The sequence below is a fragment of the Nocardioides sp. NPDC006303 genome, from assembly GCF_040613175.1.
Lineage (GTDB): Bacteria > Actinomycetota > Actinomycetes > Propionibacteriales > Nocardioidaceae > Nocardioides.
This window is the reverse complement of sequence record NZ_JBEXRR010000020.1, coordinates 1-104,070: the sequence shown is the minus strand read 5'-3', so window position 1 is coordinate 104,070 and position 104,070 is coordinate 1. Positions and strand designations below refer to the sequence as shown.

The 104,070-nt window shown below is 70.0% G+C and carries 100 protein-coding genes; 45 read left to right on the top strand and 55 right to left on the bottom strand.

Annotation, left to right across the window (positions count from 1 at the left end; genetic code table 11):
• Positions 1-325 precede the first annotated feature (325 nt).
• Complete coding sequence (gene zwf / locus ABZY89_RS16850) at positions 326-1,777, top strand: glucose-6-phosphate dehydrogenase (RefSeq protein ID WP_355228986.1); 1,452 nt, start codon at positions 326-328, stop codon at positions 1,775-1,777.
• A gap of 21 nt (positions 1,778-1,798) precedes the next feature.
• On the opposite strand, the gene ABZY89_RS16845 is transcribed toward zwf, so the two are convergent.
• The gene (locus ABZY89_RS16845; protein ID WP_355228985.1) at positions 1,799-2,602 is read right to left on the bottom strand and encodes an alpha/beta hydrolase; all 804 of its coding nucleotides are present in this window, start codon (positions 2,600-2,602) and stop codon (positions 1,799-1,801) included.
• A gap of 77 nt (positions 2,603-2,679) precedes the next feature.
• Between ABZY89_RS16845 and ABZY89_RS16840 the strand changes: the two genes are divergently transcribed.
• From ABZY89_RS16840 to ABZY89_RS16830, 3 genes are all read left to right on the top strand, one after another.
• Complete coding sequence (locus tag ABZY89_RS16840; protein WP_355228983.1) at positions 2,680-3,519, top strand: helix-turn-helix domain-containing protein; 840 nt, start codon at positions 2,680-2,682, stop codon at positions 3,517-3,519.
• Positions 3,520-3,551: 32 nt separating this feature from the next.
• The gene (locus tag ABZY89_RS16835) at positions 3,552-4,556 is read left to right on the top strand and encodes a 5'-3' exonuclease H3TH domain-containing protein (RefSeq protein ID WP_355228981.1); all 1,005 of its coding nucleotides are present in this window, start codon (positions 3,552-3,554) and stop codon (positions 4,554-4,556) included.
• 156 nt (positions 4,557-4,712) lie between these two features.
• Entirely contained in the window at positions 4,713-5,006 is a 294-nt protein-coding gene (locus ABZY89_RS16830) for a barstar family protein (protein ID WP_355228979.1), read from the top strand.
• Positions 5,007-5,411: 405 nt separating this feature from the next.
• Here ABZY89_RS16830 and ABZY89_RS16825 read toward each other — a convergent pair whose 3' ends face one another.
• Both ABZY89_RS16825 and ABZY89_RS16820 read right to left on the bottom strand, forming a co-directional pair.
• Positions 5,412-6,119 carry a hypothetical protein gene (locus tag ABZY89_RS16825; protein WP_355228978.1) on the bottom strand — a complete coding sequence of 236 codons (708 nt, stop codon included), beginning with the start codon at positions 6,117-6,119 and terminating at the stop codon, positions 5,412-5,414.
• Positions 6,120-6,240: 121 nt separating this feature from the next.
• On the bottom strand, positions 6,241-7,425 hold the full coding sequence (locus ABZY89_RS16820; RefSeq protein ID WP_355228976.1) for an aminotransferase class I/II-fold pyridoxal phosphate-dependent enzyme: 1,185 nt from the start codon (positions 7,423-7,425) through the stop codon (positions 6,241-6,243).
• Between the two features lie 114 nt (positions 7,426-7,539).
• Between ABZY89_RS16820 and ABZY89_RS16815 the strand changes: the two genes are divergently transcribed.
• Positions 7,540-8,031, top strand: a complete 492-nt coding sequence (locus ABZY89_RS16815; protein ID WP_355228974.1) for an Lrp/AsnC family transcriptional regulator — start codon at positions 7,540-7,542, stop codon at positions 8,029-8,031.
• Between the two features lie 24 nt (positions 8,032-8,055).
• On the opposite strand, the gene ABZY89_RS16810 is transcribed toward ABZY89_RS16815, so the two are convergent.
• On the bottom strand, positions 8,056-8,268 hold the full coding sequence (locus ABZY89_RS16810; RefSeq protein ID WP_350657846.1) for a dodecin: 213 nt from the start codon (positions 8,266-8,268) through the stop codon (positions 8,056-8,058).
• A gap of 158 nt (positions 8,269-8,426) precedes the next feature.
• Here ABZY89_RS16810 and ABZY89_RS16805 point away from each other — a divergent pair, with 158 nt between their 5' ends.
• The 4 genes from ABZY89_RS16805 to ABZY89_RS16790 are packed head-to-tail and all read left to right on the top strand — an operon-like array spanning position 8,427 to position 11,369.
• On the top strand, positions 8,427-9,845 hold the full coding sequence (locus tag ABZY89_RS16805; protein WP_355228973.1) for an MFS transporter: 1,419 nt from the start codon (positions 8,427-8,429) through the stop codon (positions 9,843-9,845).
• A complete protein-coding gene (locus tag ABZY89_RS16800) occupies positions 9,842-10,291 on the top strand; it encodes a hypothetical protein (RefSeq protein WP_355228971.1) in 450 nt (149 codons plus the stop codon). Before ABZY89_RS16805 ends, ABZY89_RS16800 begins: the two co-directional genes overlap by 4 nt.
• Positions 10,288-10,758, top strand: a complete 471-nt coding sequence (locus ABZY89_RS16795) for a GNAT family N-acetyltransferase (RefSeq protein WP_355228970.1) — start codon at positions 10,288-10,290, stop codon at positions 10,756-10,758. Before ABZY89_RS16800 ends, ABZY89_RS16795 begins: the two co-directional genes overlap by 4 nt.
• Positions 10,728-11,369, top strand: coding sequence for a TetR/AcrR family transcriptional regulator (locus ABZY89_RS16790; protein WP_355228969.1), 642 nt, complete (start codon positions 10,728-10,730; stop codon positions 11,367-11,369). Before ABZY89_RS16795 ends, ABZY89_RS16790 begins: the two co-directional genes overlap by 31 nt.
• A 5-nt stretch (positions 11,370-11,374) precedes the next feature.
• Here the strand turns inward: ABZY89_RS16790 and ABZY89_RS16785 are convergent, their stop codons facing one another.
• Positions 11,375-12,637, bottom strand: a complete 1,263-nt coding sequence (locus tag ABZY89_RS16785; RefSeq protein ID WP_355228967.1) for an oxygenase MpaB family protein — start codon at positions 12,635-12,637, stop codon at positions 11,375-11,377.
• A 61-nt stretch (positions 12,638-12,698) separates the two neighbouring features.
• Here ABZY89_RS16785 and ABZY89_RS16780 point away from each other — a divergent pair, with 61 nt between their 5' ends.
• Positions 12,699-13,292: a TetR/AcrR family transcriptional regulator gene (locus tag ABZY89_RS16780; RefSeq protein ID WP_355228965.1), complete on the top strand. Its 594-nt coding sequence runs from the start codon at positions 12,699-12,701 to the stop codon at positions 13,290-13,292.
• Positions 13,293-13,312: 20 nt separating this feature from the next.
• Here the strand turns inward: ABZY89_RS16780 and ABZY89_RS16775 are convergent, their stop codons facing one another.
• On the bottom strand, positions 13,313-14,995 hold the full coding sequence (locus ABZY89_RS16775; protein ID WP_355228964.1) for an ABC-F family ATP-binding cassette domain-containing protein: 1,683 nt from the start codon (positions 14,993-14,995) through the stop codon (positions 13,313-13,315).
• Between the two features lie 233 nt (positions 14,996-15,228).
• On the opposite strand from ABZY89_RS16775, the gene ABZY89_RS16770 reads away from it, so the two are divergent.
• From ABZY89_RS16770 to ABZY89_RS16750, 5 genes are all read left to right on the top strand, one after another.
• A complete protein-coding gene (locus ABZY89_RS16770) occupies positions 15,229-15,744 on the top strand; it encodes a GNAT family N-acetyltransferase (RefSeq protein WP_355228962.1) in 516 nt (171 codons plus the stop codon).
• Between the two features lie 79 nt (positions 15,745-15,823).
• Complete coding sequence (locus tag ABZY89_RS16765) at positions 15,824-17,041, top strand: helix-turn-helix domain-containing protein (RefSeq protein WP_355228960.1); 1,218 nt, start codon at positions 15,824-15,826, stop codon at positions 17,039-17,041.
• A gap of 86 nt (positions 17,042-17,127) precedes the next feature.
• On the top strand, positions 17,128-18,540 hold the full coding sequence (locus ABZY89_RS16760; protein WP_355228958.1) for a fatty acid desaturase: 1,413 nt from the start codon (positions 17,128-17,130) through the stop codon (positions 18,538-18,540).
• Complete coding sequence (locus tag ABZY89_RS16755) at positions 18,537-18,731, top strand: ferredoxin (RefSeq protein WP_350657827.1); 195 nt, start codon at positions 18,537-18,539, stop codon at positions 18,729-18,731. The genes ABZY89_RS16760 and ABZY89_RS16755 overlap by 4 nt, the downstream gene beginning before the upstream one ends.
• A gap of 29 nt (positions 18,732-18,760) precedes the next feature.
• Positions 18,761-19,945 (top strand): FAD-dependent oxidoreductase, encoded by a 1,185-nt coding sequence (locus ABZY89_RS16750; protein ID WP_355228956.1) that lies wholly within the window; start codon positions 18,761-18,763, stop codon positions 19,943-19,945.
• On the opposite strand, the gene ABZY89_RS16745 is transcribed toward ABZY89_RS16750, so the two are convergent.
• The 4 genes from ABZY89_RS16745 to ABZY89_RS16730 form a co-directional block, all read right to left on the bottom strand.
• On the bottom strand, positions 19,903-20,790 hold the full coding sequence (locus tag ABZY89_RS16745) for a universal stress protein (protein WP_355228954.1): 888 nt from the start codon (positions 20,788-20,790) through the stop codon (positions 19,903-19,905). The genes ABZY89_RS16750 and ABZY89_RS16745 overlap by 43 nt on opposite strands.
• 36 nt (positions 20,791-20,826) lie before the next feature.
• Entirely contained in the window at positions 20,827-21,243 is a 417-nt protein-coding gene (locus ABZY89_RS16740; protein ID WP_355228952.1) for a pyridoxamine 5'-phosphate oxidase family protein, read from the bottom strand.
• Positions 21,244-21,257: 14 nt separating this feature from the next.
• The gene (locus tag ABZY89_RS16735) at positions 21,258-22,232 is read right to left on the bottom strand and encodes a universal stress protein (protein WP_355228950.1); all 975 of its coding nucleotides are present in this window, start codon (positions 22,230-22,232) and stop codon (positions 21,258-21,260) included.
• A gap of 137 nt (positions 22,233-22,369) precedes the next feature.
• Complete coding sequence (locus ABZY89_RS16730) at positions 22,370-22,957, bottom strand: hypothetical protein (RefSeq protein ID WP_355228948.1); 588 nt, start codon at positions 22,955-22,957, stop codon at positions 22,370-22,372.
• A gap of 203 nt (positions 22,958-23,160) precedes the next feature.
• Here ABZY89_RS16730 and ABZY89_RS16725 point away from each other — a divergent pair, with 203 nt between their 5' ends.
• Positions 23,161-24,738, top strand: coding sequence for a GAF domain-containing protein (locus ABZY89_RS16725; RefSeq protein WP_355228946.1), 1,578 nt, complete (start codon positions 23,161-23,163; stop codon positions 24,736-24,738).
• Positions 24,739-24,826: 88 nt separating this feature from the next.
• Here ABZY89_RS16725 and ABZY89_RS16720 read toward each other — a convergent pair whose 3' ends face one another.
• The 7 genes from ABZY89_RS16720 to ABZY89_RS16690 form a co-directional block, all read right to left on the bottom strand.
• Entirely contained in the window at positions 24,827-25,747 is a 921-nt protein-coding gene (locus ABZY89_RS16720; RefSeq protein ID WP_355228944.1) for a universal stress protein, read from the bottom strand.
• Positions 25,748-25,868: 121 nt separating this feature from the next.
• A complete protein-coding gene (locus tag ABZY89_RS16715; RefSeq protein WP_355228942.1) occupies positions 25,869-26,816 on the bottom strand; it encodes a universal stress protein in 948 nt (315 codons plus the stop codon).
• A 129-nt stretch (positions 26,817-26,945) separates the two neighbouring features.
• Entirely contained in the window at positions 26,946-27,656 is a 711-nt protein-coding gene (locus ABZY89_RS16710) for a hypothetical protein (RefSeq protein WP_355228940.1), read from the bottom strand.
• A gap of 243 nt (positions 27,657-27,899) precedes the next feature.
• Positions 27,900-29,555 (bottom strand): sulfate permease, encoded by a 1,656-nt coding sequence (gene sulP / locus ABZY89_RS16705; protein WP_355228939.1) that lies wholly within the window; start codon positions 29,553-29,555, stop codon positions 27,900-27,902.
• 53 nt (positions 29,556-29,608) lie between these two features.
• Entirely contained in the window at positions 29,609-31,267 is a 1,659-nt protein-coding gene (locus tag ABZY89_RS16700) for a GAF domain-containing protein (protein ID WP_355228937.1), read from the bottom strand.
• A 132-nt stretch (positions 31,268-31,399) separates the two neighbouring features.
• Positions 31,400-32,071 (bottom strand): response regulator transcription factor, encoded by a 672-nt coding sequence (locus ABZY89_RS16695; protein ID WP_355228935.1) that lies wholly within the window; start codon positions 32,069-32,071, stop codon positions 31,400-31,402.
• A 103-nt stretch (positions 32,072-32,174) separates the two neighbouring features.
• Entirely contained in the window at positions 32,175-32,918 is a 744-nt protein-coding gene (locus tag ABZY89_RS16690) for a DUF4389 domain-containing protein (protein WP_355228933.1), read from the bottom strand.
• Positions 32,919-33,073: 155 nt separating this feature from the next.
• Between ABZY89_RS16690 and ABZY89_RS16685 the strand changes: the two genes are divergently transcribed.
• Both ABZY89_RS16685 and ABZY89_RS16680 read left to right on the top strand, forming a co-directional pair.
• Entirely contained in the window at positions 33,074-33,595 is a 522-nt protein-coding gene (locus ABZY89_RS16685) for a flavodoxin domain-containing protein (RefSeq protein WP_355228931.1), read from the top strand.
• A gap of 1 nt (position 33,596) precedes the next feature.
• Positions 33,597-34,580 carry a hypothetical protein gene (locus ABZY89_RS16680; RefSeq protein ID WP_355228930.1) on the top strand — a complete coding sequence of 328 codons (984 nt, stop codon included), beginning with the start codon at positions 33,597-33,599 and terminating at the stop codon, positions 34,578-34,580.
• A gap of 1 nt (position 34,581) precedes the next feature.
• On the opposite strand, the gene ABZY89_RS16675 is transcribed toward ABZY89_RS16680, so the two are convergent.
• On the bottom strand, positions 34,582-35,793 hold the full coding sequence (locus ABZY89_RS16675) for a universal stress protein (protein ID WP_355228928.1): 1,212 nt from the start codon (positions 35,791-35,793) through the stop codon (positions 34,582-34,584).
• Positions 35,794-36,039: 246 nt separating this feature from the next.
• On the opposite strand from ABZY89_RS16675, the gene ABZY89_RS16670 reads away from it, so the two are divergent.
• Positions 36,040-37,002: a 1-phosphofructokinase family hexose kinase gene (locus ABZY89_RS16670; protein WP_355228927.1), complete on the top strand. Its 963-nt coding sequence runs from the start codon at positions 36,040-36,042 to the stop codon at positions 37,000-37,002.
• 30 nt (positions 37,003-37,032) lie between these two features.
• On the opposite strand, the gene ABZY89_RS16665 is transcribed toward ABZY89_RS16670, so the two are convergent.
• The 5 genes from ABZY89_RS16665 to ABZY89_RS16645 all read right to left on the bottom strand — a co-directional run bounded on the left by ABZY89_RS16665 (position 37,033) and on the right by ABZY89_RS16645 (position 44,407).
• Positions 37,033-38,334 carry an AAA family ATPase gene (locus ABZY89_RS16665; protein ID WP_355228925.1) on the bottom strand — a complete coding sequence of 434 codons (1,302 nt, stop codon included), beginning with the start codon at positions 38,332-38,334 and terminating at the stop codon, positions 37,033-37,035.
• A gap of 189 nt (positions 38,335-38,523) precedes the next feature.
• Positions 38,524-39,522, bottom strand: coding sequence for a zinc-binding alcohol dehydrogenase family protein (locus tag ABZY89_RS16660; RefSeq protein ID WP_355228923.1), 999 nt, complete (start codon positions 39,520-39,522; stop codon positions 38,524-38,526).
• Positions 39,522-42,266 carry a GNAT family N-acetyltransferase gene (locus tag ABZY89_RS16655; protein ID WP_355228921.1) on the bottom strand — a complete coding sequence of 915 codons (2,745 nt, stop codon included), beginning with the start codon at positions 42,264-42,266 and terminating at the stop codon, positions 39,522-39,524. Before ABZY89_RS16655 ends, ABZY89_RS16660 begins: the two co-directional genes overlap by 1 nt.
• Positions 42,267-42,488: 222 nt before the next feature.
• Entirely contained in the window at positions 42,489-43,373 is an 885-nt protein-coding gene (locus tag ABZY89_RS16650; protein ID WP_355228919.1) for a universal stress protein, read from the bottom strand.
• Positions 43,374-43,507: 134 nt separating this feature from the next.
• Positions 43,508-44,407 (bottom strand): carbamate kinase, encoded by a 900-nt coding sequence (locus ABZY89_RS16645; RefSeq protein ID WP_355228918.1) that lies wholly within the window; start codon positions 44,405-44,407, stop codon positions 43,508-43,510.
• A gap of 185 nt (positions 44,408-44,592) precedes the next feature.
• On the opposite strand from ABZY89_RS16645, the gene ABZY89_RS16640 reads away from it, so the two are divergent.
• The 3 genes from ABZY89_RS16640 to ABZY89_RS16630 are packed head-to-tail and all read left to right on the top strand — an operon-like array spanning position 44,593 to position 46,327.
• On the top strand, positions 44,593-45,189 hold the full coding sequence (locus tag ABZY89_RS16640) for a CBS domain-containing protein (RefSeq protein ID WP_355228916.1): 597 nt from the start codon (positions 44,593-44,595) through the stop codon (positions 45,187-45,189).
• A gap of 6 nt (positions 45,190-45,195) precedes the next feature.
• The gene (locus ABZY89_RS16635) at positions 45,196-45,408 is read left to right on the top strand and encodes a hypothetical protein (protein WP_355228914.1); all 213 of its coding nucleotides are present in this window, start codon (positions 45,196-45,198) and stop codon (positions 45,406-45,408) included.
• Between the two features lie 4 nt (positions 45,409-45,412).
• Positions 45,413-46,327: a universal stress protein gene (locus ABZY89_RS16630; protein ID WP_355228913.1), complete on the top strand. Its 915-nt coding sequence runs from the start codon at positions 45,413-45,415 to the stop codon at positions 46,325-46,327.
• A gap of 16 nt (positions 46,328-46,343) precedes the next feature.
• Here ABZY89_RS16630 and ABZY89_RS16625 read toward each other — a convergent pair whose 3' ends face one another.
• The 5 genes from ABZY89_RS16625 to ABZY89_RS16605 form a co-directional block, all read right to left on the bottom strand.
• Positions 46,344-47,213, bottom strand: a complete 870-nt coding sequence (locus ABZY89_RS16625) for a carbohydrate ABC transporter permease (RefSeq protein WP_355228911.1) — start codon at positions 47,211-47,213, stop codon at positions 46,344-46,346.
• Positions 47,213-48,100, bottom strand: coding sequence for a sugar ABC transporter permease (locus ABZY89_RS16620; protein WP_355228909.1), 888 nt, complete (start codon positions 48,098-48,100; stop codon positions 47,213-47,215). The genes ABZY89_RS16625 and ABZY89_RS16620 overlap by 1 nt, the downstream gene beginning before the upstream one ends.
• Positions 48,101-48,180: 80 nt before the next feature.
• On the bottom strand, positions 48,181-49,548 hold the full coding sequence (locus tag ABZY89_RS16615) for an extracellular solute-binding protein (RefSeq protein ID WP_355228907.1): 1,368 nt from the start codon (positions 49,546-49,548) through the stop codon (positions 48,181-48,183).
• A gap of 31 nt (positions 49,549-49,579) precedes the next feature.
• Positions 49,580-51,259 (bottom strand): glycoside hydrolase family 13 protein, encoded by a 1,680-nt coding sequence (locus ABZY89_RS16610; RefSeq protein ID WP_355228905.1) that lies wholly within the window; start codon positions 51,257-51,259, stop codon positions 49,580-49,582.
• A gap of 118 nt (positions 51,260-51,377) precedes the next feature.
• A complete protein-coding gene (locus ABZY89_RS16605) occupies positions 51,378-52,397 on the bottom strand; it encodes a LacI family DNA-binding transcriptional regulator (protein ID WP_355228903.1) in 1,020 nt (339 codons plus the stop codon).
• Between the two features lie 89 nt (positions 52,398-52,486).
• On the opposite strand from ABZY89_RS16605, the gene ABZY89_RS16600 reads away from it, so the two are divergent.
• The 4 genes from ABZY89_RS16600 (at position 52,487) to ABZY89_RS16585 (ending at position 56,565) form a co-directional block, all read left to right on the top strand.
• The gene (locus ABZY89_RS16600) at positions 52,487-53,176 is read left to right on the top strand and encodes an FCD domain-containing protein (RefSeq protein ID WP_355228902.1); all 690 of its coding nucleotides are present in this window, start codon (positions 52,487-52,489) and stop codon (positions 53,174-53,176) included.
• The gene (locus tag ABZY89_RS16595; RefSeq protein ID WP_355228900.1) at positions 53,173-53,934 is read left to right on the top strand and encodes a creatininase family protein; all 762 of its coding nucleotides are present in this window, start codon (positions 53,173-53,175) and stop codon (positions 53,932-53,934) included. Before ABZY89_RS16600 ends, ABZY89_RS16595 begins: the two co-directional genes overlap by 4 nt.
• Before the next feature lie 103 nt (positions 53,935-54,037).
• The gene (locus ABZY89_RS16590; protein WP_355228898.1) at positions 54,038-55,018 is read left to right on the top strand and encodes a PHB depolymerase family esterase; all 981 of its coding nucleotides are present in this window, start codon (positions 54,038-54,040) and stop codon (positions 55,016-55,018) included.
• 5 nt (positions 55,019-55,023) lie between these two features.
• A complete protein-coding gene (locus ABZY89_RS16585) occupies positions 55,024-56,565 on the top strand; it encodes an AbgT family transporter (protein ID WP_355228896.1) in 1,542 nt (513 codons plus the stop codon).
• Between the two features lie 20 nt (positions 56,566-56,585).
• Here the strand turns inward: ABZY89_RS16585 and ABZY89_RS16580 are convergent, their stop codons facing one another.
• The 12 genes from ABZY89_RS16580 to ABZY89_RS16525 all read right to left on the bottom strand — a co-directional run bounded on the left by ABZY89_RS16580 (position 56,586) and on the right by ABZY89_RS16525 (position 68,268).
• Positions 56,586-57,629, bottom strand: coding sequence for an aromatic ring-hydroxylating dioxygenase subunit alpha (locus tag ABZY89_RS16580; RefSeq protein ID WP_355228894.1), 1,044 nt, complete (start codon positions 57,627-57,629; stop codon positions 56,586-56,588).
• A 3-nt stretch (positions 57,630-57,632) separates the two neighbouring features.
• The gene (locus ABZY89_RS16575; protein WP_355017012.1) at positions 57,633-57,863 is read right to left on the bottom strand and encodes a recombinase-like helix-turn-helix domain-containing protein; all 231 of its coding nucleotides are present in this window, start codon (positions 57,861-57,863) and stop codon (positions 57,633-57,635) included.
• A 45-nt stretch (positions 57,864-57,908) separates the two neighbouring features.
• A complete protein-coding gene (locus ABZY89_RS16570; RefSeq protein WP_355228892.1) occupies positions 57,909-58,871 on the bottom strand; it encodes a PDR/VanB family oxidoreductase in 963 nt (320 codons plus the stop codon).
• Complete coding sequence (locus tag ABZY89_RS16565; protein WP_355228890.1) at positions 58,868-60,565, bottom strand: thiamine pyrophosphate-binding protein; 1,698 nt, start codon at positions 60,563-60,565, stop codon at positions 58,868-58,870. The genes ABZY89_RS16570 and ABZY89_RS16565 overlap by 4 nt, the downstream gene beginning before the upstream one ends.
• Before the next feature lie 10 nt (positions 60,566-60,575).
• Entirely contained in the window at positions 60,576-61,361 is a 786-nt protein-coding gene (locus ABZY89_RS16560; RefSeq protein ID WP_355228888.1) for an SDR family oxidoreductase, read from the bottom strand.
• A 26-nt stretch (positions 61,362-61,387) separates the two neighbouring features.
• Positions 61,388-62,128 carry a 3-oxoacyl-ACP reductase family protein gene (locus tag ABZY89_RS16555; protein ID WP_355228886.1) on the bottom strand — a complete coding sequence of 247 codons (741 nt, stop codon included), beginning with the start codon at positions 62,126-62,128 and terminating at the stop codon, positions 61,388-61,390.
• Positions 62,129-62,131: 3 nt separating this feature from the next.
• Positions 62,132-62,656: a cupin domain-containing protein gene (locus ABZY89_RS16550; RefSeq protein ID WP_091047114.1), complete on the bottom strand. Its 525-nt coding sequence runs from the start codon at positions 62,654-62,656 to the stop codon at positions 62,132-62,134.
• Between the two features lie 75 nt (positions 62,657-62,731).
• Positions 62,732-63,544 carry an alpha/beta fold hydrolase gene (locus ABZY89_RS16545; RefSeq protein WP_355228884.1) on the bottom strand — a complete coding sequence of 271 codons (813 nt, stop codon included), beginning with the start codon at positions 63,542-63,544 and terminating at the stop codon, positions 62,732-62,734.
• 10 nt (positions 63,545-63,554) lie between these two features.
• Positions 63,555-64,349, bottom strand: a complete 795-nt coding sequence (locus tag ABZY89_RS16540) for an aspartate dehydrogenase domain-containing protein (RefSeq protein ID WP_355228882.1) — start codon at positions 64,347-64,349, stop codon at positions 63,555-63,557.
• Positions 64,346-65,311, bottom strand: a complete 966-nt coding sequence (locus ABZY89_RS16535) for a VOC family protein (RefSeq protein ID WP_355228880.1) — start codon at positions 65,309-65,311, stop codon at positions 64,346-64,348. Before ABZY89_RS16535 ends, ABZY89_RS16540 begins: the two co-directional genes overlap by 4 nt.
• A gap of 93 nt (positions 65,312-65,404) precedes the next feature.
• The gene (locus tag ABZY89_RS16530; RefSeq protein WP_355228878.1) at positions 65,405-66,895 is read right to left on the bottom strand and encodes an aldehyde dehydrogenase; all 1,491 of its coding nucleotides are present in this window, start codon (positions 66,893-66,895) and stop codon (positions 65,405-65,407) included.
• Positions 66,892-68,268 carry an MFS transporter gene (locus ABZY89_RS16525; protein WP_355228876.1) on the bottom strand — a complete coding sequence of 459 codons (1,377 nt, stop codon included), beginning with the start codon at positions 68,266-68,268 and terminating at the stop codon, positions 66,892-66,894. The genes ABZY89_RS16530 and ABZY89_RS16525 overlap by 4 nt, the downstream gene beginning before the upstream one ends.
• Before the next feature lie 158 nt (positions 68,269-68,426).
• Here ABZY89_RS16525 and ABZY89_RS16520 point away from each other — a divergent pair, with 158 nt between their 5' ends.
• A complete protein-coding gene (locus tag ABZY89_RS16520; RefSeq protein ID WP_355228874.1) occupies positions 68,427-68,987 on the top strand; it encodes a MarR family transcriptional regulator in 561 nt (186 codons plus the stop codon).
• Between the two features lie 15 nt (positions 68,988-69,002).
• Here the strand turns inward: ABZY89_RS16520 and ABZY89_RS16515 are convergent, their stop codons facing one another.
• Positions 69,003-69,698: a type 1 glutamine amidotransferase domain-containing protein gene (locus ABZY89_RS16515; RefSeq protein WP_355228872.1), complete on the bottom strand. Its 696-nt coding sequence runs from the start codon at positions 69,696-69,698 to the stop codon at positions 69,003-69,005.
• A gap of 94 nt (positions 69,699-69,792) precedes the next feature.
• Between ABZY89_RS16515 and ABZY89_RS16510 the strand changes: the two genes are divergently transcribed.
• From ABZY89_RS16510 to ABZY89_RS16500, 3 genes are all read left to right on the top strand, one after another.
• A complete protein-coding gene (locus ABZY89_RS16510) occupies positions 69,793-70,686 on the top strand; it encodes a LysR family transcriptional regulator (protein ID WP_355228870.1) in 894 nt (297 codons plus the stop codon).
• A 24-nt stretch (positions 70,687-70,710) separates the two neighbouring features.
• Positions 70,711-71,529 carry a sulfurtransferase gene (locus ABZY89_RS16505; RefSeq protein WP_355228868.1) on the top strand — a complete coding sequence of 273 codons (819 nt, stop codon included), beginning with the start codon at positions 70,711-70,713 and terminating at the stop codon, positions 71,527-71,529.
• Positions 71,530-71,607: 78 nt separating this feature from the next.
• Positions 71,608-72,483: an NAD(P)-binding domain-containing protein gene (locus ABZY89_RS16500; protein ID WP_355228866.1), complete on the top strand. Its 876-nt coding sequence runs from the start codon at positions 71,608-71,610 to the stop codon at positions 72,481-72,483.
• Here the strand turns inward: ABZY89_RS16500 and ABZY89_RS16495 are convergent.
• On the bottom strand, positions 72,472-72,888 hold the full coding sequence (locus ABZY89_RS16495) for a VOC family protein (RefSeq protein WP_355228864.1): 417 nt from the start codon (positions 72,886-72,888) through the stop codon (positions 72,472-72,474). The genes ABZY89_RS16500 and ABZY89_RS16495 overlap by 12 nt on opposite strands.
• Before the next feature lie 64 nt (positions 72,889-72,952).
• A complete protein-coding gene (locus ABZY89_RS16490; RefSeq protein ID WP_355016994.1) occupies positions 72,953-73,666 on the bottom strand; it encodes a TetR/AcrR family transcriptional regulator in 714 nt (237 codons plus the stop codon).
• 355 nt (positions 73,667-74,021) lie between these two features.
• Here ABZY89_RS16490 and ABZY89_RS16485 point away from each other — a divergent pair, with 355 nt between their 5' ends.
• Both ABZY89_RS16485 and nhaA read left to right on the top strand, forming a co-directional pair.
• Positions 74,022-75,410 carry a hypothetical protein gene (locus tag ABZY89_RS16485; protein WP_355228862.1) on the top strand — a complete coding sequence of 463 codons (1,389 nt, stop codon included), beginning with the start codon at positions 74,022-74,024 and terminating at the stop codon, positions 75,408-75,410.
• 58 nt (positions 75,411-75,468) lie between these two features.
• A complete protein-coding gene (nhaA, locus tag ABZY89_RS16480) occupies positions 75,469-77,352 on the top strand; it encodes a Na+/H+ antiporter NhaA (protein ID WP_355228861.1) in 1,884 nt (627 codons plus the stop codon).
• Here the strand turns inward: nhaA and ABZY89_RS16475 are convergent.
• The gene (locus tag ABZY89_RS16475) at positions 77,285-78,694 is read right to left on the bottom strand and encodes a hypothetical protein (RefSeq protein WP_355228859.1); all 1,410 of its coding nucleotides are present in this window, start codon (positions 78,692-78,694) and stop codon (positions 77,285-77,287) included. The two genes, nhaA and ABZY89_RS16475, sit on opposite strands and share 68 nt — an antisense overlap.
• A gap of 78 nt (positions 78,695-78,772) precedes the next feature.
• Complete coding sequence (locus tag ABZY89_RS16470; protein WP_355228858.1) at positions 78,773-79,300, bottom strand: DoxX family protein; 528 nt, start codon at positions 79,298-79,300, stop codon at positions 78,773-78,775.
• A 94-nt stretch (positions 79,301-79,394) separates the two neighbouring features.
• On the opposite strand from ABZY89_RS16470, the gene ABZY89_RS16465 reads away from it, so the two are divergent.
• Positions 79,395-80,261: a hypothetical protein gene (locus ABZY89_RS16465; protein ID WP_355228856.1), complete on the top strand. Its 867-nt coding sequence runs from the start codon at positions 79,395-79,397 to the stop codon at positions 80,259-80,261.
• A 3-nt stretch (positions 80,262-80,264) separates the two neighbouring features.
• On the opposite strand, the gene ABZY89_RS16460 is transcribed toward ABZY89_RS16465, so the two are convergent.
• Together ABZY89_RS16460 and ABZY89_RS16455 are read right to left on the bottom strand one after the other, a co-directional pair.
• Positions 80,265-80,516 (bottom strand): hypothetical protein, encoded by a 252-nt coding sequence (locus tag ABZY89_RS16460; RefSeq protein WP_355228854.1) that lies wholly within the window; start codon positions 80,514-80,516, stop codon positions 80,265-80,267.
• Positions 80,513-81,181, bottom strand: a complete 669-nt coding sequence (locus ABZY89_RS16455) for a TetR/AcrR family transcriptional regulator (RefSeq protein ID WP_355228853.1) — start codon at positions 81,179-81,181, stop codon at positions 80,513-80,515. The genes ABZY89_RS16460 and ABZY89_RS16455 overlap by 4 nt, the downstream gene beginning before the upstream one ends.
• Before the next feature lie 139 nt (positions 81,182-81,320).
• On the opposite strand from ABZY89_RS16455, the gene ABZY89_RS16450 reads away from it, so the two are divergent.
• The 3 genes from ABZY89_RS16450 to ABZY89_RS16440 are packed head-to-tail and all read left to right on the top strand — an operon-like array spanning position 81,321 to position 84,821.
• Positions 81,321-82,103: an SDR family oxidoreductase gene (locus ABZY89_RS16450; protein WP_355228851.1), complete on the top strand. Its 783-nt coding sequence runs from the start codon at positions 81,321-81,323 to the stop codon at positions 82,101-82,103.
• 2 nt (positions 82,104-82,105) lie between these two features.
• Entirely contained in the window at positions 82,106-83,239 is a 1,134-nt protein-coding gene (locus ABZY89_RS16445; RefSeq protein ID WP_355016986.1) for a DUF5938 domain-containing protein, read from the top strand.
• A 10-nt stretch (positions 83,240-83,249) separates the two neighbouring features.
• A complete protein-coding gene (locus tag ABZY89_RS16440) occupies positions 83,250-84,821 on the top strand; it encodes a long-chain fatty acid--CoA ligase (protein ID WP_355228849.1) in 1,572 nt (523 codons plus the stop codon).
• 6 nt (positions 84,822-84,827) lie between these two features.
• Here the strand turns inward: ABZY89_RS16440 and ABZY89_RS16435 are convergent, their stop codons facing one another.
• From ABZY89_RS16435 to ABZY89_RS16415, 5 genes are all read right to left on the bottom strand, one after another.
• The gene (locus ABZY89_RS16435) at positions 84,828-85,082 is read right to left on the bottom strand and encodes a hypothetical protein (RefSeq protein ID WP_355228847.1); all 255 of its coding nucleotides are present in this window, start codon (positions 85,080-85,082) and stop codon (positions 84,828-84,830) included.
• Positions 85,083-85,183: 101 nt separating this feature from the next.
• The gene (locus tag ABZY89_RS16430) at positions 85,184-85,705 is read right to left on the bottom strand and encodes a pyridoxamine 5'-phosphate oxidase family protein (protein ID WP_355228845.1); all 522 of its coding nucleotides are present in this window, start codon (positions 85,703-85,705) and stop codon (positions 85,184-85,186) included.
• 52 nt (positions 85,706-85,757) lie between these two features.
• Complete coding sequence (locus tag ABZY89_RS16425; protein ID WP_355228843.1) at positions 85,758-86,147, bottom strand: acyl-CoA thioesterase; 390 nt, start codon at positions 86,145-86,147, stop codon at positions 85,758-85,760.
• Positions 86,144-87,346 (bottom strand): fumarylacetoacetase, encoded by a 1,203-nt coding sequence (gene fahA, locus ABZY89_RS16420; RefSeq protein WP_355228842.1) that lies wholly within the window; start codon positions 87,344-87,346, stop codon positions 86,144-86,146. The genes ABZY89_RS16425 and fahA overlap by 4 nt, the downstream gene beginning before the upstream one ends.
• Positions 87,343-88,557, bottom strand: coding sequence for a cupin domain-containing protein (locus ABZY89_RS16415; RefSeq protein ID WP_355228840.1), 1,215 nt, complete (start codon positions 88,555-88,557; stop codon positions 87,343-87,345). The genes fahA and ABZY89_RS16415 overlap by 4 nt, the downstream gene beginning before the upstream one ends.
• A 106-nt stretch (positions 88,558-88,663) precedes the next feature.
• Here ABZY89_RS16415 and ABZY89_RS16410 point away from each other — a divergent pair, with 106 nt between their 5' ends.
• The 3 genes from ABZY89_RS16410 (at position 88,664) to ABZY89_RS16400 (ending at position 91,869) form a co-directional block, all read left to right on the top strand.
• Entirely contained in the window at positions 88,664-89,059 is a 396-nt protein-coding gene (locus ABZY89_RS16410) for a hypothetical protein (RefSeq protein WP_160024036.1), read from the top strand.
• 401 nt (positions 89,060-89,460) lie between these two features.
• Complete coding sequence (locus ABZY89_RS16405) at positions 89,461-90,735, top strand: DUF222 domain-containing protein (RefSeq protein WP_355228838.1); 1,275 nt, start codon at positions 89,461-89,463, stop codon at positions 90,733-90,735.
• A 564-nt stretch (positions 90,736-91,299) separates the two neighbouring features.
• A complete protein-coding gene (locus ABZY89_RS16400; protein ID WP_355228836.1) occupies positions 91,300-91,869 on the top strand; it encodes a Uma2 family endonuclease in 570 nt (189 codons plus the stop codon).
• Here the strand turns inward: ABZY89_RS16400 and betT are convergent.
• From betT to ABZY89_RS16385, 3 genes are all read right to left on the bottom strand, one after another.
• A complete protein-coding gene (betT, locus tag ABZY89_RS16395) occupies positions 91,850-93,997 on the bottom strand; it encodes a choline BCCT transporter BetT (protein ID WP_355228834.1) in 2,148 nt (715 codons plus the stop codon). The two genes, ABZY89_RS16400 and betT, sit on opposite strands and share 20 nt — an antisense overlap.
• Before the next feature lie 71 nt (positions 93,998-94,068).
• A complete protein-coding gene (betA, locus tag ABZY89_RS16390; protein ID WP_355228832.1) occupies positions 94,069-95,805 on the bottom strand; it encodes a choline dehydrogenase in 1,737 nt (578 codons plus the stop codon).
• A 5-nt stretch (positions 95,806-95,810) separates the two neighbouring features.
• A complete protein-coding gene (locus tag ABZY89_RS16385; RefSeq protein ID WP_355228830.1) occupies positions 95,811-97,313 on the bottom strand; it encodes an aldehyde dehydrogenase family protein in 1,503 nt (500 codons plus the stop codon).
• A gap of 166 nt (positions 97,314-97,479) precedes the next feature.
• Here ABZY89_RS16385 and ABZY89_RS16380 point away from each other — a divergent pair, with 166 nt between their 5' ends.
• The 6 genes from ABZY89_RS16380 (at position 97,480) to ABZY89_RS16355 (ending at position 103,927) form a co-directional block, all read left to right on the top strand.
• Positions 97,480-98,052: a TetR/AcrR family transcriptional regulator gene (locus tag ABZY89_RS16380; protein WP_355228828.1), complete on the top strand. Its 573-nt coding sequence runs from the start codon at positions 97,480-97,482 to the stop codon at positions 98,050-98,052.
• A gap of 214 nt (positions 98,053-98,266) precedes the next feature.
• Complete coding sequence (locus tag ABZY89_RS16375) at positions 98,267-100,279, top strand: family 20 glycosylhydrolase (RefSeq protein ID WP_355228826.1); 2,013 nt, start codon at positions 98,267-98,269, stop codon at positions 100,277-100,279.
• A 98-nt stretch (positions 100,280-100,377) separates the two neighbouring features.
• Positions 100,378-101,577, top strand: coding sequence for an FAD-dependent oxidoreductase (locus ABZY89_RS16370; RefSeq protein ID WP_355228824.1), 1,200 nt, complete (start codon positions 100,378-100,380; stop codon positions 101,575-101,577).
• Positions 101,574-101,945 (top strand): MauE/DoxX family redox-associated membrane protein, encoded by a 372-nt coding sequence (locus ABZY89_RS16365; protein ID WP_355228823.1) that lies wholly within the window; start codon positions 101,574-101,576, stop codon positions 101,943-101,945. Before ABZY89_RS16370 ends, ABZY89_RS16365 begins: the two co-directional genes overlap by 4 nt.
• 97 nt (positions 101,946-102,042) lie before the next feature.
• A complete protein-coding gene (locus ABZY89_RS16360) occupies positions 102,043-102,900 on the top strand; it encodes a phosphatidylinositol-specific phospholipase C/glycerophosphodiester phosphodiesterase family protein (RefSeq protein WP_355228821.1) in 858 nt (285 codons plus the stop codon).
• A gap of 79 nt (positions 102,901-102,979) precedes the next feature.
• Positions 102,980-103,927, top strand: coding sequence for an RNA polymerase sigma-70 factor (locus ABZY89_RS16355; protein WP_355228819.1), 948 nt, complete (start codon positions 102,980-102,982; stop codon positions 103,925-103,927).
• The last annotated feature ends 143 nt before the right edge of the window (positions 103,928-104,070 follow it).

The window sequence follows — 104,070 nt, the reverse complement described above, 5'->3', positions numbered from 1 at the left end:
AGCTCGTCCACGTAGCCCTGGCACTCGTCCAGCGCCGACTCGATCGTGTCCTTGCCCTGGTCGAGCTTGTCGGCAGTGCCGGTCATCTCGTCGTAAGTTGCCCCGAAGTCACTCATCGGTCATTACCTTCCCGCGATTTCATTGCACGACACCCGCTGAGGCGCCGCTTGTCAGGGTGGTTCTACCCACTACGCCGAGTTCTAAACATCTCGATAGTAAAATGTCGCTCTGGTTACCTGGATCCCCCTATGGGCTTCGCCGCTGAACGCACCCTGGTAGCGCGAGTCCCTGGCACCGATTACCGCGAGTGGCGGAGACTAAGGATGTGTCCTCCAAACCAGCTCCGCACGTACTCGTCCTCTTCGGCGCGACCGGTGACCTGGCCGCTCGCAAGCTGTTCCCCGGGCTGTATCGGCTCGCGCTCGCGAAGCGGCTTCCCGAGCAGCTCGCGATCATCGGCAGCGGGCGGCGCTCGCCCGGAACCGACGACGAGTTCCGTGACCAGGTTCGCCAGGCGCTGAAGGAGTTCGTCCACGAGATCGACGAGAGCGTCGCCGGGCCGCTGCTGGAGCGGATCCGCTTCGTACCCTCCTCCGCCGAGGACGGCGCCGCGCTCGCCCAGGCGGTGCACGAGGCCGAGGACCGGCTCGCGCTGGAGAGCGGGCAGACGGTCGGCGACGTACAGCGCCTTCTCTATCTCTCCGTGCCGCCGCAGGCCGTGGAGGGGATGGTCGGGATGTTCGCCCGGGAGAGGCTGAACGTCCGCAGCCGGCTGGTTGCGGAGAAGCCGTTCGGCACCGATCTTGCCTCGGCGCGCGAGCTCGATGCCGTGCTCAGCGAGGCGTTCGAGGAGGTGCAGGTCTTCCGGATCGACCACTTCATCGGCAAGGAGGCCGTGCAGAACCTGCTGGCGCTGCGCTTCGCCAACGGTCTCTTCGAGCCCGCCTGGAACCGGCACAGCATCGAGTCGGTGCAGATCGACGTACCGGAGAAGCTCACCGTCACCGGGCGCGGCAGCTTCTACGAGGGCACCGGCTGCCTGCGCGACATGGTCACCACCCACCTGTGCCAGCTGCTCGGGTTCGTGGCGATGGAGGACCCGCACGCCTTCCGCGAGGGCGCTATCCGCGCGGCGAAGGCCGCCGCCTTCGCGGCCGTGCGGCCGCTGGATCCGGAGCGCGTGGTCTTCGGGCAGTACGACGGCTATCGCGAAGAGCCCGACGTGGCCGAAGACTCGGACGTGGAGACGTACGTCGCCATCGAGGCGTGGATCGACAACGACCGGTGGCGCGGGGTGCCGTTCTACCTTCGCACCGGCAAGGCGCTCGCGGCCGGGCGGCGGACGATCACGATCCGGTTCATCGACCCGCGACATCAGTGGCTGCAGCCGGCGGACCCTGGGCGCGCGGAGCCCAACGAGCTGGTGATCGAGCTCAGCGACGAGGCCCGGATCGAGATCGACGTCCGGGCCAAGCGCCCCGGCCCCGGCATGGCGCTGGTCGAGGGGGTCTTCCGCCTCGACCTCGCCGAGGACACCCCGGACGCCGGGCCGCTGGAGGCGTACGAGCGGCTGCTCCTCGACGTCATGAACGGCGACCGGACCCTGTTCACCAGTGCGCGCGAGGTGGAGCGGCTGTGGGAGATCTGCCAGCCGGTCCTCGAGCATCGGCCCGACGTGGAGAGCTACCCGCAGGGATCCTGGGGCCCGGAGTCGGCGCTCGAGCTGCCGGTCGGCGGCTGGCGGCTGGGCAGGAAGCAGACGAAGCAGTCGACCTAGGCCCGCGTACGGCACCGAGGTTCAGCCGAGGAAGTCGAGCAGCAACCGAGCCGTCTCGTCCGGCGATTCCAGCATCGCGATGTGCCCGACACCGGCGAGGTACTCCACGCGTCCGCCCGGCAAGACGTCATACTCATGGGCCGACTCAGGGTTCCACCGCGGGTCCGCGTCTCCGAAGACCACGAGCGGCCGGCGCCCCAGCCGGAGGAGCCGCTGCGGGATGCTCTGCTCGACAAGGTAGTCACGGTTCGCCTGCATGATCGCCCTGAACGTCTTGAACGATGTCCGCCTCAGGTCATCGATGACCTCGTCACCGATCGTCACCTGCCGTGCGGCAGTGGCGGCGATCCCCTTCCGGAGCAGTGCGTCGGTACGCAGCGGCCACACCAGTGCACCGAGCGCAGCCCCGGTGAGCAGCTTGACCAGCGCGGGCTCTGGAAGCAGTGCCTCCATGCTCAGCCCGGTGCTGATCAACGCCATTGGTCCGACCAGCTCCGGGTGTCGTTCGGCCAAGGCGGTGGCGACGTACCCGCCGCTGGAGTGGCCCACGACCGCCACATCCTTGGTGAGACCGAGGTCGCCCAGCACGGCAGCGACACGGTCGGCCTGGTCAGCGACGGCGTACGTCGCCGCCGTGCTGGACCTGCCGCAGCCCGGCAGGTCGATCCGCAACACCCGGAACCGCTCGGCGAGCGCAGGGACCATCGGCTCCCAGGTCGAACCGGTCGCACCGGAGCCATGGATGAGCAGCAGGGGCTGTGCTGTCTCCGGCCCGTCCTGAATCAGGTGGACACCGTGGACAGTGGGCGTGTCGTACGCAGTCATGCTCCCGACGATCTCGCGCAAACCCGCATGTCGTCTTGGACGAATGTCGCGCTTGCCTGCCGCCCTAGCCTTGCGTCATGGACTGGTCGCAGGTGGACGTCACCATCCCCCGCGGGTCGCTCGGCGTCGCGCCGGTGCCGGGCGTCCACATGGCAGGTTTCCACTACCACGGCACCCGTCCCATCGACATCACGATGGTTGCCCACCCGGCGATCACCCTGCTCTTCGATCTCGGCGACCAGAGCTGGACCGTGCATGACGACGCAGGCACGCGCACACGTGGCAGCGTCGCGATCGGGCTTCTGCCCGGCACCGTGAGCCTCACCGGCTCTGGTGCCGGTGCGTGCCTTCAGGTGCGCCTCTCGCCGGTTCTCGCCGCCGAGATCCTCGACACCGCCGGCCTCACCGGCACCTTCGCCGAACTCGATGACGTCCTCGGACCGAAGGCGAGAAAACTCAGCTCCGACCTTCGAAGCACCACCTCATGGGACGAACGGTTCGCTTTGACGCTCGACTTTCTCGGCGATCGTCTCGACGGCCGTCGGAAGGTCGACCGCGAGGTCGAGTACGCCTGGCAGCAGACCTCCCTTCGACAGGGCCGGTCCAACATCCACTCGCTGGCCGCGGAAACCGGATGGTCCCGGCAGCGGCTCTGGTCCCGCTTCCGGACCCAGCTCGGCCTCTCACCCAAGCAGGCCGCCCGGCTCGTACGCTTCGACCACGCCGCCCGACTTCTCGCCGACGGCACTGCGCCCGCTGAGGCTGCAGCTCAGGCGGGCTACTCCGATCAGCCTCATCTCAATCGCGAGGTGCGCTCGATCGTGGATACGACGCCTCTCGGCGTCGCGACCGCGCCCTGGCTCGCCATCGACCATGCCGCCTGGCCGTCATTCATGCCGCAAGGCCGTCAGAGGTAGCCATCGGACGTGCCGCGCCTACGATGGACGCGATGTCGATGAACAGCTCGCCGAGCCCCCGCCGCCTCCTGCTCGTCGTCGACGCCCCGTCGCTGCTGCACCGCAACCATCACGCCCGGGCGCACACCCGGATGATCGACCGTGCCGGCCGGCCCGCGTGGGCGCTGCACGGCATGCTGCGGCAGATCCTCGACTCGATCGACGCCTTCGCTCCGGACGCGGTGCTCTTCGGCCTCGACGACCGCACCTCGTCCGTACGCCGCGACGCCTATCCCGACTACAAGGCCGGGCGCGCCGAGAAGGACCCCATGCTCGTCGAGCAGCTCGGTAGGGCCGGCGCGATGCTCGACGCCCTCGGGCTCGCGACCCTCACTCCCCCGGGCCTCGAGGCCGACGACGTCAACGCCTCCGGGGCGGCGTGGGCGGGCCGCAACGGCTGGAACTGCGTCGTGATCACCTCCGACCGCGACGCCTTCGCGCTGATCAGTGAGCACACCCAGGTCCTGCGGCTGATCAACGGCGGGATCAACGGCTCGCCCCTGCTCAACCCCGCCCGGTTGTATGCGATGTACGGCGTGCCAGCCGCTCGCTATCTGGAGTACGCCGCCCTGCGTGGTGACGCCAGCGACAACCTGCCCGGCGTGAGTGGCATCGGCGAGAAGACCGCCGCCGCCCTCCTCGACCAGGTCGGCCCGATGGAAGGCGTCTGGTCCGACATCGACCACAACGACGGCCAGAAGGTCACCGCGATCCTCGACGCGTGGGCCGCCGACACCGGCGTACGCCGCATCGGCGCGCGCGTCGTCCGCGCGCTCTCCGCGCCCGACGCCCGGGCGCGCTACGACTTCAACCTGCGGATGATGACCTGCCGCGACGACCTCGACCTCCGCCTCACCCCGGACGTCCCCGGCACCCCCGGCCTCCTCCCCCTCGACCTGGATCGGGTCTCCCGCGTCGTCGGCTTCCTCGGTGTCGAGGCGACCACCGCGGTGGCACAACGAGTGCTGAGCACGAATCCTGCTTCGACGGTCTCTTAGACCGATCAGGCGTACGCCGTCGAAATTTCACTGATCGGGTGGTTTGGAAATCTGGGTTCGGGTAGTAGCGGAGCCGAGTACCGGACTGGCCTACGTGACTCCCGATCACTACGGCAGGCTTTATCAGCTCCCCAACTGGAAGTAGGCAGGGTACGCATGGCTGAGGTTGCCATCGACGGCGCAGACATTCGCTCCGAGGCGGATTTCCACCGTTGCCTAGAGGACAAGATGGACCTCGGGCCATGCTACGGACGAAACCTCGCAGCGTTTCGTGACCGCCTGTTGACCGATGTGCCTCGTCCAGTTCGCCTCATCTGGCATAACTCTGATCAGAGTCGCTTTACCTTGGGCGTGGACACCTACGAACGGATCATCGCGATCCTTGAAGAAGCACGCGAGCAAGATCTGACCTTCGGCTGGGACGACCGCTTCGAGTACGAACTCCAATAGTCACTGAGCTGATCTCAGCCCCGACGTCGTCGACCTGTCGCTCTCTTCCGGCCGCGGCGAAGCGCCAATCGTCCCGCGGTTGCGACGGGTCAAGGGATCCGTTAAGGAAGACACTCATGTGGTTCGAAGAATGCCCGTCGGATGATCAAGGTATCGTCCGCCCAGTCATTACGGAGTCCGGCACCTTGGTCCTCATGTGCGACGCCGGTGGCGAAGTATGGCTCGAACCTGACGCCATCGTTTCGCAGGAGCCGGTTGTTCCATCTGCGCCAGAGTGGACAGTGCACGGTGATGTCCACGTGAAACCGGGCACCACGCGTTGGGCAACCGTTGACGAACTGCCGAAGGAGTGGCCCGACTCAAGGTCGTGACGCCCGTCAGTGTGCCTGGGGCGGAAACGCGTGCTCACGCCCACCGGTCTTGGAGCTCAGCGACCAACCTCTCGGCGTCGCGCGTGTCGGGTGCGCCACCCACGGCTTCAAGGGTCGACTCCGGAAGCACCACGTATCGGCTGGCCCCGTTCAGACCGAGATCGCTCAGCGGGTCGGCCGAGTTGGTCTGGGCAAGGTCGAGGACCTGGAGGTTCTCGCCGATTCGGTCGAGGAGGTCCTGAGCGGAGCTGGCCTTCACCTGGGCGATCTGCGAGGCGAGCTCCGACGCGGCGGCGCGAGTGTCACGTACGGCGACCTCGGCGACCTTCATGTTGTTCTCCGCCGCCTGCATGTTCTGCATGGCCGCGCCGTGCTGCCTCTCGGCTTCCTTCTTGTTCTGGTCGGCAACGGTGGCCGCACCCTTCGCCGCGGCGCCCGTGACTGACACGCCGAGGAGTGCGCCGAGCACGAACAGCGCGATGTTCTGGACCCGGTCGATGATGCCGAGCAGCTGCTCCCAGTCTGCCCGCTCCTGCGCTTCGTTGTGCTGGACGATGTAGACCCAGCCGTACGCCAGGACCACAAGCAAAGCGATCAGAGCAACGGCCGCGATGGCCGCCGAGATCTGCCACGGCCACCTGCCGACCGGCGCCGGGTTCTGCACGTCGGGGCTCTCTTGCACCGGTGCTGGCTCTTGGAGCACGGTCGGAGCCTCTGTATCCCCGTTCGCGTTCTGCGTCATCGCGTCTCCCCTGGGCTGTAGAAGTGACGTCGACGCTCCCCCCTGGCCAATCGGTGGCGTGAAGCCACGGGGCGAGGTACCGAGTATTCGGCACACGAAGACCGCGGCCGTCCGAGCTTGTTCAGGCGAACTCGGACGTACTCGAGAGGGCCTGGTCGAGGTCGGTCATCAGGTCCTCCGGGCTCTCGAGGCCGATCGAGAGGCGTACGAGGTTCGCGGAGGGCTTGGCATGGGCGGCGACCGGGCGGTGGGTGAGGCCGGCGGGGTGCTGGATGAGCGAGTCGACGCCGCCGAGCGAGACCGCGTGGGTGAAGAGCTGGACCGATGAGGTCACGCGGGCGGCTGCTTCGTACCCGCCGCGCAGCGCGATCGTGACCATGGCACCGGGGCCGCGCATCTGCTTGCCGACCAGGCCCCGATCATCGTCCTCCCCGGGGAAGTAGACCCGCTCCAGTGCCGGATGCGCTTGCAGCCACGCGGCGATCTCGACCGCGCCGGCCTGCTGGGTCCGTACGCGGGTGGGCAGGGTGGCGAGGCCGCGGTGCAGGAGGTAGGCGCCGAGCGGGTGCAGGAGGCCGCCGGTGACCGCGCGGACCTGACGCAGAGCCGAAGCGGTCTCCTCGTCGCACGCGATCACGCCACCGACGACGTCGCCGTGGCCGCCGATGTACTTGGTGGCGCTGTGCAGCGACATCGCCGCGCCCAGGGTGAGCGGGTTCTGCAGGACCGGGGTGGCGAAGGTGTTGTCCACGAGCACCGGTACGTCACCGGCGGCCGCGACGACCGACGCGATGTCGACGAGGTCGAGGGTCGGATTCGCCGGGGTCTCCAAGAGGACCAGCGCCGTGTCCGACCGGACTGAGGCGGCGACCTCGTGCTCCGCACAGAAGGTCACCTCCACGCCGAGCAGGCCGGAGGCGAGCAGATGGTCGGTGCCGCCGTACAGCGGGCGGACGGCGACGACGTGCCGTTCGCCGCTGAAGGAGGTGCTCGCGATGATCGCTGCCGTCATGGCCGCCATCCCCGAGGCGTACGCGACCGACGTCTCGGCCTGCTCGAGCTGTGCCAGCGCCGACTCGAACCGCGCGACGGTCGGGTTCCACAGCCGCTGGTAGACGGACCCGCCGTCCGGGAGCGGATGACCGCCGGTCGCCATGGCCTCGTACGACGCGCCGCCGCGCTCGATGTCGGGGAGCGGATTGGTCGAGGACAGGTCGATCGGGAGGGCGTGGACACCGAACATCGCCAGGTCCTCCCGTCCGGCGTGGACGGCGATCGAGTCGAGGTGAGGGTTCGCAATCGGCATGACCCGATGCTCGCGAGAACCACAAGATCAAGCCATATCGATTGCCGAAGATCCCATCAAGTCCTTGATACTGACGTCTTCGAGCAACTCGACCAGTGATCCAGGTGAGCCCCGTTGGCGAAAGTACAACCATCCGCAGCCGCCCTCGACTCCGTCGATCGCCGCATCCTGAGCGAGCTCGCCACCAACCCCGAGCTCACCAACAAGGCCCTCGCATCGCGCCTCGGCCTCGCCGAGTCGACCTGCGCCTACCGGTTGCGGGCCCTGCGCGACAGCGGCGTCATCACCGGCCGCCGCCTCGACGTCGACGTCCGTTCCCTCGGCTACCCGCTGCAGGCCGTGATCAAGGTGCGGCTCGGCAGCCACAGCAAGGAGCACGTCGAGAAGCTCTACGACGATCTGGCCACGACCCCCGGCGTGATCCAGGCCTTCCACGTCGCCGGCGCGGACGACTTCCACCTCCACGTCGCCGTCGAGGATGCCGAGGCGCTACGCGACTTCGTGCTGCAGCACGTGACCGTCCACCGGGTCGTACGGCAGACCGAGACGCAGCTCGTGTTCGAGCTGCGCGAGGGGCCGGGCGTACTTCCTCGCGACCCCGCGTAGCCCCCGTTCAGCGACGCGGCGCCGTCACTCGTCCTCCATCCGGAAGCCGACCTTCAGCCCGACCTGGAAGTGCTGGATGTCGTCGTCGTCGACGTGTCCGCGGATCTGCGTGACCTCGAACCAGTCCAGGTGACGCAGCGTCTTGCTTGCTCGGCCGACGCCGTTTCGGATCGCCTGCTCGAGTCCTTCGTCTGAGGTCCCGACGATCTCGGTGACGCGGTAGGTGTGTGAAGACATGGTCCTGCCCCTTCTCTCGATGGTCGCTGTAACCCACCTTGGGCGCGACGTCGGGACCGTGCAAGGGGTGACGTCTCGAGAAACTCCGTTGTTGAACACCGATGTTCGAGTTAGTATCTCGTACATCAATGTTCGACTTGTGCCCCAGGAGACGCGCCATGACTTCAGACAGCAACGCCGGCGAAGCCGTCGACCAGACCGCCGACCCGCGCCGATGGCGGCTGCTCGGGCTGCTGGGGTTGGCGCAGTTCATGCTGATCCTCGACGTCACCGTGGTGGCGATCGCGCTACCGCACATGGGCGCCGATCTCGGGCTCGGGCGCGATGCGCTGACCTGGGTGGTCAGTGCGTACACCCTCACCTTCGGCGGGTTGATGCTGCTCGGCGGACGGGCTGCCGACCTGTTCGGCCCGAAGCCGGTGGTGCTCGCGGGGCTCGCGACCTTCACCGTGGCCTCGCTGGCCACCGGCCTCGCCACCAGCGCGGAGCTGGCGATCGGCGGGCGGGTCGCTCAGGGAGTCGGGGCGGCGATGCTCTCCCCCGCTGCCCTCTCGATCGTCGTCCGGCTCTTCGACGGCGAGGAGCGTAACCGCGCGCTCGGGATCTGGTCGGCGCTCGGGGCCGGAGGCGCAGCGATCGGCGTACTCCTCGGCGGCGCCCTGACCGCCGGGCCGGGTTGGGAGTGGGTGTTCCTGATCAACGTGCCCGTCGGCATCGTCGTGGCGATCCTCCTCGCCCGGCTGCTCCCGCCGCTGCCCGCCTGGGGAGGCGACGTACGTCTCGACCTCGTCGGCGCACTGATCGTCACCGCCTCCACGGGCCTGCTGATCCTCGGCTTCATCGAGGCCGGCGACGAGGGCTGGGCCTCGAGCCGCACCGTCGTGCTCGTCGTCGCCGGGATCGTCGGGTACGCCGTCCTGGCCGGCTGGTTGCGACGTACGCCCCACCCGCTCATCGACCCGGCGCTGGTCACGCGGCGACCGGTCCTGTCCGGCACCTTCGTGCTGTTCGTCGCGACCGGGCTGATGGTGGCGGTGTTCTTCCTCGGGACGTTCTACCTGCAGAGCGCCGCCGGACACGGGCCGCTCGCGACCGGGCTGCTGTTCCTCCCCGTCGCCGCCGCGACGATGGTCGGCGCGCAGCTGGCCGGCCGATTCATCGGCCGTCTCGGCGCTCGCACCCTCGGGATCGCCGGGCTGCTCGTCGCGGCCGCGGGGCTCGTCGTACCCGCGATCAGCATGAGCACGCTGTCGACCGTGATCGCGGTCAGCATCGGCTCAGCCGGGCTCGGCGTCCTCTTCGTGGTCGCGGCCGCGACCGCCCTGAGCCAGGTCGAGCCGCAGCTCGCGGGCGTGGCCTCCGGCATCCTGAGCACCTTCCACGAGCTCGGCGCCTCGCTCGGCGCCGCGGTCATGTCCGGCGTCGCCGCGGCCAGCCTCGTCGACGGCACCACCGACGGCTTCGAGAGGGCGTACCTGGTCGCGGCCGTGATCGCAGCGCTCGCCGCCGCCCTCGCCGGGGCACTGATCCCCGGTCGACCCACATCCACCGAGACCCACCAGGAGACCCAGTCATGACGAAGACCCACCGCAACAGACCCCGCGCGCTCTCGTTCGCGCTCCACTACCTCCAGATGGTCATCGCGATGGTCGTCGGGATGATGGTGCTCTACCCGCTCTGGCAGCTCGCCGTCGGCGGAGTGCCGGACAGTGCGTGGGTGCACCGCGCCGACGTCGACTCGCTGGTCATGGCCACCACGATGGTGATCCCGATGGCTGCCTGGATGCGCTTCCGCGGCCACGCGTCGAGGCCGATCCTCGAGATGTCGGCGGCGATGTACGCCGGCTTCCTGGTCCTCTTCCCCTTCCTCTGGCTCGGGGTCATCGACGCGGGTGGCCTGATGCTGCTCGGTCACGTACTCATGCTGCTCTTCATGCTCGCCGCGATGCTCGCGCGCCCGGCTGAGTACTCCGGGAGCCACGCCCACCACTCCCCCGCCGCGACCGACCAGGAACCAGCATGACCGCCGACACCCGCCCGGACGTCGTCGTACGCCGAGCCACCCCGGAGGACGCCGAGACCGTCCGCACGCTCATCGGCGAGATCGCCGCGCACCAAGCCCAGTCCGGCTCCGTCACCGTGACCGCCGCGCAGTGGGCCGGCTACCTCGAGAGCCCGGACATCATCGTGCTGCTCGCCGAGATCGACCGAGAGCCGGTCGGCTACGTCTCAGCCGTACGCCGCCTGCACCTGTGGTCGGGCGGCGACGTCATCGCGCTCGACGACCTCTACGTCCGCCCCGGCCATCGCGACGCCGGTGTCGGCAGGCGGCTGATGACCGCGCTGGCGAAGCGTGCCGGCGGCCTCACGATCACCTGGGGCGTACAGCCCGACAACGACGCCGCGATCCGGTTCTACCGCCGCCTCGGCGCCACGGTCCGCGCCAAGGTGATGTGCGCGTGGCCGGCCGCAAGGCAGCCGATACCCTGATCCTCAACATCTCGTGGGAGGTTCCGGCCGTGACGACCCTCAAGCGCGCCGACGCACGTAAGAACATCGAGTCGATCATGGACGCGGCGACCGCCTGCCTCGCCCGCGATCCCGACGTCAGCGTCGCCGACATCGCCAAGGCGGCGGGCGTCGGGCGGGTCACGCTCTACGGCCACTTCGAGTCCCGGGCGACCCTGGTGACCCAGGTCGTCGAACGTGCGATCCAGCAAGCCGACGAGGCACTGGGCGCGGTCGACCTCGACGGTGACCCGTGTGCCGCCCTCAGCAGGCTCCTCGAGGCGTCGTGGCGGCTGACTCAGCAGTACGGCGCGCTGATCGTCGCCGCCGAGCAGAGCATGCCCCACGAGCAGTTCCAGGCGGTTCACGTCGGGCTGATCGACCGCTGGAAGCCGCTCATGGATCGCGGTCGCCGCGACGGCAGCTTCCGCGACGACCAGCCGCTCGAGTGGCAGCTGACCCTGCTCCAGAGCGTCCTCCACGCCGCCTCCGGCGCCGTCTACCGAGGCGAGATCAAGGCGGCCGACGCCGCCGCCCTGATCGACGGCACCGTCCAGGCCGCCCTCACCCCTCCCGGCGCCATCCGCGACTGACGCGGTCACTCCGGGAGATCACCGACCTCCGCGCGCTCACGGCCGAAGTAGCTGGCCAGCAGCGAGTCCGCGTTTCGTTCACCCCGCCGCTCCAGGCGATCCCGGCCCTTCGCGGTCCGGCCGAGCACCCGGTACCTGAGCACGTTCAGCGGCAGCAGGTAGGCGTGCGCCCACGGCGGCCTCGTCGGAAGGCCGAGCTCGCGCATCGACCTGGTCCCGAGGAAGACGGTCAGCATCGAGAGCAGCCGCTCGGTCTCGTACCAGCCACGCACCCGCTGCAAGCGGCCCGGCCAGCCCGCGTAGCTGCGATCGCGCTGGACCTCGACCGCCGCCTGCGCCAGCCGCGGTCCGGCCTCGGAGATCTCCGCCTGCGAGAGCAGCACGTGGTAGTTGATCCGGTGCCGCTCCCACTCGTCGTCGACGAGGAAGTCCTCATCGACGCCCATCAGCCAGCCGACGTACTTCCACAGATGCATCAGCGCCCGGGCGTCCCGCCTGGAGACCGGCACTCCGAGCGCCCGGCACCCGATGATGAGTACGCCGTCGAACAGGCCCAGCGTCGCCGCCTGGTCGGCCTGGTTGATCGGCAGCCCCCACCTGACGGTGTCCCACCTGGGTTCGAACCCGGCGTTGACCAGCGCATGCATGGCCCGTACGTGGACCGTGAGCCGCCACGCCTCACCTGAGGCCGCTCCCGGCGACGGAGGCCGCAGCGCACCAGGCGTACGCAGGCTCACCGCCCAGTGCTGGGTCTCGGCCAGGCGCCGCCTGGTGGTGCTGCCGGTGAGGCCGCCGGTGGCCACGAGCAGGTCCGGCGGGCCGCCGAACCGGTAGCCGCTGATGAGCGAGAGCTGCAGGAGCACGTCGGCCGCATTCTGGCCGAGCCGCGTGAACACGCGGCTGCCCTCGTCGACGAGGTCCCAGTCGACCCAGTCCGGGGTGGCCTCGACCTGCGCGAAGAAGTCGGCGAGCACCGGAGGCGGGGACTCCACCGCCGCGACACCCTGCTCCAGGGCCGTACGCAGCTGGGTCATCGTGACCTTGCCCGGCGTCCCGGCTCGCATCCGGATCGCCTCCGCGAGCCGCGCGCCGGCCTCGTCCCGCTCGCCGAACGCCCGCCCGATCCGCTCCATCAGGTCCTCGTCGACCTCGTCGATACGGCCCAGGAGGCGCAACGGCCGGCCGAGACGGCGGCTGCGCGCCTCGCCTTCGCGAAAACGTGTCGGGAATCCGGTGGGTTGGGTGCCCTGCTGCGCGAGTGTGGTCATACCTCCAGCGTGATGCGAGCCAGAGCTCGCTTTCAATTCGCGTTCTGCCTAACGTAGGGGCATGCGCAAGACACCGACCCAGGCCCGCTCGAGGGCGACGGTCGAGCGCATCCTGGAGGCCGGACGCCAGGTACTGGTCGACGACGGCTACGAGACCTTCTCGACCAACCGCGTCGCGGTCGCCGCCGGCATCAGCCCCGGTTCGCTCTACCAGTACTTCTCCGACAAGTCCGCCATCCTCGACATCGTGATCAGCCGCTACTGGGACGACGTCTCCGAGCGCACCGCCTCGGCGCTGGCGCTGCAGGCGAGCACCGCCGGCACACCGGCGATCCGGTCGGTCGCCGACGCACTCCTCGCCGGGCTGGAGCAGGATCCGGCTCTCCTGCGTGTCCTGACCGAAGAGCTCCCCGCCTCCCGCAACCGCGATCGCCACGCGGCGCTCGTCAACCGCGTACGCGACCTCACCGCCGCCTATCTGCGGGCCGGATCGGTCGGGTTGACCCGCCCCGACCCGCAGATCACCGCTTGGGTGCTGGTGGTGGCGATGGAGAACATCGCGCTGCGCTGGGTGCTCGACCGACCGCCCTACCCACGCGAGGCCGTGCTCGATGAGATGGTCGCGCTCACCGCGGGCTACCTGGCGCGGGCCTGATGCCTCGTTCCTAGAGCACCTCAGCCGACGACTTCCGCCCGACCACCGCCGCGCACACGTACGCGCCGCGCGCCGGAGGCGTGGTGGATCCAATGGCGGTCGTGGGTGACGGTGACGACGGCACCGGGATGGGCGTCGAGGGCGTCCTCGAGCTGCTCGACGAGCTCGGGGTCGAGGTGGTTGGTCGGCTCGTCCAGAAGAAGTACGTCACCAGGGTCTGCCAGTGCGATCGCGAGGTCGAGGCGGCGACGCTGCCCGACGGAGAGAGCCCGCACCGGGCGGCCCAACTCCTCTTCGCGCAGCAGCCCGAACCGCCGCAGGCGCTCGATGGCGTCTTCGAGGTGGATCCCCACGGTGCGCGCGAACACGCCGGCGACCGAGCCGGGTGGTGGCGGCGCGACGTCCTGACGGGGCCAGGAGAACCGCACTCCCGGGGCACGCTCGATGGTCCCCGAGTCCGGGTCGAGCTCGCCGGCCAACAGCCGTAGGAGCGTCGTCTTGCCGGCCCCGTTCGGTCCGGTGACCAGCCACCGCTCCCCGGCCCTCAGGGACCACGCGGCCACCCGCAGCTGGGCACCGCCCTCACGACGTACGTCGTGAAGAGTGACATAGGGCCCGTCGGCCGGCGCCGCGTCGGACCCGAGACCGGCGGCGAACCGGAGCGGCTCAGGTGGCGGCGCGACAGGATCGGCCCGGAGCCGGGCGACGCGCTCCTTGGCCATCCGTATCCGGCCCATCGCGCCGTGGTCGCGGCTGCGCGCCCGGAAGGCGCCGTGACCGAACCCGTCGAGCTCGAGCTTGCGCGGGATCGCGGAGAGCCGGAACGCGTTCGCAGCGACGAGTGCCTCGTTGCGGGCCAGGTCGGCCTTCCACTCCTCATGCCGCTCCGCCTGGCGGCGTCGCTCGGTCGCGCGCGCCACGAGGAAGCCGGTGTAGCCGTTGCCGTAGCGGCGCAGGCCGCCGTCACGTACCTGGACGATGTCGCAGGCGTTCCGCTCGAGGAAGGCCCGGTCGTGGGTGACCACCACGATGGCTCCGCGGTGTTCGTCCAGCCGCGATTCGAGCCAGGCCAGTGCCGCATCGTCGAGGTCGTTGGTCGGCTCGTCGAGCAGGAGCAGCTCTGCGTTGGCAGACAGTGCCACGGCGAGAGCGAGCCGGGCGCGCTCGCCCCCGGAGAGCCCTTCGACCAGGCGCTCGCGGTCGACAGCACCCAGACCGAGCTGGTCGAGCGCGGCGTCGACACGCCGGTCGACGCCATAGCCGTCGCGAGCCTCGAACCTGTCGATCAGCTCGCCGAGCTCCTCGAGCAGCGCCGGCTGATCCTGGTCGCCGGCGATCGACAGGCGCTCAGCGCAACTCTGGATGCGCGACTCGAGCGCCCGCAGGTCCGCCAGCAGGAGGTCGACGGCATCTCGCACGGTCGCCCCGGCCGGGAACCGGGGCTCCTGGGCGGCGTGTGCGATGCCACCGGGGATGACGACGCGGGTCTCGCCGGCGACCGGCGTCACCACACCCGCCAGCAGGTCCAGCAGGGTCGACTTGCCGGCGCCGTTGTCTCCGATGACGGCGAGCCGGTCGGTCGGGCCGACGGCGAGGTCGACGCGATCGAGGACGATCCGGTCGGAGAACCGGACCGTGGCCGAACGCAGCTCACAGACGCGGTGACTGCGTACGGTGGAAGAAGAGAAAGCAGACGGGAACAAGAGGACACTCCTCGTGGCGACGGGTCGGATAACGGACCTCGAGCGCGCCGGTTGGACGGCGCGGTCGCTCAGGACCCACTGCGGAGAAGACTCGACGCAGCGTCCCGATCTATCGCTTCAGAGTACCCATCGAGACGTACGCTAGCAGCCCCTCTTCGGCGCCCGCGAGTGGTTTACGAGCACCACGTCGAAACCGTTCGACAGCCGATCGGGGCCGTGCCAGCGTTCGTTCCATGCACGTCAGAACCGGGTCGGTCAGCGACCTCCCAGCAGCCATGAGTCTCCTCGATGACGCCGTCGCCTGGCTCGCCTCGCAGGGCCGCACCGGGCAGTGGGGTGAGGCGCCGTTCTCGTCCGTCGAGGCTCGGGTGGAGCAGATCCGGACGATGCTCTCCGAGCGCACCGCGCGCATCGCCGAGACGGACGGACAGGTCGTCGGGGTGTGCGTGCTGGCCGACGAACCACTGCCGTACGTCGACCCCGCGCCGATCCCCGAGCTCTACCTGCAGCTGCTCGTCACCGATCGTGCCCGGAGCGGTTCGGGCATCGGCCGGACGCTGGTCGACGACGCCGTCGAGATCGCCCGGCAGCGAGGTGTCGCCCAGATGCGGCTCGACTGCTACGCCGGTGACGACCAGGCGCTCATCCGGACGTACGAAGGATTCGGGTTCGCACTGGAGCGGCGGTTCACGGTCGACACCGGGCAGCCCGAACCTTGGCCAGGCGCGATTCTCCGGCTGCAGATCTGAGCGTCGTCTCCGGGCCACCCTCTCGCGGCCGGCGTTTGTAAACTGCGGCGAAGCCGGCGCGGCGAGAGAGGTGAGTGCGATGACCGAGATCAGTGACTGGTTGGCGGCATTCGCCGAGGAGCAACGTCGGCCCGATGAGGTGGCCCGCTGGGCCGCGTCGACCGCCGACGCGATCCTGGCCGACGGCGAGATCGAGCTGGCCGATCTCCGACCCCTCCTCCTGAAGGCCGTCGAAGAGCACTGGTACGCCTTCCTCGACCGGATCACGCTGCCGGACGCGGAGTTCGAGCTGGTCCCGTCCGCACACGCCATCGCACTCGAGGCAGCGCGCCGCCATCTCGGTCTGCCGTTGCTGCTCAAGGTCTACCAGCGGGCGCAGGAGGCGAGCTGGGACTTCGCGGTGCAGGTCGTCCGGCAGGCGCCCAGCGATCTCGACCACGAGGCCCTGCTGGTCTGGTTCTGGACGAAGGCCACCGCGTGGTTCGGCTCCTCGGTCGAGCAGTCGGTGCTGATCCACCAGGCCGAGACGACCCGGATCCAGCAGCGCGGGGACGCGCGCCGCTTCGAGTTGGTCTCCCAGGCGCTGGACACCCGCAGCGTCTCCCCCGCCGAGCTGTCCGCCGCACTGGCCGGCCACCCGGTCAACATCCCCGGCCACGTCGCCCTGGTCGCGCACGCGCTCACCGCCGACTCCATCGAGCAGCTCGAGGCTGCGCTCACGGCCGTCACCCGCCGGGCCGGTCCTGCCCGGTCTGCGCTGGTGCGCCCGGGAGGAAGGGAGATGTGGGCCTGGCTCGCGCTGGGCGAGCGACCGGACACGATGACCGACGTCGGGATCGATCCCACTGCCGTACGGGTGACGATGGGCGTCGGCGGAAGCGGTCTCGACGGTTTCGTCGCAGCGCATCTCGACGCGCAGGCGGCTCAGCGGGTCGCACTGGCGCCAGGGCGACGAGAACCGGTGACCGCCTACGACGACGTGGCCGCCCTGGTCCTCGTCGCCCATGACCCGGAGGCCGCCGAGCGGTTCACCCGAACGACGCTGCGCGGACTGGCCGATCCGCCCCATGACCGCCTCCGCGAGACCGTGCGCGAGGTCCTCACCTCGGCCGAGACGGCGGACCGGCTCGCCGAGCGGCTCGGCATCCACAAGAACACCATCCGCTACCGCGTGGCTCAGGCCGAGCGGCTCCTCGGACGCCCGTTGCGCGAGCGGGCCGGCGACCTGCTGCTGGCGCTCGACTACCACGACACCTTCCTCGCCACCGCGACTGTGAATACGCACAGTTATCGATGATCGATTCGGCCTGATCAGCCAGAGACTCTGCTGCCGCGTACGTCCATTCTGACAGTGGTCGTAACCGAACTCACAGGAGGCAGCAGATGACACTCGGCGCCAGCGGCATCGTCGACAGGGGCTCCACCGAGAGGTGGCGGGACAGGAAGCGCTATCTGTGGCTCCTCGGGCTCGTGGTCCCGTCCTTCGCCTTCATCGCCGTGGGTGGCTACGTCCTGACCGGGTGGGGCGTGTTCCTGTGGACGGGTCCGATCGTCGTCCTCGGCGTCGTCCCGCTCATCGACTTCGCGGCCGGCCTGGACCGCTCCAACCCGCCCGACGACGTCATCGAGGAGCTCGAGGAGGACAGGTACTACCGCTACATCACCTTCGCGTTCCTGCCGATCCAGTACGCCGGGTTCGCCTTCGCGATGTACCTGATCGCGACCCAGGACTGGCCGTTGGCGCACAAGATCGGCCTCGCCCTCACCATCGGGTTCATCGGCGGCATCGGCATCAACACCGCCCACGAGCTCGGCCACAAGAAGGAGAGCCACGAGCGCTGGCTGTCCAAGATCGCCCTCGCGCAGAGTTTCTACGGACACTTCTACATCGAGCACAACCGCGGCCACCACGTACGCGTCGCGACACCGGAGGACCCGGCCTCCTCCCGGATGGGCGAGAGCCTCTACGGGTTCTGGTTCCGCACCGTGTTCGGGTCGCTCAAGAGCGCCTGGGGGCTGGAGGCCAAGCGCTACCGGCGCAAGGGCACCCACCCGTTCCACCTCGGCAACGACGTCCTCAACGCCTGGCTGATGAGCGCGGCCCTGTGGACCGCCATGACGCTCTGGCTGGGCGTCGGGATCCTGCCCTACCTCGTCCTCCAGGCCGTCATCGGCTTCTCGTTGCTGGAGGTCGTCAACTACCTGGAGCACTACGGGATGCTGCGCCAGAAGACCAGCTCCGGGCGCTATGAGCGGGTGCTGCCGATGCACTCGTGGAACTCCAACAACATCGCCACCAACGTGCTCCTCTACCACCTGCAGCGGCACAGCGACCACCACGCCAACCCGACCCGGCGCTACCAGACCCTGCGTGACTACCGGGAGTCGCCGGCGCTGCCGACCGGCTATGCCGGGATGATCGTGCTGGCCCTGGTCCCGCCGCTGTGGCGGAGGGTGATGGACAAGCGCGTGGTCGCGCACTTCGACGGCGACGTACGGCTGGCCAACGTACGCCCCGGCCAGCTCGACAAACTGCTCGCCGCGTTCCCGCCGCCCGCAGAGCCGACGAGCGAGGAGACCGTGAAGACCGACGTGACCCGGCAGACCTTCGACGACGAGGTCGCCGCCGGCCGCTGCCCCGGTTGCGGCTACGTCTACGAGGTCGCCGCCGGCAACGAGCTCGAGGGCTTCGCGGCCGGCACCGCTTGGCGCGACATCCCCGACGACTGGTGCTGCCCGGACTGCGGCGTACGCGAGAAGGTCGACTTCATCCCGCTGAAGGAGTCAACGCTGTGAATACGATCGAAGCGGACAAGACGGTGTGCGAGGGCATAGGGATGTGCGAGGCCCAGGCCGACACCTACTTCCAGATCGGCGACGACGGCCTCGTCGAGGTCCTGACCGACGAGGTGCCCGACCCGGACCGCGGGTACGTCAAGGCCGCCGTCGACTCCTGCCCGGTCTCCGCGCTCCGCCTCCTCGGCTGAGCGCGACCCATCGAGTCGGAGGAAGACGAATGCCATCACTTCTGGTCGTCGGCGCCGGGCTGGCCGGGCTCCGCGCCGTCGAGGGCGCACGTCAGGCCGGCTGGTCCGGGCCGATCACGATCGTCGGCGACGAGCCGTACCCGCCCTATGACCGGCCGCCGCTGTCGAAGGCGGCGCTCTCCAGCGAGGAGGAGCCCGGCGTGCCGGTGCTGCGGTCGAGCGAGGTGATCGATGAGCTGCGGGTGCACCACCTCTCCGGGGTGCGGGTCCACGGCCTCGACACCGAGCGCCGCACGGTGACCACCAGCGCCGGAGACCTCGGCTACGACGCGCTCGTGATCGCCACCGGCAGCACTGCGACGACTCTGCCGGGACTGTCCGGGGTGCGCGGCGTACAGGTGCTCCGTCGCTACGACGACGCGCTCGCCGTACGCCACTCCCTGGCGCGCTCGCGCCGGGTGGTGATCGTCGGGGCCGGGTTCATCGGCTCCGAGATCGCCTCGGCGGCCCGAGCCCGCGGCATCGACGTCACCGTCGTCGAGGCGAGCAGCCGACCGCTGGAGCGCGCGGTCGGCCCGCTTGCGGCCGCCCGCCTGATGCAGCTGCACACCGACGCCGGCGTCAGGCTGCTCACCAGGACCACCGTCTTTGGCGTACGCAGCTCGGACCTCGGCGTCCACGAGGTCGAGCTGAGCACCGGTGAGACCGTGGCCGCCGATGCCGTGGTCCTGGGCATCGGCGCCCGCCCGGCAACGGCGTGGCTCGCCGGCAGCGGCGTCGCCCTGGACAACCGCACCGGCGGAGTTCTCTGCGACCGCAGGCTCGCCACCAGCGCGCCCGGGGTCTGGGCCGCGGGTGACGTGGCGTGCGTCGACGGCGAGCGCAGCGAGCACTGGACCGCGGCGGGCGAGCAGGGTCGGGTCGCCGGCGCGAACGCCGCCGGAGCCACCGAGGTCTTCGCCTCCGTCCCCTTCGCCTGGTCGACCTGGCACGGGCACCGGATCCAGGCCGTCGGCGAGACCACGGCGGCCGACGAGGAGGAGCGCGAGCCCGGGTTCATCGTCTACCGGCGAGGCGGCATCGAGGTGGGCGCGGTCGGCGTCGACAGCCCTGGTCCGGTCGCCCGGCTCCGCCGCACCCTCGCGGCGCAGGCTCGCTCCGAGACCCGGGCTCACACCGCATTGGCCGGAGGCGTCGTACCTGCTCGGGAGTAGGTGGTCGGGACGGTGACGACGACGGTGTGCGCGTGGTCCAGGAGGTGGTGGGCCACCGCTCCCCCGCCGCCGACCACGACCATGTGCATGGTCTGGGCCTGCTCCGCGAGAGCATGCCCGAGGCTTCCGGCCTGGATCCGCAGGTGCGGGTGCAGGTCCGGATAGCGCTCCCGGAGTCCGGCCACGCACTCCGCGACCAGCACCCGGTCGTCGTCGGGCCGCTTCGCGTCGCCGGCGCGGTAGCAGTACAGCACCGTCACCGGCAGGTTCCGCTGGTCGGCCTGGTCGAAGGCGAATTCCAGGGCCGGAATGGAGTCGCTGGTCCCGTCGATGCCGACGAGCACGCCGCGGCCCACGCCGCCGGCGCCCGGGCACAATACGACGACCGGGCACCGCGAGTCCTCGACGACGGACCTGCTGACCGAGCCGAGGATCCAGCTGCCGATCGGTCCCTTGCCCCGCGACCCGAGCACCAGCAGCGAGGCATGGCCGGACGCGGCGACGAGTGCGGGCATCGCGGACCCGGTCTGCTGCGATGTGGTCACCTCCGGGCGTCGGTAACCGGCGTACCCCGCGACTCCGGAGAGCGCATCGAGGCGACGCTGGGCGTAGCGCTCGGCGCTCGCCAGCACCACGGACCCGTGCGCCTGCTCGGGCTCCGAGGGGGCTCCGGCCCGGAATCCGGGCGGCGTGTCCACGGTCGTGGCGGACACCACGTGGACCAGTGCCACGTCACGTCCGTCGCGGTAGGCCTGCTCGACCGCCCAGGACACGCTGTCGGCCGCTGCCGGCCAGTTCTCGACCCCGACCAGGACCGCGCCCTCGGGGATTGCTGCGTACGTCATCTCGACTCTTCCGTCTGCTCGTCTGTTCCGTGCGATTCAGACCGGCACGACGCGCCGGCCGGTGATCTGGGTCGGCGTGATGCACACGTACAGCGTTCGCCGGCCGTCTGCCCATGGCTCCGGCCTGAGGTCGTGCTCCGTCAGCCAGACCCCGTCGACGAACTCCGCGGACCCGCGTGCCAGCACGCTCCAGCCCGAGGAGGTGTAGGAGTCGAACTCGTCGATCTGATACGACACCTGGCCGGTGCCGACGTGGTCCGCGATCGCCGTGCGCGGCGCGGTACGAAACACGATCCGGTCATCCACCATGACGTGGTTGACCGGCATGACCAGCGGCCCGTCCGGGTCTCCGAAGGCGACTCTTCCGACCTCGCTCCGTTCGAGCAGCTCCACGCACTCGGCGCGGTCGAGCTCGGTCAGGTGACCGGGAAACCATCGTGCTGCCAGGTACATCGCCTTCTCCTTCGTCACTGACGGCCGGCACCGACCGGCCGACTCTCTACTGACGTGACCCCGTCCGTGGCTCCGGCATCCCCCTCGAATGCCGGTGCCACGGACGGGTCGATCTCGATCGGGCAGATGCTTTCGCGAAGCACCGCCCGGGCAGTCCCGCCCAGGTGCCCGAAGCCGCGGAAGCTCCGGCCATGGCCGAGGATCAACAGATCCGCGGTGCGGGACGCCTCCACCAGGGCGTACGCCGTCTGGGCGTGCACGACGTCGACCCCGACATCGACTCCGGCCGCCTTCGGGCCCGAGGCCGCTCGGGCCGCGCCCAGGGTGGCGGTGAGCTCCCGCTCGGCCCGGTCGATCCAGGCCTGCTCCTCGCTCCCGACGGTGAGATAGTCCTGGAAGGCCCCGAAGGTGTGCCAGGCGTGCAGCAGCCGCAGGGGCGCGCCGCGCTCGGCCGCCACTTCCAGCCCGCGGCGTACGAGAGCGATGGAGCCGGCAGCGTCCTGGACCCCGACGACGATCTCGCGGGGTTCGTCTCCGGGAACCCAGGTGGCGGGGACGGCGACCATCGGCACCGGCGCGTGAGCCGCGACCGGGGCGAGGATGGAGGAGGTGATGATCCGGTCGAGCAGCGTGCGCGGCTGGTCACCCAGCACGACCAAGCGTGCCTTGGCGGACTCCTGGGCCAGCACCGTCGCCGGCAGGCCGAGCAGGAGGTCCGTCGTCACCACCACGCCGCTGTCCGTGACTGCGTCCTCCGCCTCCGCGAGGATCGCTCGTCCGAGCTGGCCCATCCTGGAGTCGGGGGCCGTGGGCGCCACCGGCCAGGTCGGCAGCGGCGGGGCGTACGGGTCGACCACGTAGACCAGGTGCAGGACGGCACCGACCTGAGCCGCCTCGGCGGCGCCGTAGCGGGCGGCGGCGAGCCCGGCCTCGGTGCCGTCGACTCCCGCCAGGATGACGTCTCTGCGCCCCTTGATCACTTCAGCCATGTCTCCAGCGTGGGTCCGCGGGGCGGTCCCCCGACAGGGACCCTCGGCCCGAGGCAAGGGCCTTTGGTCGTCAATCACGGCTCACGCCTCGGCCGCGAGACGGCCTGCGTGACCGCGAGGACCGAGGGTCACGCTCGTCATCGCAGCCACGGGTGGTGCATGACGAGCGGCACCCGCGCCCACTGCTTGCCGAAGCCCCAGGTGTCACCGGAGTAAGTCATCGTCAGGACGCCGAGGGTGAGCGCGCCGAGCAGGTGATCATCGATGATCGGGTTCTGATCCAGCGGGAAGCTGGAGAACCACATCAGGACGTACATCGTCGCGCCGGCGATGGCGCCGACCCGCATTCCGATGCCGAAGGTGAGCGTGAGGCCCACGCCGAGCAGCCCGATCATGAACAGCCAGTCGGCCCACGGCTGACCCGCCATGTCGTTCCACATGCCCTGCAGCCAGTTGTTCTCGGGCACGTTGGACAGGTAGCCCTCGGTGGGACTGCCGCCGTTGATCCAGGCTGCGTCCTGGGCGAAGAAGTCGATGCCGGTGCGGGTGCCGGCCTCGTTGGTGATCGCACCGGTATGGAAGCCCAGCGCGAGCAGCTTGTCGAAGAAGGCCCACAGGAACGTGAGCCCGAAGGCGATCCTCAGCGTCGCCAGCATCCGCGCGGCGGGCAGCGGGTAGTGCCCGGGCAGCGTTGTCGCAGAGCCGGGTGTGGAGATTGAAGTCATCATTCCTCCAACGGTCTCGCCGGCCGGTCTTGGCCGGACACCCTCAGCCAACCGCCGTCGAACCCGTCGCGGCGAGGGAACGGGGTCCGCCCCGAGCGGGACCTTGGTCCACGAAACCGCCCGTCAGCGCGGAAATCACCGAGGTTGGGGCTCTGCAGTCCTTTACCGAGAAGTCCCGGCGCTGCCGGTCTAGAGTGAACGTCATGGCATCGCCGGAGACGGGGCTGCCGGATGCTGCACGGGCAGTGCTCGACGCCATCAACGTCATGAACTCCGATCTGGATCTTCCCGGGGTCCTCGACCGGATCGTGCGCTCTGCCTGCGCGATCACCGACGCCCACTACGGCGCACTCGGTGTCCTCGGCGATGACCGTACGCTCGTGGAGTTCGTCCATCACGGGATCGACGAGCCCACCCGGTCCCGGATCGGACCGAACCCCCACGGGCGCGGCATCCTCGGGCTGCTGATCAAGGACCCGCGGCCGCTCCGTCTCGAACGACTGCAGGACCATCCGGCCTCCTACGGCTTCCCGCCGCACCATCCACCGATGACGTCGTTCCTGGGCACTCCGGTGACGATCCATGGCACCGTCTACGGCAACCTCTATCTCACGGAGAAGGCCAACGGCCAGGCCTTCACCGACGAGGACGAAGTCCTGGTCACCGCGCTGGCCGCCGCGGCCGGCACGGTGATCGAGAACGCGCGGGTGTTTGCCTCCGCCGAGCGGCAGCGCGCCTGGCTCGCCGCTTCATCGCAGATGTACAACGCCCTCCAGATGCCCACCACGACCGAGCGTGCCGTCGAGCTGATCGCCCGCTGCATTCGCCCGGCCTGCGGCGCCGACGGCGTCGGTGTGGTTCGGCAGCGCAGTGATGGCCCCGAGGTGCTGGCCACCGACGGGCTCCCCGCCGCGGAGATCCTCAGCACGTGCATCGAGGTCCGCGATGCGGTCGTGACCGCCGCCAAGGGTGAGCGCGTGCCGCCCCTGACGGTGGCCGACGGATCCGTGGTCCTGCTGGCGCCTCTACGCGGCCATCTGTACGGCCCCGCGATAGTCGTCGCGGTCGTCCCCGACCTCCGGACCGCCCGGTCCCAGCACGATCTCCTCACCTCGTTCGCCGACCAGGCGGCGGTGGCGCTGGACCGCGTCCAGGCGGTCGCCGAGCACCAAGCGGGTGCTCTTGCCACCGACCGTGACCGGATCGCCCGCGACCTGCACGACCTGGTGATCCAACGTCTGTTCTCGACCGGTCTGCTCCTTCAAGGGACCCGGGCGAAGGCGGCCGGTCCCGGAGTGCAGCACCGCATCGACCAGGCGATCGCCGACCTCGACAGCACGATCCGTGACATTCGCTCCACCGTCTTCCAGCTCCAGCCGAACGTGTCGGAGGGGATTCGCGACTCGTTGCACGCGCTGCTCGCCGAGTACGCCGGCGCCCTCGGCTTCACTCCCGAGCTCCGCACCACCGGTCCCCTGGACACGCCCGTGCCGCGGACGATCAGCGACGAGCTTCTCGCCGTGCTCCGCCAGGTCCTGTCGAGCATCGCCCGGCAGGAGAAAGCCACCCGAACCTCCGTCGAGGTCGGCGTCGAGAACGACGCGGACGGCCGCCGGTGGGTGCGCCTCCAGGTCACCGACGACGGCGGTGCCGTCAGCACGACGGGGAGCTGGCTGCGCAACATACGGGAGCGCGCGATCGAACTCGGCGGAACGGTTACGATCGGCGAACGCGAACCCGGCGAGATCCAGCTGGACTGGCGTACGCCGCTCGACGGGTGAACTGCCCGGCGGAGGCTGGTGCGTGACCAGCCCCCACCGGGCGTCTTCCCCGGCTTCGGCCCACCCCCTGGGCCGGCAGCCGGAGGCTCTAGGCCGCCCCGGCCGTCGAGTCCGACATCGGTGCGGATCGGCCGCGACCCTGCAGCCGCGCCACAGGGACGACCAGCACCGGGACATCGGCGCTGTTGAGCACCTCCCGTGCCACCGCCCCCAATCCGATCGAGGCACCGTTGTGATGATCTCGACTCAGGACGATCAGCTCGGGGTCGCCTGTGTGGTCGGTCAGGACGTCGGCCGCATGGCCGTTGTCTCGCACCACGGTGGCCGCCACCCCTGGAAACTCGTCTCGGAACGGACCGACCAATTCCTCCAACGCCGCCACGCTGCGCTGCTCCCACTGGCGATAGAGGGGCGCGCCGAGGACCTTGTCCCAGACGAGCATGGGCCGCAGGTCGACTGCGGACACGACGCGCAGCGGTGCCTCGGACCGCATCGCCTCCCGGAACGCCAGCCGGAGCGACTCCTCGTCGTCCGCCGCCGGATCGACACCGACGACGATGGTGCCCGGGTGATGGGGCCGGTCGTTCCACACCGGCGGCACCACCACCAGCGGAGACGACGCACGAGCGGCGAGCCGGAGCGCGGTGGTCCCGATGCGCACGCTGCGTAGGGGACCCATTCCGCGCTTCCCGACGACGAGCAGGTCTTGCTCGCCGACCGTGGCCAGCAATGCGGAGACCGGGTGGCCGAACCGGACGAGCGTACGCACGCTCAGCTGTGGATGCGCGGCCACCACGCGGTCGCGGATGTCCTCGAGGAGCACCCACTCGTGACCCGCGTCCGCATCGGCCTCGCGTCGATCCGGGACGCCGACGTCGACCACCCCGACCAGCATCAGCGGCCCGCCCGTCGCCAGCGCCGAGGCGACGGCATAATCGACCGCGGCCCGGTTGCGCTCGGAGCCGTCGACACCGACCACGACCTTCGCCTGGTCCTTCTCATAGGTCATCGCAACGCACAGCTCCTCCGGTTCACTCTCACGGACTTCTCCAGCAAACCCTTCACTCATGCGCCGCGCGGAGAGGCCATGGTCCGGAGAGGTCGGGATGAAGGTCCATGACCGCACCCGCTCAACGCTCACGGTCATCCGGCTCGGACGGGCAGGGCACCACGGCGACAGGCACCTCTGCGTTGTGGATCACCTCGCGCGCGACCGGTCCGAGGCCCCAGGTGCCACGCACGTCGTGGCGTCGCCCGAGCACGATCAGCTGAGCGCCGATCGACCTGTCCAAGACGATGCTGGCGGCGTGGCCGCGATCTCGCTCGATCGTGACCTGAACCTGCGGATACTCCTCACGCAGCGGTTCGATCGCCGCCTCGAGATCCACGGTGCTGCGTTCCTGGCCATCTCGCACGAGCGGTGTGTTGGCGGTCGGGTCCCAGACGAGCACGGGACGCAGGTTGACCGAGTGCATCACCACCAGCTCGACCCCGTCGCGGCAGGCCCGCTCGAGCGCGGCCCGCAGCACCGGCGCATGGAGACTGTCCGGGTCCACGCCGACGACCACTGGTTCTCCTCGGTGGTCCGCAGGGCTCCAGCCAGGCGGCACGACCGCCACGGTCCCGAGGGCCCGTCCGGCGACCCTCATCGCCGTCGACCCGACCAGGAACCGATGAGAACCCCCGAGTCCGCGTTTGCCGACAACCAGCAGATCCTCGACGTCCGAGTACCCGAGCAGAGCTGGCACCGGGTGATCGAACTCGATCAACGACACCGTCCGCACGCCGGCATGTGCGGCTTCGACCTCACGCTCGATCTCCTTCAGCACGGGCCACCGGCGCCCGTCGACGGCGCCATCCTGATGTCGCACCGGGTGTCGCACGGCGCCGATCGGCACGAGCGGTCGCCCAGTTGCAGCCGCTTCCGCGATCGCGTACGCCACCGCGGCGCGGTTGGGCTCGGAACCATCCACGCCGACCACGACCCTCGGCTCGAGCGGTGGCAGCGGGCGGGTCGGGGCACCCGAGGGCTCCTCGTCCACCGCCGTCTGCCGGCCAGGACTCGAGGTCGCGGTCATATGTCCTCCCTCACGAGGTCGGGTGATCGGCTGATCGCTCCAGGGCCTTCAGGGAAACCCGTCGGTTGCGGAGGGTGCCAGGGACGTAGGTCCGGCAGGTCGGGAACAAAGTCCTCAGGCACCCGAGCCTCAACATGCGCCTCCCCACGGCCGAGGCGCTGCGCCCCGGAGATAGCGGTCCGGGCCGCCTGCCGCCCGGGCTCCGGAACGGAACCACGCCTCCAGTCCTGGCGCGTCGCGCCGTCCGAGCTCTTCGAGAAGCACCTCGCGGATCTCGACCGCCCGCAGCTTCGCGCCGGGGTCCGTGGCCCGGTCGAGGGCCACATAGCTGGATCGCCAGGCCATGCACAGGTCCGAGTCGGTCAGCGCGTCGGTGACTGCCAAGACAGCCTCGACCGGATCGATCACGTGGGGTCTGATCGCCACTGCCACTGCCGCTGCTTCTACCGCTGCCGCCGCCGCCTCTGCGCGCGAGCGTCGCCTGCCCACCCGGTGGCGGCGCTTGACCGGCCGCGCGGTGCGCGGTGGCCAGCCGAGCCACCCCATCTCCCACGCGGCGGCGAGCCCCGCGGCTGTCACCAGCAGACCACTCGTCCAACCGAGCGCGACGATGAGCCCTGCGCCAGCCAGCGTCGTGGTCGGCCACAGCAGGCTCCTGACGAGCACGACCTTCCACTGGATCGGGCCCGTGTCGGGTCCCAGGCACACCAACAGCGAAACGGTGATGAAGCTCGCGCCCGCCCACCAACCGAGCGTCATCGGCACGGACCACGCCATGAGTGCGGCCATGCCGCAACCGGCCACGATGGCGGCCACGGCTGTCCACGCCCAACGTCTCATGCGGTCACCGACGCGCATTCGTCGACAGCTCAGAAGGCCGGGGCCGGGTCGACGCCGGCCTTCTCGAACAGGCCGTCGTGCCGGCCACCCGCTCCCCTGTCGATGCCCACCAGGATCCGGATGTCTCGGACATGTCGTCTCCTCACGGGCACGGCGCATGCGGCCGTCCCGTTCCCACTCTCATCGAGGCCAGCGCAAGCGGGCAGGGACGTTGGTCCGGGTTCCGAGGACCTTCGTCCGCACTCACCGCTGCCGGTAGGCCCCGACGGCAGTTGGCAGGGTCGGGAAGAGTCGCTCCTCACCGATCCGGTCCAGGATGCCGGAGGGAGCCAGCGAGTCACGCAGGTCCTGCTTGATCCTGGCGATCGCGAAGACGATGCCTCGCTCGCTCAGCGCGGTGCGCAGCGCCTCGAGCGCGTCCACCGCGGTGACGTCGACCTCGGTGTTCGCCTCGGCGTTGAGCAGGAACCACTCCACCGGCTGCTCGGCAGCGTCGACCGCCGCGAGCGCGCGGGTGCGGAAGTCCTCGGCGTTGGCGAAGAAGAGCGGCGAGTCGTAGCGGTAGACGAGCAGGCCGGGCACCTCTTCGGCCTCGGGGTAGTCGTCCACGTCGTGCATCCCCGCCAGCCCCGGTACGTGGCCGAGGACCGCGTCGTGCGGGTGCGCGACCCGGCGCAGCAGGTCGAGCACGGAGAGACCGACCGCGATCAGTACGCCCCACATCACCCCGGCGACGAGCACTGCCACAGTCGTGACCAGAGCGAGGACGAGCTCGCTGCGCCGGAACCGGGCGAAGCGACGCAGCTCACCGACCTCGACCAGCTTGGTGGCGGCATAGACCACCACAGCGCCGAGCGCGGCCTCGGGGAACGCCTCCAGGACCGGCGCAAGGAGCAGCACCGCAGCCACCGTGGTGGCGGCCGCGGCGTACGAGGTCAGCTGCGTACGCCCGCCCACGGCGTGGCCGATTGCGGTCCTGCTGCCGCTGCTGCTGACGGGGAATCCGTGCAGGAGCGCCGAGCCGAGGTTGGCCCCGCCCAGGGCGAGCAGCTCCCGCCGCGCGTCGACATGTTCGCCGGCGCGGGCGAAGGCGCGGCCGGTGAGGATGTTGTCCGTGTAGCCGACGAAGGCGACGCCGAGCGCCGGGCCGAGCATCGCGACGATGGCGCCCGGCTCCAGGACCGGGAGACCCGGGGCCGGAGGCCGGCTCGGGATCTCGCCGACCAGCTGCAGTCCGTACCCGTCACCGAGCAGTGCCACCAGCGCGGTGGCGGCGAGCATGCCGATCAGCGCGACCGGGGCCCGCGGGGCGAGCAGGGAGCCGGCGATCATCGCCGCAGCCGCGCCACCACCGAGCAGCAGAGTGGGGACATGGACCTGGTCGAGGTTGCCGAGGAAGCTGCGCAGCTCGGCCAGCACCCCGTCGCCGGTGATCGTGACGCCGGTGAGGTTGTCGAGCTGGGAGACGACCATGAGGACCGCGATCCCCGCCATGTAGCCGATCAGCACCGGCCGCGAGAAGAGCTCGGCCAGCACCGAGACCCTTAGGAACCAGCCCACCACGCAGATCGCGGCGACCACGAGCGCAAGCGTCGCCGCGAACGAGGCGGGGTCCTCGGCCGCGGCCGGGGTGGCCCCGATCGCCGCCGCCGTCATCAGCGCAGTGGTCGACTCCGGACCGACCGAGAGCAGCCGGGAGGTGCCCAGCAGGCCGTAGACCACCATCGCACCGACGCACGCCCACAGCCCGGTCTCGGGAGGGAGACCGGCCAGCTCGGCGTACGCCATCACCTGGGGCACGAGGTAGGCGGTGATCGTCACGCCGGCGAGCAGATCGAGCCACAGCCAGCGCCGCTGGTAGCCGGCGATCCACGGCGGCATCACGCGGCGTACGTCCATGGCAGCACTGTCCCACGAGTCGCCGTCCGCCCGCCGCCGTCAGGGCAGAGGCCCTAGTCGAGGGGCACCGACCACTCCACCACGGTGCCCTTCGGCGAGGCCGGCTCCACGGTGCACCAGCCACCTCTCATCTCGGCACGTTGGCGCATGTTGGCCAACCCGCTCTCCACCACCTCGGCGGGGACGCCGACTCCGTCGTCGCGCACCCGGAGCACGAGGTCGGCACCTGCCGAGAGCGACACCTCGACCTCGCTCGCGTGCGCGTGACGCACGGTGTTCGACAGCGCCTCGCCGAGGACGGCGAGGACGTCCTTGGTGACCTCGGGCGTCGACCGGAGCCGGACCGGACCCGAGAAGATGAGCGCCGGGCGGAACTTGAGCGACTCCGCAGCCCGGTTGACCACATCGGTGACCTGGGACTGGATGTCGCCGCTGTGCTCGGGGGCACCGAGCTCGAAGACCGCGCGCCGGAGGTCGCGGATGGTGTCGTCGATGTCGTCCACAGCCTTGTCCAGGCGGGCGCGAAGCTTGGGGCTCTCGGCCAGGTTGAGCCCGCCCTGCAGCCGCATGCCGATGACGAAGAGCCGCTGGATCACGATGTCATGGAGGTCGCGACCGATCCGGTCGCGATCGTCGTAGACGGCCAGCCGCTGGCGCTCCTCGCGGTTCCGCGCAAGCCGGATGGCCAGCGCGACCTGCTCGGCGAAGGCGTTGGCGACGGCCAGATCCACGTCCTGTGCCTGGTCGGCGTGCTCGCGGCGCCAGGCCAGCGCGAGCACTCCCACGGCGTTCATCTCCTCGGAGGGGTCGGTACGTCCCAGCGGCACGAGCACCCCAGGCCCGATGTCGCTCAGGTCGATGACGGCGGCCGCGCTTCCGCCACCGGCGGCGGTCGCGATGTCCTCGACCATCATCGGCGCGCCGACGCCGATCGCCTGGCCGGCGACCGACTCCCGCAGCGGCGCGTTCTTCAGGGCCTCGAGGTCGATGTCGGTCCCTGAGACCACCTCCACCCGTAGCCGTTCGGCCATGGGTCCCGTGACGACCCAGGAGACGTCGGCACCGGAGATCTCGCGGGCGCGGTCGGCGACCAACTGCAGCGCACTCGTGCGGTCGATGTCGCCCATCAGGGCACTGGTGATCTCGGCGCGGGCGTCGAGCCATCGGCTGCGGCGGGCGGCCTCCTCGGCCAGCAGGGCGTTCTCGATCGCGACGCCGGCGGCTGCTGCCAGGGCGACCACGATGTCCTCGTCCTGGTCGGTGAACTCGTCGCCGTCGATCTTCTCGGTGAGATAGAGGTTGCCGAACACCTTCTCCCCGATGCGCACAGGCACGCCGAGGAACGAGTGCATCGGCGGATGGTTCGCGGGGAATCCGTAGGACGCCTGGTGTGCGGTGATCTCAGGCAGCCGGAGTGGCTCGGGGTGGTCTATCAGCAGGCCGAGCACACCGTGTCCGCTCGGCAGGTCGCCGATCAGGATCTGATCGTCCACGCTGAGCCCTTGGGTGATGAACAGGCGCAGCCGGCGATCGCCGGCGCTGGCAAGGACTCCGAGCGCTGCGTACTTCGCGCCGGCCAGTGCCCCGGCCACTTTGACGATCCGGTCCAGCAGGTCGTCGATGGAGAGCCCTGTGCCCATCGTGACGATGGCATCGAGCAGCAACCGCCACCGCACCTGCTCGTCTCGAGCATCGGTGACCCTGTCGAGCACTTCGGTCAGCAGTTCGTCGAACGGTGCACCGTGAACTGTCGCTGCTTCGGTCGTGGAGCTCGATCCACGACGTTGTCGGGGCGGTGTGCGTCCCACATCGACCCCCCATCAGATGAGTGGTATGCCCCTAACCTATCCCCCTTGCAAGGTCCTGGTCACCAGAATCGCAGCTTGGGTGCGGCTCTCCAGGCCCAGCTTGGCGAGAAGGGACGAGACATAGTTCTTCACCGTCTTCTCCGCGAGGTGCATCTCCTTGCCGATCTGACGGTTCGTCAGCCCCTCGCCGATGAGCGCCAGGATCCGGCGCTCGTGATCGGTCAGGTGCTCGAAGGCGGAGTTGGTCTTCGGACCGCTGCGGATCCGCTCCAGGACCTGCGCGGTGACCGCGGGGTCCAGCATCGACTTGCCCGCGGCGACCTGGCGAACGGTCTCGACGAGGTCGGCGCTGCGCACCTGCTTGAGCAGGTAGCCGGAGGCGCCGGCCATGATCGCGGAGAACAGCGCGTCGTCGTCGTCGAACGAGGTCAGGATCAGCGCGGCGATGCTCGGGTCGACCGAGCGGACGTCGCGGCACACGTCGATGCCGGAGCCGTCAGGCAGCCGGCCGTCGAGGATCGCGACGTCGGGCCGCAGCGCCGGGATCCGGCGACGGGCCTCGTCGGCGAGCCCGGATTCGCCCACGACGACGATGTCGTCCTCGTCCTCGAGGAGGTCCTTGATCCCGCGGCGGATCACCTCGTGGTCATCGAGCAGGAAGACCCGGATGGGTTCCGCTGCGCTCTCCAGCGCTGCTGATTCGGTCACCGGCTCAATCTACGACCGAGGATGGCCCCTGCCAATGCGCGTCGTGCCCGCAGGCCGAGGACCAAGGTCCCTAGACGGAGCCGCGTCCGTCCGTCGCGCGCGCTCACGGCTGACCCGTTCCGACGGGGCTCGGCTCGGGCGCCAGCGCCTCACCCGACGGCATCGACGGCGCCGGCGGGACCAGTCCGGCCGGGTCGCTCCCACCCTGGTCGAGCCGGAACGGCGGGTAGGTGTCGGTCATCAGGCAGACGTACGCGGCGACGCGGACCGCCCACCGGTCGATACCGAGGACGAGGTCGAAGATGCCCTGTGGGTAGCGACGCCCGAACAGCATCGCCACGCCGGCGAAGAGGACCAGCAGTCCGACGACCCCGCTCCCCCAGGACCAGGCGATCGCATCGGTCCCCTGGGTCGCGTACAGGCCGCTGCCCAGGAAGAAGGCGAGGACCATCAGGTGCGGGATCGCCAGCAACCACGACTTCACCAGCACCAGGCCGCGAGAGAGCTGCTCGGGGTAGGCGATGTGGAGGCGGGCCGGGTAGCCGGGCACGTCCTCGAGGGTGAACGGCGGATAGGTGTCGGTGCCGAGCGCGGCGTAGCCGTAGTAGTTCACCCGCCAGGTCCAGCGCATCACGCCGAGATTGAAGTCGAAGATCGCCCGCGGGTAGCGACCGGTGAACAGGATGGCGAACCAGGCGATCACGGTGAGTACGGCGAAGGCGATCCAGAGAAAGAGCAGGATGACGTAGTGCGGGATCAGCAACAGCCACTTGACCAGCCACAGCGCGCGGCTGATCCCGGAGTCGAGGCGTCCCTCCAGCACTACCGGGGAATCGAATGTGTTCATGCCTCCACCCTCCGCGCACTGCGGGCCGGCGGCATCGGACCAAGGTCCTCGGGTCGGGGACGTGCGCCACTCCCGACGTGCACCCACGCGGTCGGAAGGTGGTGACACTGGCAGGACGCGGTGGGCGCGGCGCCAGAGGAAGGACGTGAACCCAGATGCGAGCAGCAGTCGTGTACGAGTCGATGTTCGGCAACACCGCCACGATCGCCACCGCGGTCGCCAACGGACTCCGGGACGCCGGCGTCGAGGTCGAGGTGATCCCGGTGGCGCTCGCCGGCGATGACCTGCTCCACGACCACGACCTGGTCGTGATCGGGGCACCGACGCACGCGCTCGGGCTGAGCAGGCCCAGCACCCGCGCAGATGCGGTCCTCCAGGGCGCTCCGGCCGAGGTCGAGGCCCGCGGCGTCCGGGAGTGGCTCGCGGAACTGACCGACGCGGAACCGAGGTCGGTGCGAATCGCCACCTTCGACACCCGGGCGCGAGCGATGCGCCACCTCCCGGGCTCGGCCGCCCGGCACGTGGCCCATCTGCTGCGCCGCCGGGGCTACGACGTACCCCCGGCCACCAGCTTCTACGTCGCCGCCACCGTCGGACCCCTCGCCCATGACGAGGAGTCCCGGGCCAGCGACTGGGCGGCGGACCTCGGGCACCAGCTCATGCGGCAGGTGGCTTGAGATGTCGAGGCTCCCCAACGAGACCACCTTGCACGCGATCCTGGAGCTGGCCTGCCGCGCACCATCGGTCCACAACACCCAGCCCTGGGCATGGGTCGTACGCGACACCATGCTGCTGCTGCGAGCCGACCCGCACCGCAAGCTCCTCCACGCCGACCCGAACGAGCGCGATCTGGTGGTGAGCTGCGGCGCCGCGCTGCACGAGCTCGTCGTGGCGGCGGCCGGGATGGGCTGGGAATGCACCGTGCACCGCACCCCCGAAGGGGGCCGCACCGATCTGCTCGCCGTGGTGACGTTCACGCCCCGGGACCCCGGCGTCGCGGACCTCGGCATGCTCGCGGCCATCGAGCAGCGGCAGACCGACCGGCGCCAGGTCTCGTCGTGGCCGGTGCCACGCCAGCGCCTCGACCACCTCGCCGGCCTCGCCCTCGACTACGGCGTCGTGGCGACCACGGTCCCCGACCATCTGCGTCCGGTTGTAGTGGCCGCCCTGGAGACCGCTCGCGCCCATCAGACCACCGACGAGGCGTACGTGGCCGAGCTCTACTCCTGGACTCGCGGAGGCAGCGACGCGGGCGTCCCGCAATCCAGCCTGCTCGCCGCCGACGCCGATCCGACCTCCTACACCCGATTCCCGAGCGGCACCCTCGCCGAGGACCACGACGAAGCCGGGGTGCCGGCCGAGGAGTGGCTCGTCCTGGCGACCGCGTCCGACGATCCGGGCTCCTGGCTGCGCGCCGGGGAGGCACTCGACGCGATGTGGCTCTCGTGCACCACCTCAGGGCTGGCCCTGGTGCCGTACACGCAGCCGATCGAGGTCGGCTCCACCCGGCGCACGCTGCAGCACGACCTGCTCGGCGACAACTCCTGCCCCCAGGTGCTGGTACGCATCGGCTGGCCGCAGCGCCACCACCGGCCGCTGCCCCCGACCCCGCGGCGTGCTCTCGACGACGTCCTCCACCACGAGAGCGCCTCGTCCTCGTGACCTACTGCTCGATCAGGTCGCCGATCGAGCCAGAGCCAGGCACGGCCCCGTCAGCGGCATGCCAGCCGGTCGGGACGACAGCCACCGGGACGGTGGCGCGGTGCAGCAACCGCCGGCTCACCGACCCCAGCGGCATCCGCCAGTGCCGGCCGTGGCCGGGTCTGCCGACCACCAGCAGCGATGCGTTCTCGGCCAAGCCGAGGATGACCTCCACCGGAGGGCCGGTCGGGGTGCGCTGTGTCACCGGGACGTCCTGGTAGAGCGCCCGCAGCGGGGCCACCGCCGCATCCTGGCCGTCGGCGACGCGCTCCATCCACTCCTCCCCGCTCTCGAGGAGCATGCGCGTGCCCGGCTCCACACCTGGCTGCCAGGCCGAGACAGCGACGAGCGGGCGACCCTGCTCGTGCGCGTGCGCCAGGGCGAACTCCACCGCCTCCAGGTGCGGCTCGAGCGCGTCGATCGCCACCACCACCGGTCTCCCGGCTGCTGGGGGCGACCAACCGGACGGCACGGCCACGACCGGCACCCACGCGTTCTGTGCGATCGTGATCGCCGTCGCCCCCACATAGGAGTCGTCGCTGTCCTCATCGGCACGGCCGACGACAACCATCTCGCTGCCCAGCGACCGAGCGAGCAGGGCGCTCTCCGAGCCGACCAGGACCGAGGACGCGACGTTCACGCCCGGGTGATCCTGGCGTACCTCCTCGACCAGGTCTGCCATCTCGTCCGTCGCGTCGGAGACCGAGCCACGTAGCGTACGCTCCCACGCCGGACCGGCGTCGTCGACGACGTGACACAGCTCGATCCCGAGACCGCTCGCCGCCGCATGCGCCAGCGACCACTGGGCGGCTGAGGTGAGACCGAGCGGACGGTCGACCCCGACGAGCATCCTCGGTACGGACCGCCGCGCCCGGATGCGTCGTTCGGGCTCCTCGCTCGCCTCCGGCCCCGGCCCCTCCACCAGTTGACGTGCGTCGCCGAGCAGGCCGACCGCAAGCTGCTCGAGGGCGCGACTGGTGGCGAGCGTCTCCCCCACGGCCAGGTCCTGACCGGGGCACAGACCCGCGTCCCCGGTGCCGACCAACGCCTCTCGGCCGCTGGCGTGGAGCTTCGCCTCGGCGTGCACGGTGCCGTCCTCGCTGTCGAGGAACACGTCCACCGCCCACACCGTGCCGGCGTGGCGCTCCACCTCGGAAGAAGTCTGAGAGCTCACCGATCCGTCTCCAGCCAGCCCATCAGATCTGCGAAAGGGTTGGTCGCGCGCTTGATCACCGTGCTCATCTGTCCTCCATGGGTTTCGCGGACACCCGTGCGGCGCCTCCGTCCTCAGTCTTGTTCCGCTCGAGTCGGGGCTCACGAGACCTTGGTCACCCGTGCCGGGACCTCCGCCACCTGCCCCGTCGAGCAGGGGGTGGTTGCCTGGGAGCGCAACCCCTACGGCTCTGGAAGGGAATCTCCGATGCTCGACTCCTTCGACGTCGTGACGATCACCCTGAACCCGGCACTGGACGACTCCTTCTCCGTGCCGAGGCTGATCCCAGGAAGCAAGATGCGGGGCAGTACGCCCCGGATCGACCCCGGCGGCGGTGGCATCAACGTTGCCCGGGTGCTGCACGTGCTCCGGATTCCGACACTGGCGGTCTTCCCCGTGGCCGGTCACATCGGTCAGGCGCTGACAGAGCTGCTGGAGGCCGAGGAGCTCTCCTTCGAGGCGATCGAGGTCGCCGGCGAGACCCGACTCAGCCACCACGTCACCGACCTCAGCACGGGACTGGAGTACCGCTTCGTACTGCCCGGGACCGAGCTCTCCGCCCCCGACCTGCACCGCTGCTTCGAGGTCGTACGCCGACGGGGTCACCAGGCGGCGTACGTCGTGCTGAGCGGCAGTCTGCCGCCCGGAGTCTCCGCCGACGTCGTCTCCTGGGTGAGGAGCCAGGCCGACTCCATCGGCGCGCGACTGGTCCTCGACACCTCCGGCGGTGCCCTCGCGCACGCGCATGGGGCCTTCCTGCTCAAGCCGAGCGTGCGCGAGCTCGGGGACCACCTCGGGCGCAGGCTGGACACTCTCGACGAGCAGCTGGCCGGCGCGCGGGAGCTGCTCCTGGCGACGGATGCGGGCGCGATCGTGCTCTCTCGCGGCCATCTGGGAGCCGCCCTGGTGACCGGGGCCGGTGCGGAGCTTCTCCCGGCCGTCGCAGGCGATGTCGTCAGCGGCGTCGGTGCCGGCGACGCCCTCGTCGCAGGGATCGTCGCCGGGCTCGTGCACGGCTGGGAGCTCTCCCGGGCAACCCGGCTCGGGCTCGCCTGCAGCGCGGCCATGATCGCGACACCGGGCACCTCGGTGTTCTCCGGCGACGACCTCGCCGCGTTCACGGGCGACCTTCCGCCGATACCGGCGGCGACGTCGGGTGAGGCGATCTGACGACGCGGTCCTCGACAGGGACGACCACCGTCAGTGGCCTGCGCTCGTCTCCCCCGCCCGCAGGCCCAGCGTGTTGATCGCGGCCTCCGCGCTGGCGGCGGCGGTGCCGCCGGTGTCGATCGTGACCGCTCCCGGCCATGCTGTCTCGGCTCGACCCATGTGGGCCGCGACCATCTCGTCGGCATCCGAGATGCTGTCCCGAGCGGCGATCCGGGCGGCAGCCACCTCGGGGGCGACCGTGCAGCGCAGGACCGTGAGGTCGCTGTACGTCGTGTTCGCGACATACTCGACGAGAACCCGATGTGCCGGGTCCGTCCAGGACGCATCGAGCACGACGGACTCGCCGCGGGCCAGCAGCGCCGTCGCGCGGTCGAGCAGCTCGGCGTAGGTCCGCCTCGTCCACGCGGGAGCGTAGATGCCCTCCTGCCACCCAGCTGTGGCGTGAACCATCGGATCGATGCCGGCCAGCTCCTTCCGCAGGCGGTCGCTGCTGAGCACGACCATGTCCAGCCGGTCGGCAACAGCACCGGCCAAGGTGGACTTGCCCGTTCCCGGAGCTCCTCCGACGGCGATGAGCCTGACCTCTCCGCGGCGCAGGTGATCGCGCGCGAGCTCGGCGAGGCGTACGGAATCGGCTGCTTCGTCGGCAACGAGCTGCCTCGCCTGAGCCTGTTCGGTGCGCAGCGCGGTGACCTTGGCTCGCATGAACGCGCGGTCGGCGATGTAGTGATGTACGAGGGAGGTGGGGACGGTGTCCGCGCTGAACTCGCGGTAGGCGGCCACCAGGTCGAGCGCCTCCTGGGACGCACCCAGCCGTTCGAGGTCCATCGCCAGGCATGCGACGTCATCGATCGCGTCGAGGCGGCGCAAGCGGTCATCGAACTCGAGACAGTCGAGGATGCGGGGTCCGTCGGGCAGGCAGAAGATGTCATCAGCGAGGAGGTCTCCGTGACCGTCGACGACTCGCCCGGTGCGGATCCGCTGGCCGAACAGCTCCTCGCGGCCGTCCAGGTAGCGGCCGCTGAGCCGCTCCACCTCGTCGACGAGGGTCCCGTCGAGAAGCGTGTCCCGGAATCGGGCGACCTCCTCCAGGTTGTGCCGCCAGCGGGAGCGCAGCGCCGGCGTGCTGCCCTCGGTCGAGATCTCGGGACTCCGCTCGGCACCGGCATGGAAGGCGGCCATGACCCGTGCGATCCGGCGCACCTCGTCGGAGAGGTCCTGTCCTTGCCGCGCGAGAGTGGCGAGGCGCCTGTCGTCGGGCATACGCCGCATCACGACGGCGGGCTCGGTGGAGCCATCCGCAAGCAGGAGATCGGTCAGGCCGACGTACACGTCGGGCGCCAGCCTGCGGTTGAGCTCCAGCTCCCGGCGGCAGACCTGGCGGCGGACCGCCCGCTCACCAAAAGTCCAGGAATCCGAGGTCGACCGGCTTCTTCAGCTTGTACGCGGTCTCCCCCACGAGCACAACCAGGCCCGAGTGTGTCTCGCGCAGATCTCCGTACGCCACGGCGCGGCCTCACTTCATCGGGTCATGTCGAGGACCGCGACGCCCCGGACACGGTCGGCGGCGAGGTCGGCGAGCGCCCGGTCGGCCTCGCTCATGGCGTACGGCGTGACCTCGGCGTGGATGCCCAGCTGGCCTGCGAGCCTGAACAGCTCGACCCCGTCGGCACGCGTGTTGGAGGTGACGCTGGTGAGCGTGCGCTCCCGGAAGAGATGGCGCTGGTAGTCGAGCGGTGGGATGTCGGAGACGTGGATGCCTGCGACCGCACAGGTTCCGGCGGCGCCGAGATCGGCGAGGGCGTCGCGTACGACCTCACCGGCGGGAGCGAACACGATCGCCGAGTCGAGTGGCGGAAGGGCTCTGCCGGGCTCGACCGCGGAGGCGGCGCCCAGATCGAGCGCGAGCCGGCGCGCCGACTCCCCGCGCGTGACGACGTGCACCTCCGCGCCCTGGCGGATCGCGATCTGCGCGGTCAGGTGGGCGCTCGCGCCGAACCCGTAGAGGCCCAGGCGGCCTCCCGGCGGGAGCGCGGCGCGGCGCAGCGCGCGGTATCCGATGATCCCCGCACACAGCAGCGGTGCCGCCTGGAGCGGTTCCAGCGAGTCCGGGATCCGATAGGTGTACGCGGCGGGGGCAACGGCGTACTCGGCGTAGCCACCGTCGACGTCCCATCCTGTGTAACGAGACTGCTCGCAAAGGTTCTCGGCGCCGGTTCGGCAGCATCGGCAGCGCCCGCAGGTCGAGCGCAGCCACGGCACACCGACCCGCGTGCCGACACGGGGACCGTCGACTTCGTGATCGTAAGCAGCCAGCACCCGGCCCACGATCTCGTGACCCGGCACGACCGGACTCCGACGAGCGGGAAGATCGCCGTCGACGACATGGAGGTCGGTCCGGCACACGCCGCACGCCTCCACTCCGATGAGCACCTCTCCCGAAGCCGGTTCGGGCACCGCGAGCTCGGCGACCGACAGGCGCCCGTCACCTGGCGTACGCCACCCCCGCATCGTCGCCATCACGAGCCCTCCCCCGCGGGCGGGCGCATGTTCCTCAGGTCGGGATCGGGTGCCTGCGGCAGCGGGCGCAACCGCACCTTCGCGTCGACGACCGAGACTCCGTGCTCGTGCACGATCACCGGGTTGAGGTCGATCTCGGCGACCTCCGGAACATCGTCGGCGAGACGACCGAGGCAGACCAGGAGGCGCTCGACTGCGGCCGCGTCCAACCGAGGCGCGCCGCGGTAGCCGGAGAGCAGCGGCGCGGTGCGGAGCTCGCCGAGCGCTGCGGCGGCATCGGCGCGGCTGAGCGGCGTGAGCCGGAAGCTGCGGTCGCCGATCAGCTCGGTGTAGGTGCCGCCGTAGCCGACCATGACCAGCGGTCCGAAGACCTCGTCCTGCGTCACGCCGGCGATGAGCTCGACCCCCTCGGCGACCTGGCGCTGGACGAGCAGACCGGGGTGCTCGGTCGGGGTGCGGAGCAGCTCCTGCGCAGCTGAGCGCACCTCGTCGGGACCGTTCAGACCGAGGCGTATGCCGCCCACGTCGGTGCGATGCACGATGTCGGGGTCGGCGATCTTGACCGCCACCGGACACCCCAGCCATCCAGCGGCATCGACGGCCGCATCCGCATCGGCGGCGAGCACGCTCGGGACGACCTCGATCCCGTACGCACCGAGCAGCTGCCGCACGTCGTGCTCCGCCAGTCGGCCTCCCTCCGGCGCCACCGCAGACGTCCTGGTGATGACGTCACGAGCCGCCGCCCGGCTGCCGGGCCCCGCGTCGGCGACGGCTTGGCGTGGCTCGGCCCGCCACTTCGCGTAGGTGGCGATCGGGCCGAGCGCACGCGCAGCGTCCTCGGGGAACGCGAAGACGGGCACATGGCGGCTCCCGGCACTGATCGGACGACTCGGACCCCGCTGGTCGAGCACGACGGCCACAGTGGTGACCGGGGGGATGGCATCCTCCGGTGCACGGCGCAACGCTGTGCGCAGCGCACGGGCGAAGGATGCGTACGAGAGCGCGGGCAAGGCCGTGCGCAGCACGATCAGCATGTCGACCTCCCCGCTGCGGGCGATCGTCGAGACCACCTCGGAGTAGGCCTCCCCAGCGACTCCTGACCCGAGGTCGACCGGCATCTGCACCGACGACGCGTCGGGCACCGTGTCGCGGATCCTGGCCATCGTCTCGGCACTCAGCGTCGCCAGCTGCAGACCGGCACGCTCGCAGGCGTCGGCGGCCAGGATGGCCGGACCGCCGGCGTTGCTGACGATTCCCACCCGACGGCCGCCGGGCAGCGGCTGGTTGGCCAGCAGGCTGGTCGTCTGCAGCAGCTGCTCGAGGCCGTCCACACCGATCACACCGCACTGCTGGAAGAGTGCTTCCACCCCGGACGTGGACGTCACCGCCGCCGCGGTGTGACCGACGGCCGCCTGCCGACCGGTCCGGCTGCTGCCGCCCACCAGGGCGACGACCGGCTTGCGTACCGCGAGCCGCCTCGCCACCCGAGAGAACTTGCGTGGGTTGCCGAACGACTCCAGGTAGAGCGCGACCACGTCGGTGGCATCGTCCTCGGCGGCGTACATGAGCAGGTCGTTGGCGCTGACGTCGGCCTTGTTCCCCGAGGAGATGAACGCCGACAGTCCGACACCGAGCTCGTCGGCCCGTTGCAGCGCGGCGATGCCCACCGCACCGGACTGCGCCATCATCGCCACTCGTCCGTGGGCGACGCTCGTCGGCGAGAAGGTGGCGTTCAGGCGCACGTCGGGGTCGGTGTTGGCGATGCCGAGACAGTTGGGGCCCACCAGCCGCATGCCCGCCCTCCGGGCCACCACAAGGATCTCGTCCTGGAGCCGTCGTCCCTCCGGGCCGTCCTCGGCGAAGCCGCTGGCAAGGATCACCAGATTCCGTACGCCGCTGTCGGCACAGTCCCGCACGACCTCCAGCACCTCAGCGGCCGGCACCGCGACGATCGCCAGATCCACCGGTGCCACCTCGCGTATCGAGGAGCGACAGCCGAGCCCGAGCAGGTAGTCACTGTGGGGGTTGACCGGATGGATGGTGCCGGTGAACCCGGCACGCAGCAGGTTGCGCACGACCTGGTGCCCGGCCCGCTCCACACGCCGGCTTGCCCCGATCACGGCCACGGAGCGCGGCCGCAGCAACGCGCGCAGAGAATCGGCGTCGGCCCGCTGCTCGCGGGAGATCATCGCCTCCAGCACCCGATCGGTGAGCCGCACCGGGAAGCGCAGCTCGACGGTCTCCTCATGTGGGACCGAAGTGATCTCGAACCCGGATTGCTGGATGACGTCGAATGCGGCAGCGTTGTCAGCCATCACGTACGCGACGAAGTCGGTCACCCCGGAGCCGGCCGCCGCGACGGCGAGATGCTCGAGCAGCAGGGTGGCCACGCCGCGTTGGGCATATCCCTCGGCGACGACCACGTCCAGCTCGGCCTCCTCGTCGCGTCCCGTCTTCATGGCGGTCGCCAGCCCGACGACGTGACCGTCGACGGTCGCCAGCTTCCCGAAGGCCTCATCGCTGGTGAGCCGTGGGAGCAGGGAATCCACGAAGTGCACACCGTCGTGGTGGCCGACGTGGACGAACGGCTCGCGGCGATCGCCCTCGGAGCACGCATCGTGCAGCCGGACCAACCGGTCCCGGTCCCCCGCCACCGCATCGCGTACGCGGGCGATCGTGCCGTCGCGCAGCAGCACGTCCTTCCAGCCCGGTCCCTGTACACCCAGCTCGATCCGAGCGGTCATCGTGCTACCCCCTGCTGTCGATCTCCGCACCCGCGCCATGCGACGCGTCGGGCCATCAACACCAGCGAACCGCCCGCGGCCCGCGCGCCGCGAGAGAACGGAGTCCGAAGGATTGGGGCCGTACGTCCCCTGGGCACGAGGACGTTCGGCGGGCCGAGGTCTGCCCTTGTGTCCTCACCCCGGGTGCAGTCTCGGCCGCACACAGCGGGGACGTCTCTACGTTCACGGCGCCTCGGGCGCGGGCGGCACCACCTCGACGGGGCAGCTGGACTCCCGGAGCAGTGCGTGCCCGGTGCCGCCCAGGCGCCGCAGCGGGAACGCATGCCCACGTCGGCCGATGACGAGCAGGTCCGCCCCCTTCGACTCGTCGGCTATGACCCGGGCGGGCTGTCCCTGGCGGATCTGGATCCAGGCCTCGGTCCCGACCGCGTGCGGCGCCAGGTGCCGCGCCCGGTCGAGGGTCTGCATCAGCCGGTGACGAGCATCCGCCTCCCAGGCGACCTGGTCGTGCTCCAGGGTCGTGTCGTAGAAGACCGCCGGCAGCTCCCACGCATGCACGAGAACCAGCTCGCCACCACGGTCGGCGGCCTCGCCCAACGCGTGGGCGACGAGCTCGGCGGAGGCATCCAGATCCGCGACGGCGACGACGACACGGTAGGCGTCCTGGCCCGGAGACCACGCGGCCGGGACGACGACGGCGGGCACCGGCGCGCGGGAGGCGACCCGGCCGGTCACCGAGCCGGTCACGAGGCGGGACAGAGCGTGGCGACGATCGTCGCCGAGGACCACCATCCGGGCGTCGGCGGCCGCGTGAACGAGCTCGGCGACCACACCACCGTCCCGGAGCGTCGTGGTCACGTGGTCGGCACCGACGAGCTCGGCGGCCAGCTTCTCCGACCGGTCCAGAACGATCTCGCCGGCCTCACGCAGCTCGTCCGCCAGTCCCTCGTAGCCGTACGGGTAGAAGACACCGGTCGCGACCGCGAGGTCGACCGCGTGGACGAGCCACAGATCGGTGCCATCTCGTCGGGCCGCCGCATAGCGGATCGCCGCTCGGCCACCCTCTCCCCCATCGACGGCGACCAGGATCCGGTCGTGCTCGGACATGTGCCCTCCTCACGAGCTCGGCACGCGCGTCCGGCTCCCGAGTCTCCAATGTCGTCGAGACGGCCGGCGTACGTCAGGGCCTTCGGGGTCACGCACGGGGGACCTAGGTCCACTGAATCTCACCGGCACCGGCGTCATCGCCGCAGCTGAGTGCCCGACGTACCGGCCAGCACGCCGTCGATCTGGTCGAGAGAGCCGATCGCCGAGCGTCGGCCGGTGCGTCGGGTGAAGGCCGATACGGCCTCTACCTTCGGGCCCATCGACCCGGCGGGGAACCACATCGATGACAGCTCGGCGACGCTCACCTCGTGCAGCACCTTCTCGGCGGGATCGCCGAAGTCCCGGATCACACCCTCCACGTCGGTGATGACGAGCAGCAGGTCGGCGCCGAGCCGCTCCGCGGCGAGGGCGGCCGCCCGGTCCTTGTCGACCACCGCGTCGACGCTCTCGTACCTTCCATCTCGATCCACGACCGGCACTCCCCCGCCGCCGGCGAGCACGACGGTCACGCCTGCGTCGAGGAGCCGCGCGGCCATCGGGAGCTCGACGATGTCACAGGGAAGCGGGGAGGCGACGACGCGTCGCCAGCCATCGTGGTCCGCCTGGATCGTCCAGCCGTACCAGCCGGCGAAGCGACGCGCCGACAGCTCGTCGTAGACCTGCCCGATGAACTTGGTCGGCACCTGGAACGCCCCGTCCTCCGGATCCACGACGGTCTGACTGACGAGCGTCACCACCTCGCCGGCCATCTCGGCGAGAAGAGCCTGCTGGAGCCAGAGCCCGATGAGGCCCTGGGACTCCGCAACCAGGTCGGCCAGCGGATAGGGCTCCGAGAGGCTGGGGTCCGAGCCGCTCTCGAGCGCCAGCAGACCGACCTGGGGCCCGTTGCCATGGACCACCACGACCTGGTGCTCGCGGGCAATGTCCGCCAGGGCGGCCGCCGCCGCGGCCACGTGCCGGCGTTGGGTTGCCGCGTCCGGCCGCTCGCCACGCCGCAGCAGGGCGTTGCCGCCGATGGCGACGACGATCCTCACTCGGGCCCCTTCCTCCGATGGTCGTGGACGGGTCCAGCACACTCCGATCGCGATCTCTGTAGGAGTGCCGAAGGTCTCCCCGGCTCGGGACCTTGCGCTCATGACCGACCTTCCCGGGCGAACGAGGCTGGGCGTATGAAAGACCAGCACTCGCAACGGGGATGACCATGCTTGTTCGAGAGATCATGACCCAGTCACCGGTCACCGTACGGAGGGGCACTCCCGTCAAGGAGGCGCTCGCCCAGTTGCGTGACCACCACATCACCGCCCTCCCGGTGGTGACCTCCGCCGGCCGCGTCTGCGGTGTCGTCGCGGAGATCGACCTGATCCGCGACCGCGTCCTGCAGGATCCCCGTGCGCACGTGCTCCCGCCTGCGCCGGTCACCGATCGGCCGGCGGCGTACGTCCAGGACGTGATGAATCCGGTGACGATCGCCGTCCGAGCGAGCGCAGAGGTCGCCGTGGCCGTCGACATCATGGCCGACCGGGCGCTGAAGAGCCTTCCGGTCCTCGATGACGACGACGTTCTCGTCGGGGTCATCAGCCGCAGCGATGTCGCCAGCGCCCTGGCCCGCGACGACGACACGATGATCCGGGACCTGACGGCGCTCGTCACCGAGCTCGGTCACCCCGACTGGGTCGTCGACGTCGCCGACGGAGGTGCCGTGATCTTCGGTCCGGCGACACCCAAGGAGCGCGCCCTGGCCGAGTCCGCCGCAGCGACCGTCCCGGGAGTCACCCGGATACGTACCGACTCGCAGCAACCACACACCGAGGAGTGACCCACCATGAAACGCATTCTGATCCCAGCAGCAGCGGCGGCAGTAGCCTCGCTCGCTCTTGTCTCCCCGGCATCGGCGGCCGCCAGTGACGGGCAGGAGTTCGGACACCACGTCGTCCACTGTGCTCAGGCCGTCGGCTTCGACGGCTCACACAACCCGGGCATGCACCAGGGCTTCCGCGGCTTCACCGCCGACCACATGTGCATGATGGCGGGCTGACCAGATGCCCGCCGACACCGCACCCGCGCCGATCGTCGTCGGCGTCCTCGATCCCGAGGTCGAGACGGGACTTCTGGAGTACGCCGGGCGGCTCGCCGCGACCAGCGGCCACCCGTTGCGCCTGGTGCACGTCTTCCAGGCGAACGTCCTGTTCGGAGATCCCATCCTCGGTCTCCCCGGCGCGATGCAGCCGCAGTCGATGATCATCGACGACTCCGCGGTCGGGCGGATTGCCGAAGAGCTGCTCGGTGAGGCCACCGCGATCGCCAGGGACGTCGTCGCCGGAGCCGTCGATGTCTCCGGCGAGCTGTTGCGAGGCCATGCGGCCCACGTCCTGATCGAGGAATCGGAGGACGCGCACCGAGTCGTGATCCAGCGCCGCGGGTTCTCTCGCATCCACCGGATCTTCACCGGATCGATCTCCTCCCGGGTTGCGGCGCACGCCCACTGCCCGGTCACCGTGGTCCCCGAAGGCTGGTCGGCCGAAGGCCGCACCGGAGTCGTCGTCGGCGTCAGTGACGACAAGAGCGACACTCAGGTGCTGGGTCACGCCCTCGAGGAGGCGACCCGGCTGGGTGAGCCGATCACCTTGCTCCACGGTCTCGATCTGCCCGCCCTCCATGGGGACCTGGTCGACCACGCCACCACCCGGGACTGGACGGCACGTGGCGAGCAGTACCTGGCCGATCTCGTCGAGAGGGCCCGCGACCAGGTCCCGGAACATTCCCAGACACCCCTCGCGACCCGCGTCTTCGCGGACGCCCCGGCCGACGCCTTGGTGGTCGCGAGCGAGCAGGCCCGCCTCGTCGTCGTGGGACGAGCCTCGCATCTCAACGCGTTCCCACACCTGGGCGGAGTGACCCGCGCGCTGCTTCGCGAGGCGGGCTGCCCGGTCGAGGTCCTTCCGCTGCCGAGCTGACCGGCCATCATCGCCGCTAGCCCTTCACCGCCCCCTCAAGACCCTCGCTGCGCAGGAAGAGTCGCTGGAAGAGGAGGAAGAAGAGGATCGGCAGCGCGGCGGAGATCGCCATCGCGGCGAGCAGGACCGAGAGGTCGGTGGTCGGCGCGATGGAGGGCAGCCTGACCGCGATGGGCTGCTTGGCCGGGTCGGGGAGCACGATCAGCGGCCAGATGAAGTCCTTCCACGCGGCGAGCACGGCGAAGACCGACACCACGCCGAGCACCGGTCGTGACATCGGCAGGACCACCGACCAGAAGAGCCGGTACGCCCCGGCGCCGTCGATCCGCGCGGCATCCAGGATCTCGCGGGGCAGGCTGTCGAAGAACCGCTTCATGATCACCACGTTGAACGCCGAGGCGCCCGCGGGCAGGAACGCTCCGGCGTACGTCCCGACCAGCGACCAGTGCACGACCGGCAGGCTCAGCACGGTGAGGTAGAGCGGGACGAGCAGCAGCACGATCGGCACGAACATGGTGGCGAGCACGGCTCCGTAGATGACCCGCCCGAACCGCGGCCGCAGCACCGAGAGCGCATAGCCCGCGGTGGTGGCGACCACCACCTGGACGGCCCAGGATCCGGCGGCGATGACCACCGTGTTGACCAGGTAGGCCGACAGGCCCAGCTCTGTCCACGCCTGCGACAGGATCGAGAGGTCCGGCCCGTTCGGCCACAGCGAGATCGGCGAGCGCAGCGTGTCCTGGGTCGGCGTGACCGCCGACTTCGCCAGCCACAGCAGCGGGCCGAGGCAGACCACGACCAGCGCCAGGAACATCGCGAGCTGCACGCCACGAAGACCCCAGCGCACCGACGTACGCCGCCGGTCGAGGGAGGAGACGAAGCTCATCAGTCGCTCCATCCGCGAGTCAGCCGGAAGTAGGCCCACGACAGCAGCGCCAGCCCGACCGCCATCATCAGGCTCAGCGCGGTCGCGGGGCCGTAGTCGCCGCCGCCGGTGGTGCTGCCGAAGGCGTACTCGTAGATCAGGAGCAGCAGCGTCAAGGAGGCGTGCGAGGGCCCGCCGCCGGTGAAGAGGTAGGGCTCCAGGAAGACCTGGGCGGTGCCGATGATCTGCAGGATCAAGGTGATCAGCAGCACCGGGCGCAGGTGCGGGAGGGTGACGTGCCAGACCTTGCCGAGCACGCCCGCTCCGTCGGCCGAGGCAGCGTCGTAGAGCTCCTGCGGCACCGTGGTCAGGGCCGCGAGATAGATGATCACCGTGCCGCCGGCCGCGGCCCAGGTCGCCTCCATCACCAGCGAGGGAAGCACCCAGTCGGCCGACTCCAGCCACGGCACCGGCCCCAGCCCGACCCAGCCCAGGATCGTGTTGAACACTCCCCCGGACCCGGCGTCGTAGAAGGTCTTCCACAGCAGCACCGCCACCGCGGGCGGCACCACGACGGGCAGGTAGGCCAGGCAGGCGTAGAGCCCTCGCAGCCTGCGCAGCGAGCTGAAGACCACCGCCATGACCAGCGGGATCGGATAGCCGAAGACGAAGGCGATCGCCGCGAAGACGGCCGTGTTGCGCAGCGCCACCGGCAGCAGCGGGTCGGTGAGCACCGTACGGAAGTTGTCCAGGCCCACCCACTCCGCAGGCCCGACGAGGTTGGTCTCCTGCAGGCTCATCACCACGGTCCGGGCGATCGGCCACCACGAGAACAGCCCGAAGACGAGGAGCATCGGCAGCAGGAAGACCAAGGTCGCCGCGCTGCCGCGCCACCATTTCGCGACCACGGAGACGCGGGATGTACGCCGGCGAGCCGGCCCTCTCACGAGAGCCGGCCCACCCACCCGGGACATGTCAGCGACCACGCTCAGCCCTTGTCCAGGATCTGCTGCACCGAGGCGTCGGCATCCTTCAGCAGCGCGGGGATGTCGGCGTTCTCGTCGCTGAGCACCTTCTGCACGACCGGGTCGAGCGCGCCGTACACGGCCTGCGTCTGCGCCGGCGGCTCGGCGACCAGGGTGAGGTCGAACATCCTCGAGGTGTAGCCGGTCATCTGCTCCAGCGGCACGTTGACGTAGTCCTTCACCCAGCCCTGGTAGGTCGTGTACGACGCCTCGTCGAAGATCGGGAAGGTCGGCGTCCCCACGGGCTGCTCGGCAGCGGTCTGGGTCTTCGCGTCGGCGACAGCCGCGGACTCGTCGGTGTACTTGCGGACCCGGAAGAAGTCCGCCCACGCGACGGCCGCCTCGGCCTCCGCCTCGCTCGCCTTGGCGCTGACGACGTTGACCGAGCCTCCGCCGAGGGCGCCGGCGTCGGCAGAGTCGCCCATCGGGACCGCGGTGAGCCCGTACGTCTTCGGGTCGATCGCCGAGGTGGTGACGAGGGAGTTGTAGACGTCCGATCCGCTGATGTACATCGCGACCTTCCCCGCCGCGAACGCCTGGTTGATGCTGTTCCAGTCGTAGGCGGTGCTGCCGGAGAAGGACTTGTCGGTCCAGCGCATGTCGTGCAGCAGCTGCAGCGCCTGCTCGGTCTGCGGGTTGTCGACGGTCGCGGTGAACGTGTCACCGTCCTGGGTCTCCATCCGGCCGCCGAGGGAGTAGGTCAGGGTCGTGAGGATCCAGCCGCCGGTGTTGCCCGTGGTCATCTCGGCATACCCGGTGGCACCGGTCCGCTCGTTGATCTGCTTGGCAGCCGCACGCAGCTCCTCCCAGGTGGTCGGCGGCTTGTCGGGGTCGAGGCCGGCCTTCGTGAACAGGTCGCGGTTGTAGTGGAGCGCGTTGGCGTAGACGTCGGAGGGCAGCCCGTAGACCTTCCCGTCGGTGCCCTGCGCCGCGGCCAGCACGGTGGGGTTGAGCTGGTCGAAGTAGGGCAGCTCGCGGACCTCGGCGTCGACGTCGGCGACCTGCTTGCGCTCGACGAGGCCCTTGGTGTCGGTGAACGGCACCCGGAACGAGATCGGCAGCGTGCCGCCGGAGAGCTGGGCGGGGAAGGTCTGCGCATTCCACTGCCACTCCACCGGCTTCACGGTGATGTCGGGATGCTCCTTGTTGAAGGCCGCCGCCTGCTCCTTGACGGCGTCGATCGTGGCCTGCTTGTCGCCGGGGCGCCAGCCCTCGACGGTGATGGTGACTCCGTCGCCGTCGTCCGACGACTCGCCGCACGCGGCGAGCGAGCCGATCACGACAACCGCGACCGCGGCAAGCGCGACATTGCGCAACCGAGTGGTTCTCATGGGTCTGTCTCCTGGATGTTGTGGTGGGGTCTCAGGTCGTGGGCCGCAGCCAGACCGCGGCATCGGGTGCGAGCCGGCCCGCCTCGAGCGGCGAGCTGGCGAGCCAGACGTGGTCGCTGCTCGGCAGCGCCACGGGGGTGTCGGTCAGGTTGACCACGCAGGCGAAGTGGGTGCCGCGCCGGAAGGCGAGGATCCCGGGGGCGGTGTCGATCCAGCTGAAGTCGCCGGTGACGAGGTCGGGGTGCGTACGCCTGATCAGCAGCGCCATCCGGTGCAGCGAGAGCATCGAGCGTGGGTCGGCCGACTGCGCCTGCGCCGTCAGGTGCGCCCAGCCGTCGGGCTGAGGCAGCCAGGTCTTCACCCCCGGCTGGCTGAAGCCGTACGGCGGGCGGTCCCCGCTCCACGGCAGCGGCACCCGGCAGCCGTCCCGGCCGGGGTCGACCCCGCCGCTGCGAAAGTGCATCGGATCTTGGATCCGGTCCGGCGGGATGTCGGCCTCGTCCAGGCCCAGCTCCTCGCCCTGGTAGAGGTAGTACGCCCCGGGCAGCCCCATCGCCAGCATCGCCGCCGCCCGCGCCCGCCGTTCGCCGAGGGCCCGGTCGGTCGGGGTGCCGAAGCGCTTGGTCTCGAACGAGAACGCGGTGTCCGCGCGGCCGTAGCGGGTCACCGGCCTGGTGACGTCGTGGTTGGAGAGCACCCAGGTGGCAGGCGCATCGGCCTCGCCGTGCACGCGCAGCGTCGTCTCGATGGAGGTACGCAGCGCCTCGGCGTCCCACGGCGCGGTCATGAAGTCGAAGTTGAACGCCGCGTGCAGGGCGTCGGGGCGCAGGTAGCGGATGAACCTGGCGGTGTCGGGGAGCCAGACCTCGCCGATCAGGGCCCGGTCGGTGCCGTACTCCTGGGCGATCCGGCGCCAGCCACGGTAGATCTCCTGGAGCTCCTCGCGGTCGACGTAGGGGTGCTCGCCCGGTCGCGGGTCGGCGGGGACGTCGGGGAGGTCCGGGTCCTTGGCGAGCAGGGCGGCGGAGTCGATCCGGATCCCGGCGACGGCCCGGTCGAACCAGAACCTCAGGATCTCCTCGTGCTCGCGGCGTACGTCCTCGTGCTGCCAGTTGAGGTCGGGCTGTTCGGCGGAGAAGAGGTGCAGGTACCACTGCTCGGGGACGCCGTCGGGCGTCGTCAGCCGTGTCCATGGCGTGCCGCCGAACTCCGAGGTCCAGTCGTTGGGCGGCAGCTCGCCATCGGTTCCGCGGCCGTCGCGGAACCAGAACCGCTCCCGTTCGGGTGCGCCGGGCCCGGCGGCGACCGCGGCCCGGAACCATCGGTGCTGGTCGGAGACGTGGTTGGGGACGATGTCGATGATCGTGCGGATGCCGAGCTCGAGTGCGTCCTGGATCAACGCCTCCGCCTCGGCGAGGTCGCCGAAGATCGGGTCGATCGCGCGGTAGTCGGCGACGTCGTAGCCCCCGTCGGCCATCGGCGAGGGAAACCACGGCGTGAACCAGATCGCGTCCACCCCGAGGTCGCGCAGATAGGTCAGGCGCGCCCGCACGCCGGCCAGGTCACCCGTGCCGTCGCCGTTGGCGTCGGCAAAGCTGCGCGGGTAGATCTGGTAGATCGCCGCGGAGCGCCACCAGTCGGCGGGGCGCTCGGTAAAGACCGGGGGCGCCACCGGTTCCGGCTCGCTCCGTCGAGGTTCCGTGGCGGTCACGGGCACTCCGTTCTCAGCAACTCACACGTTCATGTGATCGCCGTCACCTTGACGGCGTGCAGCGACCGTAGAGCCAGCCACAGAAGGCGCGCAAGAACTTGACAGAGCGTAATTAATTTCAGGACTTTGCGCGCTGACTTTCGGGTCCTGTCGAGCGCCGGACCACCAGCTCGCCCTCGAAGAGCAGCTCGTCGACCGGCCCGAGCGTGCCGTCGATCTGGCTCACCAGGAAGTCGACGGCCGCCCGGCCCATCGCCTCGATCGGCTGCCGGATCGTGGTGAGCGGCGGGTCGGCGAAGGCCATGAACGCCGAGTCGTCGAAGCCGATCACCGACACGTCCCCGGGCGTCGAGAGCCGGGCCCGGCGGACCGCCCTCACCGCTCCCAGCGCGAGCGGGTCGCTGGCGCACACGATGCCGGTCGCACCCTGCTCGACCAGCCGCGCCGCGGAGGCCTGCCCGCTCTGGAGGGAGTAGAGGCTGCGTACGACCAGGTCCTCGTCGAACGGCACGCCGGTCCGGTCGCAGACGGCACGGAAGGCGGCCAGCTTGCGCTCGGAGGGAACGTGGTCGCGCGGGCCCAGGACCAGGCCGATCCGCTCGTGCCCGAGTGAGATCAGGTGCTCGGCAGCCTGCTCCATCGCATCGGCGTCGTCGCAGACCACCCGGGGAAACGGCAGGTCGTCGATGGCCGCGTTGATGAGCACGACGGGAAGGTTGCGGCCGGCCAGACGGTCGTAGTGGGCATGGTCCGCGTCCCGCTGTGCGTAGGCGCCGCCGGCGAAGACGACGCCGGCCACCTGCTGCTCCAGGAGCAGGTCGACGTACTCCGACTCGGTCACCCCGCCGGCGGTCTGGGTGCACAGCACCGGGGTCAGACCCTGCTGGGCGAGATGGGCGCCGAGGACCTCGGCGAGCGCCGGGAAGATCGGGTTCTGCAGCTCGGGCAGGACCAGGCCCACAAGCCTGGCGCGCTCGCCGCGAAGCTTCACCGGGCGCTCGTAGCCGAGCACGTCGAGCGCGGTCAGCACCCGCTCGCGGGTCGCCTCCGAGACCCCCGGCTTGCCGTTGAGCACCCGGCTCACCGTCGCCTCGGAGACCTTGGCGCGGGCGGCTGCGTCGGCAAGACGTCTACTCATGAGCGCAAGAATATAACTGCTTTACGCAAGCTGTCTGCAAGCGTCGCCTTCCTTGACGAGCAATTCAATAAGTGATTTAGTCACTTTCTGTGACCAGCAACACATCATCGCTCTCTGAACGCATCGCCGACGGGATCGTCGCCATGATCGAGGCCGCGGGCCTGGAGCCGGGCGACGCCCTGGCCTCCTCGCGCGAGCTGGCCAAGCGGTTCGAGGTGACCACACCGACGATCCGGGAGGCGCTGCGCCGTCTCGAGGCGACCGACGTGATCCGCTTCCGGCACGGGTCGGGCACCTACGTGAGCGGCGGGGTGAACCGGCGCCTGCTGGTCAACCCGCACGTCTCGGAGTCGCGCAGCGAGTCGGTCCTCGAGCTGCTCGACGCCAGGATCGTGCTCGAGCCGCCGGTCGCGGCGGCGGCTGCATCAGCGCGCACCGACGACGATCTGACCGCCCTGACGCTCTCGGCCGACAACTCGCTCAAGCCGCAGTACGCCGACGAGCGGCCCGAGCTGCACTTCCACGTCGCGCTCGCCGGCGCCTCGGGCAACCTGCTGCTGCGCGAGACCGTCGAGGCGCTCCTTCAGGTGCGGGCTCGCGACCAGATCGAGATCCGGCACCGCTACACCGACCGCGACCGCGACCACGCCGACCACCTCCGGATCGTCGAGGCCGTACGCGACGGCGACCCCGACGCCGCGGCCGCCCTCACCCGCGAGCACCTGCTCGCGATCCGCGAGGCGATCGCGTCCACCCTCGGCCCGGAGCAGGCCCGATGACCGCGAAGCTCGCCGAGATGACCACCCTCGAGGCCGCGGAAGCCGCCGAGAGCGGGACGGTCGTGGTGATCCCCGTCGGCGCGTTCGAGCAGCACGGCGCCGGACTGCCCCTGGCCACCGACCAGATCCGCGCCGAGGCACTCGCCGACGCGGTCGCCGAGGCCCTGCCCGGCAAGGTCGTCATCGGCCCGGGCGTACCGGTCGGCGTCTCGCCCCACCATCAGGCGTTCGCCGGAACGGTGAGCCTGCGCCCGGCGCTGTTCGCCGCCGTCGTACGTGAGTACGTCGAGTCGCTGGCCGCCCACGGCTGGCGCCGGTTCCTCGTGGTGACCGGGCACGGCGGCAACAACGCCACCCTCGGCACGCTGGCCCAGGAGCTGCTGCGCGACCGTCCGGATCTGGAGGTCGCCTGGGCGCCACTGACCGCGCTGGCCAAGGACGCCGTGGCCGGCATGGACCTGAGCGAGATCTCCGGTCACAGCGGCGAGGCCGAGACCGCCCAGATGCTGCACATCGCCCCCCATCTCGTACGCCGTGACCTGCTCGCCCCGGGCACCACCTCGCCCGACCAGCTCGATCCCTTCGCCCGGCTGGCCCGCTCGGTGAACCACCCCGCCGTGGCCCTCCCCTACGACCGCCTCTCCCCCAGCGGCGTGCTCGGCGACCCGCGTCGCGCCACCGCAGAGGACGGCCGCACCATCGTCGCCGAGGCCACCGACCGCATCGTCGCCTTCATCAAGGAGTGGCTCGACACCTAGGCCGCCCGCCCCTCCAGCTCGGGACCCGACCGGGACGCACACCGCGTCACCGGGCGATCCAGCACACCCGAAAACGCATCGACCTGCCCCGAAGGAGCACCCCATGTCCCCACGACAATCCCGCCTCCTGGCCCCGGCCGCCGCGGTCGTGGCGGTGGCCGCGCTGTCACTGGCACCGTCTGCCACCTCCGCCCTGACCCGCGCCTCCGACCAGGACCAATCGGCCCGCGAGAGCGCCTCAGCACCCTGCGCCAAGCCCACGGACCAGGAGCCCGACAGCAGCCAGAAGTACGAGATGACCAGCGGCGACATCGAGCGCAGCTACGTACTCCGCCTGCCCGAGGGCTACGACCGGCGCGCGGACTGGCCGTTGATCGTCGCCTACCACGGTCGCGGCAGCACCGGCGTCGAGGTCGAGGGCTACTCCGAGCTCTCCGACCTCCCCGCCGTCGTCGCCTATCCCGACGGCGCGATCGGCACCGGGTCGGGATATCGCAAGGCCTGGCAGGGCGCACCGTACGAGGCACCTGGCGTCGACGACGTCGCCTTCACCAGCGACCTGCTCACCGCCATCGAGGCCAACCACTGCATCGACACGACCCGCGTCTACGCCACCGGGAAGTCCAACGGCGCCGGCCTGGCCGCGCTGCTCGCCTGCCAGCTGCCGGACACGTTCGCCGCGGTCGCCCCGGTCGCACCCGCCCTCTACCCGGGCACCCGGACCGGCTGCGCCGAGGCAACGCCGACGCCGATCCTGGAGATCCACGGCGTCGCCGACGCGACCATCCCCTACGCGGGCGACGCCGACCGTGACCTGCCCGCGATCCCGGAGTGGGTCCAGGGCTGGGCCGACCACAACGGCTGCACCGCCTCCGCCACGCGCACCAACCGCGACGTCGAGACCACCCGATGGACCGGCTGCGACCAGGGGGCCGATGTTCAGCACGTCGCCGTCGAAGGCGGCGGCCACGTCTGGCCGGGTGGCGACATCTACTCGGGTGGCGGCCACGTCACCCACACCATCGAGTCCGCGACGGTGATCTGGGACTTCTTCTCCCGCCACCGCCTCACCAGCGAAGGGTGACTCCCATGACCAGCACCACCACCCCCACCGGGAGCGACAGGCTGCCGTGGATCATCCGCGCCATGGGCGTGATCGAGCGCATCGGCAACGCCCTGCCGCACCCGTTCTGGCTCTTCTGGATCCTCGCCGCGATCCTCGCCGTGATCAGTGCGATCTGCGCCGCCGCCGGCGTCTCGGTCATCTCCCCCAGCGACGGGGAGGAGGTCGTCGTGCAGAGCCTCCTCAGCGGCGAGGGCCTGGCGATGGCGGTCTCCACGATGGTCTCCAACTTCGCCGAGTTCCCGCCGATGGCGACCATCGTCGTGGTCATCATGGGTGTGGCCGTCGCCGAGCGCACCGGGTTCCTCACGGCCGCGATGAAGACCGGCATCTCCCGGGTGCCCGTGGGCTGGGTGGTCTTCGCCGTCGCGTTCACCGGAACCGTCGCCCACGTCGCCTCGGCGGCTGCGTACATCATCCTGGTCCCGCTCGGCGGCCTCGCGTTCCGGGCAGTGGGGCGCTCCCCGATCCTCGGCATCGTGGTCGCCTACACCGCGATCGCCAGCGGGTACGACGCCAGCCCGATCCCCACGCCCAACGACGCGATCTTCGCCGGCATCACCACCGCCGCGGCCCAGATCGTCGACGAGAGTGCGTACGTCTCCCCCGTCAGCAACTGGTTCTTCAACATCGCCTCCTCGGTGCTGCTGGCCGCGGTGATCACCCTGATGACCAAGTTCGTCCTCTCCAAGCGGCCCGACCTCGACGCCGACGAGGACGCCGACGACGGCGACTTTGGCTCCCTCGAGCTCGACGGCCGTGAGCGCCGGGCGCTGCGCTGGTCCATGCTGAGCCTGCTGGTCGCGATCGTGGTCGTCGCCGCCGTCGTGATCCCGCCGTCCTCTCCCCTGCGCGGCGAGGACGGGTCGCTGACCGAGTCGCCGTTCCTCACCGGCATCGCCGCGATCGTCGCGGTTCTCTTCGGCCTCGCCGGCACCGTGTACGGCACGCTGTCCGGTTCCATCACCAAGGCCGGCGACGTGCCGGCGCTGATGGGCCAGGGGATCAAGCAGATGGCGCCGGTGCTGGTGCTCTTCTTCGCGATCGCCCAGTTCCTGGCCTACTTCGAGTGGTCCCACCTCGGCGACGTGCTGGCGGTCAACTCCGCCGAGGCCCTGGAGACCAGCAACATCCCGGTGTGGGTGGTCTTCCTGCTCGTCCTGGCGCTGCTCAGCATCGTCAACATCATGGTCACCAGCGGCTCGGCGATGTGGTCCATCGCCGCGCCCGTCCTGGTGCCGATGCTGATGCTGCTCTCGGTGCCGCCGGAGACCACCCAGGCGCTCTTCCGGATCGCCGACTCCGGCTCCACCGCGATCACCCCGATGAGCCCGTACTTCGTGATGGCCCTCGGCTTCCTGCAGCGCTACCGCAAGGACGCCGGCATCGGCACCCTCGCCTCCTACACCCTGCCGCTCGCCATCGCGATGAGCCTCGCCTGGACCGCCCTGTTCTTCCTCTGGTGGGCCCTCGGCATCCCGCTCGGGCCGGGTGCTCCGGTCCGCTGACCGACCCGGCCGGGCTCGCCTCAGGCGCGCCCGGCCGGCACCGGCGCAAGCGCTGCCGCCTGCTCCTCGGCGAGCTTCTTGTAGAGCCTGCGGAGCCGGACCACCCCGAGGTCGTGCTGGTAGAGGTTCTCGGCCTGGTCGGCGTCGTCGGCCATCGCCTCCAGCATGACCCGGTCCTGCTCGAGCACGTGCCAGTGGCGAGCCTCCAGCTTGGTGCGGTAGAGGAAGCGCCACACATCGCGCTCCCAGCCGCTGACCTTGCGGTAGCGCCAGAAGAAGACCGCGGTGGTGGTCGCGTCGATCGGGGTGCCCATGCCGACGATGCCGAACGAGCCGCCGGGGCCGGCGGTCGGCGGGTACGGGATGGAGAGGTCGACCCAGTCGATGCCGGTGCGGCAGAACTCGACCCAGTCGAAGTTCACGCCGATCTGGTCGGTCTTCTCGAAGAAGAACCCGCGGTCGGTCTCGCGGATCCGGAACCGCGCCTCGATGTCACCTCCGAACATCGAGTGGGACTCGCGGTGCAGGAAGGCGCCGTGCATCGGGTCGAGCAGGTTCTCCATGGCGTAGCGCCACGGGGTGTCCCACTCGGCGTAGCAGAGGAACGAGGAGACCTCCTCGTCCACCAGCGGGTCAGGCAGGGCGATCGGGGCGGGGTCGGGGTGCTGCTCGTCGCCGATGTAGGCCAAAATCGCGCCGCCCAGCTCCTGCAGCGGCGGGCTGGGGACCAGCGTCTTCCCCTCCAGGTTGCAGCCGGGCAGACCGGGCACCGAGACGACCTTGCCGGTGCCGTCGACCTGGACGCCGTGGTAGGCGCAGGCGATCTTGCTGCCGAGGTGCTGTCCCTGCGAGAGCGGCGCGCCGCGGTGGGGGCAGCGGTCCTCGAGCATCCGCAGGGTGCCGTCCGACTCCCGGAACAGCACCCAGTCGATCCCGAGCCGGCGCACCCGGTGGACGCCACCCTGCGGCACCATGTCGGAGGGGCAGATCGCGTACCACTGGTTGCGCAGGCCGGTCGCAAGGATCTGTTCAGCGCTCAGCTGTCGTTTCACCATCGGTCCCATGACTCAGTCCTCCTGCTTCCCCGCCGCGGCGAGCTCGGCGATCGCTGTGGTGAATCCCTCGGGGGTCCACTGACCACCACCGGGAGCCGGGATGCCGAGCTCGTTGAGCCCGTCGACGAGACCCGGCAGGTCGTGCCGCCCGCCCCCGAAGACCTCTTCGATGGCACCGGCGAGCTTGGTCTCCCACGGGGTCGTCTCGGCGACCGCCGCCTGGACCGGCTGTAGATAGCCCATTTCTCTGTTCTCCCTCTGTGCAGTCAACGCAGTCGATGTGGCTCGTCAGATGTCGAGCGCCAGCTCTGGGGTCCGCGCCCGGGAGACGCAGATCATCATGGTGGTTCCGGCCGCCTGCTCGCTGTCGCTGAGCAGGGAGTCGCGATGGTCGGGGGTGCCGGCCAGCACCTTGGTCTCACAGGTGCCGCAGATGCCGTCGCGGCAGGAGCTCGAGACCGTGATCCCGGCTCCCTCGAGCGCGTCGATGACCGGTACGTCGGCAGGCACCTGGACGACCCGGCCCGAGCGGCGGCAGTCCACGGAGATCGGCTGCTCGCCGTCGGGGTCGACCTCGATCTGCTTGGCCTTGAAGCGCTCGACCTGGAGCGTCCCCTCGGGCCATCCAGTGGCGTGCTCCTCGACGGCGGCGAGCAGCCCCTCGGGACCGCAGCAGTAGACCAGCGTGCCGGGGTCAGGCACCGGCAGCGCGGTGGCCAGGTCGAGCCGGCCCTGGGTCTCCTCCGGAATGACCTTCACCCGGTCGCCGTACGCAGCCAGCTCGTCGAGGAACGCCATCGAGTCGCCGCGGCGGCCGCCGTACCACAGCTCCCAGTCGGTGCCCTGCCGCTCGGCCTCGGTGAGCATCGCGAGCAGCGGGGTGATCCCGATGCCGCCGGCGACGAAGACGTACTTCTTGGCGGGGAGGAAGTCGAAGTTGTTGCGGGGACCGACCACGCGCAGCCGGTGTCCGGGGCGCAGCCCCTCGTGGACGTACTCCGAACCGCCGAGGGCGGCCTGCTCACGCAGCACCGCAACCCGATAGCTGCTCCGGTCGGCCGGATCGCCGCACAGCGAGTACTGCCGCACCAGGGACCCCTTGAGGGTCAGGTCGACGTGGGCTCCCGGGCTCCACTCCGGCAGCGGGTCGCCGCCGGGGTGGACGAGCCGCAGCGACAGTACGCCGTCGGCCTCCAGGGTCATCTGCTTGACCAGGAGCTCCAGCTCCTGCTCCTCGGTGGCGACACTCATGACGACCTCCTCGTGGTCGGGTCGGGAACCTTGACCGGTGGTGTGAACGGCCGCGGCATCGGGCCGAAGGACTCCAGGTCGACCTCGACGAGCACCGGTCCGCGTCGGGCGACGGCCCGCCCGAGCTCGGTCGCGGCCTCGGCGGCGTTGCCGATCCGCTGGTAGGGCAGCCCGAGCGCGCCGGCGAGACCCGCGAAGTCGGGGGTCGTCAGGTCGACGCCGGCGCGGTCGACGCCGCGGGCCTCCTGCATGTTGCGGAGCACGCCGTACCCGCCGTCGTTGAAGACCAGCAGCACCAGCCACGGACGTTCCTGGGCGAGCGTGAGCAGCTCACCGAGATGTACGGCCAGGCCGCCGTCACCGGCGATGACCACGGTGGGCTCGTCGGGGCGGCCCATCGCGGCACCGAGCCCCATGCCGAGGCCCTGGCCGATGCCGCCGCCGCGCGGGAAGACGTTGTCGCGGGGATCGTAGATCTCGAAGAGCCGGTTGCCCCAGGACGACGACGCGATGGTGACGTCGCGAGCGAGCACCGACCGGCGCGGAAGCGCGGAGCGCAGGGCGTCGGCGAGCACGGCGTGGTCGCCGAGCCCCTCGCGTTGGGTGGCGCGTACGTCCTCGCGTGCCCGGGTCACCCGGTCCCGCCACTCCTGGGCGACGTCACCGCGCTCGCGTACGGCAGCGGTGAGGGCGGGCAGTACGTCGCGGGCGTCGGCAGCCGCCCCGGCCGCGATCGGGAAGACCCGCCCGAGCGCGGCCGGGTCGAGATCGACCTGGACGTGCACCGCAGGCAGGACGAGGTCGTAGTCGCGGGTCTCGTTGGAGCGGAAGTGGGTGCCGATGCTGAGCAGCAGGTCGGCCTCGGCGAGCAGCTCGCCGCCGCCAGGAGTGGCGCCGTAGTTGCCGACCACCAGGGGGTGGTCCTCGGGGACCGCGCCGCGGCCTGAGTTGGACGTCAGCAGTCCCGCGCCCCAGGTGTCGATGAGCTCGGTGAGCGCCGCCCCGGCCTCGGCCACCCCGCCGCCGGCCCAGATGATCGGCCGCTCGGCGGCGACGACGAGCTCCGTCAGCGCGTCGAGTCCGGCGGGCACCGACGACGCGGCCGGGGTCGAGCCGTCGGGAGCGATGACCTCTCGCTGCGGCAGGTACTGCAGGTCGATGGGCCACTCGACGCTGACCGGACCACCGGCCCGGCCGGGCCCACCGAGCGCCCGGTCGGCCGCGGCACGCAGGATGCCGGCGGAGTCGTCGAGCGACGGCATCGAGACGGCGTCGAGCGAGACCGCCCGGAGCATGCCGAGCTGGTCCTTGGTCTCGTGGATGAAGCCGCGCCCGGAGCCGAGGTACGCCGACTCGACCTGCCCGGTCACGTGCAGCACGGAGGTGGCCGAGCTCAGCGACTCGATCAGCGAGCCGGCCGCGTTGCCCGCGCCGGTGCCGGTGCTGGTCAGGGCACAGCCGAGGCCGCCGGTCGCCCGGGCGTAGCCGTCGGCCGCGTTGACTGCGCTCGCCTCGTGGCGGACCGGCACGAACCGCAGCTCGCGCGAGACCGCCTCGACGAGCGGCAGGTTGTGCACGGAGATGACGCCGAAGACGGTGTCGACGCCCACCTCACGGAGCACCGAGACGAGCAGGGCGCCACCGTCGGCGTACGTCACCACGTCGGCTGCGGGGGCAGTGGTCAGGTTGGTCATCACAGGCTCCTCAGGCCACGTAGCGGGCAACGCCGCCACACACGTCGAGCGCCGCGCCCGTTACATAGGACGCTCGCGGGGACAGCAGGGTCACGACCATCGAGGCGACCTCCTCGGCCCGGCCGAACCGGCCGAGCGAGATGCCACGGTCTTCGGCGAGCTCACGCTCGAAGGCCTCGTACGACGCTGCCTGCTCGTCCGCCTCGAAGCGCCGGCGCCACTGGCCGGTGTCGATCAGCCCGAGGCAGACGCTGTTGACCCGGACCTCGGGGGCGTACTCGGAGGCCATCGACTTGGTCAGGTTGAGAAGGCCGGCGCGGGCGGCGGACGTGGTGACCAGGCGCGGCTCGGGCTGGCGGGCGAGCACCGCGTTGATCGTCACGATCGCGGCGGCGTCGGAGGCGCGCAGGTGCGGAAGCGCGGCTCCGGTGACGTTGAGGACACCGCCGAACTTCAGGTCGAGCTCGTCGCGGAAGTCCTCGACGGTCGCCCTGTCGAGACCGAGCATCCGGGACTGGCCCGCGTTGTTGACCAGCCCGTCGATCCCGCCGAACCGGGCCACGCCCGCCTCGACCAGCGCGTTCACCTGGTCGGCGTCGCGTACGTCGCAGCTCGTCGCGAGCACCCGGTCGGCGGGCGCGCCGAGATCGGCGAGCGCCTTCTCGAGCACGTCGAGACGGCGGGCGCAGGTGATGATGTTGGCGCCCTCCTCGAGGAGGGTGGCGACGGTCGCGAGACCGACGCCGGAGCTGCCTCCCGTGACGAGCACGGTGCGATCGGCGAGGTGGAGATCCATGGGTCCTGGTCCTGTCAGTGAAACCGTCAGTGGAAGACGAAGCCGCCGTCGACGACGAGCTGCTGGCCGGTGATGTACGCGGCCTCGGGGCCGAGCAGGAAGGCCGCGGCCCCGACGACGTCGGAGGGCTCCTGGTCCCGGGTCAGCGCCCGGTTGTCGCGGTAGAGCTGGTGGCGGTGCTCGGGGATCTGCTGAGCTGCCTCGGTGGTGGTCAGGCCGGCGGCCAGGGTGTTGACGGTGATCCCGTGCGGACCGAGGTCACGCGCCATCGCCCGGGTCAGCGCCGCGAGACCGCCCTTGGAGGCGATGTAGTGGGCGAGGTTCGCCGAGCCGTAGAGAGCCGAGTCCGAGCCGATGTTGAGGACCCGGCCACCGCCGGCCTCGATCATCCCCGGGACGACCTCGCGGCTGACCAGCCACGGACCACGCAGGTTGACCGCCATCAGCGAGTCCCACTCCGCGGGGTCGATCTCGTGGACCGGCTTGCCCCCGACCCCGTCGGCGCGGGCGGCGTTGTTGACCAGGCCGTAGACCGGCCCGGTCTCTTTCACCATCGCCCGCACCGACGCGTGGTCGGTGACGTCGACCGGAACGGTCGCGGCTGCGTACCCCTCCGCGCGGAGCGCGGCTCCGGCCGCCTCCAGCCAGTCCTCGCGGATGTCGGCGAGCCAGACCCGGGCACCGGCCTGGGCCAGGCGCCGCGAGATCGCCAGCCCGAGGCCGCGACCCGCGCCCGTGACCAGAACCGGTGCACCGTCGAGACTCATGGGTCAGTCCCGGGTGACGCCGTGCATCGCGGAGGTCTCCGGGTACGTCGGGACCTGCGGCTTCTGGGCACCGATGATCACGCAGAAGAGCGCGTCGGTGTCGCCGTTGTTCTTCAGGCTGCGCGGCACGCCGGCCGGCACCACGATCATGTCGCGGTAGCCGAGGGTGCGCTTGACGACCTGGCCGTCACGGTGCACGCCGACCTCGACCTCGCCCTCGAGCACGAAGAAGGCTTCCTCGGCATCGTGGTGGGTGTGCTCGGGGCCCTCGCCGCCCGGGGGCAGCAGCATGTTGGAGAAGGTGAAGCCCTGGGACTTGATGGTGCGGTTGTCGTTCTCGTGGTTGCCGGTCGCGCCGGAGCCGACATAGCGGACCTGGGCGCGCTTGAACTGGTCGCCGGCCTTGGCCTGGAAGCCGAGGGTGTCCCAGTCCTCGTGGCGCGAGGCGCGGGTCAGGATGATGGAGTCGGTGAACTCCTCCAGGCTCTCGGCCGTCTCGTACGTGAGGGGCTGCTGGGTGATCGACATGGGTCGTTCCTTTCTTGCTGTGTTCGTTCTCGGTGTTCGTTCTTGGTGTTCGTTCTCGGGTTTCGGGTGTCGGGATCAGCCGTAGAGGCGCTCGACGATCCCGACGAAGGAGGAGAGCCAGGCGTTGAAAGCCTCGGGCGTCTCCTGGTTGGCCAGGTGGCCGGCACCGCGCAGCGTCACGAGAACCGCGTCGGGGATGCCGCCGGCGAGCGCCTGCGACTCGGTGATTCCGGTGACCTGGTCCTGGTCGCCGCAGAGCACGAGCGTCGGGGTGTCGATGGCGGCGAGCTCGGCGGTGAGGTCGGTGGCGGCCATCGACTCGGCCGCCAGGCCGTAGCCCGGGAGCCGGATCGCGTCCCGCATCGTGGCGACGACCCGGTCGACGAGCTCGTCGGGGGCCTCGGAACTGACGAGCCGGGGGCCGCGCTGCGCGGCGAAGTCGGCGCTGCCCGCGCTGCCGAGCTCGGCAGCCCGGCCACGCATGGCCACTGCCTTCTCCGGAGCGGTGCCGGATCCGCGGCTCGCGTCGGCCAGCACGAGGCTGCGGACCAGCCCGGGGTGGCGTGAGGCCAACCGGACCGCGATGACACCGCCCCAGGAGACGCCCAGGACGTGGACAGGGCCGTGTGCGGCGTACTCCTCGATGACGGCGGCCGCCGCGTCGGCGAAGCCGTCGAGGTCGAGATCGGCCTCGGGGTCGGCGGAGCGGGCGTAGCCGGGTGCGTCCCAAGCCAGCAGCCGGAGCTCGCCGGCGAGCGCCGCGACCTGGGGCGCGAACGAGGCCGAGCTGGATCCGATGCCGTGCAGGCACAGCAGGGTCGGACCGTTGCCGGTGTCCTCGACGTGGACCCGGGTGGCACGGAGCGTGGTGGTGGTCGTGCTCGTCATGACAGCGGCCTCAGATGATGCTGACCGCGCCGACCGGGCGGCCGACGAGCATGGACAGGGACCGGACCACGGCGCGCGAGACGACGCCACTGGTACGCGGGTTGGCGGCCGAGGGATGGTTGCGGATCTCGAACCGGTAGCTGCCCGCGTCCGCGTCGGCCTCGATGACGTGGCTGGTCAGCTCGGCACCCGGGTCGGCGACGAGGCGGACCTCGACCAGCTCCAGGTCGCCGACGGCGAGCCCGACGGTGGCAGCGACATTGAGCGAGCGCGGGAAGTAGCGCGCGGCCTCCGCGGCGGATCCCTCGAAGATGGTGGTCGGCTCGGTGGTGGCACGGACCCTCTCCTGGGTCTCGTCGTCCATCCACGGCTGCAGCAGGGTCGAGGGCAGCTTGGTGGTGGTCACCGACGCGCGGTGCACGGCACCGTGGCTGGCAGCGCTGACCAGCAGGTCGATGCCGCCGATGGCGCCGGAGGTGATGAACATCCGCCCCGGGCCGGTCGCGCTGAGCGTGGCGACCAGCTCCTGGTCGGCCAGAGCTCCTGCCGAGGTGATGAGCAGGTCGCGCCCGGCCTCGAGGATCTCGGCTCCGTGCCGGGAGACCACCGCCTGACCGGCGCACTCGACGATCACGTCGCTGGTCTCGATCGCCTTGGCGAGCCTGATCTGCGGCACCGGACACTCGCCGACGGGGGTGTCGTTGACGACTCCCACCACCTCGACATCCTCGACCGCTCCGGCCACCAGGGCCTCGATCACAGGGCGGCCGATGGCGCCGGCGCCGATGATGCTGACCTTCGTCATCGGGCCGCCTCCACCAGATCGCGGGCTTGCGGCGACACGTACGAAGCGGCGAGCTCGGGACGGTCGGCGAACACGCCCGCGTCCTCGATGCCGGCCATGTGGCGGCGTACGTCCTTCGACGGAGGGCCTGCGGTCCCCCACAGGTCGGACAGCTCGGGCACCCGGCGCCACACCTTGCACAGCCACTGGTCCTCGACGACCTGGGCGACGTCAGAGGTGTATTCGCACACGAGCCCGGCCGGGTCGGCGAAGTAGGAGAAGGTGTTGTTGCCGGGGCCGTGGCGGCCAGGGCCCCACAGCGGGGTGACGCCCTGCTGCTTGAGCGAGCCGATACCCCGCATGAAGTGGTCCATGCTCGGCATCTCGTAGGCGACGTGGTTGACCGAGGTCCAGGCGGCCTGGTTGAACGCGATGCTGTGGTGATCGGTGTTGCAGCGCAGGAACGCCATCTGGTGCTCGGACCAGTCGGAGACGCGCATCCCGAGGACGTCGGTGTAGAACGCCACCGCTCGGTCGATGTCGACCGTGTTGAGCACGACGTGCGTCACCCCGATCGGGACGGGACGGTCCCGGTCGAGCGGCTTCACCGCGTGGACGTCGGCGACGAGCTCGATCACCCTGCCCTCCGGGTCGGCGAAGCGGATGCCGTAGCCGCCGCCCGCCTGATCGAGCGCGCCCGGCTCGGAGAGCATCGGGATCCCCCGAAGCGCGAGCCGGCGAGCGGCCTCATCGACCTCGGCCGGCGTACGCACCGCGAACGAGATGGCGCCGAGACCGTTCCGCGCCGCACGGGTCAGCTGCAGGACGTGGTGGTTCTCCCCCGTGCCCCGCAGCCAGGTGTCGTCGTGGTCCTGCTCGACGACCGACAGGCCCCAGACCTCGGAGTAGAAGTCCGTCGACTCGGTGAGCGTCGGCACCTGCAGCTGGACGCTGCGCAGTGAGTGCAATGTGGCGATCGACATCCCGACTCCTTTCTCTTAGTGATTAGTATTTAAGCGCTTAGGCTTTTTCGTGTCAAGGAAAAACAGTGGCCCAGATCACCGCTCGGAGCCCGGTCAGCCGACCCAGGGGTGCGGCGCCTCGTCGAGTCCCCAGTAGAGGCTCTTCTGGCGCGTGTACTCCGCGATGCCGCGACGGCCCTTCTCGGTGCCGAGGCCGCTCTCCTTCATCCCGCTGAACGGGGTGGAGATGCTGAACTGCTTGTAGGTGTTGATCCACACCGTGCCGGCGTCGATCCGACGGGCCACCCGCCAGGCCGTCCGGTAGTCACTGGTCCACAAGCCGCACGCCAGCCCGTATACGGAGTCGTTCGCGCGGGCGACCAGGTCGTCCTCGTCGTCATAGGTGAGCACCGAGAGGACCGGCCCGAAGATCTCCTCCTGGCAGGTCGGCGAGGAGTTGTCCAGGCCGGCGATGACGGTCGGCCGGTAGTACGCACCGGCGGCGTAGCCGTCCCCTTCGGGCACCTCACCACCGACCAGCACCTCCCCGCCGGCCGCACGGGCACGGGCGACGTGGCCCGCCACGCTGTCGCGATGCCGGTGATGGACCAGCGGCGCCACCTGGGTCAGCGGGTCGAGCCCATGGCCGATGCGCAGGCGCGCGACGGCCTTGACCAGGCGTTCCAGGAACTCCTCGGCACGGGCGGAGGGCAGGAACAGCCGCGATCCGGCGATGCAGCTCTGCCCGGAGCTGGAGTAGATGCCGAACAGGATCCCGGCGATCGCGGCCTCGACGTCGGCGTCCTCGAAGACGATGGTCGGGGACTTGCCGCCCAGCTCGAGCGTCACCGGCATCAGCTTGTCAGCCGCGGCATGGGCGATGACGCGACCCGTCGTAGTGCCTCCGGTGAAGGACACCTTGCCGATGCCGGGATGGCGCACGACGGCGTCACCGACGACCGATCCCCTGCCGGGCAGCACCGAGACCAGGCCGGGCGGGAGCCCGGAGTCGGTGATGATGCGACCCAGGGCGAGCGAGACCAGTGGCGTCCACTCGGCCGGCTTGAGCACGACGGCGTTGCCGGCCGCGAGGGCGGGCGCGATCTTCTGGGCGTCGCTGGCGATCGGCGAGTTCCAGGGAGTGATGGCGCCGATGACTCCGATCGGCTCGTGCACGCTCATCGTGAGCGAAGGGCCTCGCTGCGTGGTCAGCTCCTCGTCGAAGGTCTCCAACGCGGCGGCCATGTATCGGAAGGTTCCGGCCGCGCTCGCCACGAGGGCGGAGGTCTCGGTCAGCGTCTTGCCGGTGTCACGCGTCTGCAGCCGGGCGAGACGCTCGGCCGAGCCCTCGATCCTGTCGGCGATCCGGTGCAGGTGGCGCGCCCGCTCGTGCGGGAGTCGCCTGCCCCACGCGGCGGCAGCCACCGCTCCGCGGGTGACCGCCTCGTCGACGTCGGCCTCCGAGGCGTGGTGCACCGTCGTGATCACGCTGCCGTCGGCGGGGTCGATGCTCTCCGACCCGGATCCGCCGCCGCGACGCCACTCCCCCGCGACCAGGATCTCGTCGGCCGGGACGACCGCGTCCGTCAGGTCCAGGGCGCTCACTGGGAGATCTCCTCCAACGTACGCTCCCGGGTCTCGACCGCGAACACGACAGTGGTGAGCGCCCCGACGACAGCGACCGCACCCATCACGATGAACACGTCGGCGATCGAGAACCCGCGGCCGATCAGGCCGCCGACGACCAGCGGGCCGACGATGATGCCGAGCCTACCGAACGCCCCACCGACACTGACGCCCAGCGCCCGCATCCGGGTCGGGTAGAGCTCGGCGGTGTAGACGTACAGTGCGAGGTTGACCGCGAAGATGCACATCGCCGAGGCCGCCGACCAGAACAGGACCGTGCTGGCGCTGGTCGCTCCGGTCGAGGCGAGCACGAACAGGGTTGCCGCGCTGCCCAGCATCGCGACCGTGATCGCCACCCGGCGCCCGACGATGTCGATGGTCAGCGCGATGACGACGCAGCCGAGGATGCCGGCGACGCTGGTGGCAACGCTGTAGCGCAGTGCGGTGTCGACGTCGAGATGGAAGACCTGGCCGTAGATGGTGGGCAGCCAGGCGGCGATGCCGTAGTTGACGAAGTACGCCGTGAGCCAGGCCGTCGCCAGCATCAGCGTGCGCCGCAGGTAGACGCCCTTGAACAGCTCCGAGAGGCGGGCCCGGCCCTGCTGGACTGCCGGCGCCGCGCTGGTCACAGGGGCGGGCAGCTCACCCTTCTGTGCGGCGACCTCAGCCTCGATCCGGCGCGTCGCCTGGTCGGCTTCCTCCAAGCGGCCTCGGGCGGCGAGCCAGCGGGGCGACTCCGGGACGCGACGCATGAACGGCACCAGGATCAGCGGGATGGCGCCGAGCGCGAAGAGCCAGCGCCATCCGAAGGCAGGAACGACCCAGGCCGCCACCAGCGCCGAGGCGACCAGGCCGGCCGGGAAGATCAGCTCGTAGATCAGTACGAATCGACCACGGCGGTGAGCGCGCGTGATCTCACCGATGTACGTCGCCGCGACCGGTACCTCCGCACCGAGTCCGAAGCCCTGGACGAACCGGAGCACCAGGAAGATCCACAGCGTGGACGTGCCCGCCATGAGCAGGCTCATGACGGCGTACAGCACCAGCGACCCGATGAGGACCGGCACTCGGCCGACCCGGTCGGCCATCCAGCCACCGGCCAGCGCGCCGAGCAGCATCCCGATGCCGCCGATGGCGATCGTCCAGGCGATCATCCCTGGGTTGAGACCGAAGAACGGGATGAGCACCGGCAGCGCATAGGCGATCATCAGCTGGTCGAAACCGTCGAAGAAGGTGGCCACGCCGACGAGCACGCGGGTCTTGACGTGCCAGCGCGAGAGCGGAAGGCGCTCGAGCCTGGCACTGATCTGCTCCGCCGTGACAGCCGGCGGCACCGGGGTGATGTTGACCATGTGAGGGGAACTTTCGGTTCGCAGCACTCGACAGGCGTAATTGCTAAGTGCTTAGTCGTTAAGTCCTAAGAGTGTGCGGTGCGTCACGATCTGCCGTCAACCCCCTCTGTGTTAACTTCCTGTCTCGCGGAACCCGAGTCGGCTCGTACACTGCGACCATGAGTCACACCGGATCCGGCGTCAACCAGCCCTCGAGCGGTGATGACGCGGTCGACGCGATCGTCTCCCAGTGGACACACGAGCGCCCTGACCTCGACCCCTCTCCCATTGCGCTGTTCGGGAGAGTGCACCGGATCTACCTGCGCTACCAGTCGGTCCTGACCCAGGTCTTCGGCCGACACGACCTCAACTCGGCTTCGTTCGACGTCCTTGCCGCGCTCCGGCGCGCAGGCGCGCCCTACCGCAAGGCCGGCCGCGATCTCGCGAGCGGCTCACTGCTCTCCTCGGCAGGCGTGACCTTCCGGCTCGACCGCCTCGAGGCGGCGGGGCTCATCACCCGCCAGCGCGACGCCGAGGATCGCCGCGTCGTCTACTCCCAGCTCACCGACAAGGGCCTCGAGGTGATCAACCGCGCGATCGAGGACCACCTGCGCGCGGAGAACGCACTGCTCCACCACCTCACCAGGGAGGAGCGCGACGAGCTCGCCAGGCTGCTCAGCAAGCTCGAGCGCTCCATCGTGGAGGCCGACTTCGACACCGACGGCGAAGTAGCCTCCTAACCCTGGTCGGTAGGTTCAGGCGAGCCGCTCCAGCAGCGCCTTCGCGGTCGAGACGCTGGACTGCGGGTTCTGTCCGGTGATCAGGGTGCCGTCGACGATCACGGTGTCGCTCCACGGCTCGCCGGTCTCGACGATGCCACCGGCCGTACGCATCCGCTGCTCGACCGAGAAGGGGATGCTGTCGCCGTAGCCGCCCTGCTGCTCCTCGGTGTCGGTGAAGCCGGTCATCCGGCGGCCACTGAAGAGCCAGCCGCCCTCGCCGGTGGCCGCGAGGAGGCCGGCGACACCGTGGCAGAGCGCGACGACGGGTCGGCCGGCGGAGTCGGTGGCGGTCAGAAGCGCGGCGAGCGAGGGGTCCTCGACCAGATCCGTCATCGGGGCGTGGCCGCCGGGGATGTAGACGGCGTCGTACGCGGCCGGGTCGATGTCGGCGAGGTCGAGCGGGTGGACGAGCTCCTTCTCGAGGGTCTCGAGGTAGGCACGGAAGCGCTCGGCGTCCTCGGGTTGGACGCCGCCCTGCTCGCTGAGCGAGAGCGCGTCGACCGTCGGCGCCCTGCCGCCCGGGGTGGCGATGTCGATCTCGACACCGGCTCCGGCGAGCGTCTCGTGGGAGGCGGCGACCTCCTCTGCCCAGAAGCCGGTCGGGTGCTCGGTGCCGTCGGCGAGGACGAGGGTGTCGGCCGCTGAGACGACCATCAGTACGCGTGTCATGAGTTTCTTCCTTCTTGTTCGGTTCGGTGATGACGTAACGACGACCTTCGGCCACTTCACTCCCAGGCCACCCGGCGAGGTCATAATGATTTCTATGACCTCGCTCGATCTCTGGGAAGCGTTCACGCATGCCTACCGCGAGCGCTCGATCAGCGCCGCGGCACGTCGCCTCGACCTCACCCAGCCAGCGGTGACGGCGCGGATCCGCAAGCTCGAGGACGAGCTCGGCGCGACCCTGTTCGAGCGCTCACGCACCGGCCTGGCGCCGACCGGGCGGGCCGACGCGCTCGCCACCCGGATCACGCCACTGGTCGACCAGCTTCGCGGCGCCGTCGGCACCGAGCCCGCGATCGGCCCCGGGAGCATCCGGATCGGCGGCGCCACCGACGTGATGACCACCCGGATCGTGCCCGCCCTCGCCCCGCTCGTACGCGACGGCCTCGACGTCTCGGTGACCACCGGCCTCGCACAGGACCTTCTCGACGACCTGGCCGACGAGCGCCTCGACCTCGTCGTCTCCTCCGTACGCCCCGGCGACGAGCGGCTGCGGTCGGCCGCTCTGGTCGACGAGGAGTTCCTCCTGGTCGCGGCGCCGGCGGTCGCCGCACAGGTCGATCCCGTCGAGCTGGCACAGAACCCGGTGCGCGCGCTCGCGGCCGTGCCGCTCGCGGCCTACTCCCCCGAGCTGCCGATCATCCGGCGATACTGGCTCACCGAGTTCGACGAGCGCCCCACCAACCGCACCGCACTAGTCCTGCCCGACCTGCGCGGCATCCTTCGCGCCGTCGTCGCCGGCATCGGCGCCTCCGTGCTGCCTCGCTACCTCGTCGACGGAGCCCTCGCCGACGGCACCGTCGTACGCCTTCACGAACCCAGGCTCGGGCCGCTCAACACCCTCTGGCTCGTCACCGGCCCCAGCGCGCCACCGGCCGTCGGCCACGTCTGCCGACACCTGAGCGCCGAAGCCGCGGGATGGGCCAGCACCTGACCGCCTTCCTGAAAGACTTCACCCGTGAACGTACTCATCGACGCCGACGAGCTCGCGACCGCGCTCGCGTCCGACCAGCCCCCGGTCCTCCTCGACGTACGCTGGCAGCTCGGCGGCCCGCCCGGACACGAGTCCTACCTCGAGGGCCACATCCCCGGCGCCGTCTACGTCGACCTCGACACCGAACTGGCCCGTCACGGCGAGCCCACCGACGGCCGCCACCCGCTCCCCGAGCTCGCAGACCTGCAGGACGCCGCCCGACGGTGGGGCATCTCCGAGGGTGACACCGTGGTCGCCTACGATGCGGTCGGCAACACCTCCGCCGCTCGCGCCTGGTGGCTGCTGCGCTGGGCGGGCGTCGCCGACGTACGCCTCCTGGACGGCGCCCTCGGCGCCTGGGCCTCCGCCGGTCACCCGCTGGCCACCGACGGCGTCGTGCCTGCGCCCGGCACGGTGACACTCACCCCGGGTCACCTACCCGTGCTGCCGTTCGAGCAGGTCGAGGCGTACGAAGGCCTTCTGCTCGACGCCCGTGCCGCCGAGCGCTACCGCGGCGAGGTCGAGCCCGTCGATCCGAAGGCCGGCCACATCCCGGGCGCGGTCTCCGCGCCGACCGCTGACAACCTCGGCCCCGACGGCCGCTTCCGACCAGTCGAGCAGCTCCGGGACCGGTTCGCCGCCCTCGGGGTCGAGGCCGACTCCCCGGTGACCGCCTACTGCGGCTCGGGCGTCACCGCCGCCCACCAGATCGCCGCGTTGGCGATCGCCGGCTACGACGCCGCTCTCTTCCCCGGCTCCTGGAGCCAGTGGAGCAACCACGACCTCCCGGTGGAGACCAGCTAGCTCGACAGTAATGGTCTTGACCTCAAGTCAACTTCATCTTTGACGATGGTGACCCACCACGAGAGATGGAGCTGGACCATGACGGAACGCAACGACCGCCCCGCGGTGACCGTGATCGGGATGGGCAACATGGGATCTGCGGTCGCCCGGACGTACCTCGAACGCGGCTACCAGACCACGGTCTGGAACAGGACGGCCGACAAGGCCGAGGCGCTCGCCGACGCGGGAGCCGTCGTCGCCTCCACCGCCGCGAAGGCGGTGGCGGCCAGCCCGGTGACGATCCTCAGTCTGCTGGACAACACCGCGGTCGAGGACGTCCTGGCGTCGGTCGGACAGGCAGCGGCCGGCCACACCCTGGTCAGCCTGACCAGCGGTTCCCCGGCCCAGGCGCGCGCCAACCAGACCTGGGCGACCGAGCACGGCGCGGCGTACGTCGACGGGAAGATCATGGGAGACCCGCCCGACGTCGGCACGCCCAAGGTCTCGCTGGCCTTCAGCGGGCATCGCGACACGTTCGACGCCGTCGAGCCGGTGCTCCAGGAGCTCGGCTCCCACACCTACCACGGGCCCGACGGCGGGTTCGCGGCCGTGGAGTTCAACGCCCAGGTCGCAATGGGCTACGAGTTCCTGATCGGCTTTCTGCACACCCTCAACCTGGTCGAGAGGGAGGGCATGGACCTGGAGGCGTTCACCGAGCGGCTCGCCGGGTCGCTGAACGGCTACGCCGGCCTGCTGACGATGATGGCCGGCGCGATCAAGAGCGGGACGTACGGCCCCGACCTCGGCTCGCTCGACGTCCAGGCGGCCCTCATGGACGACCTGATCGGGCATCGGGAGTCGACCGGCGTCGAGGCCGTACGGATGCGGGAGGTGAAGTCGCTGATGGACCGCCGGATCGCCCAGGGCCACGGCGACCAGGGGTTCTCCAGCATGTATGAGCTGCTACGCCCCTGACACCTGAGCCTCCTGTGCGGCGACCTCCGCCTCGGAGCGCAGCACGCAGAGCTGGTTGCCCTCGGGATCGGCGAAGTTCACCCAGCCGGTCCCGGGGCCGTACTTCCCGCGGTGGTCGGCGATCTGGGTCGCGCCGAGCTCGAGGAGCCGCTCGACCTCCTCGTCGCGCGTACCGGTGCGCGGGCGCAGGTCGAGGTGGATCCGCTTGGCGGGAAGCTCCTGGTCGGGCACTTCGATGAACAGCAACTGGTGGCCGGTCTCCGGGTCGAGGATCATGCACTCCTCGTGACCGGGCAGGTTCGGGTCGCCTTCCACGTCGACATAGCCGAGCAGAGCCTTCCACCACTCCGAGAGCGCGTACGCGTCGTGGCAGTCGATGGTGGTGTGCGAGACGAAGAGGGTCATGCCCACATCGAAACCTACTCGCGCACCCCAGTCCACCGGGTTATGACGGTCACACAGGCGAGGGTCAGGCGGGCTCGGCGACCTTCTCGTCGATGAACTGCGGGAGCAGCTCGATGGCGATGGGCGCCGCGGCGTCGATCTTCTCCTGCGGCACGTCGCAGATCCGCAGGCAGGTGGCGGCGATCGCCCAAGCCTCGCGGCACGGGATCCGACGGTTCGGGTCCTCGGTGCGCATGTTGATCACGCCCTCGACCTGCTGGATGAGCAGGTCACCCAGCTGCTTGCGGCTGACCGTCGAGCGCACCGTCTTCGAGGCGATCTCGCCGGCCAGGTGTGCGTAGTGGCCGGCCAGCTCCGCGTGCTCGTTGCGGAACTCGTCGTAGACCTCGCACTTGGCCACGTCGGGGAGCTGGTAGAGCATGCCGACGTTGTGCGGCACGTCGGCGAGGGTGCGTACGTCGACGAGGACCAGCAGGTAGAGCGCGGTCTCGTAGTCGAGCGGCGGCACCCGGTCGAGGATCTTCTCGACCTTGTCCGTGGTCGGTCGCACCGACCGGCGGAGCAGCTCGCCGAGGATCTCGTCCTTCCCCGCGAAGTGGTAGTAGAGGGACGCCTGGCGGATGCCGACCATGTCGGCGATCTCGCGGGTAGACGTCGCCGCGAAACCCTGGGAGACGAACAGCCGCGAAGCGGCATCCAGGATCTGGTCACGCGGTGAGGTCGTACCTGAATCGGGAACATGCCTAGGGCGGCCGGGCCGAGAACGCCTAGTTGTCATGTTGCCCATCTAACTCCCATCCAGACTTTCAAGGAAGACTTGAAAGGACTTTATCCTCTACAAAATATGAGTCTTAGGGCCTATTGGACATAGTTCGATCGGGCTATGTCCACGATGTGCGTATTTGCGCCTGTTCGTACCCGGACGCATACGCCGTAAGCCCCCATGTACGGCTGAGCACCGGGTCGCGCCACATGCTTCGGCGCTGTCATCCGGCTGTTACCCGCCGTCAGAGGGGCTAACGACGATGTGGGTGACAGGTCACGCATCTGTTGGACATTCGTGTAACGCCTGTGGTGACCGCCACATGATCTTCGACCGACCCGCTCGACTTACTCGTGCTTAGATCCTCCCCATGATTTGCCGGAGCGCGCCCGCCACCGTCCTTCTGGCCGTCGTCTTCCTCATGGCCGGCCCGGCAGTCGGCCCAGCGGCCGGCGCGGCCATGCCGCCGAACCCGTACGCCGGCCCGGACGGCACCTGGAACATGCACGGCGACGCCGGGGCGTCCGACACGACTCCGTTCGAGGGACCGGGAGCCGCCCCCTCCCCCGCACAACCGGTGCCGCTGCCCGCGGTGTGCCCGACGATCCTCAGCGGTGCCGACGGCATGGTGCAGGCGCTGTGCACCGAGTACATCGACCGGGCGCCCAGCCTCTACCTCCTCGACCCCACCACGCTGCTCCCGGTCGCCCGGCGCCATCTCTCGGCCGGCTCGCTCCTCGGTGGTGTCTATGCCTACGTCGACAACGAGTCGCGACTCGTCACCGTGGACGGATCCGGCTCCCTGCTCTGGCTGGCGCACTCCCGGTCCGTCCTCCGCTGGTCGATCGACGTGGAACGCGAGGTGCCGCTGAACTTGCCGGAGGGCGACGCGGCCACCACCGTCGGACCGGGCTACGACGCCAACGTCTGGTTCGCGACCGCCCAGGGCCGCGCCGGGTACGTCACCCCCGACGGCGACGTCGTCATCGCGAGCCTCGGCGCCGGCGACGAGAAGGTCGCCAACTCCATCTCCAGCGCCCCGAGCGGGGTCGCGGTGACGACCGACCACGCGACGTACCTCCTGCGTGCCGACGGCGACGCCGTGCGGACCGTCTGGCGGCAGCCCTACGACCGCGGGGAGGCGCGCAAGCCCGGACAGCTCAGCCACGGCAGCGGGTCGACGCCGACCTTCTTCGGCAAGCGCACGGGGGCAGAGTTCGTCGTCATCACCGACAACGCCTCCCCGCGCGAGAACCTTCTCGTCTACCGGGCGCGCGACGGGCGGGAGGTCTGCCGACTCCCGATCCTCACCGACGAGAGCAGCGGCACCGAGAACTCCCCCGTGGCCTGGGGGAGCTCGGTCTACATCGCCAGCACCTACGGCTATCCCTACCCTGCGCAGGCGACCGAGGACACGGGCGAGTCCGTACCGGCGAAGGCCGACTTCGCCGGCGGCATGGAGCGCATCGACGTCGACGAGCGCTCCGGCGCCTGTGTGTCCGTCTGGCGCAACGAGGTGCCCTCGGCCGCGGTCCCCCGGCTCTCCCGTGCCGAGGACGTCCTCTACACCGTCACCCGCCGCGGCAGCGGCCTGACGTGGCGCCTGGCCCGGATCGACCCGGCCGACGGCGAGATCCTCTCCGAGACCTTCCTCGGTCTCGGGCCGCTGGCCAACACCCTGCAGATGGTCGGCACGATCCTCCCTGACGGCACCCTGCTCCAGGGCACGCTCGCCGGCCTGGTCGCCGTGCGGCGCTGAGGCGACTCTCACGCGGACAACGACAGTTCACGGCTCGGACCCGGCCTAGGATCATTCCGTGGCGAAACAGCAGACGCGGTGCCGGCGTGACGAGGACCTGACCGGGCAGCTCGGCACGAGGCTGCGGCACTTCATGCATCTGGAGTCGACGAGCGCCACGCTGCTGGTGATCGCCTCGCTGCTGGCGCTGGCCTGGGCCAACTCGCCGTGGTCGCACGGCTACGAGCATCTGTGGGAGACGGTGTTCTCGGTCCGGTTCGGCGACGTCGGCCTCTCGATGGACCTGCACCACTGGGTCAACGACGGCCTGATGGTGGTCTTCTTCTTCGTCGTCGGTCTGGAGGTACGCCGCGAGCTCGCCGTCGGCGAGCTCACCGACCGCCGCCGCATGGTGGTGCCACTGATCGCCGGCGCCGGCGGCCTGCTGCTGCCGGCACTGATCTACCTGCTGCTGAACCCCTCGGGCGAGGCAGCGCGCGGGTGGGGCATCGTGATCGGCACCGACACCGCGTTCCTGCTCGGCATGCTGGCGCTGGTCGGGCCGGCGGTCTCGACCCAGCTGCGCATCTTCCTGCTCACGCTCACCGTCATCGACGACATCGTCGCGGTCAGCGTGATCGGGGTCGCCTACACCGAGAATCTCGAGGTGGGCCCGCTGGTCGTGGCCGGGCTGGCTCTGGTCGGGATCTTCGTGCTCGACCGGGTGAAGGTGTGGCGGGCCGGACCCTACGTACTGCTCGTCCTGATCGCCTGGGTGGCCACGCTCGGCGCCGGGCTGCATGCCTCGATCGCGGGGATGCTGGCCGGTCTGCTGGTGCCGGCGGCTGAGCCGACCCGGGCCCAGATGGAGGTCGCGACCTCGCGGTTCCGGGCCTTCCGGCAGTCCCCGCTGCCCACGCTGCAGCGCGAGACCCGCGACGAGCTGACCCGCACGATCTCGGTCAACGAGCGCCTCCAGGAGACGCTGCACGTACCGACGAGCTATCTCATCGTGCCGGTCTTCGCGCTCGCCAACGCGGGCGTCGACCTGCGCAACGGGGTGCTCGGCGAGGCGCTGAGCTCGCCGGTGACCTGGGGCGTCGTGGCCGGCCTCGTCCTGGGCAAGACGCTCGGCATCGGCGGCGGCGCGCTCGTGGCCACGCGGCTGCGGCTCGGAAGGCTGCCCCAGGGCGTCGGTGGCGGCCATGTTCTCGGCGGCGCGGCGCTGTCCGGGATCGGCTTCACCGTCGCGCTGCTGATCACCACCCTCGCCTTCGACTCCGAGACGCTGCAGCGCGACGCGATCGTCGGCGTACTCCTCTCCGTGGTGCTCGCCTCCGCGCTCGGCTGGGTGATCTTCCAGCTCTCCGCGCGCTTCCTCGGGCAGCGGGACGCGGCCCTGCCGAAGCTGCTCTCTCCCCCGGTGGACCCGGAGCGCGACCACATCTACGGCGCCGAGGACGCCGAGGTCACCCTGGTCGAGTACCTCGACTACGAGTGCCCCTTCTGCGCCCGCGCCACCGGAACCGCCAACGAGGTCCGGGACTACTTCGGGCCCCGGATCCGCTACGTCGTACGCCACCTGCCTCTCACCCAGCACCCGCACGCCGAGCTGGCCGCCGTCGCCGCCGAGGCCGCCGCCAGGCAGGGCAAGTTCTGGGAGATGCACAAGCACCTCTTCGAGCATCAGAACGAGCTCGAGCATCATGACCTGGCCGGCTACGCCGGAGTCCTCGGGCTCGACGTCGAACAGTTCCTCCGCGACCTCGAGGACCCGGTCCTGGCCGAGCACGTCCGCGAGGACATGGCCTCTGCCAATGCCAGCGGAGCCCGCGGCACCCCGACGTTCTTCGTCGGGTCACACCGCCACGAGGGCCGCTACGACGCCCGCACCCTCATCGCCGAGCTCGAGCGCTCCGCCACCGGGGAGACCGCTCGGCTCGGGATCCGATCGCGGCGTTAGCCGCGACCCGGCCGCGCAGCGCCAGCCAGGTCGCGAGCAGCACGATGACGAGCATGGCCGCGTTGTGCGCGTACTTCGGTCCCGGCGCGACGTCGCCGATGAGGGGGAAGTAGGTGAACGCCAGCAATCCCCGCTCGAGCAGGAAGGCCGCGCCGACCGCCGCCGAGTGCTGGACGGTCCAGGCTCGCGTCCTGGCGGCAAGAAGGATCAGGACCCCGAGCGTCGCCGTCGCGGTCGCGGCGGCGACCACGCCCAGCCACGTCGCAGGCATCAGATCAGGAACGAACGCGAGGACGAACGCGACACCGAGGACCAACCAGACCGAGACCTCACGCGCCTCGGCGTGGTCCAGCCGGCGGCGCCGTCCGACGATGACGGCCAGGAGCACCAGAGCACCGACCACCGCGGCCGTGCCGAGCAGCTGGCCCTGGCTCCCCGACCGCGACTCCGGGTCCGTCACGATCAGCGCGGCGGCGACGGCGTACGCGACGGCGGCGAAGGTGGTGCCGACCGGCCCCAGCCACGGCTTCCGGGCCCGAGCTGGCACCCACGCCTCGGCCAGCGCAACAGGCGCGGCGAAGCTGAAGATCACGTGTCCGACGATGAACGAGTAGGCGTTGTAGCCGCTGAGCCCGATGGCCGGGATGAGAGTCGGCTCCCGGTTCTCCTCCCAGCCCTCGTAGCCGCCGTAGTCGGCGCTGAACAGGGACTGGTCGATGAGGCCGGCCTGTGCCGTACCGAGTGCCGCGAAGACCAGCAGCAGGCTGGGCCAGCCCCAGCCGAGGCGACGAGCCAGTTCCCGGCCCAGCAGCGCCGGCGCACCGTAGAGCGCGCCGAAGAAGACCAGTGCGAAGGCGATCCCTCCCGGGTCGCCCGTGCTGTCCGAGTACGCCGCCAGCAGCTCGGCCCCGATCCCGCACAGCACCAGCAGGCCGGCGATCTGGAGCACCTTGCTCCGGTCGCGGCGAGGTCGTTCGCCGGCTGCCCCCTCCGGCGACCGTCGGGCTACCAGCCGCCGGACCAAGGCATACGCCGCAGCAGCCAGCCCTGCCATCTGGACCCAGCGCGCCAGGGCAACCGGCAGCCCACGGTCGCCGATCAGGTCCGGCCCGAGGCCGGAGCCGATCGAGGCGACTGTCACCCCGCTGACTGCGACCAGTCCGAGGACGGCACCGAGAGCGCTGCGCCACCACCAGGTCACCGCCGCACCGATCAACAGGATCGGCACGCCCGGCGGGATCCGGAGCCCACCGTCCGCCGTCGCTGGACCGACGACACCCAGCCCGAGCAAACCGATCATCGCGACCAGAAGTCCGGCGGGGGCCAACCATGGGCAGCGCATGAATCCAGGCTAGGAACCTGCCGGCCGCGCCACATCGACCTTCTGTCGGTGCGGCCCGCGACTTTGGTCGCGCCGGACTCAGGCCTCCGGCGCAGGCTCCTCCGTGGCACCGTCCTGGCGCTGCGGGCGCCAGAACGCGGCGAGGAGCAGAGCGGTGCCGAGGACGCCGGCGCCGAGCGCGACCGCGCCGCCGACCCAGCCGTCGTAGACGATGTCGAGGGCCGCGTCGAGCGAGATCGTCCCGGGCCCGGTGACACCGAGCACGACCGCGACGACGGCCAGGATCATGACGTACTCCCAGCCGTCCTTGAAGATGAAGAACCCGTTGGGGCGGTGCGCCAGGAGCGCGGCCACCAGCATCACCGCGACGACCCCGGCCGCTGCCAGCGGCGTGATCAGACCCAGGATCAACAGCACGCCGGCACCGATCTCGGTCACCACGCTGGCCCACGCCTGCAGGGTGCCGTGGCGCAGGCCGAGGCTCTCGAACCAGCCGGCGGTGCCGGCGATCTTGCCGCCTCCGCGCCAGTGGTTGACGCCGTGCGCGATCATCGTGCCACCCACGGCGAGACGAAGAATCATCAGAGCCAGGTCGACGGGGTCCATCACAGAAGTCCTCGGTGTTGTGGGGTTGGAGTAGTGGCCCACCCTAGGAGCAGTCCGGCCACGATGCGTGCAGCGACGCCGTAGGCTCACCCGAATGCTGCTGCTCGGAGTCGTTCTAGCCCTGGGCTCGGCGATCGCCCACGCTGCTTGGAACACGGCGTCGAAGACCATCGCACCCGCGGGGAGACCGGCGCTGTGGGCGGTGGCGATCGTGGAGAGCTGCCTGGTCGTCACGGTCACCGCGGTGGTGATGATCGTGCGCGGGCACGGCATCGCGGTGACGTGGGAGCTCCTCCTGCTCTCGCTCGGCAGCACGGCGATGCACGCACTGACCATGGGCCTGGTGCAGGTCGCCTACCAGGACTTCGACGTCAGCCAGATCTACCCGCTCTCCCGCGGTCTGGCCCCGGTCGTGGTGGCGCTCACCGGCATGGTGGTGCTCGGGCAGTGGCTGAGCTGGGCGCAGTGGGGTGGCGTACTCCTGATGGCGGCGGCGGTCGGGGCGCTGCTGTTCGAGACCGTCCGCACCCGGGGTTCGCTGCAGGCGAAGCCGCTGCTGTGGTCGGCATGCATCGCCGTCTCGATCGCCGGCTACACGACCTACGACGGCTGGGTGGTTGTCGAGCGCGGCCTCGACCCGATCGCCTACTACGCGGTCGGCACGGTCATCCAGGTGGTGCTGTGGAGCGTGATCGTGCACGGGAAGTACGCCGAGGGACTGCGCCAGGCCAGGACCCACGCGCGGACCGTGGCCGTGCTCGCGGTGCTGATCCCCACCTCGTACGTCCTCAGTCTCTACGCCACCCTGCACGCCCCGGTCTCGCTGGTGGCGGCGGTGCGCAGCTCGAGCCTGATCTGGGTCGCGCTCTCGGCTGCCTTGGTGCTGCACGAGCCGATCGGGAGGGTACGCGTCGCCGCGACGATCCTCGCCGCGGCCGCCGTGGTCGCGATGGTCGTGTGAGGCTCAGGAACGGAGCCTGGGCCGGGCGATGACGACGTAGAGGAGCGCCCCGAGCCAGCCGAGGAAGATCATGAGCAGGACGTAGAGGATCTTGCTCTGGTCGGCCGCGGCCCACACGCTGTCCGGTGTCCGGAGGGCCTGCACCAGCATCACCAGCCACCACACGGTGAGTGCGAGCCAGACCAGCAGCAGCAGGATGCCACCGATCAGGGAAGCCCACTCGGCTCCGGTGGGCAGGCCGATCATCGGTGTCATGGCAGCTCGCCCGCCATGTGGCTGGTGGTGATGTCGGAGCGTTGCGCCAGCAGCATCGGCATCAGCCCGACGACCTGGTTGCGCAGGTCCTCCAGGGCGCCGTCGCGACCGTTGAGGTAGCCCAGGAGCGCCTGCTGGAAGATGCCGTCGAACATCCCGTAGGCCACCGGCGCCGCGATCGCGGGCTCGGTGCCGGCGAGCTCGGCGTAGCGGCTCACGACCCGGGAGATCATGTCCTCCAGGCTCTGATCGATCTGGGTGACCGCCTCGCGCAGGCTCTCCTCGAACATGGACTGCGAGCGCAGGTCGTACCAGAGCCGGTGCATCGGCGCTTCCTCGACGATCGTCTCGACCAGCTTGTCGCCGAAGCGGACCACGAGGTCATCGGGAGAGGTCGCCTCGGCGACGACACCGTCGTAGCGATGGACGCAGGTCTGCTTGTAGTAGCGCACGCAGTAGACGATCAGCTCGAGCTTGTCGTTGAAGTAGTAGTGCACGACGCCGTGGCTGAACTCGGAGTTGTTGGCGATCTCCCGCAGGCTGGCGCGGGCGTAGCCCAGCTCCCCCAACGTACGCAGCGCCGACTCGGCGAGCGCCTTGCGGCGTTCGTCGTGCTTGTCGGCGGGCGTGCGGCGAGGCGACTTGGGTGCGGCGACCTGGGTCATGGGCGGCAACGATACCCCCTCCCGTGCGTCGTTCGATGCCATCCGGACCATTTTCTAGTCAATCGTCAAGAGAAATCTTGACCCTCGTCAAGATTCGCGATTGTCTGTGAGCCCGATCACAGCGACGAAGGAGTCACAGATGACCGATCTGAGTGGACGCACAGCACTCGTCACCGGCGGTGCCCAAGGCTTGGGCGAGGGAATGGCCCGAGCGCTCGCGGCGGCCGGCGCCAAGGTTGCCGTCGCTGACCTGAAGGACGACCAGGGCGCCAAGGTGGCCGAGTCCATCGGCGGCACCTTCGTGCACCTCGACGTCACCGACGACGCCTCCTGGGAGGCGGGCGCGGCCGCCGCGGTCGACGCACTCGGCGGGCTCGACATCCTGGTCAACAACGCCGGTGTCGAGATCACCAGCCTGATCACCGAGCTCGACCCGAACCACGTGAAGAAGATGCTCGAGGTCAACGTGCTCGGCACCGCCCTCGGCCTCAAGCACGGCCTGCGCACGATGCGGCCCGACGGCGCCGCCGGCAACGGCGGCGTGATCGTCAACGTCGCCTCGGTCGCGGCCACCATCGCCTTCCCCGGCATCTCGGTCTACTCGGCCACCAAGAGCGCCGTCGACCGGCTGACCCGCGTGGCGGCGATGGAGAGCGGCAAGCTCGGCTACGGCGTACGCGTCAACTGCATCTACCCCGGACTGGTCCCGACCGAGATGGGTGCCGGGCTCGCCAACGACGTCGCCCAGCTCGGTCTCTTCGAGTCGCCGGAGGCGGCCGTCGGCGGCGTCGTCGAGCTGACCCCGTCCGGACGCCTCGGCACCGTCGAGGACATGGCCAACGCGGTCGTCTTCCTGGCCTCCGACCAGGCGGCCTTCGTCAACGGAGTCGGCCTCGCGGTCGACGGCGGAATGGGGATGTGAACATGAGCCAGAACAAGCCTGTCGTCGTCTACGGCGCCTCCGGCTACACCGGCCGGCTGGTGTGCGAATACCTGCGCGAGCTCGGTGTGCCGTTCGTGGCCGCCGGCCGCTCCAAGGACAAGCTGGTCGCCTCCATGGCCGCCAACGTGCCCGGCATCGAGACCGCCGACTACGAGATCGCCGAGGTCGAGCACTCCGTCGAGGCGCTCACCGAGCTGCTCACCGGCGCACGCGTCGTGCTCAACACCGTCGGCCCGTTCTCGCAGTACGGTCCGGAGGTCGTCCAGGCCGCGCTGGCCGCCGGGGTCCACTACACCGACACCACCGGTGAGCAGGACTGGCTGATCACCTGCGACGAGACCTACAGCGAGGGCTTCGCCGAGAAGGGCCTGCTGCTCGCGCCGGGCATCGCGCAGATGTACACCACCGGCGAGATCGCCGCCGAGATCTGCCTCGAGCAGCCCGGCCTCGACACCCTCGACATCGCGGTCTTCTGGGGTGGCTCCCCCACGATCGCCTCGACCCGCACGATCCTGGTCAACGCGGCGACCTCGAAGGCGCACTACCTCGAGCAGAACGCGTACGTCGAGTTCGACCCCACCGCCGGGCTGGTCCCGCTGGTGGTGCCGGGTCAGCACGAGCTGGCGCTCTCGCTGCCCTGGGGCGGCACCTCGCACCCGGTCTGGTATCGCCGCGACCCGAAGGTGGCCAGCTGCAAGGCCCAGGGCGGGGTCTTCAACGCCGCGCTGATGAACGGGGTGCCGCAGATCGTGGCGGCTGCGCTGGAGGCGACCAAGGACATGGACGCCGAGCAGCGTGACGAGGCGCTGACCGCCACTGCGGCCCAGGTGATGAACCAGATGCCGCCGCGCGAGAACCCGCGGCTGAACAAGTCGCTCGACTCGGTGCACGCCTCCGGCCCGCTGGGGCGCGCGCACTGCGTCATCCACGGCAACCAGAACTACAAGCAGACCGGACTGCTGCAGGCGTACGTCGCCTACTCGCTGCTGCAGCAGCCGCCTCGCCGAGTGGGCTTCGCCTCGGGCTGCCAGGCGTTCGGTCACCGCGAGCTCCTCGGCCAACTGCAGGCCTTCGGGCTGGTCTCGGAGCCGGTCGTGACCCGGCAGCGCGGCTGAGGGCGGCCGGATGCGGCTCGTCGACTATCTGGACAAGGGTGCCTCGCTCGGAGGCGACGCGCCCTGTCTCGTCTGCGGCGAGGAGACCTGGTCGTACGCCGAGGTCGTCGATCTCTCGGTGCGCGTCGCCGCGGGCCTGCGGGCCCGCGGCGTCGCCCCGGGCGCGAAGGTCGCCATCCTCTCGGCCAACGACCCGGTCGCCTTCGCCTCCGTCTTCGGGATCAGTCGTGCAGGGGGCGTCTGGTGCCCGATCAACCCGCGCAGCGAGGCGGCGGAGAACCGGGAGCTTCTCGACCTCTTCGGCTGCTCGGCGCTGATCTTCCAGTCGGCCTTCGCCGGCCTGGTCGACCAGATCCGCGGAGATCTGCCGGAGCTGACCACCCTGGTCTGTCTCGACGCGACCTACGACTGGGCGATCGGCTGGGACGACTTCCTCGGCTCTGCCGACGAGGTGTTCGAGCCGGCCGATGACATCGACGACCTCGCCATGGTCGTCGGCACCGGCGGGACCACCGGGCGGCCCAAGGGCGTCATGCTCACCGGCGCCAACCTGGAGACGATGTCGGCCATCACCCTGATGGCCTACCCGTGGCCGGGGGCGCCTGAGCGTCCGACCTATCTCGCGCTCGCGCCGCTCACCCATGCCGCCGGGGTGCTCTGCTTCCCGGTGCTGTGCCTGGGCGGCAAGATCGTGGTGATGCGTACGCCGGACGTGGGGGCGTTCCTCGAGCACATCGAGCACCACCACGTCACCCATACGTTCCTGCCGCCGACACTGATCTACCTGGTGCTGGACCACCCGGCGCTGAAGTCGACCGACCTCGAGTCGCTGCGCTGCTTCTGGTACGGCGCGGCACCGATGTCGGCGACGCGTCTGGAGGAGGCGCTGACTCGCATCGGTCCGGTGATGGCGCAGCTGTTCGGGCAGACCGAGGCGCCGATGATGATCGCGACCATGGCGCCCGCCGACCACTTCCACGAGGACGGCACCGTCGCCACCGAACGCCTCTCCTCGGCTGGTCGTCCGGCACCGCTGGTGACCGTGTCGATCATGGGCGAGCGCGGCGCGCTGCTCGGTTCCGGTGAACGTGGCGAGATCGTCGTACGCAGCTCGCTGGTCATGCGCGGCTACCTCGACAATCCCGAGGCGACCGCGGAGGCGAGTGCGCACGGTTGGCACCACACCGGCGACATCGGCTTCCTCGACGAGGACGGGTTCCTGCACATCGTCGACCGCGCCAAGGACATGGTGATCACCGGTGGTTTCAACGTCTACTCGACCGAGGTCGAGCAGGCGCTGATGACCCACCCCGCCGTCGCCGACTGCGCCGTGATCGGGCTTCCCGACGAGAAGTGGGGCGAGCGCGTCACTGCCGTCATCCTGCCCCGGCCCGGCGCCGAGGTCGACGTCGCCGAGCTCAAGGCGTACGTCAAGGAGCGGCTCGGCGCGGTCAAGGCCCCCAAGCAGATCGAGGTCTGGCCGGACCTGCCGCGTTCGAAGGTCGGCAAGGTGCTCAAGACCGAGATCAAGAAGAGCCTTGTTAGTGGTGCCGAGTCGGCGGATGCGCCGACTCGGCCCTGAAAGCGCTCAGGCCGCCCAGATCACGAACAGCGAGTAGTCGTCGAAGGGCGACTCGGAGCCGTCGCACCGCCAGGCGGTGATGTCGCCGTCCTCCAGCATCTCCGCACCGGCGGCGGCGCAGTCGTCCTGCCAGTAGAAGTCGCGGCCGGTGTACTCCCAGCCGCCCTCGGTGGTCGAGGCGGATGCCGAGGTCGCCATGGCACCGCCGGCGATCAGGGCAGCGGCGAGCGGGGTGGCGGCAGCGATTCGAGTGAGCTTCATGATGGTCTCCTTGGTGGGTGTTTCGTATCGGACACCCACCACGCTCCGCCTCGTCGCTGTCAGAAAAGTCCCCTCTCGCTCACCGTTTTCTGTCAGTATCCTCAGTCTGCGTTCGTTTGGTCGGGAAATGAGGCCGGTTCGGCGGCATAGGCGACCATCCAGCTCGGCTCGATGGTGGCGTAGACGACACCCGGTCCCTCCCAGGTCTGCGGGTCCGAGCCGTAGAACTTGGTGAAGTAGGCGTTGTGCTCCTCGAACTCCGGCCCCTCGGAGACCACGTGCGCGGTGCCGTGGGTGAAGACGCCGATGCGCTCCCCATCGACGTGGGTCGCGCTGACTGCGGGGCGGGCGAGCATGTGCTTGGCCTTGATCGCGGTGGGAGAGGTCCCGAACAGCCAGCGACCGTGCACGAAATGGCCGTCGACGCAACTCGTCCGCGGCTCACCGCGGGCGGTCACGGTGGCCAGCACCAGCACCTTCATGCCCGTCAGCTCGGTGACGAGCTGACGGGCATTCAGGCGCTGTTGGTCGTTGACGATGCCGGTCAGATGGCCGCTCGCGCGGCCGATCGAGGCGTCCAGGAGGCGTTGCAGGTCGGCGATCTCTTCGTCTGTCTCGAGCACACGACGAGTCTCACACCGACGGCTCCGGGTTCGCTTGACCGTTCTTGCGCGACTATTCGATCGCGGCGGCGATCTCCGGCGGGATGGCGGTCGACTCCGAGCCGTCGGCAGCCACGACCACGTAGACGACCGACACGGCGCAGGCGACGTCCTCGCCCCGGCGGAACTCGAACTCGAGCGTGAAGCTCTTGGTGCCGATCCGGGTGGTGCGCACCGGCACCTGGACGCGGTCGCCGAAGCCGATACCGGCCTTCCAGTCCAGGTCGGCGTGGGCGAGCTGGACGTCGACGCCCAGCTCCTGCCAGCGGCCGTACGGCACCCCGCGGGTGTCGATGAAGTGGGTCATCGCCTCGTCGACGTAGGTGAGGTACCAGCCGTTGAACATCACCCCCTGCTGGTCGATCTCGAGGTAGCGGGGCGTGAACTCGTAGACCGTCGTCACGGCCGCTCCTTCGCGGGCAGGATCCGCCCGCTGACCTCGCCGAGAGCGATCCGGCCGCCGCCCGGCGCCGGTGCAGTGGCGGTGATGGTCACCTCGTCGCCGTCCTCCAGGAACGTACGCACCGACCCGTCGTCCAGCTTGAAGGGCTCGGCCCCCGACCAGCTGAGCTCGAGCAGCGAGCCGCGCTGGCCCGGCTCGGGGCCACTGATCGTGCCGCTGGCGAACAGGTCGCCGACGCGCAGCGAGGCGCCGTTGGCGGTCATGTGCGCGAGCATCTGCGGCGCGGTCCAGTACATGGTGGCGAACGGAGGCTCGGAGACCAGTGAACCGTTGAGCCGGACCTCGAGGGCGAGGTCGAGGGCCCAGGGCTCGAGCGCCGAGTCGTCCAGGTAGCCGGCCAGCGGAACGTCTCGTTCCGGAGGCCGAACCCGTGCTGCCTCGAGTGCGGCGAGCGGGAGGACCCACGGCGAGATCGAGGTGGCGAAGGACTTGCCGAGGAACGGGCCCAGCGGGACGTACTCCCAGGCCTGGATGTCGCGCGCCGACCAGTCGTTGAGGAGCGTGATCCCGAAGATGTGGTCGGCGGCCCCGGCGAGCGGGACCGGGTGGGCCATCTCGGAGCCGACGCCGACCACGAACCCGAGCTCGGCCTCGATGTCGAGGCGGATCGAGGGGCCGTCGACGATCCCGTCGGGCGTCTTCCGCAGCCCGGTCGGCCGGACGACGTCGGTGCCGGAGACGACCACCGTGCCGGAGCGGCCGTGGTAGCCGATCGGCAGGTGCTTCCAGTTGGGCGTCAACGGGTCGGAGTCGGGGCGGAACATCTTCCCGACGTTGGACGCGTGGTGCTCGGAGGCGTAGAAGTCGACGTAGTCGGCCACCGTGAACGGCAGCAGCAGGTCGGCGTCCTCGATCGGCACCAGGTGCGGCCTGGTCTCGGCCTCGCAGGCGGGGTCGCTGAGCAGCCTTGTCACCTCCGCGCGCACCTGCGCCCACACCTCCGGACCCGCGGTGAGCAGACCGTCGAGGCCGCCCTCGCAGTGCCCGGCCAGGTCCTCGGCCGCCGCGGCGACGTCGAGCACCAGGTCACCGATCCGCACCCCGAGTCGCGGGGTGGGATCCGTGGAGGTGCGGAAGGTGGCGTACGGAAGCGCCTCGAGGCCGAACTGACTGTTGTTGATGTCCAACCACGAGGTCACTGGCGGCCTCCCGCCCAGGTCCAGGCGTACTTGCCGTCGTCGACCGTGGCACCGGCCTCACCGACCTCCAGGGGCCGGAAGGTGTCGACCATGACCGCGAGCTCGTCGAAGAACTCCGCGCCGAGGCTGCGCTCCATCGCGCCGGGCTGCGGCCCGTGGGCGTGGCCGCCGGGGTGGAGCGTGATCGAGCCGATGCCGATCCCGGAGCCCTTGCGGGCCTCGTAGTCGCCACCGACGTAGAACATGACCTCGTCGGAGTCGACGTTGGAGTGGTAGTAGGGCACCGGCACCGCGAGCTCGTGGTAGTCGACCTTGCGGGGCACGAAGTTGCAGATCACGAAGTTGTTGCCCTCGAAGACCTGGTGGGCGGGCGGCGGCTGGTGGACCTTGCCGGTGATCGGCATGTAGTCGGCGATGTTGAAGACGTACGGGTAGAGGCAGCCGTCCCAGCCGACGACGTCGAACGGGTGGTGCGGGAGGACGTGGACCGAGCCGGCGATGCCGCCGGCGCCGGGGCCGCGGTGCTTGATGTAGACCTCAATTCCTTGGGCCTCCGCCTCGGGCGCGTCCACGGTCTGCGGGTCGGTCGGGAGCCGGAGGTCCCGCTCGCAGTACGGGGCGTGCTCGAGGAACTGGCCGAACCGGGAGAGGTAGCGCTTCGGCGGGGCGATGTGGGAGTTCGCCTCGATCGCGTAGACCCGCAGCGGAGCGTCGCCGACCGGCACCCAGCGGTGGGTGGTGGCACGCGGGATCACCACGTAGTCGCCCTCCCCCACCATCAGGTCGCCGAAGACCGTCTCGACGACGCCGGTCCCGGACTCGACGTAGACACACTCGTCACCGATCGCGTTGCGGTAGAGCGGCGAGGCCTCCCCCGCCACCGCATAGTGAAGACGTACGTCGCCGTTGCCGAGCACCAGCCGACGCCCGGTCACCGCGTCGTGACGCTTCCATTCCTCACCAGGGAAGAGGTCGTGAAGCCCGAGGTGCATCGGGCGCAGGGGGTGGTTGGGGGTGGTGCCATGGTCGGGCAGCTCCCAGATGCGTACGTCCTTCACCGCCGAGGGGATGTGGCGGTGGTAGAGCAGGGAGGAGTCCGAGGAGAACCCCTCCTCGCCCATGAGCTCTTCGTAGTAGAGATTCCCTTCTCCGTCGCGGTGTTGGGTGTGCCGCTTGGGCGGGATGTGCCCGCGCTGTTGGTAATGCGCCATACCCCGGATCGTACGTGACCTGGACCACAGCGATCACGGGGGTCGAACGTCCTGAATTCGCCCCAGGTACCTCCCGGGGCATGCCTCCCTCCCCTAGGCTCCGGAGATGCCCTCCGACACCCCCGAGACCCTCTTCGTCGCACACGCGACGGGTCGTCTCCTGCATGTCCGGGCCTGCCCCCAGCTCCTCGGCCTCGACGCCCCGATCAGGGCCACCGCCGCGCAGATCGAGACGCTGGGCACGTGCGCTTGGTGCGCCAAGGAGCTCTCCGAGGCCGGCCGGAAATACTTCGACTCCGTCGAACAGGCCGTACGCACCCTCGACCCCTCCGACGATGCTGTCCGGGCTACCGAGGCGGCGCTCGGTGACGTCGACTACGAGCTCGTCTGGGTTCCGCCTAGCTATTCGCATATCGCTGTCGGGGACAAGGAACATGCGGTTGCTTGGATCGGGCGGGGTTGTGTGATGCATGAGGATGGGCGGCTCATCGACTTCGGGTGAGTCTGGGTCGGTCTTCACCCCTTCTTGAGTGGCTGTTCTTCGGGGTTGGCCTGGGCCGCCGACCCGTTTTTGGAGGGTCTTCTCGATCTGCTCCGGCGTCAAGGACGCCCTTCGGGCGCCGGCTTCGCCGGCCGCTTCGCGGTCCTGGACTCCGGACCAGATCGAGAAAAGATTTGGCTGGCTATCGGGGCGGCGGCCGGGGTGTGGCGCAGCGGATTCTTGTTTGGGACAGGTGAGGTTGGCGGGGTGGAAGGGTGGCCCTTCGGGCCACTTACCATCCACAGATGCTAGGTCGTTCGCTCATCGCGAAACGGCCTCTGACCTGCATAAATAGATAGCCAGGTAGGTGCGAGAAGCGTAGAATCAGATCCATCACAACACCCGTTCGAAGGGAGGAAACGATGAGTCTCGAACGCGACATCAACCCGTGGGGAACCAACCCCGATGATGCGATCGACGCCGAGCTGAGCGCCATCGAATCCTCCCTCGACAAGCTCGTGACCAGAGACCCCGCCTACTGGCGCACCAGCCAGAAGAAGGACCGGCTGACACGACTCGAGAAGGTCCAGGCCAAGGTGGCCGCGTTGAAACTCCGGATCCTCGCCTCTGCCGGCGACATCGCCGAAGAGACCGGCGCCAAAGACCCCTCCGCCTGGATGCGCGCCGAACTGCTCGTCGACAAAGGCATCGCCCGGTCCCAGATCAAGCTCGCGACCAGTGTCGCGAAGTACGACCTCGTCGCCGCCCGTCTCGCTGAAGGTGTCCTCTCCCAAGACAAAGCCCGGGTGATCACCAACGCACTCGACAAGATCGAGGCAGATCCGGTCGCCAGTACCGAGGACCTGGTGTTGGCCGAAAAGCTCTTGGTCGACTACGCCACCCATTTGACCGCGAACGAGCTCCACATCGTCGGCAAGCGAATCCTGGCCGAGGTCGATCCGGCCCGGTTCGAGGACGCCGAGGCCAAGGCGTTGCTGGCTGAGGAAGAACGCGCCAACCAGAAGACTGCACTGCGGGTCTGGGACAACCACGACGGCACCATCGGGTTCGACGGCGTCCTCCCCACCTCGATCGGGATGAGATTCAAGCGACTGGTCGAGGCCTACGCCCAACCCCGCAAGCAGCAACTCGTCGCCAAGGGCGCGCCCCTGCCGCCGTGGGAACGACTGATGGGCCAAGGCTTCGCCCGGCTCCTGGAGACCATCGACCCCGCAGCGTTGCCCCGGCACGGTGGCGACGCCACCGCCATCAACGTGGTCATCAGCCTCGAGGAGCTCCGCAAGGACCTCGGCACCGCGACCCTGGGCTACGACGAAACCAACGGCACCACCATCACCGCGGCCGAAGCCCGGAGGATGGCCTGCAACGCGACCATCATCCCCTGGGTCCTCGGCGGCGACAGCGAGGTCCTCGACGCCGGTCGAGGCAGCAGGTTCTTCCAGCCCATCCAACGCAAGGCCATGCGACTCCAGCAGAAATGCTGCCAGGCCGAAGGCTGCGACATGCCACCCGAATGGTGCGACGCCCACCACCTCGAACCCTGGGCCGCCGGCGGAAAGACCAACCTGAAAGACAGCGCCCTGCTCTGCCCTCACCATCACCGTCTCGCGCACAACCCTGCCTACACCCATGAGCGACTACCCGATGGCACCATCCGGTTCACCCGCCGCCCCTAACCGGCTGCGCTGGGAGCCTCTCGACTCCACACTCGCCGTTTCCCTGCTGGCGGGGACATCTCCCCACTGTGGTGAAGGTTCCCCACGCTCCGGAGGGTGGGGAAGCTCCGCATACGTGGGGAACTCTCCGGATCAGTGGGGAACTCGTGGCCCGGCCGCACCGAACCCGACCCGGTCGAAGCCACGGCTCACTTGTGAACGGTTCACAAGGTCTCGCCCACTGCCGTAGGCGCCGACCAGGCACTGAGCCGCTCGGCGAACGACCAGCCACGGCCCCCAAGCCCGCACCCAACCGAATCCGCTGCGCCACACCCTCGCCGCCGAACCGATACAGGCCAAATCTTTCTCGATCGCGCGCCGGGTCAGGGATCGCCGGAGGCGACCGGCGAAGCCGGCGGCCGAAGGCCGTCCTTGACGCGGTGCGCGATCGAGAAACAATCGAACCAAGGGTCGGCGGCGAAACACTGAAACGAAGCCACGGCCACTTACCCGCGGCCTCTCGAGACCAAACCAGGACGACAAAGCCCGCCCACCGACCCCAACAACAGGCGGTATCCTCGAAACATGACCGCGTTGCCCGACTGGATGCACCCTCCCCGTGAGGAGGGTTGGTACTCCGAAGACCTCGACATGCTCGTCGAGGCACCGCGTCATACCGAACTCATCGACGGAGCCCTGGTCTTCAATATGTCACCGCAGCGCCGCTGGCACAGTCGGCTCGTCACGGCCCTGACCAACTCGCTGACGGCGCAGGCCCCGGACGGGTTCGAGGTGGATCGGGAGCTGACGGTGGTGCTCGACAGGCGCAATCGGCCGGAGCCGGACGTGCTGGTGAGCACGGCGCGGATCTCCGACCAGGCGTCGTTCTACGATGCCGATTCTGTGGTCCTGGTGGTCGAGGTGGTCTCGCCGGAGTCCGAGCACCGCGACCGGGCGGTGAAGCCGCAGAAGTACGCCGAGGCGGGGATCTCCCACTACTGGCGCATCGAGAACGAGGACGGCGCGCCCGCGATCCATGTCTACGAGCGCGACGACCTCACCAAGGCCTACGTCCCGATCGGGATCTTCCGCGACCGGCTCGACGTCCCGGTGCCGTTCCCGGTCAAGATCGACCTCACCGATCTGCTCCGCTGACGTCCGCCGCCGGAACCTCGGGCACCTCGCCGGGCAGCTGCTCCTGCTGGACGAGGTGGAGGTAGGAGAGGTGGCGCTCGTACTGGTCGAGGACGTCACCCATCAGCTGCTCGCGTGAGTAGCCGTTGACGTCGTAGCCCTGGGTGCCCTCGGCGAGGTGGACTTCGGCGCGGAAGTAGACGTCGCCGGTGACCCGGCCGACGGCGAAGGTCGGAGCGGGGCACGGCAGCGGGGTGACCTTGTAGACGAACGCGGGCGCGTCCTCCAGGTCGGTGTGGATCTGGACGCCGGCGACGCCGCGTACGGCCTTGGTCTCGGTCACCACCGACGTCAGCCCGTGTGAGGACAGCTCGGCGGCGACCTCGTCGAGGACCGGCTTCGCGACCGTGCCGATGAATCGCTCGGTGTCCCTGGCGGTGGGATAGGTGACCGAGCGGCGCAACCGCTGCGCGAGCGAAGGACGTACGCCGCCCTCGCCCGCGCCGGCGAGGCGGGCCGAGGAGATCGCGCCCGGGAACGAGTAGCGTGCGCTCGCGGTCTTGAACGACTCCAGCCGTAGCGAGCGGTGGAGTCCCACGGCGACCAGGGCTAGCACGATCGAGAAGGGCAGCCCCATGATGATCGTCGCGTTGGTCAGCGTGGTCAGCCACGCATCACCGCCGGCGAACATCAGAGCGAGGGTCAGCGCGCCGATCGCGACCGACCAGAAGATCCGCACCGGGATCGAGCAGTCCGCCATCGGGTGCGGCAGCCGCGAGGTGAAGTTGCCCATCACCAGCGCGCCCGAGTCGGCCGAGGTGACGTAGTAGAGGAAGCCGGTCATGGTGGCGAGCGCGACCAGCGCGATCGCCCCCGGGTAGTTGTCGAGGAAGGCGTAGAAGCCCTGCGCGTAGTTGGCGTTGGTCAGTTCGCCGAACTCGGCGTCGCCGCCGCGGATACGGCCGAGCGCGCTGTTGCCGAAGATCGAGACCCACAGCAGGATGAACCCGAACGGGATCATCATCACGCCGACCAGGAACTGCCGGATCGTCCGACCGCGCGAGATCCGCGCCAGGAACAACCCGACGAACGGCGACCAGGCCACCCACCAGGCCCAGAAGAAGAGCGTCCACAGGTTCTTCCAGACGCCGACGTCGGGGTTCTCGACGGTGTCGTACGGCATCGTGTCGAAGCTCATCCCGGGCAGGTGCACGAGATAGTCGCCGAGGTTCATCACCAGCGAATTGAGCAGGAACGCGGTGTTGTCGGAGAAGAGCACGTAGAGCATCAGCGCCAGCGAGAGCAGCACGTTGAGCTCGGAGAGCCGGCGGATGCCCTTGTCGACCCCGGAGACGGCCGAGATCGTGCCGAGGAGCACCGCGACCACGACCAGGCCGACCTGCGCGCCACGGCCCTCGGGGATGCCGAAGAGAACGTTGAGACCCGCGTTGAGCAGGGCGATCGAGATGCCGAGCGAGGTGGCGATGCCGAAGATGGTGCCGAGCACCGCGGCCATGTCGATGCCGTCACCGAACCGCCCGTGGACCCGCTTGCCGAAGATCGGGTAGAGCGCGGAACGGATCGAGAGCGGCAGCCCATGGCGGAAGGAGAAGTAGCCCAGCGCCATGCCCATGACGGCGTACATCGCCCATCCGGACAGGCCGTAGTGGAACAGCGTCCAGCCCACCGCCTGCTCGGCGGCGGCGATGGTGCCGCCCTCGCCGGTCGGCGGGGTGAGGTACTGCGAGACGGGCTCGGCGACCGAGTAGAACATCAGGTCGGCGCCGATCCCGGCCGCGAAGAGCATCGCCGTCCAGGTGAACATCGAATACTCCGGCCGGGACTCCTCCGGGCCGAGCCGGATCCGCCCGTAGCGGGACAGACAGATGAACAGCACGAACGCGATCAGCGCAGCGGCGAGCGCGAAGTACCACCAGCCGAAGTACGTCGAGATCCACCCCACGACGCGCCCGATCGCGGCGCCAGAGGCGTCCGGCGCGAGCAGCGTGAAGAGCGTGAACGCGACCACCACCCCGGCGGAGCCGAAGAAGACGGTCTTGTTCAGCTCCGGCTTCGTCGTCGGGATGTCGTCTGGGTCTGCTGCGGGTTCACCCAGGGGCGTGCGCGACGGGTCGGTTGTCTCCGGCATGAGCTGTCTCCTCCGGTTGGGGTGCCCGGCAGGCTAGTCCACCCGGTGCCGGTTCGGGTCACGATTGGATTTCAGGACTGGTTGCGCGGGTCCCCCGCAGGCCACAGCGGCGAGTCGTCCCGATGGCGGTAGTAGGGAACATCGGAGGGCGCCAGCGGGGTGTTGCCGGCGATCAGGTCGGCCGCCTTCTCCGCGACCATCATCACGGGCGCGTAGATGTTGCCGTTGGTGACGTACGGGAAGACGCTCGCGTCCACGACCCGTAGGCCTTCGGTGCCGTGCACCTTCATCGAGGTGGGGTCGGTGACGGCCATCTCGCCGGTCCCCATCGCGGCTGTACAGGACGGGTGCAGCGCGGTCTCGGCGTCCTTGCGGACCCACTCGAGGATCTCCTCGTCGGTCTCCACGCTCGGCCCCGGGGACATCTCGCCGGCGTTGAACGGCGCGAACGCAGGCTGGTTGAGGATGTCGCGCGCCACCCGGACCGCCTCCACCCATTCCTTCCGGTCCGTGGCGGTGGAGAGGTAGTTGAAGAGCATCGATGGCTTCTGCATCGGGTCGGCGCTCTTGATCCGCACGTGCCCGCGGGTGTCGGCGTACATCGGGCCGATGTGCACCTGGTATCCGTGCTGGCCCTTCTCCTGGCCGGGCGCCATCGACCCGTCGTAGCGGATCGCGATGGGCAGGAAGTGGAACATCAGGTTGGGCCAGTCCACGTCCTCGTTGGACCGTGCGAACCCGCCGCCCTCGAAGTGGTTGGTCGCGCCCAGGCCCTTCTTCTGGAAGAGCCACTGCCAGGCGATCTTGGGCCGCTGGTGCCACACCAGACCGGGCGCGATCGAGACCGGCTGCTTGGAGGCGTACTGGATGTAGACCTCGAGGTGGTCCTGGAGGTTCTCCCCCACGCCGGGAAGGTTGTGCACGACGTCGATCCCGTGCTGCCGCAGCAGCGACTCCTCCCCCACGCCCGAGAGCTGGAGGAGCTGGGGCGTGTTGATCGCGCCGCCGCAGCAGATCACCTCGGCGGCGCTGACGGTGTGCTCCCGGCGCGCCCGGCCGACACCGCGTACGTAGTCCACGCCGGTCGCCCGCGGGACGTCACCGGAGGTGTCGAAACGGATCTTGGTGGCGTACGCGAAGGTCTCGACGTCGAGGTTGGGGCGGTTCATCACCGGGTGCAGGTAGGCCCGGGCGGCCGACCAGCGGCGCCCGTCCTTCACGTTGCGGTCGAAGGGGGCGAACCCCTCCTGGCGGTAGCCGTTGACGTCGTCGGTCAGCGGGTAGCCAGCCTCTTGGGCGGCCTCGAAGAACGCCGAGAAGAGCGGGTTGGAGGCGGGACCGCGCTCGAGGTGGAGCGGCCCGGAGCCGCCGCGCCACTGGTCGGCGCCGGAGGTGCCGTCCTCAAGGAAGCGGCTCTCCATGCGCTTGAAGTAGGGCAGGCAGTGGCGGTAGTCCCAGGTCTCCATGCCGGGGTCGGCCGCCCAGCGCTCGTAGTCCATCGGGTTGCCGCGCTGGAAGATCATCCCGTTGATCGAGCTCGAGCCGCCGAGCACCTTGCCGCGCGCGTGGTAGACCTTCCGGCCACCGAGGTGAGGCTCAGGATCGGTCTCGTAGCCCCAGTCGTAGAGCTTCGAGCCGATCGGGAACGGCAGCGCCGCGGGCATGTGGATGAACGGGTCGATCTTGAAGTCGCTGTGACCGGCCTCGAGGACCAGAACCTTCGTGGACGGGTCGGCGCTGAGCCGGTTGGCGAGCGCGGAGCCGGCCGAGCCACCGCCGACGATCACGTAGTCATAGGTCTGGGTCATCGTCTTCACTTCTCCTCGGCGGTGCTTGTCTTCTGGGAGGTCGGGGCGAACCAGTGCTGCGGGCTCGGGTCGATGTTGTGCCAGATGTGCTTGGTCTCGCGGTACTCCTCCAGCCCGGCCTGGCCGAGCTCGCGCCCGATCCCGGACTGCTTGTAGCCGCCCCACTCGGCCTGGGCCACGTAGGGGTGGTAGTCGTTGATCCAGACCGTGCCCATCCGGAGCCTGGCGGCGACCCGCTCGGCGCGACCGGCGTCGGAGGTCCACACCGCGCCGGCGAGGCCGTAGATGGAGTCGTTGGCGATGCGGACGGCGTCGTCCTCGTCGGTGAAGGTCTCCACGGTCAGAACCGGTCCGAAGGACTCGTCCTGGGTGACGGACATGTCGGTGGTGCAGTCGTCGAGGATCGTCGGCAGGTAGTAGAAGCCGTCGGCGAGCGCGGGGTCGTCGGGGCGCTTGCCACCGGTGCGGAGGGTGGCACCCTCGGCGAGACCCTTCGCGACGTACGCCTCCACCTTGTCGCGGTGGGCGCTGCTGGTCAGCGGGCCGGTCTCGGCCCTCTCGTCGAAGGGGCCGCCGAGACGGATCTGCTCGGCCCGAGCGACCAGCTCGTCGACGAAGCTGTCCTTGATCGACTCCTCGATGATCAGCCGCGCGCCGGCGGAGCAGACCTGGCCGGAGTGCAGGAAGACGGCGGTCAGCGCGAAGTCGAGCGCGGTCTCGCGGTCGGAGTCGGCGAAGACGATGTTGGGGTTCTTGCCGCCGAGCTCGAGGGCCACCTTCTTCACCGTCGCCGCGGCGTTGGCCATCAGCCGCTTGCCGGTGGCCAGGCCACCGGTGAAGGAGACCAGGTCGACGCGGGGGTCCTCGGACAATGGGGCGCCGGCGGTCGGACCCTCGCCGAGAACCAGGTTGGCGACACCAGCCGGCAGGCCGGCCTCCTCGAGCACCTTCATCAGATGAATCGCACTGTGCGGCGTGATCTCGCTGGGCTTGAGCACGAACGTGTTGCCCGCGGCCAGGCACGGCGCCACCTTCCAGGCGACCTGCAGCAGCGGATAGTTCCACGGGGTGATCAGCCCGCAGACCCCGATCGGCTCGTGCACGATCCGGCTCTTCACAGCAGGGTTGCCGCTGTCGATCACGCGCCCGGCGTCCTCGGTGGCGACGTGCCCGAAGTGGCGGAACACCGAGACCACGTCGGCGACGTCGTACTCGCTCTCGACCAGCCGCTTCCCGGTGTCGAGCGACTCCGCCCGGGCGATGACCGCGGTGTCCCGTTCGAGGAGATCGGCGACCCTCAGCAGCAGGTCGCCCCGCTCCCGCGCCGGCGTCGCCGGCCACTCGCCACTGTCGAAGGCATTCCGCGCCGCGGCGATCGCGGCCCGGGTGTCCTCGGCTCCAGCCTCCGCAACGGTTCCGACGACCGCGCCGTCGGCGGGACAGCGGATCTCCCGCTGCTCGCCCGACTGTGCAGGCAACCAGCGCCCGTCGATGTAGATCTGGCTCATGCAACCTCCGACGTCGGGTTGCTCAACAGGCAACCGCGGGTGAATTGCAAATGATCCTGCGCCGACTGAAGGGCCAGGTCAAGGGCTGGGAGGACAAAGTTGTTGCAGGTGGTACAAATTTGTTGCAGCTGATACAAATGGCTTCGGCAGTTGTTACAGTCGCCGCATGACGACCGCTGGTACCGCGCCCGCGAAAGATCCACAGCGCCGCGCTGCCTGGGCCGAGCTGGCGACCGACTACGTCCACGAGCACGGACTGATCGGCCTGAGCCTGCGCCCGCTCGCCGCCGAGCTGGGCACCAGCAACCGGGTCCTGCTCTACCACTTCGGCACCAAGGACCAGTTGGTCGCCGATGTGCTCCGCACATCCAACAAGCGGTCGGTCGCCGAGGTAGCCGGGCTCGAGCCCTCCAAGGACCTGCGATCCGCTGTCTATGACCTCTGGGCGGTGATGGAGGGTGACCGGTGCAGCCGGATCTATGTGGAGGCGGCCGCACTCGGTCTCTTCGGCAGGGAGCCGTACGTCTCGGCGGTCCGCGAAGCCAACACACTGTGGATGGGCGTTCTCATCGCGCATCTGAACAAGTCCGGAGTGGGTCCCGCCGTCGCCGAACGGGCAGCCCACGTCATCGACGCCGCCTTCATGGGCTTCCAGCTCAGCCTGGGTCCCGACGGCAGCCTCCCGGAGCGCGCCCAGTCCGTCGACGATCTGGCGGACGCCGTCGCCGCTCTGGCCTGATCGGCGCGACCGCGACGCGGATCGCTCCAGTCGATGTCACACCGCCGGGTCCTGGACAGAGATCGAACCCCGATCGCTTGATTTCGCGACGCTGCGGCGCCGACGCCGTTAGCCTCGATGGTTGACCGAGTTGGCCGCTGATGGAGGCATGCGCATGATTCGTTCGGGCTCTATCCAAATTCTGACAACGGCGTTGGCAGTCGGCGTCGCCACGATGCTCATCGCCACTTCGACGACGACATCCGCCGCAGCTCAACCCCGGGCCGAACACCTGGGCAAGGCCGAGACCCCAGTGCCCGGCCTGGTGCCGAAGCCGCTCCAGGTGAGCGCCAAGGGCGGTCCCGGTTTCGTCCTGACCGAGCAGTCGCGGATCGTCGCCCGCGGCACTGACGCCGACGAGGTCGGTGCCCTCATGGCCGCCGAACTGCGCCCGGCGACCGGCTTCGACCTCCCGGTCGTCACCGGCAGGCCGACCCCTCGCGATGTCGTCCTGACCGTCGACCCCGGGGCCGGGTTCGGCGAGGTCGGGGGCAACCCGGAGGCGTACAAGATCTCCTCGACGGCCAACGGGGTCAGGGTCACCGGGGCGAGTCGCCACGGGCTGTTCAACGGTACCCAGACGCTTCGGCAGCTTCTGCCGGCGTTCGCCGCGTCTCCCTCGCGCGTCAACAAGACGTGGACGGTGCCAGCGGTCTCGATCCTGGACGCGCCGCGATTCAGCTATCGCGGACTCATGCTCGATGTTGCCCGCTCGTTCCTCGAGGTCGACGAGGTAAAGCAGGTCATCGACGCCGCGGCGGCGGCCAAGATCTCGGTGCTGCACATGCACCTGGCCGACGACCAGGGATGGCGGATCGACATCACCAACTCCGGTCGGACGGCGGGTGACGACATCGACTACACGGCGCTGACCCGGGTCTCGGGAGCGACCGCGGTGCTCGGCAACCCGTATCAGAGCGCCGACGGTCACACCGGGTTCTACACCCAGGACGACTACCGCTCGCTGGTGCGGTATGCCGCCGAGCGCGAGATCGAGATCATCCCCGAGATCGACATCCCTGGCCACACGAATGCCGCCCTGGCCTCGATCCCGCAGCTCAACACCGCCGGGTCGAGCCACCCGGCGACCGAGGACGAGCCGGTCGCGCCACACAACGGGACCATCGACGTCGGCTACTCCTACCTCGATCCGACCTCCGAGGTGACCTACACCTTCATCGAGCACGTCTTCTCGCAGCTCGCTGCGCTCACGCCGTCCGAGTTCCTGCACGTCGGCGGCGACGAGTCGCATGCGATGACGCAGCGCTATGGCCACGCCGGCTACGTGGCGTTCGTCGAGCGGGCGCTCGCGATCGTCCACGGACTCGGTAAGAAGACGATCGGCTGGAACGAGTACGCCGAATCCGGGCTCACCGCGGGTGACGGTGTTCAGTACTGGGCCGGCACGACCGAGCACGCGAAACGCGCCGTCATCGAGGACGGCGCCAAGCTGCTCGTCTCGCCGGGCAACATGTCCTACCTCGACATGAAGTATCACCCGAAGACGCCGATCGGGCTCTCTTGGGCGTGCTCCGGCGACTGCGACGTCGCGCACTACTACGACTGGAGCCCGCAGGAGGTCATCGCGGGCGTCGGGGACGAGCACATCCTCGGCACCGAGGCGCCGCTGTGGTCCGAGACGATCCGGGGCGTCGATCAGGCCGAGTTCATGATCTTCCCGCGCATCCTCGCGCACGGGGAGACCGGCTGGACCGCCGAGTCGCTGCGCTCGCCGTCGGACTTCGCGGCGCGGCTCGCCTCCGTCGGTCCGCGACTGGCCGCTGCCGGCACCAACTTCTACGACGGGCCGCAGATCGCCTGGTCGACCGAGTTGGCCGGAACCGATGCTGCGCTGTCGGTCGGATCGGCCGGATCGGTGTCGGTCGGACTGCTCGCCGCCCCCGGGACCAAGACGGACGGGACCGCGGTCACCGTCGACGACGTCGACGACGCGGACAGCACCGGTGGCTCGTCGCTGACCGCACCGCTCACGGCGACGGTCGACTTCGGGGACGGGTCGGCTCCGGTCCCCGCACGGTTCACCGTGTCTGAACCCCGGGATTCGCTTCACGCTGCCGGGGTCTATGCGGTGACGGCCGCTCATGCGTACGACTCCCCGGGGACGTATCGCGGCACGATCACGGCCTCCGACGGCTCGAGGGCGAGGTTCACCATCACGGTTTCCTGACCGAGTGGAGGTCGTGAAGCCGAGAGTGACCTATGGCTCACTCTCGGCTTCACAACCGCCCGATGTCACAGACCTCGCTGGACCGGTGTCCTTGGGGTATGAGCAACCAAGGAACCTTCAGCAGGAGCCGGGTCGTGGTCATCGGCGGCGGATATGCCGGTGTGATGGCCGCCAACCGGCTCACCAAGCGCGACGACATCGCCATCACCCTGGTCAACTCGCGCGACCACTTCGTCGAGCGGATCCGGCTGCACCAGCTGGTCGCCGGTTCGTCCGAGGCGGTGGTCGCCTACGCCGACATCCTGAGTCCGCGGGTCCGTCTGCACGTCGGCACGGTGAGTGCCATCGATGCCGCCGCGCGGACGGTCGCGTTCGAGGACGGGGAGGAGGTGGCGTACGACTATCTGGTCTACGCCGTCGGCAGCACGGGCGAGACGCAGGTGGCGGGAGCGCAGGAGCATGCCTTCGGCATCTCGACCTACGAGGAGGCGACCCGGCTGAAGGCGGCGCTGGAGACGACGCCGGCCGACGCGCCGGTGGTCGTCGTCGGCGGCGGACCGACCGGCATCGAGGTCTCCTCCGAGCTCGCCGAGGCGGGCCGGAACGTGTCTCTGATCTGCGGCGACAGGCTCGGCCCGTGGCTGCACGAGAAGGGCCGCGCCGATGCCGAGCGCGCCCTGCGGCGGCTCGGCGTCGGCATCGTCGAGGGTGCCCGGGTGGCAGAGGTGCTGGACGGCCGCGTACGTCTCGACAACGGCCGCGAGCTGAGCAGCTCGGTGACGATCTGGACCGCCGGGTTCACCACTCCGGACCTGGCGCGCCGCAGCGGGCTCTCCACCGACGAGGTCGGCCGGCTGGTCACCGACGAGACGCTGACCAGCATCGACGACGACCGGATCGTCGCGACCGGAGATGCCTCGGCGCCCTCGCGACTGGCGTACCGGATGAGCTGCCAGGCCGCCAACCAGCTCGGGCCGCTGGCCGCGGAGACGGTGCTGAGCCGGCTCGCCGGCGCCACGCCCGAACCGATCAGCATCGGCTTCGTGGGACAGTGCATCAGCATCGGACGCGGGCTCGGCCTGGTGAACTTCGCCCGCCGCGACGACTCGGCCGTGGGCGCCCGCCTCCGCGGAATGCCCGCGGCGAAGGTGAAGGAGATCGTCTGCCGCAGCACGGTCTGGGCTCTGGGGATGGAGGCGCGTCACCCGGGCTCCGCGATCGGATTCAAGGACGGGTCGCGCGCCGCACGCGTCCAGGCGGCAGCGGCCACACCACTGGTCCGGGAGCCCAGCCTGTGAGTCTCGCCGTCACCGTCGTCGCCTGGCTCCTGGCCGCGCTCCTGCTCGTCGTCGGGGTGGCCCATCTGTTCACCCCGAGCAAGGTGGAGCCGCTCGTTCCGGAGTGGTGGCCGGCCAAGCGGCTGACGGTGTACGCCTCCGGGGTCGCCGAGGTGGTGATCGGGATCGGCCTGCTGGTCCCGGCCATCCGCCCCTGGGCGGCCGGCGTGGCGGTGCTGATGTTCCTCGCCTACACGCTCGTCCACCTCGACGACCTCCGCCACGCCGCCGGTGCCTCCCGCCTCAGCGACACCACCGGCGGCGTCGTCACCCGGGGCTTCGTCAACCTCGCATACGCCGGGCTGGCCCTCTTCGTCTGCCTCGGCTGAGCCTTCGGGAGGAGTTCAGGCAGGGGACGTACGACGGTTGCCACGGGATCACGCGGTCCGGCCAGGTTGAGGGCCACCCTCACCGAAAGAGATCCTGATGCGTACCTTCGTCCGTTCGCTGACCGCGGTGCTCGCCGCGGCGGCATTCCTCTCCCCCACCGCCGCCACGGCGAGCACGACCGAATCCACACGGCCCTCCGCCGAGCTCGGTACGCCGCACGCGCAGGCGCATGCCCACAACGACTACGAGCACGAGCGTCCGCTGCTCGACGCCCTGGAGCACGGCTTCACGAGCGTCGAGGCCGACGTGTGGCTGGTCGACGGCGAGCTCCTGGTGGCGCACGACGCGGAGGACCTCGACCCGGCGCGGACGCTGGAGCGTCTCTACCTCGCTCCGCTCAAGAAGCTCGTCAGGGGCAAGGGACGCGACGTCTACCCGGGCTACGACGGGACCTTCCAGCTCCTGATCGACATCAAGAACACCGGCGAGGCGACCTACGCGGCGATCGAGAAGGAGCTCGGAGACTACGAGGAGCTCTTCACCCGTTACGAGAACGGCACCGTCAAGGAGGGTCCGGTCGAGGCGGTCATCAGCGGTGACCGGCCGCTGGAGACGATGCGGAGCGCGACCGAGCGGTTCAGCTTCTACGACGGCCGGATGAGTGACCTCCGCTCCGGCATGCCCGCCTCGCTGATGCCGCTGGTCAGCGACAACTGGACCAAGGTGTTCGTCTGGCAGGGCATCGGCCCGATGCCGGAGACCGAGCGCCGCAAGCTCCACGAGATCGTCGACCACGCTCACACCCAGGGTTACCGGGTGCGCTTCTGGGCGACGCCGGACACCGACGGCGCCGCGCGTGAGGCGGTCTGGACCGAGCTGCTCGCAGCCGGGGTCGACCACATCAACACCGACGACCTCGAGGATCTGGACGCCTTCCTGACCGCCAACGACTAGGCATCGCCCGGTTGATGTCACAGTCGAGGGCGCGGTCTCGTCCCAAGGGTGGAAGATGTTGACCCGAGGGAGGACGACCGTGACACCTGAGACCGAGATCGAGTTCGAGGAGCTGCGACCGCTGCTGTTCTCGATCGCCTACCGGATCCTCGGCAGCGTGACCGAGGCGGAGGACGCGGTGCAGGAGACCTGGCTCCGACTGGAGGGGACCTCGACGCAGCCCGACTCGCTCAAGGCCTACCTGTCGACCGTGGTCACCCGGATCTCCCTGGACGTGCTGCGCTCCGCGCGCGTGCGGCGGGAGACGTACGTCGGGCCGTGGTTCCCCGAGCCGCTGCCGACCGACACCCACGTCGATGACCATGCGGGTCTCTACGCCAGCCCGGAGCGCGCGACGGAGCTGGCCGACTCGGTGTCGATGGCGGCGCTGCTGCTGCTCGAGCGGCTCAGCCCGCTGGAGCGGGCGGTCTTCGTGCTGCGCGAGGTCTTCCACTTCGGCTTCGCCGACATCGCCGCGGCGGTCGACCGTTCCGAGTCCGCCTGCCGTCAGCTCGCCTCCCGGGCGCGGCGACACATGGACGAGGGCAAGCCGCGGTTCGAGGCCGACCGGCGCAAGCGCGTCGAGCTCTCCAGCCGGTTCTTCGAGGCGCTGCGCGACGGTGACCTGGACCAGCTCCAGGCACTGCTGGCGGCCGATGTGGAGACCGTCAACGACGGTGGTGGTGTCGCCGGTGGCGCCGGCGGCCGGTTCGGTGCGGAGAAGGCCGCGCGCATCCTGATCGCGGCGGTGCCGCCCCTGCTCGCCATCGGTGCTCGCCTGGAGCAGCGCGAGCTCAACGGCGAGCCGGGCGCCATCCTGCGCGACGCCGACGGTGCCATCCTCGGCACCTGGACCCTCGACATCCTCGACGGCCAGATCCAGCGGATCCGCTCGGTCACCAACCCGGAGAAGCTGGGCCACCTGGGCCCGGTCGCCGACCTGAAGGACGTCGTACGCCGCCGCAACCGCCACCGTCGCGGGCACTGACGCCGCTGGTCGAGCCGCGAGGCCGCCTGCGGCCGAGCGTGTCGAGACCAACACGGTCCCATCGGTGCCTGACGTACCGCGGGTGTGCCGATCGTGGTCGGGTAGCCCGGGGAGTCTGCGGCCCCACGGAGCGCGTTCTGCAC

Coding starts and splice junctions, on each gene's coding strand:
- ABZY89_RS16495 (WP_355228864.1), bottom strand. CDS start 72,888: ATGACCCTCTTCGTCTCGCACACCACCATCGACTGCCACGACGCGTAC.
- ABZY89_RS16565 (WP_355228890.1), bottom strand. CDS start 60,565: ATGACCAACCTGACCACTGCCCCCGCAGCCGACGTGGTGACGTACGCC.
- ABZY89_RS16650 (WP_355228919.1), bottom strand. CDS start 43,373: ATGTCCGAGCACGACCGGATCCTGGTCGCCGTCGATGGGGGAGAGGGT.
- ABZY89_RS16835 (WP_355228981.1), top strand. CDS start 3,552: ATGTCGATGAACAGCTCGCCGAGCCCCCGCCGCCTCCTGCTCGTCGTC.
- ABZY89_RS16840 (WP_355228983.1), top strand. CDS start 2,680: ATGGACTGGTCGCAGGTGGACGTCACCATCCCCCGCGGGTCGCTCGGC.
- ABZY89_RS16560 (WP_355228888.1), bottom strand. CDS start 61,361: ATGGATCTCCACCTCGCCGATCGCACCGTGCTCGTCACGGGAGGCAGC.
- ABZY89_RS16805 (WP_355228973.1), top strand. CDS start 8,427: ATGACTTCAGACAGCAACGCCGGCGAAGCCGTCGACCAGACCGCCGAC.
- ABZY89_RS16535 (WP_355228880.1), bottom strand. CDS start 65,311: ATGTCGATCGCCACATTGCACTCACTGCGCAGCGTCCAGCTGCAGGTG.
- ABZY89_RS16360 (WP_355228821.1), top strand. CDS start 102,043: ATGCGTACCTTCGTCCGTTCGCTGACCGCGGTGCTCGCCGCGGCGGCA.
- ABZY89_RS16720 (WP_355228944.1), bottom strand. CDS start 25,747: ATGACCTATGAGAAGGACCAGGCGAAGGTCGTGGTCGGTGTCGACGGC.
- betT (WP_355228834.1), bottom strand. CDS start 93,997: ATGCCGGAGACAACCGACCCGTCGCGCACGCCCCTGGGTGAACCCGCA.
- ABZY89_RS16715 (WP_355228942.1), bottom strand. CDS start 26,816: ATGACCGCGACCTCGAGTCCTGGCCGGCAGACGGCGGTGGACGAGGAG.
- ABZY89_RS16585 (WP_355228896.1), top strand. CDS start 55,024: ATGACCAGCACCACCACCCCCACCGGGAGCGACAGGCTGCCGTGGATC.
- ABZY89_RS16570 (WP_355228892.1), bottom strand. CDS start 58,871: ATGAGTGTCGCCACCGAGGAGCAGGAGCTGGAGCTCCTGGTCAAGCAG.
- ABZY89_RS16630 (WP_355228913.1), top strand. CDS start 45,413: ATGCCCGCCGACACCGCACCCGCGCCGATCGTCGTCGGCGTCCTCGAT.
- ABZY89_RS16605 (WP_355228903.1), bottom strand. CDS start 52,397: ATGAGTAGACGTCTTGCCGACGCAGCCGCCCGCGCCAAGGTCTCCGAG.
- ABZY89_RS16410 (WP_160024036.1), top strand. CDS start 88,664: ATGCCCTCCGACACCCCCGAGACCCTCTTCGTCGCACACGCGACGGGT.
- ABZY89_RS16415 (WP_355228840.1), bottom strand. CDS start 88,557: ATGGCGCATTACCAACAGCGCGGGCACATCCCGCCCAAGCGGCACACC.
- ABZY89_RS16670 (WP_355228927.1), top strand. CDS start 36,040: ATGCTCGACTCCTTCGACGTCGTGACGATCACCCTGAACCCGGCACTG.
- ABZY89_RS16370 (WP_355228824.1), top strand. CDS start 100,378: ATGAGCAACCAAGGAACCTTCAGCAGGAGCCGGGTCGTGGTCATCGGC.
- ABZY89_RS16655 (WP_355228921.1), bottom strand. CDS start 42,266: ATGACCGCTCGGATCGAGCTGGGTGTACAGGGACCGGGCTGGAAGGAC.
- ABZY89_RS16820 (WP_355228976.1), bottom strand. CDS start 7,425: ATGCCGATTGCGAACCCTCACCTCGACTCGATCGCCGTCCACGCCGGA.
- ABZY89_RS16735 (WP_355228950.1), bottom strand. CDS start 22,232: ATGGCTGAAGTGATCAAGGGGCGCAGAGACGTCATCCTGGCGGGAGTC.
- ABZY89_RS16475 (WP_355228859.1), bottom strand. CDS start 78,694: ATGCGCTGCCCATGGTTGGCCCCCGCCGGACTTCTGGTCGCGATGATC.
- ABZY89_RS16400 (WP_355228836.1), top strand. CDS start 91,300: ATGACCGCGTTGCCCGACTGGATGCACCCTCCCCGTGAGGAGGGTTGG.
- ABZY89_RS16625 (WP_355228911.1), bottom strand. CDS start 47,213: ATGAGCTTCGTCTCCTCCCTCGACCGGCGGCGTACGTCGGTGCGCTGG.
- ABZY89_RS16745 (WP_355228954.1), bottom strand. CDS start 20,790: ATGACGTACGCAGCAATCCCCGAGGGCGCGGTCCTGGTCGGGGTCGAG.
- ABZY89_RS16760 (WP_355228958.1), top strand. CDS start 17,128: ATGACACTCGGCGCCAGCGGCATCGTCGACAGGGGCTCCACCGAGAGG.
- ABZY89_RS16550 (WP_091047114.1), bottom strand. CDS start 62,656: ATGTCGATCACCCAGCAGCCCCTCACGTACGAGACGGCCGAGAGCCTG.
- ABZY89_RS16445 (WP_355016986.1), top strand. CDS start 82,106: ATGAGCCAGAACAAGCCTGTCGTCGTCTACGGCGCCTCCGGCTACACC.
- ABZY89_RS16460 (WP_355228854.1), bottom strand. CDS start 80,516: ATGACACCGATGATCGGCCTGCCCACCGGAGCCGAGTGGGCTTCCCTG.
- ABZY89_RS16440 (WP_355228849.1), top strand. CDS start 83,250: ATGCGGCTCGTCGACTATCTGGACAAGGGTGCCTCGCTCGGAGGCGAC.
- ABZY89_RS16595 (WP_355228900.1), top strand. CDS start 53,173: ATGACCGCGAAGCTCGCCGAGATGACCACCCTCGAGGCCGCGGAAGCC.
- ABZY89_RS16830 (WP_355228979.1), top strand. CDS start 4,713: ATGGCTGAGGTTGCCATCGACGGCGCAGACATTCGCTCCGAGGCGGAT.
- ABZY89_RS16385 (WP_355228830.1), bottom strand. CDS start 97,313: ATGAGCCAGATCTACATCGACGGGCGCTGGTTGCCTGCACAGTCGGGC.
- ABZY89_RS16435 (WP_355228847.1), bottom strand. CDS start 85,082: ATGAAGCTCACTCGAATCGCTGCCGCCACCCCGCTCGCCGCTGCCCTG.
- ABZY89_RS16545 (WP_355228884.1), bottom strand. CDS start 63,544: ATGACGAGCACGACCACCACCACGCTCCGTGCCACCCGGGTCCACGTC.
- ABZY89_RS16510 (WP_355228870.1), top strand. CDS start 69,793: ATGACCTCGCTCGATCTCTGGGAAGCGTTCACGCATGCCTACCGCGAG.
- ABZY89_RS16845 (WP_355228985.1), bottom strand. CDS start 2,602: ATGACTGCGTACGACACGCCCACTGTCCACGGTGTCCACCTGATTCAG.
- ABZY89_RS16405 (WP_355228838.1), top strand. CDS start 89,461: ATGAGTCTCGAACGCGACATCAACCCGTGGGGAACCAACCCCGATGAT.
- ABZY89_RS16780 (WP_355228965.1), top strand. CDS start 12,699: ATGCGCAAGACACCGACCCAGGCCCGCTCGAGGGCGACGGTCGAGCGC.
- ABZY89_RS16575 (WP_355017012.1), bottom strand. CDS start 57,863: ATGGGCTATCTACAGCCGGTCCAGGCGGCGGTCGCCGAGACGACCCCG.
- ABZY89_RS16730 (WP_355228948.1), bottom strand. CDS start 22,957: ATGACTTCAATCTCCACACCCGGCTCTGCGACAACGCTGCCCGGGCAC.
- ABZY89_RS16740 (WP_355228952.1), bottom strand. CDS start 21,243: ATGTACCTGGCAGCACGATGGTTTCCCGGTCACCTGACCGAGCTCGAC.
- ABZY89_RS16725 (WP_355228946.1), top strand. CDS start 23,161: ATGGCATCGCCGGAGACGGGGCTGCCGGATGCTGCACGGGCAGTGCTC.
- ABZY89_RS16555 (WP_355228886.1), bottom strand. CDS start 62,128: ATGAGTCTCGACGGTGCACCGGTTCTGGTCACGGGCGCGGGTCGCGGC.
- ABZY89_RS16615 (WP_355228907.1), bottom strand. CDS start 49,548: ATGAGAACCACTCGGTTGCGCAATGTCGCGCTTGCCGCGGTCGCGGTT.
- ABZY89_RS16680 (WP_355228930.1), top strand. CDS start 33,597: ATGTCGAGGCTCCCCAACGAGACCACCTTGCACGCGATCCTGGAGCTG.
- ABZY89_RS16380 (WP_355228828.1), top strand. CDS start 97,480: ATGACGACCGCTGGTACCGCGCCCGCGAAAGATCCACAGCGCCGCGCT.
- ABZY89_RS16450 (WP_355228851.1), top strand. CDS start 81,321: ATGACCGATCTGAGTGGACGCACAGCACTCGTCACCGGCGGTGCCCAA.
- ABZY89_RS16520 (WP_355228874.1), top strand. CDS start 68,427: ATGAGTCACACCGGATCCGGCGTCAACCAGCCCTCGAGCGGTGATGAC.
- ABZY89_RS16635 (WP_355228914.1), top strand. CDS start 45,196: ATGAAACGCATTCTGATCCCAGCAGCAGCGGCGGCAGTAGCCTCGCTC.
- ABZY89_RS16590 (WP_355228898.1), top strand. CDS start 54,038: ATGTCCCCACGACAATCCCGCCTCCTGGCCCCGGCCGCCGCGGTCGTG.
- ABZY89_RS16490 (WP_355016994.1), bottom strand. CDS start 73,666: ATGACAACTAGGCGTTCTCGGCCCGGCCGCCCTAGGCATGTTCCCGAT.
- ABZY89_RS16540 (WP_355228882.1), bottom strand. CDS start 64,349: ATGACGAAGGTCAGCATCATCGGCGCCGGCGCCATCGGCCGCCCTGTG.
- ABZY89_RS16800 (WP_355228971.1), top strand. CDS start 9,842: ATGACGAAGACCCACCGCAACAGACCCCGCGCGCTCTCGTTCGCGCTC.
- ABZY89_RS16660 (WP_355228923.1), bottom strand. CDS start 39,522: ATGGCGACGATGCGGGGGTGGCGTACGCCAGGTGACGGGCGCCTGTCG.
- ABZY89_RS16785 (WP_355228967.1), bottom strand. CDS start 12,637: ATGACCACACTCGCGCAGCAGGGCACCCAACCCACCGGATTCCCGACA.
- ABZY89_RS16710 (WP_355228940.1), bottom strand. CDS start 27,656: ATGAGACGTTGGGCGTGGACAGCCGTGGCCGCCATCGTGGCCGGTTGC.
- ABZY89_RS16515 (WP_355228872.1), bottom strand. CDS start 69,698: ATGACACGCGTACTGATGGTCGTCTCAGCGGCCGACACCCTCGTCCTC.
- ABZY89_RS16765 (WP_355228960.1), top strand. CDS start 15,824: ATGACCGAGATCAGTGACTGGTTGGCGGCATTCGCCGAGGAGCAACGT.
- ABZY89_RS16465 (WP_355228856.1), top strand. CDS start 79,395: ATGCTGCTGCTCGGAGTCGTTCTAGCCCTGGGCTCGGCGATCGCCCAC.
- ABZY89_RS16825 (WP_355228978.1), bottom strand. CDS start 6,119: ATGACGCAGAACGCGAACGGGGATACAGAGGCTCCGACCGTGCTCCAA.
- ABZY89_RS16580 (WP_355228894.1), bottom strand. CDS start 57,629: ATGGGACCGATGGTGAAACGACAGCTGAGCGCTGAACAGATCCTTGCG.
- ABZY89_RS16795 (WP_355228970.1), top strand. CDS start 10,288: ATGACCGCCGACACCCGCCCGGACGTCGTCGTACGCCGAGCCACCCCG.
- betA (WP_355228832.1), bottom strand. CDS start 95,805: ATGACCCAGACCTATGACTACGTGATCGTCGGCGGTGGCTCGGCCGGC.
- ABZY89_RS16485 (WP_355228862.1), top strand. CDS start 74,022: ATGATTTGCCGGAGCGCGCCCGCCACCGTCCTTCTGGCCGTCGTCTTC.
- ABZY89_RS16470 (WP_355228858.1), bottom strand. CDS start 79,300: ATGGACCCCGTCGACCTGGCTCTGATGATTCTTCGTCTCGCCGTGGGT.
- ABZY89_RS16375 (WP_355228826.1), top strand. CDS start 98,267: ATGCTCATCGCCACTTCGACGACGACATCCGCCGCAGCTCAACCCCGG.
- ABZY89_RS16750 (WP_355228956.1), top strand. CDS start 18,761: ATGCCATCACTTCTGGTCGTCGGCGCCGGGCTGGCCGGGCTCCGCGCC.
- ABZY89_RS16810 (WP_350657846.1), bottom strand. CDS start 8,268: ATGTCTTCACACACCTACCGCGTCACCGAGATCGTCGGGACCTCAGAC.
- ABZY89_RS16690 (WP_355228933.1), bottom strand. CDS start 32,918: ATGAACACATTCGATTCCCCGGTAGTGCTGGAGGGACGCCTCGACTCC.
- ABZY89_RS16500 (WP_355228866.1), top strand. CDS start 71,608: ATGACGGAACGCAACGACCGCCCCGCGGTGACCGTGATCGGGATGGGC.
- ABZY89_RS16525 (WP_355228876.1), bottom strand. CDS start 68,268: ATGGTCAACATCACCCCGGTGCCGCCGGCTGTCACGGCGGAGCAGATC.
- ABZY89_RS16770 (WP_355228962.1), top strand. CDS start 15,229: ATGCACGTCAGAACCGGGTCGGTCAGCGACCTCCCAGCAGCCATGAGT.
- ABZY89_RS16455 (WP_355228853.1), bottom strand. CDS start 81,181: ATGACCCAGGTCGCCGCACCCAAGTCGCCTCGCCGCACGCCCGCCGAC.
- ABZY89_RS16685 (WP_355228931.1), top strand. CDS start 33,074: ATGCGAGCAGCAGTCGTGTACGAGTCGATGTTCGGCAACACCGCCACG.
- sulP (WP_355228939.1), bottom strand. CDS start 29,555: ATGGACGTACGCCGCGTGATGCCGCCGTGGATCGCCGGCTACCAGCGG.
- ABZY89_RS16640 (WP_355228916.1), top strand. CDS start 44,593: ATGACCCAGTCACCGGTCACCGTACGGAGGGGCACTCCCGTCAAGGAG.